The sequence below is a fragment of the Prevotella sp. tc2-28 genome, from assembly GCF_900107705.1.
Lineage (GTDB): Bacteria > Bacteroidota > Bacteroidia > Bacteroidales > Bacteroidaceae > Prevotella.
Genome location: NZ_FNRE01000002.1, coordinates 115,344 through 230,686, shown reverse-complemented (window position 1 = coordinate 230,686; position 115,343 = coordinate 115,344). Strand labels below are relative to the sequence as shown.

Annotated in this window: 111 protein-coding genes, 1 tRNA gene and 2 pseudogenes (2 of these 114 cut by a window edge); 71 read left to right on the top strand and 43 right to left on the bottom strand. The window is 48.2% G+C overall.

Annotated features, from left to right (window positions below; translation table 11 throughout):
- The 4 genes in view from BLU47_RS02645 to BLU47_RS02630 are tightly spaced (at most 21 nt apart) and all read left to right on the top strand, a layout consistent with a single transcriptional unit that may run on beyond the window.
- A protein-coding gene (locus tag BLU47_RS02645) for a DMP19 family protein (RefSeq protein ID WP_091958015.1) crosses the window boundary here: on the top strand, positions 1–63 show its final stretch. 444 nt of this gene lie to the left of the window's left edge; 63 of the gene's 507 nt are visible here — the last part of the coding sequence; the start codon falls outside the window, past its left edge; its stop codon occupies positions 61–63.
- A 9-nt stretch (positions 64–72) separates the two neighbouring features.
- Positions 73–555 (top strand): SsrA-binding protein SmpB, encoded by a 483-nt coding sequence (gene smpB, locus BLU47_RS02640; RefSeq protein ID WP_091958012.1) that lies wholly within the window; start codon positions 73–75, stop codon positions 553–555.
- Positions 552–3,257 carry a methionine synthase gene (gene metH, locus BLU47_RS02635; RefSeq protein ID WP_091958010.1) on the top strand — a complete coding sequence of 902 codons (2,706 nt, stop codon included), beginning with the start codon at positions 552–554 and terminating at the stop codon, positions 3,255–3,257. The genes smpB and metH overlap by 4 nt, the downstream gene beginning before the upstream one ends.
- Positions 3,258–3,278: 21 nt before the next feature.
- The gene (locus BLU47_RS02630) at positions 3,279–4,736 is read left to right on the top strand and encodes a glycoside hydrolase family 10-like protein (RefSeq protein WP_369796953.1); all 1,458 of its coding nucleotides are present in this window, start codon (positions 3,279–3,281) and stop codon (positions 4,734–4,736) included.
- Here BLU47_RS02630 and BLU47_RS02625 read toward each other — a convergent pair.
- From BLU47_RS02625 to BLU47_RS14640, 4 genes are all read right to left on the bottom strand, one after another.
- Entirely contained in the window at positions 4,733–5,380 is a 648-nt protein-coding gene (locus BLU47_RS02625) for an MBL fold metallo-hydrolase (protein ID WP_091958005.1), read from the bottom strand. The genes BLU47_RS02630 and BLU47_RS02625 overlap by 4 nt on opposite strands.
- 13 nt (positions 5,381–5,393) lie before the next feature.
- Positions 5,394–6,014: a 16S rRNA (guanine(527)-N(7))-methyltransferase RsmG gene (gene rsmG, locus BLU47_RS02620; protein ID WP_091958002.1), complete on the bottom strand. Its 621-nt coding sequence runs from the start codon at positions 6,012–6,014 to the stop codon at positions 5,394–5,396.
- Between the two features lie 39 nt (positions 6,015–6,053).
- Positions 6,054–7,955, bottom strand: coding sequence for a transcription termination factor Rho (gene rho / locus BLU47_RS02615; protein WP_091958355.1), 1,902 nt, complete (start codon positions 7,953–7,955; stop codon positions 6,054–6,056).
- Positions 7,956–8,197: 242 nt separating this feature from the next.
- Positions 8,198–8,782, bottom strand: coding sequence for a DUF6261 family protein (locus BLU47_RS14640; RefSeq protein ID WP_176780418.1), 585 nt, complete (start codon positions 8,780–8,782; stop codon positions 8,198–8,200).
- Between the two features lie 160 nt (positions 8,783–8,942).
- On the opposite strand from BLU47_RS14640, the gene BLU47_RS02605 reads away from it, so the two are divergent.
- Both BLU47_RS02605 and BLU47_RS02600 read left to right on the top strand, forming a co-directional pair.
- On the top strand, positions 8,943–11,219 hold the full coding sequence (locus BLU47_RS02605) for a S8 family peptidase (RefSeq protein ID WP_176780417.1): 2,277 nt from the start codon (positions 8,943–8,945) through the stop codon (positions 11,217–11,219).
- Positions 11,220–11,270: 51 nt separating this feature from the next.
- Positions 11,271–11,771 (top strand): hypothetical protein, encoded by a 501-nt coding sequence (locus BLU47_RS02600; protein WP_143025437.1) that lies wholly within the window; start codon positions 11,271–11,273, stop codon positions 11,769–11,771.
- A 76-nt stretch (positions 11,772–11,847) separates the two neighbouring features.
- Here BLU47_RS02600 and rpsA read toward each other — a convergent pair whose 3' ends face one another.
- Positions 11,848–13,626: a 30S ribosomal protein S1 gene (rpsA, locus tag BLU47_RS02595; protein WP_091957994.1), complete on the bottom strand. Its 1,779-nt coding sequence runs from the start codon at positions 13,624–13,626 to the stop codon at positions 11,848–11,850.
- 202 nt (positions 13,627–13,828) lie between these two features.
- Positions 13,829–18,244 carry a translocation/assembly module TamB domain-containing protein gene (locus tag BLU47_RS02590; RefSeq protein ID WP_091957991.1) on the bottom strand — a complete coding sequence of 1,472 codons (4,416 nt, stop codon included), beginning with the start codon at positions 18,242–18,244 and terminating at the stop codon, positions 13,829–13,831.
- A 170-nt stretch (positions 18,245–18,414) separates the two neighbouring features.
- Here BLU47_RS02590 and BLU47_RS02585 point away from each other — a divergent pair, with 170 nt between their 5' ends.
- The 6 genes and pseudogenes from BLU47_RS02585 (at position 18,415) to nqrF (ending at position 24,287) form a co-directional block, all read left to right on the top strand.
- Positions 18,415–19,794 carry a Na(+)-translocating NADH-quinone reductase subunit A gene (locus BLU47_RS02585; protein ID WP_091957989.1) on the top strand — a complete coding sequence of 460 codons (1,380 nt, stop codon included), beginning with the start codon at positions 18,415–18,417 and terminating at the stop codon, positions 19,792–19,794.
- 23 nt (positions 19,795–19,817) lie between these two features.
- Positions 19,818–20,975, top strand: coding sequence for an NADH:ubiquinone reductase (Na(+)-transporting) subunit B (locus BLU47_RS02580; protein ID WP_091957986.1), 1,158 nt, complete (start codon positions 19,818–19,820; stop codon positions 20,973–20,975).
- Positions 20,972–21,583: pseudogene (locus tag BLU47_RS02575) on the top strand (FMN-binding protein); the annotation flags it as partial. The gene BLU47_RS02580 and the pseudogene BLU47_RS02575, both read left to right, overlap by 4 nt.
- 147 nt (positions 21,584–21,730) lie before the next feature.
- The gene (locus BLU47_RS02570) at positions 21,731–22,354 is read left to right on the top strand and encodes an NADH:ubiquinone reductase (Na(+)-transporting) subunit D (protein ID WP_091957983.1); all 624 of its coding nucleotides are present in this window, start codon (positions 21,731–21,733) and stop codon (positions 22,352–22,354) included.
- 3 nt (positions 22,355–22,357) lie between these two features.
- A complete protein-coding gene (gene nqrE, locus BLU47_RS02565; RefSeq protein ID WP_091957980.1) occupies positions 22,358–22,984 on the top strand; it encodes an NADH:ubiquinone reductase (Na(+)-transporting) subunit E in 627 nt (208 codons plus the stop codon).
- 34 nt (positions 22,985–23,018) lie between these two features.
- On the top strand, positions 23,019–24,287 hold the full coding sequence (nqrF, locus tag BLU47_RS02560; protein WP_091957977.1) for an NADH:ubiquinone reductase (Na(+)-transporting) subunit F: 1,269 nt from the start codon (positions 23,019–23,021) through the stop codon (positions 24,285–24,287).
- Between the two features lie 124 nt (positions 24,288–24,411).
- Here nqrF and BLU47_RS02555 read toward each other — a convergent pair whose 3' ends face one another.
- Complete coding sequence (locus BLU47_RS02555; RefSeq protein WP_091957975.1) at positions 24,412–25,017, bottom strand: formate/nitrite transporter family protein; 606 nt, start codon at positions 25,015–25,017, stop codon at positions 24,412–24,414.
- Positions 25,018–25,084: 67 nt separating this feature from the next.
- Here BLU47_RS02555 and BLU47_RS02550 point away from each other — a divergent pair, with 67 nt between their 5' ends.
- Together BLU47_RS02550 and BLU47_RS02545 are read left to right on the top strand one after the other, a co-directional pair.
- Entirely contained in the window at positions 25,085–26,140 is a 1,056-nt protein-coding gene (locus BLU47_RS02550) for an MBL fold metallo-hydrolase (protein ID WP_091957972.1), read from the top strand.
- A gap of 1 nt (position 26,141) precedes the next feature.
- Positions 26,142–27,074 carry a DMT family transporter gene (locus BLU47_RS02545; RefSeq protein ID WP_091957969.1) on the top strand — a complete coding sequence of 311 codons (933 nt, stop codon included), beginning with the start codon at positions 26,142–26,144 and terminating at the stop codon, positions 27,072–27,074.
- A gap of 2 nt (positions 27,075–27,076) precedes the next feature.
- Here BLU47_RS02545 and BLU47_RS02540 read toward each other — a convergent pair whose 3' ends face one another.
- Entirely contained in the window at positions 27,077–28,180 is a 1,104-nt protein-coding gene (locus BLU47_RS02540; RefSeq protein ID WP_091957968.1) for a glycerate kinase family protein, read from the bottom strand.
- A 196-nt stretch (positions 28,181–28,376) separates the two neighbouring features.
- On the opposite strand from BLU47_RS02540, the gene BLU47_RS02535 reads away from it, so the two are divergent.
- Positions 28,377–29,012, top strand: coding sequence for an HU family DNA-binding protein (locus tag BLU47_RS02535; RefSeq protein ID WP_091957965.1), 636 nt, complete (start codon positions 28,377–28,379; stop codon positions 29,010–29,012).
- Positions 29,013–29,377: 365 nt separating this feature from the next.
- Positions 29,378–29,683, top strand: a complete 306-nt coding sequence (locus tag BLU47_RS02530; RefSeq protein WP_255402062.1) for a helix-turn-helix domain-containing protein — start codon at positions 29,378–29,380, stop codon at positions 29,681–29,683.
- Between the two features lie 812 nt (positions 29,684–30,495).
- Here the strand turns inward: BLU47_RS02530 and BLU47_RS02520 are convergent.
- Positions 30,496–31,359: a hypothetical protein gene (locus BLU47_RS02520; protein ID WP_143025436.1), complete on the bottom strand. Its 864-nt coding sequence runs from the start codon at positions 31,357–31,359 to the stop codon at positions 30,496–30,498.
- A gap of 162 nt (positions 31,360–31,521) precedes the next feature.
- Entirely contained in the window at positions 31,522–32,175 is a 654-nt protein-coding gene (locus tag BLU47_RS02515) for a vWA domain-containing protein (RefSeq protein WP_255402061.1), read from the bottom strand.
- A 126-nt stretch (positions 32,176–32,301) separates the two neighbouring features.
- Between BLU47_RS02515 and BLU47_RS15255 the strand changes: the two are divergent.
- The 3 genes and pseudogenes from BLU47_RS15255 to BLU47_RS02505 all read left to right on the top strand — a co-directional run.
- Positions 32,302–32,817 (top strand): annotated as a pseudogene (locus BLU47_RS15255) (transcriptional regulator); the annotation flags it as partial.
- A 183-nt stretch (positions 32,818–33,000) separates the two neighbouring features.
- Complete coding sequence (locus BLU47_RS15060; protein WP_091958347.1) at positions 33,001–33,375, top strand: A1S_2505 family phage non-structural protein; 375 nt, start codon at positions 33,001–33,003, stop codon at positions 33,373–33,375.
- Between the two features lie 14 nt (positions 33,376–33,389).
- Complete coding sequence (locus BLU47_RS02505) at positions 33,390–34,322, top strand: hypothetical protein (RefSeq protein ID WP_091957961.1); 933 nt, start codon at positions 33,390–33,392, stop codon at positions 34,320–34,322.
- Between the two features lie 132 nt (positions 34,323–34,454).
- On the opposite strand, the gene BLU47_RS15250 is transcribed toward BLU47_RS02505, so the two are convergent.
- Together BLU47_RS15250 and BLU47_RS02495 are read right to left on the bottom strand one after the other, a co-directional pair.
- Positions 34,455–34,571 carry a GNAT family N-acetyltransferase gene (locus tag BLU47_RS15250; protein ID WP_369796956.1) on the bottom strand — a complete coding sequence of 39 codons (117 nt, stop codon included), beginning with the start codon at positions 34,569–34,571 and terminating at the stop codon, positions 34,455–34,457.
- Positions 34,568–35,326, bottom strand: coding sequence for an MBL fold metallo-hydrolase (locus tag BLU47_RS02495; RefSeq protein WP_091957960.1), 759 nt, complete (start codon positions 35,324–35,326; stop codon positions 34,568–34,570). Before BLU47_RS02495 ends, BLU47_RS15250 begins: the two co-directional genes overlap by 4 nt.
- A 376-nt stretch (positions 35,327–35,702) precedes the next feature.
- On the opposite strand from BLU47_RS02495, the gene BLU47_RS02490 reads away from it, so the two are divergent.
- Positions 35,703–36,872, top strand: a complete 1,170-nt coding sequence (locus tag BLU47_RS02490; RefSeq protein ID WP_091957956.1) for a pyridoxal phosphate-dependent aminotransferase — start codon at positions 35,703–35,705, stop codon at positions 36,870–36,872.
- A 69-nt stretch (positions 36,873–36,941) separates the two neighbouring features.
- On the opposite strand, the gene BLU47_RS02485 is transcribed toward BLU47_RS02490, so the two are convergent.
- Together BLU47_RS02485 and BLU47_RS02480 are read right to left on the bottom strand one after the other, a co-directional pair.
- Positions 36,942–37,418, bottom strand: coding sequence for a pyridoxamine 5'-phosphate oxidase family protein (locus BLU47_RS02485; RefSeq protein ID WP_091957953.1), 477 nt, complete (start codon positions 37,416–37,418; stop codon positions 36,942–36,944).
- On the bottom strand, positions 37,412–37,867 hold the full coding sequence (locus BLU47_RS02480) for a cupin domain-containing protein (protein WP_091958341.1): 456 nt from the start codon (positions 37,865–37,867) through the stop codon (positions 37,412–37,414). The genes BLU47_RS02485 and BLU47_RS02480 overlap by 7 nt, the downstream gene beginning before the upstream one ends.
- A gap of 256 nt (positions 37,868–38,123) precedes the next feature.
- Between BLU47_RS02480 and BLU47_RS02475 the strand changes: the two genes are divergently transcribed.
- The gene (locus BLU47_RS02475; RefSeq protein ID WP_255402060.1) at positions 38,124–38,537 is read left to right on the top strand and encodes a winged helix-turn-helix transcriptional regulator; all 414 of its coding nucleotides are present in this window, start codon (positions 38,124–38,126) and stop codon (positions 38,535–38,537) included.
- A 92-nt stretch (positions 38,538–38,629) separates the two neighbouring features.
- Here BLU47_RS02475 and BLU47_RS02470 read toward each other — a convergent pair whose 3' ends face one another.
- The 7 genes from BLU47_RS02470 to BLU47_RS02445 form a co-directional block, all read right to left on the bottom strand.
- Positions 38,630–39,313: a hypothetical protein gene (locus BLU47_RS02470; RefSeq protein WP_091957951.1), complete on the bottom strand. Its 684-nt coding sequence runs from the start codon at positions 39,311–39,313 to the stop codon at positions 38,630–38,632.
- Between the two features lie 212 nt (positions 39,314–39,525).
- Positions 39,526–39,819: a hypothetical protein gene (locus BLU47_RS02465; protein ID WP_091957948.1), complete on the bottom strand. Its 294-nt coding sequence runs from the start codon at positions 39,817–39,819 to the stop codon at positions 39,526–39,528.
- A 7-nt stretch (positions 39,820–39,826) separates the two neighbouring features.
- Positions 39,827–40,006, bottom strand: a complete 180-nt coding sequence (locus BLU47_RS02460) for an MmcQ/YjbR family DNA-binding protein (protein ID WP_091957944.1) — start codon at positions 40,004–40,006, stop codon at positions 39,827–39,829.
- A 48-nt stretch (positions 40,007–40,054) separates the two neighbouring features.
- A complete protein-coding gene (locus BLU47_RS02455) occupies positions 40,055–40,324 on the bottom strand; it encodes a PaaI family thioesterase (protein ID WP_255402059.1) in 270 nt (89 codons plus the stop codon).
- An 8-nt stretch (positions 40,325–40,332) separates the two neighbouring features.
- A complete protein-coding gene (locus BLU47_RS15055; protein WP_255402072.1) occupies positions 40,333–40,467 on the bottom strand; it encodes a hypothetical protein in 135 nt (44 codons plus the stop codon).
- Positions 40,468–40,469: 2 nt separating this feature from the next.
- Positions 40,470–40,733 carry a GlsB/YeaQ/YmgE family stress response membrane protein gene (locus BLU47_RS02450; RefSeq protein ID WP_091957941.1) on the bottom strand — a complete coding sequence of 88 codons (264 nt, stop codon included), beginning with the start codon at positions 40,731–40,733 and terminating at the stop codon, positions 40,470–40,472.
- Between the two features lie 26 nt (positions 40,734–40,759).
- The gene (locus tag BLU47_RS02445) at positions 40,760–41,365 is read right to left on the bottom strand and encodes a YqiA/YcfP family alpha/beta fold hydrolase (RefSeq protein ID WP_091957939.1); all 606 of its coding nucleotides are present in this window, start codon (positions 41,363–41,365) and stop codon (positions 40,760–40,762) included.
- Between the two features lie 273 nt (positions 41,366–41,638).
- Between BLU47_RS02445 and BLU47_RS02440 the strand changes: the two genes are divergently transcribed.
- The 3 genes from BLU47_RS02440 to BLU47_RS02430 are packed head-to-tail and all read left to right on the top strand — an operon-like array spanning position 41,639 to position 43,133.
- Positions 41,639–42,241 (top strand): hypothetical protein, encoded by a 603-nt coding sequence (locus tag BLU47_RS02440; RefSeq protein ID WP_091957936.1) that lies wholly within the window; start codon positions 41,639–41,641, stop codon positions 42,239–42,241.
- A complete protein-coding gene (locus tag BLU47_RS02435; RefSeq protein WP_091957933.1) occupies positions 42,238–42,576 on the top strand; it encodes a hypothetical protein in 339 nt (112 codons plus the stop codon). The genes BLU47_RS02440 and BLU47_RS02435 overlap by 4 nt, the downstream gene beginning before the upstream one ends.
- Before the next feature lie 2 nt (positions 42,577–42,578).
- Positions 42,579–43,133, top strand: coding sequence for a sugar O-acetyltransferase (locus BLU47_RS02430; protein ID WP_091957931.1), 555 nt, complete (start codon positions 42,579–42,581; stop codon positions 43,131–43,133).
- Between the two features lie 631 nt (positions 43,134–43,764).
- Here the strand turns inward: BLU47_RS02430 and BLU47_RS02425 are convergent.
- The 3 genes from BLU47_RS02425 to BLU47_RS02415 form a co-directional block, all read right to left on the bottom strand.
- Positions 43,765–43,837: transfer RNA gene (locus BLU47_RS02425), tRNA-Lys, on the bottom strand.
- A 152-nt stretch (positions 43,838–43,989) separates the two neighbouring features.
- Entirely contained in the window at positions 43,990–46,176 is a 2,187-nt protein-coding gene (locus tag BLU47_RS02420; protein ID WP_091957928.1) for a sodium-translocating pyrophosphatase, read from the bottom strand.
- Between the two features lie 33 nt (positions 46,177–46,209).
- Entirely contained in the window at positions 46,210–47,019 is an 810-nt protein-coding gene (locus tag BLU47_RS02415; RefSeq protein ID WP_091957925.1) for a hypothetical protein, read from the bottom strand.
- Between the two features lie 117 nt (positions 47,020–47,136).
- Here BLU47_RS02415 and BLU47_RS02410 point away from each other — a divergent pair, with 117 nt between their 5' ends.
- The 22 genes from BLU47_RS02410 to BLU47_RS02305 all read left to right on the top strand — a co-directional run bounded on the left by BLU47_RS02410 (position 47,137) and on the right by BLU47_RS02305 (position 71,588).
- The gene (locus BLU47_RS02410) at positions 47,137–48,411 is read left to right on the top strand and encodes a replication-associated recombination protein A (RefSeq protein WP_091957923.1); all 1,275 of its coding nucleotides are present in this window, start codon (positions 47,137–47,139) and stop codon (positions 48,409–48,411) included.
- A gap of 5 nt (positions 48,412–48,416) precedes the next feature.
- On the top strand, positions 48,417–49,034 hold the full coding sequence (locus BLU47_RS02405; protein ID WP_091957921.1) for a trimeric intracellular cation channel family protein: 618 nt from the start codon (positions 48,417–48,419) through the stop codon (positions 49,032–49,034).
- Between the two features lie 169 nt (positions 49,035–49,203).
- Positions 49,204–50,067, top strand: coding sequence for a formyltetrahydrofolate deformylase (gene purU / locus BLU47_RS02400; protein ID WP_091957918.1), 864 nt, complete (start codon positions 49,204–49,206; stop codon positions 50,065–50,067).
- A gap of 7 nt (positions 50,068–50,074) precedes the next feature.
- Positions 50,075–50,656: an imidazole glycerol phosphate synthase subunit HisH gene (gene hisH / locus BLU47_RS02395; protein ID WP_091957916.1), complete on the top strand. Its 582-nt coding sequence runs from the start codon at positions 50,075–50,077 to the stop codon at positions 50,654–50,656.
- Positions 50,653–51,375 carry a 1-(5-phosphoribosyl)-5-[(5-phosphoribosylamino)methylideneamino]imidazole-4-carboxamide isomerase gene (gene hisA / locus BLU47_RS02390; RefSeq protein ID WP_091957914.1) on the top strand — a complete coding sequence of 241 codons (723 nt, stop codon included), beginning with the start codon at positions 50,653–50,655 and terminating at the stop codon, positions 51,373–51,375. The genes hisH and hisA overlap by 4 nt, the downstream gene beginning before the upstream one ends.
- Positions 51,354–52,112, top strand: coding sequence for an imidazole glycerol phosphate synthase subunit HisF (hisF, locus tag BLU47_RS02385; protein ID WP_091957912.1), 759 nt, complete (start codon positions 51,354–51,356; stop codon positions 52,110–52,112). The genes hisA and hisF overlap by 22 nt, the downstream gene beginning before the upstream one ends.
- Complete coding sequence (gene hisIE / locus BLU47_RS02380) at positions 52,109–52,756, top strand: bifunctional phosphoribosyl-AMP cyclohydrolase/phosphoribosyl-ATP diphosphatase HisIE (protein ID WP_091957910.1); 648 nt, start codon at positions 52,109–52,111, stop codon at positions 52,754–52,756. Before hisF ends, hisIE begins: the two co-directional genes overlap by 4 nt.
- Before the next feature lie 22 nt (positions 52,757–52,778).
- Positions 52,779–53,540, top strand: coding sequence for a cell division ATP-binding protein FtsE (locus BLU47_RS02375; RefSeq protein ID WP_091957908.1), 762 nt, complete (start codon positions 52,779–52,781; stop codon positions 53,538–53,540).
- 37 nt (positions 53,541–53,577) lie between these two features.
- Positions 53,578–54,897, top strand: coding sequence for an aspartate kinase (locus BLU47_RS02370; protein WP_091957905.1), 1,320 nt, complete (start codon positions 53,578–53,580; stop codon positions 54,895–54,897).
- Positions 54,898–54,924: 27 nt separating this feature from the next.
- A complete protein-coding gene (gene lysA, locus BLU47_RS02365; protein WP_091957903.1) occupies positions 54,925–56,082 on the top strand; it encodes a diaminopimelate decarboxylase in 1,158 nt (385 codons plus the stop codon).
- A gap of 9 nt (positions 56,083–56,091) precedes the next feature.
- The gene (locus BLU47_RS02360) at positions 56,092–56,727 is read left to right on the top strand and encodes a glycosyltransferase family 2 protein (protein WP_091957900.1); all 636 of its coding nucleotides are present in this window, start codon (positions 56,092–56,094) and stop codon (positions 56,725–56,727) included.
- 15 nt (positions 56,728–56,742) lie between these two features.
- On the top strand, positions 56,743–57,840 hold the full coding sequence (locus BLU47_RS02355; protein ID WP_143025434.1) for a glycosyltransferase family protein: 1,098 nt from the start codon (positions 56,743–56,745) through the stop codon (positions 57,838–57,840).
- Positions 57,841–57,844: 4 nt separating this feature from the next.
- Positions 57,845–59,827 carry a fructose-1,6-bisphosphatase gene (locus BLU47_RS02350; protein ID WP_091957895.1) on the top strand — a complete coding sequence of 661 codons (1,983 nt, stop codon included), beginning with the start codon at positions 57,845–57,847 and terminating at the stop codon, positions 59,825–59,827.
- 4 nt (positions 59,828–59,831) lie between these two features.
- Positions 59,832–60,224 (top strand): 2-amino-4-hydroxy-6-hydroxymethyldihydropteridine diphosphokinase, encoded by a 393-nt coding sequence (locus BLU47_RS02345; RefSeq protein WP_091957892.1) that lies wholly within the window; start codon positions 59,832–59,834, stop codon positions 60,222–60,224.
- A gap of 67 nt (positions 60,225–60,291) precedes the next feature.
- A complete protein-coding gene (locus BLU47_RS02340) occupies positions 60,292–61,905 on the top strand; it encodes an ABC-F family ATP-binding cassette domain-containing protein (RefSeq protein ID WP_091957890.1) in 1,614 nt (537 codons plus the stop codon).
- A 51-nt stretch (positions 61,906–61,956) separates the two neighbouring features.
- Complete coding sequence (locus tag BLU47_RS02335; RefSeq protein WP_091957888.1) at positions 61,957–62,520, top strand: nucleotide exchange factor GrpE; 564 nt, start codon at positions 61,957–61,959, stop codon at positions 62,518–62,520.
- A 3-nt stretch (positions 62,521–62,523) separates the two neighbouring features.
- Entirely contained in the window at positions 62,524–63,678 is a 1,155-nt protein-coding gene (dnaJ, locus tag BLU47_RS02330; RefSeq protein ID WP_091957885.1) for a molecular chaperone DnaJ, read from the top strand.
- A 3-nt stretch (positions 63,679–63,681) separates the two neighbouring features.
- Positions 63,682–64,998: a bifunctional folylpolyglutamate synthase/dihydrofolate synthase gene (locus tag BLU47_RS02325; RefSeq protein WP_091957882.1), complete on the top strand. Its 1,317-nt coding sequence runs from the start codon at positions 63,682–63,684 to the stop codon at positions 64,996–64,998.
- Positions 64,999–65,106: 108 nt separating this feature from the next.
- Positions 65,107–66,195 (top strand): aldose epimerase family protein, encoded by a 1,089-nt coding sequence (locus BLU47_RS02320; protein ID WP_091957880.1) that lies wholly within the window; start codon positions 65,107–65,109, stop codon positions 66,193–66,195.
- Between the two features lie 28 nt (positions 66,196–66,223).
- Positions 66,224–67,450 (top strand): MFS transporter, encoded by a 1,227-nt coding sequence (locus tag BLU47_RS02315; protein ID WP_091957877.1) that lies wholly within the window; start codon positions 66,224–66,226, stop codon positions 67,448–67,450.
- 30 nt (positions 67,451–67,480) lie between these two features.
- Positions 67,481–68,644: a galactokinase gene (galK, locus tag BLU47_RS02310; RefSeq protein WP_091958336.1), complete on the top strand. Its 1,164-nt coding sequence runs from the start codon at positions 67,481–67,483 to the stop codon at positions 68,642–68,644.
- Between the two features lie 235 nt (positions 68,645–68,879).
- Positions 68,880–71,588, top strand: coding sequence for a valine--tRNA ligase (locus tag BLU47_RS02305; RefSeq protein ID WP_091957874.1), 2,709 nt, complete (start codon positions 68,880–68,882; stop codon positions 71,586–71,588).
- A gap of 6 nt (positions 71,589–71,594) precedes the next feature.
- Here BLU47_RS02305 and BLU47_RS02300 read toward each other — a convergent pair whose 3' ends face one another.
- The 13 genes from BLU47_RS02300 to BLU47_RS15050 all read right to left on the bottom strand — a co-directional run bounded on the left by BLU47_RS02300 (position 71,595) and on the right by BLU47_RS15050 (position 84,266).
- Complete coding sequence (locus BLU47_RS02300; RefSeq protein WP_091957871.1) at positions 71,595–72,761, bottom strand: M23 family metallopeptidase; 1,167 nt, start codon at positions 72,759–72,761, stop codon at positions 71,595–71,597.
- A complete protein-coding gene (nadC, locus tag BLU47_RS02295; protein ID WP_091957868.1) occupies positions 72,755–73,603 on the bottom strand; it encodes a carboxylating nicotinate-nucleotide diphosphorylase in 849 nt (282 codons plus the stop codon). The genes BLU47_RS02300 and nadC overlap by 7 nt, the downstream gene beginning before the upstream one ends.
- 14 nt (positions 73,604–73,617) lie before the next feature.
- Positions 73,618–74,109, bottom strand: coding sequence for an outer membrane beta-barrel protein (locus BLU47_RS02290; protein WP_091957865.1), 492 nt, complete (start codon positions 74,107–74,109; stop codon positions 73,618–73,620).
- Positions 74,110–74,118: 9 nt separating this feature from the next.
- Entirely contained in the window at positions 74,119–75,585 is a 1,467-nt protein-coding gene (locus BLU47_RS02285) for a carbon starvation CstA family protein (RefSeq protein ID WP_091957863.1), read from the bottom strand.
- A gap of 76 nt (positions 75,586–75,661) precedes the next feature.
- Entirely contained in the window at positions 75,662–76,153 is a 492-nt protein-coding gene (locus BLU47_RS02280; protein ID WP_091957860.1) for an outer membrane lipoprotein carrier protein LolA, read from the bottom strand.
- A gap of 13 nt (positions 76,154–76,166) precedes the next feature.
- Positions 76,167–76,886 (bottom strand): flexirubin biosynthesis SDR family reductase FlxB, encoded by a 720-nt coding sequence (gene fabG, locus BLU47_RS02275; protein ID WP_091958334.1) that lies wholly within the window; start codon positions 76,884–76,886, stop codon positions 76,167–76,169.
- Positions 76,886–78,292: a phytoene desaturase family protein gene (locus BLU47_RS02270; RefSeq protein WP_091957858.1), complete on the bottom strand. Its 1,407-nt coding sequence runs from the start codon at positions 78,290–78,292 to the stop codon at positions 76,886–76,888. The genes fabG and BLU47_RS02270 overlap by 1 nt, the downstream gene beginning before the upstream one ends.
- A 9-nt stretch (positions 78,293–78,301) precedes the next feature.
- Positions 78,302–80,749 (bottom strand): MMPL family transporter, encoded by a 2,448-nt coding sequence (locus BLU47_RS02265; RefSeq protein ID WP_255402057.1) that lies wholly within the window; start codon positions 80,747–80,749, stop codon positions 78,302–78,304.
- Entirely contained in the window at positions 80,746–81,168 is a 423-nt protein-coding gene (locus BLU47_RS02260; protein ID WP_091957856.1) for a hotdog family protein, read from the bottom strand. Before BLU47_RS02260 ends, BLU47_RS02265 begins: the two co-directional genes overlap by 4 nt.
- Positions 81,165–81,410: an acyl carrier protein gene (locus BLU47_RS02255; protein ID WP_091957854.1), complete on the bottom strand. Its 246-nt coding sequence runs from the start codon at positions 81,408–81,410 to the stop codon at positions 81,165–81,167. Before BLU47_RS02255 ends, BLU47_RS02260 begins: the two co-directional genes overlap by 4 nt.
- A 34-nt stretch (positions 81,411–81,444) precedes the next feature.
- On the bottom strand, positions 81,445–82,665 hold the full coding sequence (locus tag BLU47_RS02250) for a beta-ketoacyl-[acyl-carrier-protein] synthase family protein (protein WP_091957851.1): 1,221 nt from the start codon (positions 82,663–82,665) through the stop codon (positions 81,445–81,447).
- Between the two features lie 5 nt (positions 82,666–82,670).
- Entirely contained in the window at positions 82,671–83,813 is a 1,143-nt protein-coding gene (locus BLU47_RS02245; RefSeq protein ID WP_091957848.1) for an N-acetyltransferase, read from the bottom strand.
- 324 nt (positions 83,814–84,137) lie between these two features.
- Positions 84,138–84,266, bottom strand: coding sequence for a hypothetical protein (locus BLU47_RS15050; protein ID WP_255402056.1), 129 nt, complete (start codon positions 84,264–84,266; stop codon positions 84,138–84,140).
- A 645-nt stretch (positions 84,267–84,911) separates the two neighbouring features.
- Here BLU47_RS15050 and BLU47_RS02235 point away from each other — a divergent pair.
- The 3 genes from BLU47_RS02235 to BLU47_RS02225 all read left to right on the top strand — a co-directional run bounded on the left by BLU47_RS02235 (position 84,912) and on the right by BLU47_RS02225 (position 86,721).
- The gene (locus BLU47_RS02235; protein ID WP_091957843.1) at positions 84,912–85,139 is read left to right on the top strand and encodes a hypothetical protein; all 228 of its coding nucleotides are present in this window, start codon (positions 84,912–84,914) and stop codon (positions 85,137–85,139) included.
- A complete protein-coding gene (locus BLU47_RS02230; RefSeq protein WP_091957840.1) occupies positions 85,117–85,521 on the top strand; it encodes a D-Ala-D-Ala carboxypeptidase family metallohydrolase in 405 nt (134 codons plus the stop codon). Before BLU47_RS02235 ends, BLU47_RS02230 begins: the two co-directional genes overlap by 23 nt.
- Positions 85,522–85,710: 189 nt before the next feature.
- A complete protein-coding gene (locus BLU47_RS02225; RefSeq protein WP_091957837.1) occupies positions 85,711–86,721 on the top strand; it encodes a transposase in 1,011 nt (336 codons plus the stop codon).
- A 58-nt stretch (positions 86,722–86,779) separates the two neighbouring features.
- Here BLU47_RS02225 and BLU47_RS02220 read toward each other — a convergent pair whose 3' ends face one another.
- Positions 86,780–87,283 (bottom strand): DUF4251 domain-containing protein, encoded by a 504-nt coding sequence (locus BLU47_RS02220; protein ID WP_091957835.1) that lies wholly within the window; start codon positions 87,281–87,283, stop codon positions 86,780–86,782.
- A 147-nt stretch (positions 87,284–87,430) separates the two neighbouring features.
- Here BLU47_RS02220 and BLU47_RS02215 point away from each other — a divergent pair, with 147 nt between their 5' ends.
- The 19 genes from BLU47_RS02215 to BLU47_RS02120 all read left to right on the top strand — a co-directional run bounded on the left by BLU47_RS02215 (position 87,431) and on the right by BLU47_RS02120 (position 109,049).
- Positions 87,431–87,784: a hypothetical protein gene (locus tag BLU47_RS02215; RefSeq protein WP_091957832.1), complete on the top strand. Its 354-nt coding sequence runs from the start codon at positions 87,431–87,433 to the stop codon at positions 87,782–87,784.
- Complete coding sequence (locus tag BLU47_RS02210) at positions 87,781–88,926, top strand: penicillin-binding transpeptidase domain-containing protein (RefSeq protein WP_369796950.1); 1,146 nt, start codon at positions 87,781–87,783, stop codon at positions 88,924–88,926. Before BLU47_RS02215 ends, BLU47_RS02210 begins: the two co-directional genes overlap by 4 nt.
- A gap of 16 nt (positions 88,927–88,942) precedes the next feature.
- Positions 88,943–89,224, top strand: coding sequence for a hypothetical protein (locus tag BLU47_RS02205; RefSeq protein ID WP_143025433.1), 282 nt, complete (start codon positions 88,943–88,945; stop codon positions 89,222–89,224).
- 54 nt (positions 89,225–89,278) lie between these two features.
- On the top strand, positions 89,279–90,901 hold the full coding sequence (locus tag BLU47_RS02200) for a glycoside hydrolase family 10-like protein (protein WP_091957825.1): 1,623 nt from the start codon (positions 89,279–89,281) through the stop codon (positions 90,899–90,901).
- Positions 90,902–91,064: 163 nt separating this feature from the next.
- The gene (locus BLU47_RS02195; protein WP_091957822.1) at positions 91,065–92,240 is read left to right on the top strand and encodes an aldose epimerase family protein; all 1,176 of its coding nucleotides are present in this window, start codon (positions 91,065–91,067) and stop codon (positions 92,238–92,240) included.
- 39 nt (positions 92,241–92,279) lie between these two features.
- Positions 92,280–93,959 carry a sodium:solute symporter gene (locus BLU47_RS02190; protein ID WP_091957820.1) on the top strand — a complete coding sequence of 560 codons (1,680 nt, stop codon included), beginning with the start codon at positions 92,280–92,282 and terminating at the stop codon, positions 93,957–93,959.
- 4 nt (positions 93,960–93,963) lie between these two features.
- Positions 93,964–94,641 (top strand): NUDIX hydrolase, encoded by a 678-nt coding sequence (locus tag BLU47_RS02185; RefSeq protein WP_091957817.1) that lies wholly within the window; start codon positions 93,964–93,966, stop codon positions 94,639–94,641.
- Positions 94,642–94,667: 26 nt separating this feature from the next.
- A complete protein-coding gene (locus BLU47_RS02180; RefSeq protein ID WP_091957814.1) occupies positions 94,668–95,366 on the top strand; it encodes an L-ribulose-5-phosphate 4-epimerase in 699 nt (232 codons plus the stop codon).
- A 16-nt stretch (positions 95,367–95,382) separates the two neighbouring features.
- Entirely contained in the window at positions 95,383–96,921 is a 1,539-nt protein-coding gene (gene araA / locus BLU47_RS02175) for an L-arabinose isomerase (RefSeq protein WP_091958328.1), read from the top strand.
- A gap of 3 nt (positions 96,922–96,924) precedes the next feature.
- Positions 96,925–98,514 carry a xylulokinase gene (locus BLU47_RS02170; RefSeq protein ID WP_091957812.1) on the top strand — a complete coding sequence of 530 codons (1,590 nt, stop codon included), beginning with the start codon at positions 96,925–96,927 and terminating at the stop codon, positions 98,512–98,514.
- Between the two features lie 248 nt (positions 98,515–98,762).
- Positions 98,763–100,100: an NADP-specific glutamate dehydrogenase gene (locus BLU47_RS02165; RefSeq protein WP_091957809.1), complete on the top strand. Its 1,338-nt coding sequence runs from the start codon at positions 98,763–98,765 to the stop codon at positions 100,098–100,100.
- Between the two features lie 139 nt (positions 100,101–100,239).
- Positions 100,240–101,559, top strand: coding sequence for a serine--tRNA ligase (serS, locus tag BLU47_RS02160; RefSeq protein WP_091957806.1), 1,320 nt, complete (start codon positions 100,240–100,242; stop codon positions 101,557–101,559).
- A gap of 123 nt (positions 101,560–101,682) precedes the next feature.
- Complete coding sequence (locus BLU47_RS02155; RefSeq protein WP_091958326.1) at positions 101,683–102,330, top strand: cytidylate kinase-like family protein; 648 nt, start codon at positions 101,683–101,685, stop codon at positions 102,328–102,330.
- Between the two features lie 117 nt (positions 102,331–102,447).
- Positions 102,448–104,814 (top strand): bifunctional dihydroorotate dehydrogenase B NAD binding subunit/NADPH-dependent glutamate synthase, encoded by a 2,367-nt coding sequence (locus BLU47_RS02150; RefSeq protein ID WP_091957803.1) that lies wholly within the window; start codon positions 102,448–102,450, stop codon positions 104,812–104,814.
- On the top strand, positions 104,811–105,185 hold the full coding sequence (locus BLU47_RS02145; protein ID WP_091957801.1) for a DMT family protein: 375 nt from the start codon (positions 104,811–104,813) through the stop codon (positions 105,183–105,185). The genes BLU47_RS02150 and BLU47_RS02145 overlap by 4 nt, the downstream gene beginning before the upstream one ends.
- Complete coding sequence (locus BLU47_RS02140) at positions 105,182–105,898, top strand: tRNA 2-thiocytidine biosynthesis TtcA family protein (RefSeq protein ID WP_091957798.1); 717 nt, start codon at positions 105,182–105,184, stop codon at positions 105,896–105,898. Before BLU47_RS02145 ends, BLU47_RS02140 begins: the two co-directional genes overlap by 4 nt.
- A gap of 89 nt (positions 105,899–105,987) precedes the next feature.
- A complete protein-coding gene (locus tag BLU47_RS02135) occupies positions 105,988–106,863 on the top strand; it encodes a nucleoside phosphorylase (RefSeq protein WP_255402055.1) in 876 nt (291 codons plus the stop codon).
- A 1-nt stretch (position 106,864) separates the two neighbouring features.
- Positions 106,865–108,211 carry a tRNA uridine-5-carboxymethylaminomethyl(34) synthesis GTPase MnmE gene (gene mnmE / locus BLU47_RS02130; RefSeq protein WP_091957793.1) on the top strand — a complete coding sequence of 449 codons (1,347 nt, stop codon included), beginning with the start codon at positions 106,865–106,867 and terminating at the stop codon, positions 108,209–108,211.
- A gap of 577 nt (positions 108,212–108,788) precedes the next feature.
- A complete protein-coding gene (locus BLU47_RS02120; RefSeq protein ID WP_036929669.1) occupies positions 108,789–109,049 on the top strand; it encodes a tyrosine-type recombinase/integrase in 261 nt (86 codons plus the stop codon).
- 240 nt (positions 109,050–109,289) lie between these two features.
- Here the strand turns inward: BLU47_RS02120 and BLU47_RS02115 are convergent, their stop codons facing one another.
- From BLU47_RS02115 to BLU47_RS02105, 3 genes are read right to left on the bottom strand one after another with little or no spacing between them, the layout of a single operon-like run.
- Positions 109,290–110,156, bottom strand: a complete 867-nt coding sequence (locus BLU47_RS02115; RefSeq protein WP_027454042.1) for a radical SAM mobile pair protein B — start codon at positions 110,154–110,156, stop codon at positions 109,290–109,292.
- On the bottom strand, positions 110,143–110,832 hold the full coding sequence (locus BLU47_RS02110) for a radical SAM mobile pair protein A (RefSeq protein WP_024990706.1): 690 nt from the start codon (positions 110,830–110,832) through the stop codon (positions 110,143–110,145). The genes BLU47_RS02115 and BLU47_RS02110 overlap by 14 nt, the downstream gene beginning before the upstream one ends.
- A 10-nt stretch (positions 110,833–110,842) precedes the next feature.
- The gene (locus BLU47_RS02105) at positions 110,843–111,610 is read right to left on the bottom strand and encodes an MBL fold metallo-hydrolase (protein WP_091957791.1); all 768 of its coding nucleotides are present in this window, start codon (positions 111,608–111,610) and stop codon (positions 110,843–110,845) included.
- A 143-nt stretch (positions 111,611–111,753) separates the two neighbouring features.
- Here BLU47_RS02105 and BLU47_RS02100 point away from each other — a divergent pair, with 143 nt between their 5' ends.
- From BLU47_RS02100 to BLU47_RS02090, 3 genes are read left to right on the top strand one after another with little or no spacing between them, the layout of a single operon-like run.
- A complete protein-coding gene (locus BLU47_RS02100; protein WP_024990708.1) occupies positions 111,754–112,647 on the top strand; it encodes a helix-turn-helix domain-containing protein in 894 nt (297 codons plus the stop codon).
- Between the two features lie 23 nt (positions 112,648–112,670).
- A complete protein-coding gene (locus tag BLU47_RS02095; RefSeq protein ID WP_091957789.1) occupies positions 112,671–112,817 on the top strand; it encodes a DMT family transporter in 147 nt (48 codons plus the stop codon).
- Positions 112,818–112,824: 7 nt separating this feature from the next.
- Entirely contained in the window at positions 112,825–113,994 is a 1,170-nt protein-coding gene (locus tag BLU47_RS02090) for an IS4 family transposase (protein WP_091957786.1), read from the top strand.
- A gap of 753 nt (positions 113,995–114,747) precedes the next feature.
- Here BLU47_RS02090 and BLU47_RS02085 read toward each other — a convergent pair.
- Complete coding sequence (locus BLU47_RS02085; protein WP_091957784.1) at positions 114,748–115,227, bottom strand: D-Ala-D-Ala carboxypeptidase family metallohydrolase; 480 nt, start codon at positions 115,225–115,227, stop codon at positions 114,748–114,750.
- Positions 115,228–115,283: 56 nt separating this feature from the next.
- Positions 115,284–115,343: the end of a BT4734/BF3469 family protein gene (locus tag BLU47_RS02080; RefSeq protein WP_091957781.1), read on the bottom strand. It continues 2,433 nt past the right edge of the window; 60 of the gene's 2,493 nt are visible here — the last part of the coding sequence; its start codon lies off the right edge, out of view; its stop codon occupies positions 115,284–115,286.

Here is a 115,343-nt window from a genome sequence, read left to right as displayed (position 1 = left end):
ACTGAACAGATTGCCCGCTATATCGACGAGCATATCGAGCGCTTTGCAACGGTGAAAGACTGAAAAAGGAAAATGAACAAGGAAGAAGAACTCATCAGGAAGAAAAGTCCTGTCAACATACGCAACAAGAAGGCTTCATTTGAATACTTCTTTATCGAAACCTATACGGCAGGCATTGTGCTAACGGGAACGGAAATCAAAAGCATCCGTCTGGGCAAGGCCAGTCTGGTCGACACCTACTGCGTCATTACCAATGGTGAACTGTGGGTGAAGGGGATGAACGTGTCGCCCTATTTCTATGGCTCCTACAACAACCACGAGATGAAACGCGACCGTAAACTGCTGCTCACACGCCGTGAGATTCAGAAGTTGGCGGCTGCCACCAAACAGACGGGTTATACCATTGTTCCTTTGCTGGTGTTTATCGACCAGAAAGGGCGCGCCAAGATGGACATAGCCCTGTGCAAGGGTAAGAAGGAATTTGACAAGCGACAGACGCTAAAAGAAAAAGAAGACAAACGCGAAATGGATCGCGCCATGAAGGTATATCGATGAACACCACACTCAAAGACTTAGCAAAACAGCGCATCCTGATTCTTGACGGAGCTATGGGCACGATGATTGGCAAGCTCATGGGGAAAACAGGAAACTCGGATGAATTGAATCTCACGCGACCTGACGTCATTGAAGAGATACATCGTCGCTACCTGAAGGCAGGTGCAGACATCATTACCACCAATACATTCAGTTCACAACGTATTTCGCAGGCAGACTACCACCTGGAAAACCAGGCCCGGCAGATGGCGCTGGCTGGTGCTCGTCTCGCCCGAAAGTGTGCCGATGCTTTTGCTTCCTCGGAAAAGCCCCGTTTTGTGGCTGGCTCTATCGGCCCAACCAACAAAACGTGCTCCATGTCGCCTGATGTCAGCAATCCCGCCTTGCGTGAGTTGACCTATGACACCTTGTTTGATGCTTATTTCGAGGAGGCTGACGCACTGTTAGAAGGAGGCGTTGACGCCATTCTTATTGAAACCATCTTCGATACGCTGAATGCAAAGGTGGCCATTGATGCCTCGCTGCAGGCCATGAGCCAGCGCCGTCGCGAGGTGCCCATCATGATAAGCGTGACGGTGAGCGACCTTGCCGGTCGTACGCTGAGCGGCCAGACGCTTGACGCTTTTCTGGCTAGTATTAGCACATATCCTATTTTCAGCGTCGGACTGAATTGCTCGTTCGGAGCTCGTCAGATGATGCCCTTCCTGCGCCAGTTGGCCCGCAAGTCACCCTATTATATCAGTGCCTATCCCAATGCAGGACTGCCCAATGCCATGGGACTCTACGACGAGACCGCAGAGAGCATGGCGCCGCAGATGGGACAGATGGTGGACGAAGGACTGGTCAATATCATCGGTGGCTGTTGCGGTACCGATGAGCATTTTATCGAAAAGTACCCAGCCTTGGTCGAGGGCAAACAGCCACGAAAACCGGTGGCACCATCCACGACGATGTGGCTCAGCGGACTCGAAATGCTGGACGTGACGCCCGACGTACATTTTGTTAATGTGGGTGAACGTTGTAATGTGGCAGGTTCAAGGAAATTCCTTCGACTGATTAAGGAGAAACAATACGATGAAGCCATCTCCATCGCCAGGAAACAGGTGTCAAACGGTGCCTTGGTCATTGACATCAATATGGACGACGGTCTGTTGGATGCCCGTCAGGAGATGGTGACTTTCCTCAACATGATAGCCTCCGAGCCAGATATCGCCTCTGTTCCCGTGATGATTGACTCCTCAGACTGGAACACCATCGTCAGCGGACTGAAATGCGTTCAGGGCAAAAGCATCGTGAATAGCATCTCATTGAAGGAAGGCGAGGAAGTGTTCATTCAACATGCCCTCGATGTCAAGCGATACGGTGCTGCCGTTGTCGTGATGTGCTTTGACGAACAAGGTCAGGCAACTAGTTTTGAGCGCAGGATAGCGATTGCCAGGCGGGCCTATGACATCCTGACTCAGCAGGTTGGAATGAATCCGCTCGATATCATTTTCGACCCGAACATCCTGGCTGTCGCTACCGGCATGCCAGAGCACGATGCCTATGCCGCCGACTTTATCAAGGCCACCCGTTGGATTCGTCAGAACCTGCCCGGAGCTCATGTCAGCGGAGGCGTCAGCAACCTGTCGTTCTCGTTCCGTGGCAACAACTATATCCGCGAGGCCATGCATGCTGTGTTCCTCTATCATGCCATTCAGGCTGGTATGGACTTCGGCATTGTCAATCCGGCTACGAAAGTGCTGTATTCAGACATTCCCCGCCAACAACTTGACATCATTGAAGATGTTATTCTGAACCGCAGGAAAGATGCAGCAGAACGACTGATTGCGCTGGCTGCAGAACTGGCTGCTACGGATGAGAAGACGAAAGGAACCCCTGCGACGAATGACGACAGCAAGGCTCGGAAGAATGCCAGTGTAGAAGAACGCCTTCAACAAGCACTCATCAAGGGTGTCGGCGATTATTTACAGGAAGATTTGGCTGAAGCCCTCAAACAATATCCGAAGGCTGTAAACATCATTGAAGGTCCGCTGATGGCAGGCATGAACCAGGTGGGCGAACTCTTTGGCGCCGGCAAGATGTTTTTACCGCAGGTGGTAAAAACGGCGCGTACGATGAAACAGGCAGTTGCCATCCTACAGCCCTACATCGAGGCTGAGCGCTCAGAGGGTGCCAAGAAAGCAGGAAAAGTGCTCTTAGCCACCGTCAAGGGCGATGTCCACGATATTGGAAAAAACATCGTCAGTGTGATTCTTGCCTGTAACAACTACGAAGTGATTGACATGGGTGTAATGGTTCCTGCCGAACAGATAGTGCGCAAGGCCATTGAGGAGCACGTAGATATGATAGGACTCTCAGGACTGATTACTCCCTCACTGGAAGAAATGGTCAATGTGGCTCATGAAATGCAACGAGCCGGACTGGATATTCCCATTATGATTGGTGGTGCGACTACCAGCGAACTGCATGTCGCCCTAAAGATAGCTCCTGTCTATGGCGGTCCTGTAGTATGGATGAAGGATGCTTCGCAAAATGCGCTTGTCGCAGCAAAGCTGATGAACAAGACGGACGAACAACAAATGGAAAAAGAACTTGATGCTCGCTATGAGCATCTGCGCGAGTCGTACCAGCAAGAACAACAACAGCTATTGTCTCTGGAAGAAGCCCGTAAGAAGAAACCTGATTTCTGGGAAAATTAATTTGAAACATATTATATGAATATGCGAAAGATCATACTTTTCATCGCTTTCCTACTGGGTGTAACGTTGTGTGCTCAGCCTAAGCGAGAGTTCCGTGGAGCATGGATACAGTGTGTTAACGGACAGTTCATGGGTATGGGTACAAAAGCCATGCAACGTACCCTGTCGTATCAATTGGACGAACTGCAGAAGGACGGCTGTAACGTCATCATCTTCCAAGTACGTCCTGAGTGCGATGCCCTCTACGAGAGCTCGCTGGAGCCTTGGAGCTACTATCTGACCGGCCAGCAGGGACGGGCGCCACAGCCATATTGGGATCCTTTGGCATGGATGGTAGAACAATGTCACAAGCGCGGCATGGAGTTGCACGCATGGATCAATCCTTATCGTGCCAAGACCAAGACGGCTCATACAAATGCTTACAATCATGTTATCAGTCAGCACCCGGAGCGTTGTTTCCAATATGATGGCTTAACGTTGCTCAATCCTGCGCTTCAGGAGAACCGTCATTACATCTGTGATGTGGTGCGCGACATACTGCAGCGTTATGATGTCGACGGACTGCATATCGACGACTATTTCTATCCCTATCCAGTGGATGGCTTGCCTATCCCTGACGAACCTTATTTTCGTGCCAACAACTATGGTATAACCAACGTTGGTGACTGGCGCCGTAACAATGTAAACCTTTTCATAGAACAGGTGTTCAATACCATTCGTGAAACCAAGCCTTGGGTGAAGTTCGGTGTTTCTCCTTTTGGTATCTACCGCAACATAAAGAACGATCCCAATGGTAGCCGTACCAATGGTTTGCAGAACTATGACCAGTTGTATGCTGACATTCTGCTGTGGTGTAACAAAGGATGGGTTGACTATTGTGTTCCCCAGCTCTATTGGGAGATAGGACATAAGGCTGCCGACTATGACGAGTTGATACATTGGTGGGATAAGTATTGCAAGAATACCGCGCTTGTTATTGGCGAAGATGTTGAGCGTACAGCCAAGTTCAATCAAATGGCTCGCAAGATGATGCTGCATGCCGAGTTGCCTAACGTGAAGGGTACCGTGCTGTGGTATGCCAAGGCAGCCGTTGACAATATCGGAGGCTATGGTAGTCGGCTACGCGATTTCTACTGGCGTTATCCTGCCTTGCAGCCTACGATGAAGCATATTGATGGCAAAGCCCCTAAGAAGCCCCGTAAAGTGAAGGCTATTGACATTGAAGGCAAGAAAGTTCTTTTCTGGACAGCCCCCAAGGGCAACGGATGGAAGGACGAAGCAGTTAACTATGCCGTCTACCGCTTCGAAAATGGCGAGCGCATCAACCTTGATGACCCATCGAAAATGGTTGCAATCACCCGTGATACCCATTACGAACTTCCCGATGCTGCAGAGGGTAGCCGTTGCGTGTATGCGGTTACAGCCCTCGACCGCATGCAGAACGAGAGTAGTTATAAGAAAGTAAAAGTGAGGTATTAGCCTCGCATGTATGGGTTGTATGTCAGCTCATCTGCAATCGTGCTTTGAGGACCATGACCTGAAAGCACGATTGTTTCTTTTGGTAGTTTGCCGACCACATTTCGCAGGCTATTTTCCATCTGTTGCCATGAGCCACCATCGAAGTCTGTGCGTCCGATGCTCATACGGAACAAGGTGTCTCCGGTGAAAGCCGTCTTCTCCGCTTCACAGTAGAGCAGGGCAGAGCCAGGTGTATGTCCTGGCGTCTGAATCACACGCAGTTCATGGTGACCGAAGGTGATGGTGTCACCATCCTTTAGCCATCTACCCACCTCGGGCTGTGCTTCTTCAAGCTGCATGCCGAACAGGGAGCTGGCTTGCTTTCCTAAGTCGCTGATGAGGTATTCGTCCTCGCTGCACACTTCCACCTTCAATCCGTATTCTTTGTAGATGAAGGCATTTCCAAAGTTATGGTCCAGATGCCCGTGGGTAGCTATCAGGTGGGTGGGGGTCAACTGCTTATCACGGATATATGCTATCAGTGCATCCTTCTCGTCCTGGTAATAGACACCACAGTCAATGATGACACATTCTTTGCTCTCATCGCTTATGACGTAGCAATTCTCCTGCAAAGGGTTGCACATGATTCTTTTAATCTCTACCATAGCTTTTGACAATTTAAACGGGAACGTATATACAATGTTTTTCTTTAAACCACTCTTCGTCGAACCAGTTGCTTAGTTCTTCAGTCTCGACAATGCGGCGAAAAGGCTGCGTTTCAGCTTGTAAGTCACCACCCTTTAGGCAAATGACACCATTAGGCAACGCATTCTGTTGTTCTTTGGAGATGTTCTTGCGCACGATTTTCATCAGGTCGGGAAGTGGCATAACAGCTCGACTGACGACGAAATCGTATTTCCCTTTTTCTTCTTCGCCTCGCAGATGTTCGGGATGGCAATTCTTTAGCCCAATAGCATTGCACACTTCTTGGGCAACACGTATTTTCTTGCCTGTTCCGTCGATCAATTTAAACTCACAATCGGGAAAAAGGATAGCCAATGGAATACCAGGGAACCCGCCGCCCGTTCCGAAATCAAGGATGCGGGTGCCTGCCGTAAACTGTATCATTTTGGCAATAGCCATCGAGTGAAGCACATGATGTTCGTATAAGTTGTCGATGTCTTTGCGTGAAATGACATTGATTTTTGCATTCCAGTCACGATACAAAGCGTCGAGCGCAGCAAACTGTTGCTGTTGCTCGACACTGATGTTGGGGAAATATTTCAGGATGATATTCATTTTCTATAGCGTTATAGCACGATAACGTTATGAAGGCATTTATCCATTCATCGACAGCAGGAACTCCTCGTTCGAGTGCGTCTGCACCAAACGGTCGTGAACGGTGTTCATTGCCTCGATGGGGTTCATTTCTGCGATAAACTTGCGGATGATCCACATGCGATTGAGCGTGGTCTGGTCTTGCAGCAGGTCGTCGCGACGAGTAGAACTCTGTACCAGGTTGACAGCAGGGAATATTCGCTTGTTGGCCAACATACGGTCGAGCTGCAGTTCTGAGTTACCAGTACCCTTGAATTCCTCGAAGATCACCTCGTCCATCTTTGAACCCGTATCAGTTAAAGCTGTTGCGATAATCGTCAGCGAACCGCCATTCTCGATGTTACGGGCAGCACCGAAAAACCGCTTGGGCTTTTGCAGGGCATTGGCATCCACACCACCGGTAAGTACTTTTCCGGATGCCGGGCTGACGGTGTTATAAGCACGAGCCAAACGGGTAATAGAGTCAAGGAAGATAACCACATCATGTCCGCATTCCACCATACGCTTAGCTTTCTCCAACACGATGCCGGCAATCTTCACATGTCGGTCGGCTGGTTCGTCGAAGGTTGAAGCGATCACCTCAGCATTCACCGTGCGGCTCATGTCGGTAACCTCTTCAGGACGCTCATCGATGAGCAGCATCATGATGTAGGCCTCGGGGTGGTTTGCGGCAATGGCATTGGCGATATCCTTCATCAATATGGTCTTACCGGTCTTGGGTTGTGCCACGATGAGTGCACGCTGACCTTTACCGATAGGTGCGAAGAGATCTACGATGCGTACCGACGGGTTGGTGGTAGCGGGATCGCCACAAAGCTTGAATTTCTCTTCAGGGAAGAGTGGTGTCAAATGTTCGAATGACACGCGGTCACGTACTTCCTGGGGTTGTCGTCCGTTGATGGTCTTTACCGTGCTCAAGGCAAAGTATTTCTCGTTGTCGTGGGGTGGACGAACGGTGCAGTCAACGACGTCACCAGTCTTCAGACCATAGCGTTTGATCTGTTGTGGACTGACATAGATATCGTCAGGTGACGACAAGTAGTTATAATCCGATGAGCGCAGGAATCCGTAGCCGTCCTGGAGGATTTCCAACACGCCGTTACCGGTAATGAGGTCAGCGAAGTCGAACTTGTCGGCACTTGGTGCTGTATTATAACTTGGACGTTCCATTGACACCTCGGGAATCTGTGACATCGGACGATCGAAAATGTCTAGTGAAGGAATAGCAGCGCCGTCCTCAATGGGTAGGTCGACGACGGGGATGAAGTCGGTGCCGTCTCCGGGATCTCCTTCCCAAACACCGTCAGTAAAGGTGCTCGCTTCCTGAGGCTGAGCCATCTTTTGCTGCAATTGACTCAGCAATTCGGGATCTATAGATTCCTCGTTCGTTGTGATTTCGGCTTCAGGGATTTCTTTGTCTTCTTCAGCTTCTGCAACAGCGTCTGCAGCTTCTTCGTCGGCTTTCTCTTCTTCAGCCTTTTTAGCAGCTGCTATTTCTTCCAATTCCTTCTTCGACTTGCGTCCACGCTTCTTGGGAGCCGGCTTTTCTTCAACAGCAGTATCCACGCTCTTCTCGTCAGCAGCTGCCTGTTGCTCGGCGGCCTCCTGTTCGGCGAAAAGCGTGTCGAGCGACTTCTTCTTGGTAGCTTTTGTGGCTTTCTTATCAAGATTCTCGCCGTCTGTGCCGTTTACGGTATAAACTTTGTTCGTGTCCTTGGCTATGCGGGTTCGCTTGCGCTTGGGAGCAGTCGATCCTGCAGCGGAGTCTTCCGCCGCCTTGTCTAAAATGGCGTAGATAACGGTCTCTATTTCGTCGTCCTGAGAGACCTTGACACCCAATTCACTGGCTATCTCCATCAGTTCGGGGATAGGCATCTTAATTAATTCGTCTTTCGTGTACATATAGATATACAGTAATTCGTTATTTGTTTTCGAAATGTTGAAATTGATTTTGGAAATGAAGTGCTTCACGGATGGAAACACATTTTTCTGAAATACGCTGCAAAGATACACATTTTTTCGGAAACGTCCAAATTAGACACCACAAAAAATCGCCTTGTGCTATTTTTCTTGTAGGAAATTCGCATAAAACAATGGCGCAGGGTGCTTTTGACTGCATCCTGCGCCATTGTTTTTTTTCTGGCTTATCCCTCGTCGACACCGTCGACGATGGTTCCGCTGCCGGAATCTCCGGAATTTCCGGGATTGCCGGAATCTCCGGTATCTCCGGAATTGCCGGTATTTCCGGTATCGCCGGTATTGCCGCCGTTATCCGTGGTGCTGCCGCCCTTGCGGTCCAGCATGTCCTGATAAAGCTTCACCGTACCGTTCCACTGACGGATGAAGGTCTCGTAAGGTGTCGAATCGTCGGCCACCTTGGAGAACGATTCAATCAGGTCGGTCATCTCGTCGTACAGCGTGTCACACTCCTTGCGGGCAGCCGACAGCGTTCCATAGGCCTTCTCGCTCTCCTCGATACCCTGTTCCAGTCGCAGTGACTTCACGAGGTTCTGACCCTCCACCATCTGCTGGAAGAGGTAGGTGCCGTTGATGGTCGCCAGGTGCGCCTGCATCGCGGAAGTCGAGAGGTCGGTTATCAGGTTCTCCAGCACACTTTTCCTTTTCGGACCTTCTGCAACCCCTTCCGGCGGAGGGCGCTCGCTGTTTTGATGGTTCGACATGTTCTTCATCACTATTCCTTTCTGTTTGTTACAATTGTCTGAACGCAAAATTTAAAAAAATCCACCAGATTGTCCGAACATCTTCTGATTTTATGTTTTTTTGACACAAAACAGCCGTAGAAAGCCACAGATTTTCTCGCGGAGAATGCACAGAACAGAAATTTATTTTCTACTTTTGCAGACAAGTAATCCCATTATAAATATAATTATGAAAGAACAATTCTACAAGAAATGGGCTGGGATGAAGAAGCTCTTTGTCTTGGCCATTGCCATGACCATTGGCGGAACGGTTAATGCCCAGCAAGCCGATTTCAGTAAGCTGTCGGCAATGCTTGGATGTATGGTGAAGGAGCGCTATGCCACTGTTGCTGAGACGCATCGTGCCCTGGATACTGTGGACCCGGTAGTCTCTGCATTGGTGAAGGCCGACACGGAAAGCGTCTTCAGCGAGTGTGGCGCGAAGATGATGGACCGCGTTGACGACCTGTACTTCGTCGTGATGACTTTGAGCCAGATGGAGCGCTTGTCGCAAAGCAGCCACGTCGTGCGCATTGAGGCTAACGAGGCACCCAGTAAGGAGATGAACCAGACGCCTGAGTTGATTGGTGCAACGAAGGCGAGCTTGGGCACCGGTCTGCCACAGGCATTTACGGGAAAGGGCGTGCTGGTAGGTATCTGCGACGGCGGATTAGACTTCACGCACCCGATGTTCCGCAACGCTGACGGCACGACGCGCATCAAGTGGGCGTGGGACCCATACACCGGCCGTGGCGCTAAGGAGGGCTACCGTGGCATCGGTTCGCTGTACGATACGCATGAGAAGCTGATGGCTGCCAAGGGCTTTATCGACTCGGTGGATTACCACGGCTCGCATGTTGCCAGTATCGCCGCCGGAAGCCCGATACTGAACGGTAAGTACCGCGGCATAGCATGCGAGTCGGACATCGTCATGGTAGAATGCATGACGGACGATGATACTGTTGACCCTACAGACCCCTTGGGCAAGCGCAAATTAGAGTATAACGTAGTTCTTGATTTCGCCGGGGATAACGGAATTCAGTTGAAAGAGGAATGGAAGCACTATACAACAAACTTGTCGAACATCGCCCGCTATATGGGCATCAAGCGCTTCTTCGACTATGCTAAGGAGCAGGGCAAGCCTGCCGTGCTGAATTGCAGCTTCGGCGGCGCGATGTCTCTGTTCTTTGACAATTCCCTGGAGGAGGAGTTCTTCGGGAAAATGACGGGACCGGGGCGTGTTATCGTGGCTTCCGGAGGTAACGCCGGCGATGCGGACTTTTACCGGCACAAAGCCGCCAATGCCACACTGGAAGACTCGCTGATTGTTAATTCAAACTTCTCGTACCTGACATTCACCACCTCGAACCGTGACTTCAAAATCACCCTCACGCTAAACAACAAGGAACATACACAACTTACATTCACTGCTGCTGATTTTGATGCAACGGTAAATTCGGAAATGCATGTGAAGGGGGTGTCTGGACGTCGGGGTATATACCGATTCGGCTTTGACTTCGGCATGCGCAAGACATTGCCCAATGGCGACGAGGCTTGGCTGTTGAAAGTGGTATGTCCTACAAGAATAAGCATGGACTACCTCAACGACATTTGCGGAATGGCCATCAAAGTGGAGGGAAGCGCGGAAATGCGCATGCATGGCACACGCAGCAAACTATTCTTCAAACAAGGATGGGAAGCCACCAACAGCCCCTATACGGCGAGCGATATCGGTGCGTATAAAGACGTTATCGGAGTGGGATTGATGTGCCACCGACTCAGTTATATCAACGAAAAAGGCGATAAGACCAGTGGCACTACGAAAAACCCCGAAGGCCGCATATCCAGCTGGAGCTCTGCCGGTCCCACGTTTGACGGACGCATGAAACCGGATGTCTGCGCACCAGGCTATAACATCTTCGCAGCAGGCAACAGCAATCTTATGCAAAAACAAATACCGAGCGAATCAAAATATTTCGTCGAGCATTTCGACTACGACGGACGCAGCTATCCCATCATGGGTATTTCAGGCACGTCGATGGCGGCGCCCGTGGTCACTGGTACCGTCGCTTTGTGGCTTCAGGCAGACCCGACGCTGACACCCAACCGCATCAAAGAGGTGATAGCAGCTACCGCCAAGCATCCGGACCCCACACTGACCTATCCCAATACGATATATGGCAGTGGTGAAATCGATGCTTATGCGGGACTGCTGAAGATTCTGAACATCACTTCCGTTACCAATCTCTCAACACGCCAGGCGGATATTGCTCTTGAAGGGCGGACGCTGCGCATCAACGGGGCCGACGTGGCAAGCGTAACCGTTTACAGCTTGACCGGACAGGTGATGCTGCAAACCACCACAACGGACGGTACCGTACAATTGCCACAGCTTCCATCAGCGGTCTATGCCGTACAGGTTAATGCCAGCGGACGACAGCTGGGGTCTACGCTGATCAGACTCTGACAAAGGAAAAACGAACAGACGTGTAACATGCTAACAAAATATACAAGAAAGATGAAAAGAACGCTAAACAATATGCTGACGGCGATTTCAGCCATCATGCTACTGACACTCGCATCGTGTGCCAAGAGTGATAACTATTCGCAACCAACACTGCCACCCGTCGTGGGACAATGGGTAAGCATCAGCGAGGAGGGATATACCTTCTTGCAAGATGGAGAGACGGTGGAAAGCTACTTCTGCTATGACGATGACGAACAAATAGCTTATTTCTTCGACGAAACAGGTGCCGTGGAAGACATCATGAAAGAAGAGGGCAAGTATGAACCCTGTAAACTGACCCTCAACACTGACGGCACGCTCGACCTCATCAGCAGAGAGGGGGAAATGAATTGTTCCTATCAGGTGATGGATAATCGCATCGTACTTCCCGAATGGGGTGATGAAATGGTGTGGAACTACACAATGGACGGTGACGAGATGCTCATTGAGCAACAGATTTACAACAAGGGCATCCTCTATTCACGAACCTACATCCATTATCAGCGAAAGTAATCGTCCTGATAAAAAAAAAAAGGCTGCTCTCGTCATTGAGAACAGCCTTTTTTATTGTTAAAGGGAGTGGGGAAGATTACTCACCCTTCTCCATCTTTGCCTTCAGCTCAGCGAGTACGTCGATGTCGCCCAGCGTTGTGCTGGCAGCAACGTTCTCAATCTTCGGAGTGTCGTTCTTCGGAGCACGAGCCTTCTTGGCTGCAGCCTTCTTCTCCTCACGCTGAGGATCCTCGAAGGTGCGGCTGTGAGACAGGATGATGCGCTTAGAGTCCTTGTTGAACTCGATAACCTTGAAGGGCAGCGTCTCACCCTGAACGGCCTGTGTGCCATCCTCCTTCTGCAGGTGCTTAGGAGTAGCGAAGCCTTCTACGTTCTCGTCGAGTGCTACGACAGCACCCTTCTCGAGCAGTTCGGTAATCTTACCCTCGTGGATAGAACCAACGGTGTACTTCTCCTCGAAGACATCCCAAGGATTCTCCTCGAGCTGCTTGTGACCGAGAGAAAGACGGCGGTTCTCCTTGTCGATGTCAAGAACGACAACGTCAATCTGGGCACCAACTTGAGTAAACTCTGAAGGATGCTTAACCTTCTTGGTCCAAGAGAGGTCGCTGATGTGAATCAGACCGTCAACACCTTCCTCGAGCTCAACAAATACACCGAAGTTGGTGAAGTTGCGAACCTTAGCGGTGTGCTTAGAACCAACAGGATATTTAACCTCGATAGTCTCCCAGGGATCTTCCTTGAGCTGCTTGATACCAAGAGACATCTTACGCTCGTCGCGGTCGAGAGTCAGGATGACTGCCTCGATTTCCTCGCCAACCTTCAGGAACTCCTGAGCTGAACGGAGGTGCTGGCTCCAAGACATCTCTGATACGTGGATAAGACCCTCAACACCAGGCTGGATCTCAACGAATGCACCGTAGTCTGCAATAACGACTACCTTACCCTTAACGTGGTCGCCCACCTTGAGGTTAGCATCCAAAGCATCCCAAGGATGAGGAGTGAGCTGCTTCAGACCGAGGGCAATGCGCTTCTTCTCGTCGTCGAAGTCGAGGATAACGACATTGATCTTCTGGTCGAGTTCGACAACCTTGTGTGGATCGTCTACGCGGCCCCAAGACAGGTCGGTGATGTGGATGAGTCCGTCAACACCGCCCAGGTCAACGAATACACCGTAAGAAGTGATGTTCTTAACGATACCTTCGAGAATCTGACCCTTCTCAAGTTTGCCGATAATCTCCTTCTTCTGAGCCTCGAGTTCTGCCTCAATAAGTGCTTTGTGAGAAACAACAACATTGCGGAACTCCTGGTTGATCTTAACAACCTTGAACTCCATGGTCTTGCCAACGAACTGGTCGTAGTCGCGTATGGGGTGTACGTCGATTTGAGAACCGGGCAAGAAGGCCTCGATACCAAATACGTCTACAATCATACCACCCTTCGTGCGGCACTTGATGTAGCCCTGAATAACCTCCTGAGCCTCGAGAGCTGCGTTCACACGCTCCCAGCTCTTTGACATGCGGGCCTTCTTGTGCGAGAGCACCAGCTGACCCTTCTTGTCCTCGGCATTCTCTACGTAAACCTCTACAACGTCACCTGCCTTCAGGTCGGGATTGTAACGGAACTCAGAAGCGGGGATGATACCATCGCTCTTGTAGCCGATGTTAACAACGACTTCCTTCTTGTCGACGCTGATGACGGTTCCATCAACAACCTGATGCTCGCTTACTTTGTTCAGCGTCTCATCATACGCTTTGTCAAGCTCTTCCTTGCTGACGTTGGCCACGGTGCCATTCTCGAACTCATCCCAGTTGAAGTCCTGTAACGGCTGGACGTTTTTTGTTAATTCTGACATAATAAATAATTTTTTGCCCCTCGTTTTGTTTGTCAGGGCTGGATCTGGACAGACGTTTACCAGACCATCTTTAAAAGGTTAATAATGAATAGGAGTCAGCGCCTGTTCCGGCCCCTATTTCCCCTTTTAGGGGATAAAACGGCTGCAAAGGTACGAAAAAGGGGGGAGAAGAAAGCTTTATCTAGTGGATGAGGAGAAAGATTTACGGTTTTTTAACATCTTCCGACACTTTCTTGAGTTTCTTCTTGATTCCGAAGAGGTCTCGAATGCCATCAAAGTCTTTCTTCATGATGATGCCAATGCCCTGGGTGTTCAGTGAACTACGAGTAAAGTATCGGTCATTGCTTTGATTGTATACTTTAAGTGCCAGGTTACCATTGGGGAACAGCAGGTAGCGAATGTCGAAGTCGCCAATGAACGAGTGGGTGGCTGTGGTGGCTTTGTCGCGATAGCCAAATTGTCCGTTGATGAGGAGGCGGTTGTTGAGCAATCGTCCACTGATAAGTCCTTCATATTCAGCATTGTTCCACCCTTCGTCACCGGTTGATATGTTGGCTCCGAAATTCCATTTGTTGCTCTTGATGACCTGTCCAAGCACACTGTTGATTTGTCCACTGAGTGTACCCGACAGAAGACTTTGCATGGCGAGTGATGTCTTGCTGGGTCCTTCTGCATTTTGAGTGGCATTGTTGGCTCCTTGCGGATAGAATCTTCCTACAGCCAGCAGGTAGATGACTTGCTGATTCATTTCCTCTTGTCCGTTGATGATGGAGCGTACCATTTGCTGCTCGTCAGTATTGACGTTGGGCATCTCAAGGTCAAAACCGATGATTGGTGCACGGGGCTGACCGGTAATGTTCATCAGACAGTTGACGCGTACGGTATTGGCAAATGAACGTCCTACGTTAAGGTCAGACAAGCTGACGCCATTAACCGTATGCTGAGCCTGCATGTTCAGCTGGGCATCATAGGGATCACCACCAAAGACAATTGTTCCGCCCTCGCGGAAGACGAAGTTTTTCTTGATGATGTTCTGGATAGTCAGTCCATAGGTGCCTTCGGTGATGGTGTAGGTGCCAAACATGTTGAAACCACCTTTATTATAATAGGTCGTCTGTAATTCGCCATTGCCTCGTAGCGTGATGTAGTCGTTTGTGCGCGGATCCATCAGCAGACGGATGGCAGCCTGTGGCGTCGCGTTCACCTTCAACCGCATATTAAGGTCTGAGCGGAAATTGTCTTCTTGTTGGGTATTCGACGATGTAGAGCCGTTCTCCTCGCCATGTGTGTTCCATTGGATAAACTCCTGATTATTGATAACATCCGTTGAAGCGGCATTATAGACGAATACTGAATTTTGCAGTGGGGTAACATCAGCCTCAATCAGCACACTACCGTCTTGTCCGTGGATGGCGACGTCGCCATTGGCATATACTGTGCCATAGAATGCTTCCTCCCCAAAATCTTTGAAGTCATAGGCCAGCAGGTTCTGAGCTTTGACGAAGATATCGTAGGTCATGTGCGTCAGTTCCTTATGGTGGATGCCACCCGTGAGAATGGCTTCGTGGTTATTGATATCGTAGATGCGGCAATTTGCAAATTCTATCTCGTTAGGAATCATGCGGACGGTGTCATTTCGCAGTTCATAGTCAGTTCCCAGCGTGGTGACATGTACTTGTCCGTTCAACGTAAGCTGTCCAGTCAGATTAATGGCATCCAGCGGGCCTGCCAGTCTGACTTCTCCGTAGCCGTGTCCTTCGACGCTGCTCAGAAAACTGCTGGTGAACGACTGGGCGAAATCCAGATGGGTACCCTCCGCACGAATGCCCAAATCGATGAAGTTCCGATCGGGTGACACATGGCCGTTAATGCGAGTTATTGCGTCATCTCCATCGTTTGCAACAGCTTGTATGTCAATTTGCTTTTGCTCTTTATTCCAGTTAACATTGGCCTCCAGTGTGCCCATTCGTCCGTGCTCGAATTTGAAGTCATGAACGGTCAGTTTTCCATCTGCTTCAAGTGACCCGAAGATGCCTCTCACGTTACCGCCACCCGTAGCAAGTCCGTTGAAGTCGACAGCGTCGAAATTCACCAGTTCGAGGACGTAGCTAATGTCGATGTCTCGCATTTGTACGGTCAGCGCGTCTTCCGAATTTTCAGAGACGACACCGTTGAGTGTCAGAAATTGCTTGTCATTACGGATGGAGAAATTATTGATATCAATATGGTTTTTGGAATAACTGATAAATGACGGTTCGATAGTCCACTGCTGGTGGTGTACGTTGGCTTGCGAGGGTTCGATACTGATGTAAGCCATTTGTTTGTTGTCCAGCGTAGAACCGAAGCTGACAGTAGCGTTCAGTTGTCCGCTCATCGGGTCTTCATCGTGGTTGTCCCACATAAACGCCGTGAACAGGTTGTTGTTGATAGCATTTCCTTTTGCAGACAGGTCGAAATGTTTTCCGTTGTCCATCTGTTTTGTGATACTCAGTTCGTATTTCAGCGAGTCGCCAGGTGACGTGATGTTGACGAAGCCATTGGAATATGCACTCTCTTTATAAATAATATGTGGTACCTCGCATTCCAGTGCGATGCTGTGCAGTTGGTCGTTAACCATACCTTCTAGTTTCATCGGCTCTTGCAGTTGGACGGGCAGTTGTAGCAACTTTTCTATCCAGTCGGACTTTTGGATTTCAGCAGAGATGACAAAATTATTATTTGTACGAGGGTTAACTTTTGGAATACCTGGCAGGGTGGGCAGTTTCGCCGCAATCATGTTGGTAAAGCTTTGTGGCAGCGTTTCATAATCGAAGTCGCCCGTTATCTCAACATGACCAAAGTCACTATTCAAGGTTATGTGGTGTGTCTCCTCGGTATAACTTGATTCGATGTGAAGTGAGTCCAGCTTGTAATAACTAGTCGGCGACGACATCGTAAAGCCATGAAGGTCAATGCAACCCACAGCATCATTAAGATTGCTGGCAACAAACTCTGCACTCAGATTACCAGAGAAGACTGCATCGTCCCATTTATCCGTCAGATTGACGTGCTTAGGTGAGAAATGGTCTAAGACGGCTGTCAGCAGCACGTTTTTGGTACGGCCCTTTTGTTCCGCGTGTCCTTCAACGTCCAGTCCGATGTTCGGGTCGTTGATGGATGCTTTTCCGTGAAAGCCCTCTTTGTTGTATTGTCCGTTCAACTGAATGTTCTGGTATAGATAGCCGTTATAGTGGAAATTGCTAACCACACCATCGGCATTTAAGATGAATTTTCCATCCTTGGGTAGTTCACCATTCAGCGCTATCTGGGTGGCTATCTGTCCGAACTGCGGATTGTCGAGCAGCCGTTTCAGGTTCAGTCCGCTTGTGTTGATGTCACCCTTGAAATAATGTTGGTCGGTTAAGGTCATATTGACTTTCACCTCTCCGGCATCGGTAGTGAGTACGTCTTGCGTGATGATATGTTGGATGCCTTGTCCGGTTGTTTTGCCTTTCAGGTGGATGTTTCCCAGTCGGTTCACGATGTCAGGCAGTTCGACACGTTTACCCTTCAGATTCTCCGAGATGAAGTTGATGGTCTTTCCCGACAGGTCCAGATGCTGTATGTCTGCCATCCACGCAGGTGCCTCTTGTCGCAGGTTTTTGATTGTTCCTTTAATGTCCAGTCCGATATCACCCGTTGTGGAACTGACTGTCAGGTGAGGCACATTCAGCGTTTCGCCTTGTCCATCGAAAGCTCCCTCCAATGACAGGGTACTATGGAATGTCTTTAGCGAAGGCAGCAAACAAGCCAGGTCTGCCAGCGTAATCGTTGAAGGCCGAATACTTCCCTCATAGGTCAGCGCCGGTGTCACAAAGTGGTCACCGCGGAATCGGTAATTGGCTTTGATGTCGCCCAGTTGCAGGTTTGTTCCAGGCATTCGCAGCACGAATTTCTCGAGCAGACTGCTATTCTTGCCCCCTTCGTAATGAAATGCCAGACGATTAATTTCAAGTCCCGATTGTTCATTCATCGTCAGTCGCTTTACGTTGATATTCAACGAATCATCCGTCAGCGCTTTCAAGACGATGTGTGCACTGATATTCTTCATCCAGAGGTGCTTTGGGTTGAGGACCCCAGGAGTTTTCGGGGCGTTGAGACAGTCGTAGCTCACACTGGTATGCCGGATAATGAGTGATTGAATGCGCAAGTCGAGTGGGGTATGGCTCGTCGTATCTTTCGAAGCCAGCGAGTCAATCAAGAATTGGCAGTTCAGTTTGTCGTTTTCGGTAGCCTGGTAGATGCGGGCGTGGGTACTAAACAGCTGTGCTTTGGCGATGCTGATCTTTCCATCCATCAGCGGCAACAAGTCCAAACGTGCCGAAATCCGTCCACACCAAAGCATATCCTCGCCTTGTTGGTCTTCGATATCGACATCGTTGAGCGTCAGTTGTCCGAACAGTCTGACGTCAACTCGTCCAATGGTGACGTTGGTACCCAGTTTCTTTGCCAGAATCTTGGCAGCCTGCTCACCCATATATGCCTGTACCGGTGGCAGACTTGACAGGATAAAGAAAAAGATGTATAGACCGATGATGGTCCATACGATGACGTTAGATATGCGCTTCAGAATCTTCAAAACTGGCAGTTAGAGATAGCAAATTATTTTGTTAATTTTCAATTTTGGCACAAAATTACATCAAAAAGTTGTGACGAGGGCATATTTTGGCAGATTTTTGTCTTTCTTATGGCTAAAAATGATTAATTTTGCAGCATTCTTGTGAGAAACTATTCAAATTCATTGTTATAATGGTAAATGTAATCAAGTTACGAAAAGGCTTGGACATCAACCTCAAAGGCAAAGCTGAAGAGAAACTGATTCGACTGAAATCGAAAGGTCAGTATGCGCTGGTACCTGACGATTTCGAAGGAGTCACTCCAAAAGTTGTTGTCAAGGAGGGTGATCATGTCAAGGCCGGGGATGCTTTGTTTGTCAACAAGATGTATCCCGAAGTGAAGTTTGCCTCACCCGTTAGTGGAACAGTCCGCGAGGTGGTTCGTGGTGAACGAAGGAAAGTTCTCTGCGTGAAGGTGGATGCCGACGCTCAGCAGGAACATGTTGATTTTGGCAAGAGGGATGTAATCGCGATGGACGGCAAGCAGGTGGTCGACGCCTTGCTGGAAGCCGGAATTTTCGGTTATATCAATCAGTTGCCTTATGCTGTGTCAACCAATCCAAGTGTGCAGCCTAAGGCAATTTTTGTCTCAGCTCTGCGCGATAAGCCCCTTGCCGGTGATTTCCAGTTCGAGGTAAAGGAGCAGGAAGTAGACTTTGTGACGGGTATTATGGCACTGTCTAAGATTGCCAAGACGTATGTCGGCCTGGGCATCCAGCCGGAATTCCAGTCTGAAATTCGCAAGATGGGCATTGACAACTATGCTCAGTTGACAATTTTCGACGGTCCATGTCCTGCCGGTAATGTTGGCGTACAGGTGAACCACCTGTCTCCTGTCAACAAGGGCGAGGTGGTATGGACCATTGGTGATCCTACGGTGGTATTGTTCATTGGACGCCTGTTCAACACAGGCAAGGTAGACCTTCATCGTCGTGTAGCCCTCTGCGGTAGTGAGATTAAGTCTCCCGCATATGTCGACATGCTTGTTGGTGAAGAACTGTCCACGTTGCTGAGCAACAGCTACAATGCCTCGCATCATGTGCGTATCATCAACGGTAACGTGCTGACGGGACGTCCAACGACGAAGGAAGGATACCTCGGTGCTCATACCAGTGAGATTACCGTTATCCCTGAAGGCGACGATGCCAACGAGCTCTTTGGTTGGATTCTTCCCCGTTTCAAGCAGTTCTCTGTGAGCCGCAGTTATTTCTCTTGGTTGCAAAACCTCGGATTCGGCAGCAAGAAGAATTATGCGCTGGATGCCCGCATCAAGGGTGGCGAACGCCATATGATCATGAGTGGTGAGTACGACAAGGTGCTGCCTATGGATATTTACGGAGAATACCTCATCAAGGCTATCATCTCCGGCGACATTGACCGTCAGGAGGCGTTGGGTATCTATGAGGTTTCTCCTGAGGACTTCGCCCTGGCTGAGTTTGTCGATAGTTCCAAGTTGGAATTGCAACGTATTGTCCGTGAAGGTCTCAACATCCTCCGTAAGGAGAATGCTTAATGATGAATTAGGAAATAAGAATTATGAATTTACGAAATTATCTCAATAAGATTAAGCCGAACTTTGAGGAGGGTGGCAAGTTGCATGCCTTCCAGTCGGTGTTCGACGGCTTTGAGACCTTCCTCTACGTGCCCAACGACACGGCGAAGGCCGGTAGCGTGAATATTCACGATGCCATCGACTCGAAGCGTATTATGAGTATGGTGGTTATCGCCCTGATGCCCGCCATGCTGTTCGGTATGTATAATATCGGCTATCAGAACTACCTGGCTGCCGGCACCTTGGCTACCACTTCGTTCTTCGAGGTTTTTGCCTATGGTTTTCTTGCTGTGCTGCCCAAGATTCTTGTGAGCTACATTGTAGGTCTGGGCATCGAGTTTGCCTGGGCACAGTGGAAGCATGAGGAGATCCAGGAGGGTTACCTCGTCAGCGGTATCATCATCCCATTGATTATCCCTATTGGTTGTCCGCTATGGATGCTGGCATTGGCTTGTGCCTTCTCGGTCATCTTCTGTAAGGAGATTTTCGGAGGTACCGGCATGAACATCTTCAATCCTGCCATTGCCGCACGTATGTTTCTGTTCTTCGCTTATCCCTCCAAGATGACGGGCGACACCGTCTGGGTAGCTCAGGACAGCATCTTCGGACTGGGCAACACACTGCCTGACGGATACACTGCAGCCACACCGCTCGGACAGATAGCTCAGGGTGTTAATCCTAACGCATCTATCTGCGATATGATTTGTGGCTTTATCCCTGGCTCTATCGGTGAGACCTCCGTCATCGCCATTGCCATCGGTGCCTGTCTCTTGTTGTGGATGGGCATTGCCTCTTGGCGCACCATGCTGAGTGTCTTCGTGGGCGGTGCCGTACTGGCCTTCATCTTCGAACAAACTGGTCAGTCTATGGTATGGTGGCATCACTTCATTCTGGGTGGCTTCGCATTCGGTGCCGTGTTCATGGCTACCGACCCCGTCACCTCTTGCCGCACAACCACAGGTCAGTATATCTATGGATTCCTCATTGGTGCGATGGCTATCATCATCCGTGTAATGAATGCCGGCTATCCTGAGGGTATGATGCTGGCCATCTTCTTTGGTAATATGTTTGCTCCCACGATAGACCATTTCATCGTTGAGCGCAATATCTCGAAACGTTTAAAGAGAGGAGGTACCAAATGAAACTGAATACTAACAGTAACGCATACATTATAATATATAGTGCTGTGCTCGTGGTCATCGTGGCCTTCCTGTTGGCTTTTGTCTATCAAGCACTGAAGCCCATGCAGGATGCTAACGTGGCACTCGACGTGAAGAAGCAGATTCTCTATTCGCTCAACATCCGCGACCTGGATGGAGCGGAGGCTGAGGCAAAATATGCCGAGCTTGTCAATGACACGATGGAGTTTGCTGGTCAGAAAATCCTGATGGCAGAAATCAACGAAGAGCCTATCATGATCTTCGAAATGAAGGGTATGGGACTCTGGGGTGGCATCAGTGGTTATATGTCCACTCACTTCGATCCCGAGACGATGGACTTGAAGGTATATGGTGCCTATTTCAACCACGAGTCTGAGACAGCCGGTCTTGGTGCCGAGATCAAGGACTCGCAGGAATGGCAGGAGAAATTCATCGGCAAGCGCATCATCGCAACTAATGACAACGGGAAGGACCGTGTGGTGCTCTCTGTCGTGAAGAAGGTGGATGATCCTGAGACACAGGTAGACTGTGTGACGGGTGCCACGCTGACCTCTAACGGCGTCGATGAAATGATCAAGCGCACTTTCGGCATTTGGACCGGTGAGTACGATCTTGACATTGACGAGGGTGAACTCAAGATGATGCTTATCAAGAGCTGCCTGGGTAAGGATTCCATTAGTGATGCTGAACTTGAGAAGATGTTGAAAGTAAGAAAAGTAAAGGAGGAGGAGTAAGTTATGGCATTATTCAGTAAACAAAATAAAGAGGTTTTCACCAATCCGTTGAACCTCGACCATCCTATTCTTGGTCAAGTACTGGGCATCTGCTCGGCACTGGCTGTCACTTCTCAGTTGAAACCCGCCATCGTGATGGGTCTCGCCGTGACAGTCATCACCGCCTTTGCGAATGTCATTGTTTCAATTATCCGCAACACCATTCCTAACCGCATCCGTATTGTGGTTCAGCTGGTGGTTGTAGCAGCCCTCGTAACCATCGTATCGCAGATTCTGAAGGCTTTTGCCTACGATGTTAGCGTACAGCTGTCAGTCTATGTCGGTCTGATTATCACCAATTGTATCCTGATGGGTCGCCTCGAGGCATTTGCCATGCAGAACAAGCCATGGCCTTCGTTCCTCGACGGTGTAGGCAACGGTCTGGGCTATGCCATGATTCTGGTTATTGTCGGTGCCGTTCGCGAGTTGCTCGGTCGAGGCTCACTGTTGGGATTCCAGATTATACCCGATGCCTGCTACGACTTCGGCTATGTCAACAATGGTATGATGACGATGCCTGCCATGGCGCTGATTCTCGTGGGATGTGTCATCTGGGTTCATCGTGCTTACTTTTATAAGGAGAAATAAGATATGGAACACGCAATATCATTACTGTTCAGGTCGATATTCGTCGACAATATGATCTTCGCCTTCTTCCTCGGTATGTGCTCTTATCTGGCTGTATCGAAGACCGTGAAGACCTCATTGGGACTGGGCTGTGCCGTCACCTTCGTGCTCACCGTCACCGTTCCCGTCAACTATCTGTTGCAGACCAAGGTACTGGGTCCCGACTGCCTCGCTGATGGTGTCGACCTCAGCTACCTGTCGTTCATCCTCTTCATCGCTGTCATCGCCGGTATGGTGCAGTTGGTTGAGATGACTGTCGAGAAATACTCGCCGTCGCTCTATGCCGCACTGGGTATCTTCTTGCCGCTGATTGCTGTCAATTGCGCCATTATGGGAGCTTCGCTGTTCATGCAACAGCGCATCCTGATGGATCCTTCTAACTCGCAGGCCATCACCTCCGTATGGGATGCTATCGTCTATGGCTTCGGCTCGGGTATCGGCTGGATGCTTGCCATCGTGGCTATGGGTGCCATTCGCGAGAAGATGCAGTATTCGGATGTTCCCAAACCCTTGCAGGGGCTTGGAATCGTATTTATCACCGTAGGTCTGATGGCTATGGCGATGATGTGTTTCAGCGGACTGAACATATAAAATTGAAGAATTGAAAAATTGAAGAATTGAAGTTATGGCTCAGTTTATAGCATATAGTATAGGAGTTTTCCTCTTGGTAATCATCTTGCTGGTGATTATCCTGTTGGTGGCAAAGAAATATCTGAGCCCCAGCGGCAACGTGAATATTGAAATCAATGGCGACCGTACCATCAACGTTCCTCAGGGCAATAATCTGATGGCTACGCTCAACCAGAACGGCATCTTCCTGCCCTCTGCCTGTGGCGGTAAGGCCAGCTGCGGACAGTGTAAGGTACAGGTACTGGAGGGTGGGGGCGAGATCCTCGATTCTGAGAAGCCTCACTTCACTCGTAAGCAGATTAAGGACCATTGGCGTCTGGGATGTCAGTGTAAGGTGAAGGGCGACCTGAAGATACACGTCGACGAGAGTATTCTGGGGGTTAAGGAGTACGAGTGTACCGTTATCTCCAACAAGAACGTGGCTACGTTCATCAAGGAGTTCAAGGTGCAACTGCCAGCAGGCGAGCACATGGACTTCCTGCCTGGCTCGTATGCCCAGATCAAGATCCCTAAGTTCGACTGCATCGACTACGACAAGGACATCGACAAGAGCCTCATCGGCGACGAGTATCTGCCCAGTTGGGAGAAGTTCGGTCTGTTCCCATTGAAGTGTAAGAACCCCGAGGACACCATCCGTGCCTATTCAATGGCTAACTATCCTGCAGAGGGCGACGTCTTCATGCTGACCGTACGTATCGCCACGCCTCCGTTCAAGGCAGACAAGAGCGGATTTATGGATGTCAACCCCGGTATTGCCTCGTCTTACATCTTCTCGCTGAAACCAGGCGACAAGGTGATTATGAGCGGTCCTTTCGGCGACTTCCACCCGCACTTCGACTCGAAGAAGGAGATGATATGGGTTGGTGGTGGTGCCGGTATGGCTCCGTTGCGTGCTCAGATTATGCACATGACAAAGACGCTGCACACTACCGATCGCGAGATGCACTACTTCTATGGTGCACGTGCGCTGAACGAGGTGTTCTACCTCGACGACTTCCTGGGCTTGGAGAAGGAATATCCCAACTTCCACTTCCACCTAGCCCTCGACCGTCCCGATCCCGCTGCCGATGCAGCCGGCGTCAAGTACACCCCGGGCTTCGTCCATCAGGTGATGCTCAACACCTATCTGAAGGACCACGAGGCTCCCGAGGACATCGAGTACTACATGTGCGGTCCTGGACCGATGTCAAAGGCCGTCGTTTCCATGCTCGACTCACTTGGTGTAGAACCCGAGTCAATTATGTACGATAACTTCGGTGGATAATCATCACCTGTCGTTACTTGTTATTGTAATGGAGAAAGCTTTAGCGCTTTCTCCATTATTTATCTGGAGGGCTGAATAGAGTTTCTGTTTCCCCTCATTGTCGCAGGTACTAGTGGAATGATAACTATGGATTAATATGATCTTGCTTAGCGATTACCCATCGGTAAAGATTGCAGCCCGCAAAATTACCCAGCACCTCGGCAATATATATTATCAGCAAATCAATGCTGTACAGCTCTGGAACGGCCAGGAAATAAAAGGCGTCAGCAACGGAGTGGGCAAAACCACACAGGATGAAGGCGGGAACGCCGAAGAGTAGGGGAAGAAATTTTCCTTCGCGCCCAAATTGAACGGCAGTGGTCATAATAAATCCGCATCCTATGGCAAGCAGGAAGCAAGCAAACGGACCTTTTGCCAGTCTTGACTGGACGATAGCAAGGTCTGGAGGCAGGATATCGGGCTGGGCATAGCTACAGGCAAGGGCAGTAAGTGCACAGCCCATGATATTACCAAGAAGAACGGTTCCAAGCATTGACCAGTCGCCATGGGAACGGATAAAACCGGCTGTACCAGTATAGAGCTTTAGCTTATAATAGACGACGGCAAGGAGGCCGAAAGCGAATAATACTGCACCGGCAACACCGCCAACACGGAGGTTGACAACACAGCCGATAGAGATACAAATGCCTGCAATAATGGCTGAACGAAGAATGACTATTTGCTGTTTCATGGGTGCAAAAGTACTAAAAATAGAATAATTTTTGTACCTTTGCAGAAAAATAAAACATCAAAATAAAATGAAGAAGATACTAACATGCCTACTGGCTACGTTTGGACTGACATCAGCTTGTGGCCAACAGAATTTCGAGAACGCTGACGTACAGGAATTTTCTGAGTTGATAACTAACCCCAAAGTTGTGCTACTTGACGTGCGCACTGCTGAAGAATATGCAGAGGGACACATCGAGGGTGCTGTGCTGATAGACCAAAAACAAGACGATTTCGTGGAGAAAGCAAAAGCAGTGCTTCCCATCGATAAAACCATTGCCATTTACTGTAGAAGCGGGCGTCGCTCAACCAATGCTGCAGAGAAACTGGCTGACATCGGCTATAAGTGTGTTAATCTCAAAGGTGGTATCATGGCTTGGAAAGAAGCTGGCAAACCTGTCACTACAGACACATACGAAGTAGATGTGTTCCAAACCAAAAGCGGCAAGACCTTGAAATGCTATGCTTTGACACATGCAAGCATCCGCATTCAGTATGACGGAAAGGAGATTGAGATTGACCCCGTGACGAAGTTGGGGAACAAGACTATTGACTATGCCTCTATGCCCAAGGCCGACTATCTTTTGGTGACTCACGAACATTTTGACCACTTCAACCAAGGAGCCATCAAGTTGCTGACAGGCGACAAGACACGATTCATTACCAACAAACGATGCGCTGAAATGTATGGCTCTGGTGAGGTGATGAAGAATGGCGATAAGATACAGATAACCGATGACTTCACGATTGAGGCAGTTCTTGCTTATAACATCACAGAAGGACGTACTCAGTTCCATCCCAAAGGGCGCGACAACGGCTATATTCTGACTATTGACGGGCTACGGATTTACATTGCTGGAGATACGGAGGATATTCCTGAAATGGCCAATATCAAGAATATTGACATTGCCTTCTTACCTTGCAACCAGCCTTATACGATGACTACGGAGCAATTGGTCAAGGCCGCAAAGATAATAAAGCCCCAGGTGCTGTTCCCTTATCACTACGGACAGACAAACGTAAGTGGGATTTCTGCACAGCTTAAAGATGAAGGTATAGACGTTAGAATCAGGCACTACGAGTAGAATGAAACATAAGGGAATCATCTGCGGCATACTGGCGGCTGTCTGTTACGGTACCAACCCGTTAGGAGCCTTGCCGCTCTATGCGGAAGGGGTGAATACGTCGTCCGTTCTTTTCTTTCGCTTTTCTATAGCTACGGTTATACTGGGTGTCGTCCTTATTGCCAATCGGAAGAGTTTTGCAGTGACAAGAGCCGAATTGACGACGATGGCCAGTCTCGGAGCCTTAATGGCAGCATCCAGCATCACATATTACCAGAGTTTCCATTACATGGACGCTGGTATCGCCTCCACCATCCTGTTCGTCTATCCCGTGATGGTGGCTGTCATCATGGCAACATTCTTCCGAGAGAAAGTTACCGCTACAACCGTTACCTCTATCCTCCTTGCCTTGGTTGGTATAAGACTGCTATACAAAGGAAATGCAGGCATTTCACTTAGTACGATGGGAATACTTCTGGTGATGATTTCGTCGCTGACCTATGCCGTCTATATTGTGATAGTCAACCAGTCGAGCATCCGCATGTCAACATTGAAACTCACGTTTTATATATTGTTGATTTGTATGTCGTGCCTGATGGCCTATTCATTTACTTCGCCCGAACTGCATCTGATGTTGCCGCCTTCACCCCGTGCATGGTTCTTTGTCTGTTGGCTGGGATTGGTGCCTACGGTTCTTTCGTTGTTATTAATGACCATTGCTGTTCATGAAGTTGGAGCTACGCCAACAGCTATCATGGGAGCACTGGAACCATTGACAGCGGTAGCCATTGGCGTGATTGTATTTGACGAATCACTCACTTTTAGACTAACTGTAGGTATTATACTTATCCTTTCTGCTGTATTGCTAATTGTGATGGGTAAAAGTTTCCACCTGCGTACGATCAAACATACGATAACAACAATCGTCAGGAAAACTTGGCGTTGGAAATCATAAAATTATGGCAAAGCGAGCCATAATCCATCTCCTTGCAATGGGTTTATAAATCTCGAGCGAAAAAGTTCCCTAATCGTGTCTGAAATATGCTTTCTGGCCACTTCTGGACGCATGGCTTCCTGCAGAGGAATACCTTCCGGATTGATGCATCTGACGTCAGAGAAACCGGCTCGCAAAAGCGCTTCTCTGTCTCTGATGCGACCGGCTATCAGGCATACGGGCACGGCACCTGACTGCTGCAAAACGCCAATGGGCAACTTACCCATGAGTGTCTGTCTATCTGCAGATCCTTCGCCAGTGATAACAAGATCTGCATCTTTGACCATATCGCTGAAACGGGTCGCTTCAAGCAACACTTCGATACCTGGCCTGCAAGTTGCATGCATGTATTGCAGCAGAGCATATCCTAATCCACCGGCTGCACCTGCTCCTTCGTCATTGGAACAGTCATAACCGAAATGCTTGGCAGATAGCTCGGCAAACTTTCTGGCGCGAGCATCCAAACGCTCCACTATTTCTGCAGAAGCTCCTTTCTGCGGCGCAAAGATATGAGCAGCTCCCTGTATGCCACAAAGAGGATTCTTGACATCGGAGGCAATGATAAACTGAATATCGTGGAGTTCTGTAATATCATCAAACTGCCCATGCTTGGCAAAAGCGTCAATCAGGGCTCTAAGCATTCCAATACCTGCATCGCTGGTAGCACTACCGCCAAGTCCTACGACAATCCGTTTGGCACCTTTCTTGACGGCATCTGCAATCAGTTGTCCTGTGCCATAACTTGTGGCTATCATGGGATTACGCTCTTCTTCGGAAAGAAGAGTAAGTCCACTGGCTTGCGCAATCTCAATGACTGCCTCATGACCACATAAAAGATACTTGGCGGTAATAAGCCGCGTCATCGGGTCACGCACCGTCACTTCCTGGAGCGCACCTCCGATAGCCGCATGGAAAGCATCTGTAAAGCCTTCGCCACCATCGCTAACAGGTATCTGAACGATGTCTGCATCTGGGTAAACGTTTCTGACACCATCGGCTGCCGCCAGATTGGCATCGGCAGAGCTCAGACAGCCTTTCATCGAATCTATGGCAACGACTATTTTCATAACATTACTAATACTTCCAATTTAATAGTGCTTGAAATAATGGTGCAAAGTTACGAAAATATTTGGATTCCTCCTCATTTTTTCGTGACTTTGGTCTTGCCGAAGTTAGCAGCACTCGGAAATGAAAAGAAAAATTAGTTTTCCTTTTTCATTTCACTCGTTTTTTAGTAACTTTGCAATCTAAAATGGAATTATTATGCCACGTAAGACAGACGGAATAGAATTCGAGATTCATCCTCGCCCAACGAAGGGTGAGGACGGCAAGCCGCTGCTCTATGTGCGCCCAGCAAAAGGTCGTAAGAAGAGCTTCAAGCAACTGGAAGATTTCTGCAACAAGTATCGCAACCTGCGTACAGGAGAGTTGCAGATGGTGTTCGACGTAGTGATAGACGTTGTTGGCCTCTGGCTATCAGACGGCTACCGTGTGGAAACACCCATCGGCTCGTTTGCACCCAAGCTGAAACTGCTGGGTGAGCATACTGACCCTAAGACCATTCATGGCAGAGACATTGTGTATGCGGGTATTGAGTTCATCCCTTCCAAGGAATTCATCAAGGAGGGGGGAAAGAACCGTGAGGGCTACCGCAAGAGTGAGGCTCAGGTAGGTAACAGCCAGATGTACGACGAAAAGGCTATGGACGAGGCTTTGCGACGCTGCATGCGGCTGGGTTATGCGACGATTCCAGAATTTATGATATTCAGCGGGTTGAAACGCGACTCAGCCAAAGCCTATCTCGACAGCCTCTGCAAGGGCGAACATCCGCGTCTGTGGAAGGTGCGCGAAAGCCGCCGCTGGCTCTACTTCCCTAAAAAGAATAGTACTACAGAATAAAACTCGGTTTCGACCGACCGCTCCAATATATAAGGGCGGGCGCTCCAAGATATAAGGGCGCCCGCCCTAATTTATGCGTCCGTTCGCCCAAATCTAGCGAGATACCGCCTCGCTCCCTGTTACCTGCCGTCTCATTCCCAGTTTGCCCGTACCTTTCTCCGTAATCCTACGTATACAAATTGCTAGACCTTATTTATCGACTCTTTCGATGATGAAGTCACAGCGGTCGGGGTTACCCGTCCTGACGAAGTGCAAGTACTTACACCTTTCTATGAAAAACGGTTAAGATTTATGTTTTTTAGACAATAAGCATCCAAGAGTCAAAGAAATTGTGTAACTTGGCATGCAATAGCCCTCACTACTATATGATTTCAATTGCTCATAGAATAGAACTGAAACCGAACAACAAGCAGAAGACCTACTTCCGCAAGGCTTTCGGCTGTGCACGGTTGGCATATAATTGGGGGCTGGCTGAATGGAAACGGATGTATGAGGTGGGCGAGAAGCCAAGCGGGAGGAAACTCAGAACACAGTTTAACGCCATCAAGAAAGAGCAGTTCCCATTTGTCTATGAGGTAACGAAATGTGCTACAGAGCAACCTTTTGATAATTTGCAGAGAGCATTTGACAATTTCTTCAGGGATTTGAAGCAGGGAAAAGATTCCTTGTGATAGTATTTTGGAATCTGAAAGCCTTGATTTCATTTTAAATTATGAAGGATTACAATAATGTGGGCTATGCTTTAATCTCTTCCAATGCCCCAGTCTCTGAGTCAATGATAAACCTGCGAGCCACAAACTCCTTGTTGTAGTCAATAATCTGGTCTATCATATCACAAAACATATTAAAACTAAGGGCAAAGTTACTTATTTTGTCGCAAAATCATTAATTTTGCAGCAATTATTTTGCTCCTCTGTTCGAGAAGGTTCACGAGGTAGAGAATATCGTGTTGCCCCGGAGGGATGGTAAACTTTAAAAGATGACGGAAACAAAGAAAGGATTTATCCAACTGCATACCAGTGTGCTACTAGCTGGCTTTACTGGTTTGTTCGGCAGATTGATAACGCTGAACGAGGTGGACATCATATGGTATCGTATGCTGTTCACCACCTCCATTCTTGTTGTGTTTACAGGTCTGCCAAGGGTGGGGGAGGTTGTTCTTGCAGTTGTGTGGATGTGGCGCCTTGCTGGGCTTCCATTGGATTTTGTTCTATGGTTCCATCAAGGCCTAAAATGTCTCCATCGGTGTTATTTGTTTCTCACTGATAGGTTTCTTTACTGCCATCTTCGAGCCCCTGATATTCAAGAAACATAACCTGGAGCCGTGCTATACCATTGCTTTGGCGTTTTTGGTATTCGGAGAAGGCCGCGAAATCAACTTCTCCTTTTACTTGGGACTCTCGCTTATCATTCTGAGTGTGTTTCTGCAATCACTTAGGGCATAGGCTTGTACGTCATCTGTCGTCGCTCTCCCGTTCTCTTATTAATTCTCCTTGGTCAGCGACGATGTGATATTGGTGCCGTTCACACTGATAGTGAAGGAGTCGTAAACGTCATGTGTGACCGTCCAGAACTTATAGGTGTTCTTCACGTAGTTGAATTTAATCTCGAGATTACATTCACCACTGGAAAACCAGTCTTTATCTTTAGCAGAGAAAAAGAGTTCGTTGCCCTCCTGCTTCAGGAAACTGTTGAACATATCAGCATTGTCGCCTGTAGTGGCGCAGGAGAACGTCCCACCCTCATTGGTGAAAGTAAAGGTGGTTGTGTAACTGTTGTTCCACTTGTATACAATCTGCACCTTAGCTCCTTTCACAAGTGCGTCAGTCAGTGTGATGCCTTTGCCTTTCTCCTTCAGCAGTTTAGTAATCTCAACGTCTGAAACCTTCATCTTAACACCTGTCACCTTGTACTTCGGGTCTCCAGGTATCACCTCCATAGTACTCTCCTTGACGTCGAAGATAGCAATCAGCACCAGGTTGGAAGTCTTCTTCTCCTTGACGGTCAATTTAAGCACGTTGTTAGCTTTGTCGTGCTCCATCGTAAATTCGCAATCTTGCTCGGTGATGGTCGGTTCATCGGCACGCCTCAAGGAATTGGCGACAGCACCCATCGGGCCATAGTCCAGCAGTTCGTAGGTGTCGCCCACTCTCATGAAGGCAATGTAGAAGTCCTCGCCGTTCACGTTGAAAGTAAAAGCTACTATGGTCCCATCGTCCAGAGCATTCTCAAGCGTAATTTCGTAATTAACGGGATTGTCATCCTTGCTACATGCGGTGAGCATGACTGCAGCGTTGTAAGATAACAGGGCTGCTAACAAATAGTTGAAAAATCGTTTGGCTCTCATAATTATTTTCTCGTTTAGCTTCTTTTATCAGTTATATGGGGGCAAATATAGTAAATAAAACTGAAAGTTCCAAATTTTTGTAGCAGATTCAGAAGAAAGATAATTGAACTAATAAATTGACAAGAAGCGGCTACCATTTAATAAGTAGCCGCTTCTTCTTTCTTAGTCTTCTTTAAAGAATGAGCCTTTATCCATCGGAGCTCCCTCAGCCAAACAGCAGTTAAAGCGTACACGACTGTGGCGCTCACGGGCAAACATAGCCTTAGTGCCTTCCTCGTCCTGTTGGAACTCCAGGTGCTCATCAATGGCAAAGGAATGAGCCATAGATTCTACATCGAGGTTGTCGGTACCGATGAGGGTAAAGGTCCAACCTTGTTTCTTCAGCTTCTCAATCATCGTGCGAACCATCTTCAGCGTCCATTCTTCGCTGCTGTTCTCCTCGCCGTCAGTGATGATGGTAACAAGTACATGGTCGTCTTCTTCTATCTGGGCATTGACTTTGGAGATACCTTTACCGATGGAATCATAGAGAGGGGTTCCGCCACAGGGGTTATAGGCTCTCCAACTGAGGCCTCTGGTCTTCAGAGCCGAAGCATTATCGTAGTGCCAGGTGGTGTGACCGCTGTCAAAGGTGAGGAGGGTGACGAGTTGTGTATGATCAGGGTATTTCTTCTGCAGCTGTCGAACGGTTTGCAGGGTTTCGTTCATACCGGTGAAGGCTTGTTTATGGATAACTTCCATGGAACCGCTTTCATCGACGATAATCAGGTTGTGAACACGCTTGGTGGGCAGTGGGTCTTGCATCATTGTTTTCATAATGGTCATGTTTTTAATTGTTTGAAACTTCTTTTTAGACATGTCTTTATCTCTTTAAAGAAGAATTTGCAGAAAAATTAAGCAAGTAGAAAAAATATTTTGTATTTTTGCAGAAAATAATCGTATATGTACTATCAGCAACTGTCAGACAAAGAGATTCTAGACGGGTTCCGTGAGGGCGACGCAGACATTATCCGCGAATATTTCTACGGGTACTGTCGAGTGGGGTATAACATCTTTGACCAACGGTACCAATTGCGCGAGAAGGAGAACCTGGACTTTATGTCACTGGCTCACCAGTATGCGCTTTATCTGATGGAGCACGACTGGAAACCATTGGAGGATCACTCGCCCAACTTGAGTCTACGCACTTGGCTTATCAATGGTTTCAGATATGTGGTGCTCGACGCGCTGAAATGGTACAAGAAGGAGTATGGCAGCATTACCTTTGAAGACTATCTGCGCTCGTTCGACGTAACGAGTGACCTGCGGCTGCAGTTCAACCGGATGGTGGAGGATATCTGCGACCATGCATCATTGGACAGGGAGGAGAGATGGCTTATTACCATGATGCTGTTGAAGGGCTTCAAAGGTAAGGAGATTGCTGCAGAACTGGGTATGACACCATCAGCTGTATCGCAGAAATATAATAAGTTGAAGGAACGAATCATCATTCCTTATTTCAAGAAGAACTTCGATATGGACTTGGATATGCCAGAGGTCATGGACGAGCGTGGAATGGTTTTTGCAGAGGTTATGGAGGCTCCTTCTCTCGGAACGGGCAGCATGACAAAGTCGATGATAAACCTATTCAAAGAATCGGTTATGGAACAGAAACGTACAACACCAGAATTTATTACAGAACTGCAGCCTAACGAGATTTTCGTATTCGGCAGCAACCTGAAGGGAATGCATGGCGGCGGAGCGGCTTATATCGCCTACCGCAAGTTTGGAGCTATCATGGGGCAGGGCGTAGGACTGCAGGGGCAGAGCTACGGCATCCCGACGATGCAGGGTGGGGTAGAAACCATCCGTCCGTATGTGGATGAGTTTATCCAGTTCGCCAAGGAGCATCCGGAACTGACTTTCCTCGTGACCCGCATCGGTTGTGGCATCGCAGGCTTTACCGACGAAGAGATTGCTCCGTTGTTCGAAGGTGCACACGAGGTAGAGAATATCGTGTTGCCGGAGGGATGGTAATATAAAGTTGATATATGATAAAGCAAATAGTTACAATCATTCTGGCAGCTTTATTATTGGCCGCCTGTGGAAATAAGGAACAGCAGCTGAAAGAACGCGCTGCAGAGTTGTGTAAGTATATTCCCGACCATGAGTTAAAAGCTGAGTCGAAGCCGTTTATGACTACCGACTTCTATGCGGTGTTGGACACCATGTTCAACCACCTGCCCGAACAGGAGGCCATGGATCATGAGTGGTTGTATTACTTCGTGACAGGCAATGGCGGCACAATAGCCGACTTTGAGGTGGCTGGTGTTGAACAGACTGATGATACTCATGCCGTAGCGACGATTAAGGTTCGCCAGAAATGGGAGGATGGCTCGTTCGACGAGAACAGCGATGTTGAGGAACACAAGCTGTACATGGAAAAGGTGGACGGCGAGTGGCTGATATCAGATTTTGACGACCATAAGAAAGATTGCATCCGCCATATTGCCATCAATCGCAAGGAGCAGACCTTGCGTGATGCCATGAGCGGCTATCTGGTGAAGGAGATTGGCGCTCACTATCTGCAGGGACAGCTATGCATTCCTACGCTGCTGATTGTAGCTGAAGAGGAACAGGGTAATGAAACCCGAGTATGGTGTGACTCCTGGGTATATTGGTACAACATCGAAGGCGATACGCTGAAGACGGTGTCAGGTGGCAATCATGCCGGCTGTATGACTGTTCTACAGAAAGACGGGAACTCCGTAGTGACTGCTTTCGAACAAACTGTCGATGGTTCAGGGAATGAGGCCAGTGGTAAGCGTATCTTCGGCAAGCATTATGATGTTTTCCAAAACATGAATAGCAACCAAGACGTTCGTGAGGCAGCCCGCAAGGAACAACTGCAATGGTATATCAAACAGCATGGCCTCAACATCCGCTTCTATCAGGATAATGGCTGGCCCGCTGTGGAACTATAACCGCCTACCTTCTTGCCATCCCTGAAGATTCCAGATTAATCTATCATACTTTAACTGTCGCTATGCTGTATAAGCCAAAGGTCTAAGATTTGTTATTGTTGATTGCAGCCTTCCTGCGAAGATGAATAAAGACTAAAACTTGTACGTCATCTGGATATGTGGGATGCCGTCAAGGATAAAGATGGAAGAGGACTGACGGAAACCAACGCTCTCATAGAAACCTTTCGCATACTCCTGAGTTGCACTCAGATTTCGATTGTTTCTCCTTCCCTGTTGATTTCCCAGAAGGAAATGTTCTTTTCATCCGTAAATTCCTTCATGCGCCAGGAGGATTGAAATCCTGTAGTGAAGTGCATTGGAACGAATAACCCGACTTTGAACCGTTCGATGAACTGACGGGCACCAAGGGTATAGCCATTACCGACACGTCCATCTACGGGAAACATCACCACATCGAAACTATCGGTAACCTTGCGGATGTCCTTCAGCTCGCCCAGGAATTGCTTTTCGTGAGCTATCGGATTGAACGTCTCCTCCATCTCAAAACTATATCGCTCCTGATCAGGATTATCGTCTGACAAGAACTTAGCATACCAGTTGTTCAAGTCGCCCGCATGAAAGATACGCTTGCCCTCTGACTCAACTATCCACGATACGCCGCTGTCCGTACTGCCTAATGCCCATACGGATATGGTATCATCAGACCATGTGCCGCCTTTTGCCAACCATACATCTGCATCCTCCTTGCTGGCTCTCCGGTGTTTGTAGATGTCCTTGGAGAGAATGTAGGTGACATCCTTTCGCAGCTTCTTCCACTCAAAAATCTCCTTCGTAAAATGGTCTTCATGGAAGTGGCTGGAAAAGACATACATGGGCTTTCCGCTCCGAAGCACGCCATCCATTACACCACTGGGATCCAACCAGTAATCGAAGACCAGGATAGAACGCTCCATTTCGAGCACAAAGCCGCTATGAAAGATGTAGGTCAGCAGGTGCGAGCACATGTTCGTTATGTTACATATTGATTGCAAAGGTACGAAAACAGATGGAAAAACCCAATCTTTTCATGTCTTTTTAAGATAGAAAGTAATCATATACCTTTGTCTCAGAAATTAATTCTTCGCTTTATTCACTTTAAATTTTTATTGGGCAGCCCGTAAGGAATGCTCAATATTTTTTTATACCTTTGCAGGCAGATATAACAAAGACAGATATGGATATCAAGGAAATATTGAATATGACAGACCGCTTTGCAGCGGCTGCAGGATGCCAGATAACAGAAGTCACCGGCATAGGATACCGCAAAAATGTACCTCTTCCAGAAGCCCGATAAATCTGCCCGCCCTATATAAACGATTTAGGATTATTAGATACATAGATATGCGACCATTATCAACAAGAACAGCAGGATTCACGGATTCCGTTATCCGTAGAATGACCAGGATATCAAACAGGTACGGAGCCATCAATCTCTCTCAGGGATTCCCGGACTTCGATCCTCCAAAGGAGATCACAGACCGCCTGACGGAGATTGCTCCCCATGGCCCTCACCAGTATGCCATTACCTGGGGAGCGCAGAATTTCCGTGAGGCATTGGCAAAGAAACAGAGTCACTTCACTGGTTTGGACATTGACCCTGATAAGAACATCGTGGTGACATGCGGATCTACGGAGGCCATGATGGCTGCCATGATGACTGTTGTGAATCCTGGCGACAAAGTAGCCATCTTCTCACCGTTCTATGAGAACTATACGGCAGACACTATCCTGAGCGGTGCTGAGCCGATATACATCCCGCTCGTGCCGCCTAAATTTTCTTTCGATGCCAACCTGATAGAGGATGCATTCAGACAGGGTGCTAAGGCATTGGTGCTCTGCAATCCGTCAAACCCCTGTGGCAAGGTCTTTACACGTGAGGAACTTCAGACGATAGCAGATATCGTCATAAGGTACGACGGCTATGTGATTACCGATGAGGTCTATGAGCACATTGTCTATGCGCCTCACAAGCATGTCTATATCTCTACGCTGCCAGGCATGTGGGAGCGCACGGTCTCATGTAGCTCGCTTTCTAAGACCTACAGCATCACAGGCTGGCGACTCGGCTATGTCATTGCCCCAGAACGCATCATCGACCGTGTAAAAAAGGTACATGACTTCCTGACTGTCGGTGCAGCGGCTCCATTGATGGAGGCTGCCACAGTTGGCCTATCTTTCCCAGATTCCTATTACGAAGGGTTGCAGGCGCATTATACTCACATGAAGCATCTGTTCTGCGACGGACTTAGTCAATTTGGATTGGAGTTTACTGATCCTGAAGGTGCCTATTATGTGATGCTTGATGTCTCAAAGTATGGTGTGAAGGATGACCTGCATTTCTGTGAGTGGCTTGCAGAGCATGTCGGGGTGGGAGCCGTTCCGGGCAGTTGTTTCTTCAAAGAGGATGTGCATCATCTCATCCGTTTCCATTTTGCCAAGCGTGACGAGACATTGCAAGCTGCCCTTGACCGTCTTTCAGAACTTGATAGCAAGGCAAAAGACTACATATAAGTAAGGCTTTCATTTTGAGAATCTCTCACCTACAAAACCTTGTCCAACTTGACCTTCGGTCGAGTTTGCTTACGCTCGGGATTGCTCAAACATGTTTGGCAATTCTCTCGCTGAATCGCAAACTTCGCCTGCAATTAGGTCGAAATGTTGGAACATGGGTGGAGTAGGTGACAAATCGTAATAGTCCATTTCTGCTATTGGCAGACAGAAATATTCCATCTGGTCATAGCTCGTATAAAGACGAGACAGCACGGGATTATTGTCATATATCCATCGCTTCACATCATCCTCGACGTTAAAGTTTACCATGCCAGAGCATCTAACGGATATATTATCTGCGTAGGCCAGTATCTCAACATTGGGATTCTGGCGTAACTCCCGATAGACGGCCTTCTTAGCAGAAGTGGCGAAGTAGAGCACATGCCCTTCCTGCTTCATAATCTGGAAGATGCGCAACTTAGGACAATCGCCCTCGCTTGTGGCGAAGGCGACTTCCTTATGGTCTTTCAGAAACTGAAAAGCTTTGTCGAACATCTCGCTTACCATTTCAGTTCTTCCTGCAGGATTGTGCCATCAGTCATAGGGCTGTCAGCCTCGGTGAAGGCATTGGCCTTGTACTGGATGCAGAGCATCGTCAGGTTCTCGCTGCCCGTGTTCTTCAGAGCACGCTTGCCATTGGGAGCAACGCGGATGATGGTGCCTTCGCTGACGGGGAAGATCTCACCATCCACCTGATACAGACCTTCACCCTTCAGGATAATGTAAAGTTCCTCGTGAGTCTTGTGAGTGTGCAGGAAACCGCTGTCCTGACCAGGAGCGAGCGTCTGGAAACTCAGTTCGCTACCTGTAGCACCTACGGCCTGACCTGCGAATACCTTACCTTGAATGGTTACGTTGGGGCCCATCGGAAGCACATGCTCGATAATCTCACTCATCTTACCTACGCTTACTGCGCTGTAATTCTTACCACTCTTAATTGTCTCAATCTGTTTCATTGTTTTTTCCTTATATTGATTATACATGTTTATCTCGAATTGCGCTGCAAAATTACAACCTTTTCCTCAATCCCACAAGAAGGCACTTTTAGGTGACATAGTTACCAAAAAGTAGGAATTGTGATGTTATCGGACTTCTGCGAAAGTGACATTAACTTAGATTAACTAAGTATAATGCTGTTACTTGGTAACTATTTGTTACCTTCGCCGTGTAAACATCAATAGTAAATAGTAAAAAGTCAAATCGTAAATTGAAATGGCAGATATCAAAGCAGAAGGTTCGAAGCAGCGAGACCCATTGAGCTCGCTCAAATGGGCGAGTCGCGAAGAAGCTCGACGAAGTCAATATTTGGCTTGTCCAATCAGGCAAGTAGTGAGTCGTTTTGGTGACAAGTGGTCTATGCTGGTGCTCTATATGCTTCACACTAGCGAGACGGGTGTTTTGCGCTTTAATGAGATCCGCCGTCTGATGACGGACTGTTCCCAGAAGATGCTCTCGCAGACGCTGAAGAATCTGGAGCAGAGCCACCTTGTACATCGTGAGGTCTATCCGGAGGTTCCTCCCCGAGTGGAGTATTCCCTGACAGAGACTGGTAAATCGTTGATGCCTGCACTCACAGCTCTGATAGCCTGGGGCAAGGAGCATTTCAATGATGTGGTAACAGATTAACATTGGGGCATAACTAAAAAGGGAACTCCCGTTTCTGAGAGCTCCCCCGTGTCCTTTTTTGAAAGGCATATGTAGAGGCAAAACGTGTGCTTTTATCTGCGTCCTCCGAAGTGGCCTGAACCGCTGCGATTGTTGTTTGTATTCATTGCTATCTGGCGATTGCCGTTAGAAAGACCGTTGGCCTTCGTTGTGGTGGCAGGACGAGAGGTGTTTCCTGTATTTCTCCATGTAGAGCCGTTGCTGGACTTGTTGACTTTAGCAGGAACGTTGTTTGCATGATGTACAATGGGCTTTGTCACCTTGCGGTCAGCATAGAAGCGGACGTCACGACGGTTCTTGCCTTGCAAGCGACCATAGGTCGAGCGGTTTCCACCCTTGTAGGTCACGTACACCTTTGGACGGTCATTGTAGAAATGGCCCCTCTTATAGTGAGCGTACACTGCGAACGTCCAGCTACCGGCCTTCCAAGCCACAGGGCGATAGAAATGGGAGAGAGCCACATACTTGTCGTACTGCCAGCTGTTCAGAACATAGCGGAGGTCTGCGTTGCGGCGTTCCCACCAGATGCCGAAGACATCAGCGTGTCCGTTCAGGCTCATCAGGTAGTCGAGGTTGATCTCATAGACTGCCTCATACTGTGCAGCGGTGAGGTTGAGCTCGTAAGCCATCTTGTCAGAGAGGAAGAGGGCTTCGTTCTTTGCTGCGTTATAGCTCATAGCTGTGGCAGAGATAGTCATGACCATCATCATTGCCAGAATCATCATCTTCTTCTTCATATCTTAATCTCCTATCTTTAAAGAGTTATACATTTGTTTCTTAATCACAGTGCAAAGTACGGCATTTTTCGGCTGATTTGCAAAGGATAAATCCTAAAGTGGAGGGGTGAAACTCCTAAACCTTAGTAGGATTTTCCCCTCCAGCATTCTTAGATAGAACGTTATCATATACCTTTGTCTCAGAAATTAATTCTTCGCTTTACTCACTTTCATCAAGTCCAAAACTCTTTCTCCCCCGTCAGCTCCATCTGGCCCTGGCACTTGGGACAGGTATGCCCATCCCATACTCGGATATTATCACTGCCGCACTGCAAACAAAGCCTGCCGACTTCGCTTCTATAGGAGGGAGCCACGTCGGCAATGATACCACCCACCACGATGTTCTGGATGCTCTTGCAATCCGGGCACGACACGGCACGGATCTCTTGTCGGAAGAGTCCTCTGCCTTCGTACACCTCGGCTTCGTAGCCACATTGGCTGCAGCGATATTTGAGTTTCCAAGCCATTTCTTTACTAATAATATGATTTCAACGAGATGACCGAGAAATCATTACAATCAAATAATGAGAACATGTGTCCCATTACATAGAACACCAACACGCCCTCTCCGTTTTTGAACTTCTGGAAAGGTAGTTTTTCTTCAATGTCATCGCCTAATGACAGACAGTACTTGCGATAGTCTTCTATGTTCATATGATTTGTTAAATTGGAATTACCTTTCTAATTAATGACAGATCACCATCATTCCTCTACATCGCAATGTAAGAACCCCATTTCCTTTGCCTTCTCTTGGTTCATCAGGAAGTAGACGGCCTCGCCCTCATTGCAGACTTCACCTTTTGAGTTAATGATCTCCGCATTGATGTAGGCCAGATTCCGTACTTGCTTGGTCACCTTTGCCCGAATGGTCAGCTCCGGTTCGGTTGTAGGCACTGCCTTACGGAACTTCACATTCAGCTGGACGGTATAACCACTGGTCTGCAACTTACGGGTTACTACCCAGCCGCACACTTCATCAATCAGCGTACTGAGTATGCCGCCGTCACCTCAGCATCATCTTGCATGGCCAACCAAAGAGAATGATAGATACCATCCTCTTCAAACAGCTTCTTCTGAAGATGCGAGCACATGTTGGTAGTGTCAATGGTAATCATCGTCAATCAAAGAGTTTTTTCCAAATCCACAACACGGTGATAGCACCTACAACACAGAACACAAAGTTGGTGAGATAACCCTTACCAAAAAGTTCTATATTCAGTAAGTGACTGATGAAAGTACCTGCATAACTGCCGGCAATACCCACAATGAGGTTCATACAACAACCCTTGCCTTCACCGCTCATGATGCGGTTGGCAACATAGCCAATCAAAATGCCGGTCAGTATCGGCCAGGCAGTGAATTCTACAATGTGCTCAAACATATTTTAGTCTTTTATTGTTATGTTACTTATTGATTGCAAAGATTTGTGGTGAGCATCTTCTTGATAAGTGGTACGTAATATTGTTGTACTTCCTCAGCAGTTGGTGTATGGCCACCAGGGAAATGGAATGAGTGACTATAGTACTGCAGAAAAAGTGGTTCGAAGTGTGCCAGCGTATCCTGTTCGCCAAAGATTCCCCATATCCTTTCCTTGTAGTCCGGATTGCAGTTGTCGAATTGGTGTGCCTCCATTTCCGCAAACTCTGCTATCAGCTGGCTATCGATGATAAAGTCCTGCTTGCCATTCTTTCGTGGCGACTTGTATTGGTGTGCGCCAATACGTGTTTCTAGAAACTCCGTCATCCTGAAGTGTGGATTTCCAAGTAATGCAGGTAGTTCGAGCGTAGGAGCTATCATCTGTGCATAGAACGAACCGCAACTGTTGCCCACCAGCATATCAGGCTTCTCTTTGTCAATCAAGCCACGGATATAGCCGACAGCCTCCTTGGGATGTATCGGGAGGTCGGGTGTCAGCACCTCCGCATTACCCTCGAAAGCATTCCTTAATGCCATTGCCGGCACACACTGACCACTGGCATAGAATCCATGCAAAAAAAGAATCTTTGCTTTCATGTTGCAAAGATACGAATAAGCGAGGACAAAACATAATATTTGTTTGAAAAGGTACAAAAAAGAATTATTATTTTTACCTTTGTCCCAAGTTTTACGAAATATTAGGAATTGCTATGGCCTACATATGGCAAAGCGAGAATATATACAGGCAAACTCTGTCAGTCTTCAGATCCAAATCAGTAATAATTGATAAAACAGCGATTATTTTAGCCGTTAATTCAGCCATTTTATGATATTTAATTTATAACTTTGCATTCCAAAAAGGATATAATAATGGATACATTCTTTCAAGCTCTAGCCGCTATCAGCGGTCCATTAGCAGGCATTTTAGCCTACATGTTCATAGAAGGTAAGCGCAAAGCGAAAACGAGAGCAAAAGCCGATAACGAAGCAGAGACAATGCTTGATGACATAAGCTACATTCAAGAGATAAAACACCTGCATGGAAATGCAGGAAATGTGGTGTGGCAACAATATGACATCCTGTTAGCTGCACAGCACTATGACTGGGAAACAATAGTAGATTGGGCAGCCTACATGGAGTCGGCAGACATCAACATGATTGAAAGCGTCATAGTTGCAGATTTAGCTGAAGCTATAGGAACAGAGCTTGCCCATGTGTACAACCAGAACAAAGTGGGGCTGAAAAACTTTGAGAAGTTGAAAAAAGAAAAGGCAAGACTAAGTATATACGGTCATAGTCACACATTAAACAGTTCTGTGCAAATCGTGTGGTTCAATCAAACGAGAGTGTTGAGAGTCATCACGCATATTGATGATGAGATATACATCACGAAGTATGTTGAAACCCTCATTAGAAGAACATTTGGCACCAAAGATGCCATGAAACTGGCAAAACCTATACCCCAAAAATGACACTCCGCGAACTTACATATTCTGTAGACTCTGAGCAGTATAGCGAATCTCCGCTATTCCAGCAGCTTACACAGACCAAACCCGAATATGGCGCAAATCATCATATTCAGGTGGCTGAAACCGATGGCAACATCATCGTTACGGGTGTTCACGTCGGCTCGTTGGGCGACATCCTCACCTACAGTATCGATGTTGACCCGAACCTGAAAGTTTCCAAGACACAGTTGCTGGATGCAATCTTGAAAGAATTAGAAAACGATGGTTTCACCGCTCCCGAACAGGAGGACTTCTGGAGCAACTTCGACAACCTACAGAAAGCAAAGATTATCAGATAAAGATGACAGAGAAAGAAAAAATGCTGGCAGGCGAAGTGTATTCTGCCATTGACCCACAGTTATTGGAGGAACTGAAAGTGGCGAGGGAAAAGATATATGAATACAATGCCCTTCGACCGTCAGAGACTGACAATATGAAGGAAATCATCAAGGATTTGTTTGGTCATGTAGGTGATAACAACTTCCTGATTAATCAGCCATTCCGCTGCGACTATGGCAAACAAATAAGCATTGGCCAGAGGTTCTTTGCCAACTTCAACTTCACGGTGCTCGATGAAGCCCCCGTCATCATTGGCGATGACTGTTTCATCGGACCTAACGTAAGTATTTACACGGCTTGCCACAGCACGGACCCTGTAGAGCGCAACACTCGTCAGGAATGGGCCAAGCCTGTCACCATTGGCAATAACGTGTGGATTGGAGGCAGTGTGACCATTCTCCCAGGTGTTACCATCGGTGACAACGTAACCATCGGTACTGGTTCAGTGGTGACTAAGGACATACCTTCAAACTCTGTTGCCGTTGGCAATCCTTGTAAGGTTATCAAGCATATATGACTGACTACGACTCCATCTGGCGAACGCAGGACGAAATCCGAACGGTAGTGAACGCCGTTCTGGGGGAATGTATCTGGGACCTCAGGTATAACGAGCAACGCATGGCTATCGAGTTGGAGCTATCCGTCACGCTTGATGAAGATACAGTCAGCAACTTATAGGGGAAAAATGAGGCATTTTTGATAAGAAAAATTGAAAAATGCTTGTTATTTCATAAAAAAGTCGTATCTTTGCACCCAATAAATCCCGGCACACTTCCCATTAGAACAGTGCAACACGCCGGGCCGTTTTTTTATATTATGATTTACACAAAACAAGCAATACCCCTCGCTCAGCAGGTTTCTATTCTTAAACAGCGAGGGCTAATCTTTGCTAACGAACAAGATCTGTTTAATCTGGTAACAAAAATTTGATACTGGTAACAAATTTGGTAACAAAAACCTGTCGCAAAGTGTCGAAACCAGTCGCATCAAGTCGACTCAAATCCTATAAACTGCTGAGTTCAACAATTAATTAAATTCTATTGAAACTAGCTTATACTTAGGGATTTAGGTGTCCAAATCATTGGATTACTAGGCAAAAAAAGCAGACTTACTTAGTCTGCTACTTTTTTCATGTTGTGTAATCTTAGTACACCCGCAGGGGCTCGAACCCTGGACACCCTGATTAAGAGTCAGGTGCTCTACCAACTGAGCTACGGGTGCATCATTTTTTGTTTCTTCATTCAGCGCTCTTGCTGAATTGCGGGTGCAAAGGTAAGGAGTAATTTTGAATCTACCAAACTTTTTGGGGACTTTTTTCAAAAAAAATAGAAAAAAGGCTCGAAAACCGAATTATCGAGCCTTTTTCTTTGTTATTAGATGAATAATATGGTTAACCCTGCCATTACAATGCTTACCATAGACATCAATTTGATCAGGATATTCAGCGATGGGCCAGAGGTATCTTTAAATGGATCACCAACGGTATCGCCAACAATGGTGGCCTTATGGGCAAAAGAGCCTTTTCCGCCGAAGTTGCCTTCTTCGACCATTTTCTTGGCATTATCCCAGGCACCACCTGCATTGGCCATAAAAACAGCCAAGGTGAATCCGCCTGCCAGTCCACCAACCAACAAACCTAAAACACCCGCAACACCAAGTACGATGCCAACGATAATCGGAATGGCGATAGCCAAAAGTGACGGGAATATCATTTCACGTTGGGCGGCACGCGTACTGATTTCTACACAGGAACCGTAGTCAGGAGTGGCTTTGCCCTCCAGGATGCCGGGTATATCGCGGAACTGTCGGCGTACTTCCTCCACCATCTTTTGTGCAGCCCGTCCGACGGCTTCCATGGTTAGTCCGCAGAACAAGAATGCTGCCATAGCACCGATAAACGCACCCACCAGCACTTTCGGGTTCATGAGGTTGACTTGGAAATAATTCATGAAATCGGGTATGGTAGCTTGTGAGGCACTGATTATTTCGCCTTTTACGTTCAGCATTGTCGTACCAGTACGTTCCATTGCGATCTTGATTTCTTCGATATAGGAGGCGAGTAGGGCAAGGGCGGTGAGAGCTGCAGAACCGATAGCAAAGCCCTTACCTGTGGCTGCTGTCGTGTTACCAAGTGCATCAAGGGCATCAGTGCGATGGCGCACCTCTTCACCCAGTTCACTCATCTCTGCATTTCCACCGGCATTATCTGCAATAGGACCATAGGCGTCGGTAGCCAGTGTGATTCCCAGCGTAGAAAGCATGCCGACAGCAGCTATACCGATGCCGTAGAGGCCATGAGCCAGGCTCTCACTCGACATAGAGAGGTCGAAACCGTTTGCAAAGGAATAACTCAGCATGATGGCCACACCGATGGTAATAACGGGAATGCAGGTAGATATCATACCTGTTCCTATACCTTTTATTATAACGGTAGCCGAACCGGTAAGGCCTGCCTCGGAAATCTTCTGGGTTGGTTTGTAGGAATGAGAAGTGTAATACTCGGTAGCCTGTCCGATAATAACACCAGCAGCCAGACCGCTGATGACGGAGAAGGAGAGGCCGAGCCAGTTCTCAATGCCCAGGAAATACAGAATGCCGAACGTGGCAATGGCAATAAGGACGGCACTGACGTTAGTACCCAAAGCCAGTGAGCGCAGGAGGTCTTTCATCGTGGCTCCTTCCTTGGTGCGTACCAGGAAGATGCCGAAAAGCGAAAGGAAGACTCCGACAGCAGCAATCAGCATAGGTGCAATAACGGCACGTAATTGCACCTCAAGGCCGGCTACGGAGAAGGCTGCTGCACCCAGGGCTGCCGTACTGAGAACGGATCCGCAATACGATTCGTAGAGGTCGGCACCCATACCAGCCACATCACCAACGTTGTCGCCGACATTATCGGCAATGGTTGCAGGATTGCGTGGGTCATCTTCAGGAATATCAGCCTCTACCTTACCTACGATGTCGGCACCTACGTCAGCCGCCTTGGTGTAGATACCACCACCGACACGGGCGAAAAGAGCCTGAGTAGAGGCACCCATGCCAAAGGTCAGCATGGTCGTAGTAATCGTGATAAGAGAGTCGTCGGTGAGACCGTTGAGGACAATAAACCAGCAGGCAATGTCAAGCAAGCCAAGGCCTACCACGGTGAGTCCCATGACGGCACCTGAGCGGAAGGCCACTTTCAAGCCGCTGTTCAAGCTGTTACGGGCGGCATTTGCTGTTCGTGCAGAAGCATAGGTAGCGGTCTTCATTCCGAAAAATCCGGCCAAGCCAGAAAATAATCCACCCGTCAGGAAAGCGAACGGTACCCAAGGATTCTGCACATTGAGTCCGTAAGCCATAAAGGCGAATAGAGCACAAAGCACTGCAAAGACAATGCCAACTACCTTGTACTGTTGTTTCAGGTATGCCATAGCGCCTTTACGAACATAGAGCGCGATTTCGCGCATTCGAGGAGTACCCTCGTCTTCTCCCATCATCTGGCGGAAAAAGAAAAAAGCCATGCCCAGCGCTACGACAGAAGCAATGGGCACGAGCCAAAATACTAAAGGAATAATCATAAGCTTTTATTTTTAGGATTCGTTTTAACGTATTTACTCGTCAGCAATGAAGTCGGACAGGCTTTCGGCATCCTCATCCGGGTCAGCATCGATGTCGAACGTCGTACGATAATTGTCCTCGGTGATCTCGTCATCATTGGGCTCTTCGATTTCAACGTCGTCTTCATCGGGCTTATTGTAGCTGTCATCGGGTAATTCAACATCCTCATCATTGTCTTCTTCGTCTTCCTTGCTTTCATCGAATTTCATGCGAGGCTTGATGGTTTCGGGTTTAAGTTTTGCAAAGATGGCTTCCACCCAGGTGCCTTTCTCGATTTCCAGCACTTCATAGCCATCGGCGACTTTCTTCTCGTACATTCCACCTTTCTTATGAAGACGGTCCTTGGGTAGGGTAGTGGTAGAGATGTCAAAACCGCTCTCAATAATATCTTGGATTGACTGTGACAACGACTCCCATCCGCCTCCAAAATTACGGTCAAGCACCTCGATAAGCTTAGCGGCTGTGATATGACGGATGTTCTCGTAAGTCAAGTCCGTCACACGGGTAATAGGACGCTTTTTGACAGCCCATACGACCTTATTGTCTTCGCTTAATTTGACGTAGCCGACCTTATAGCCCAGTTTTGTGTATTTCTCACGAATGAGCTTGTCATCGCTAATTTCCTCTATCATAAAGGCACTTCTGATGATATCAGCAAAATGACGCAGGTTATCTTTCAACTCAGCATCTTTTTCGCCTATTTCCAACATACGGAAAATATCATTTTCCTGAACATCCCATACGGTGCTTTTCGTCAGTGATTTAAGGCTAAGTGCCTTATTTGTTGTTGTCTCTTTTACCATAAATATGAAAATTTGTATTTATTTTTTTGCAAATGTACATACTTTATTTGCTATTTACAAGTTTTTTCGGGATTTTTTTTGTAATTTTTCCACTTATTTGTACCTTTGCCAACAATTATGTCAGAACCTTTAGCTGAAAGATTACGTCCGCGCTCGCTTGATGACTATATCGGGCAGAAGCATTTGGTAGGCGAAGGAGCCGTGTTGCGCAAGATGATTGACGCAGGACGTATCTCGTCATTTATCCTTTGGGGACCTCCTGGAGTCGGGAAAACCACCTTGGCGCAGATTATTGCCAATCGCCTGAAGACACCTTTTTTTACGCTCTCTGCTGTAACTAGTGGTGTAAAAGATGTGCGCGACGTGATTGAAAGGGCTCAAAAAGGCCGTTTCTTTAACGAGCCTTCTCCCATCTTGTTTATTGACGAGATTCACCGGTTCTCCAAATCACAACAGGACTCACTGCTGGGTGCTGTAGAAAAAGGCATTGTGACTTTGATAGGCGCCACAACGGAAAATCCATCCTTTGAGGTTATCAGGCCTTTGCTTTCCCGATGTCAGCTATATGTGCTTAAATCGCTAGAGAAAGACGACTTGTTGGAGTTACTGAACCGGGCCGTCACAAAAGATGTATTCCTGAAAGAGCGCCATTTAATAATAAAGGAAACGTCCGCTATGTTGAGATATAGTGGCGGAGATGCTCGTAAGTTGCTTAATATCTTAGAATTAGTTGCCGACGCTCTACCAAAGGACGCCCCCGAAATAACCGATGTTTTTGTTGAAGAATGCCTACAACAGAACCCATTGGCCTATGACAAGGACGGCGAGATGCATTACGATATCATATCGGCTTTCATCAAGTCTATTCGAGGCTCTGATCCCGATGCTGCCCTGTATTGGATGGCGCGTATGATAGAGGGTGGGGAAGACCCTCAGTTCATCGCACGTCGATTAATCATTTCTGCGGCAGAAGACGTCGGACTGGCAAACCCCAACGCCTTGCTATTGGCCAACGCAGCTTTTGAAGCTGTCATGAAAATAGGGTGGCCTGAAGGTCGTATTCCTTTGGCTGAGTGTGCTGTCTATCTGGCAACATCTCCCAAAAGCAATTCGGCCTATCTAGGCATTGATACGGCTTTAGACCTAGTTAGAAAAACCGGTAACCAGCCGGTTCCATTGCATCTGCGCAATGCACCGACAACGCTCATGAAGGAACTGGGCTACAGTGACGGCTATAAGTATCCTCATGATTTTGCAGGCCACTTCACGCCACAACAATACATGCCTGACGCCCTGCAACAAGAACGCCTTTGGCATGGTCAACATTCGCCAGCCGAGCAGAAACTGTACGAACGGATGATTAATTATTGGGGAGAAAGATTCGAAAAGTAAAAAAAATGGAATACGAAGATATTGTCCAGCAAATCATTGAGTTTTTAGGAACTTTCGCATTTGCCATTTCAGGAATACGCCATGCTGCAGCTAAACATTTCGACTGGTTTGGTGGCTATGTTTGTGGTATTGCCGTGGCTATCGGAGGCGGAACAATCCGAGACGTCATGCTTGGAGCGACTCCGTTTTGGATGACGAATCCCTTTTATATGATCTGTACAGCACTGGCCTTATTGTTTGTTATCATATTTTCAAAGCATCTGGAAGGTTTGAGAAATACCTGGTTTGTTTTCGACACGCTCGGTTTGGCGCTGTTTACCATTGCTGGAATCCAAAAATCGCTGCTTTACGGACAACCATATTGGGTGGCTATCATTATGGGATGTATTACGGGTTCTGCAGGAGGCGTGATACGCGATGTTCTTCTAAATAATGAACCCGTAATCTTTCAACGTGAAATTTATGCAATGGCAGCAGTCTTAGGAGGAATAACATACTGGTCATTAGATATTTATAAATTACCAATTGAAGTAACAGTTATTGCTTCTTTTATCGTTACTTGCTTGATTCGTTTTCTCGCTGTCCGCTACCACTTATCACTTCCTGTACTTAAAAACGAATAAGTGTTTAAATCACAGAATAAAGGAAATATCAATTTGCTATTTATCATAATACGTATTATTTTGAAACAATAACTTCATTAAAATTCTATTCAAAATTTGGCAGAATGAGAAATTCTTTGTATTTTTGCACATTATTTAAAATAAGGTACAATAAGACTAAGCATAAATTATGAAACCAACAGCAATTCTGCTTCTGCACTGTCCTGACAAGCAAGGAATTATATCAGAAGTGACCAGATTTATAACGGATAACAAAGGAAACATTGTCTACTTGGACCAATATGTTGACAAACAAGATGGTATGTTTTTTATGCGTATTGAATGGGAACTTGAAGAATTTCTGATTCCACGCGACAAGCTCTACGATTATATTTCCACGCTTTACGCACAGCGTTATCAGATGAAATTCAGTCTATATTATAGCGACAAACGCCCTCGTATGGCCATTTTTGTCTCAAAAATGAGTCATTGTCTGTATGATCTCTTGGCACGTTGGAAAGCTGGCGAATATAATTGCGAAATTCCCTGCATTGTTTCAAACCACGAGGATTTACGCTATGTGGCTGAGCAATTTGGCATTCCATACTATGTTTGGAGCATCAACAAAGATCATTCCAATAAGCAGGAAGTTGAACAGGCAGAAATGGAACTGCTGAAGAAAGAAGACATTTCTTTCATCGTTTTGGCCCGTTATATGCAGATTATCTCCGATGAAATGATAGCAGCATATCCACATCACATCATCAACATTCACCATTCGTTTCTGCCTGCTTTCGTAGGCGCAAAGCCCTATCACCAGGCTTGGGAACGCGGTGTGAAGATTATTGGTGCCACAAGCCACTATGTGACAGCAGAACTGGATGCAGGTCCGATTATAGAACAGGACGTTACGCGAATTTCGCACAAGGACACCCCGGAGTCACTTGTCTTGAAAGGAAAAGATTTGGAGAAAATCGTCCTGTCTCACGCTGTACTAAAGCATATTCAGCGTAAAATTCTAACTTATAAGAATAAAACTGTCATATTCAGCTAAAATTAGTATGAATGTTGCTATCGTAAAATATAACGCAGGAAACATCTTTTCAGTTGTTAATGCCTTGCGGAGACTTGGAATAGAACCCGCACTGACCGATGATGCCGAACAATTGAAGAAGGCTGACCGCGTGTTGTTTCCCGGACAAGGAGAAGCACGTGGAGCAATGGAGTACCTGAAAGCGCGTCGTTTAGACGAGGTTATCAGAGACCTGCAGCAACCAGTGCTCGGAATCTGCGTCGGTCAACAACTCCTTTGCCGTCACTCAGAAGAAGGCGACGTTGACTGTATTGGTGTTTTCGACACTGAAGTTAAACGGTTCTCCCCTACCAGACACGAAGAAAAGGTGCCTTGTATGGGTTGGAACAAGCTATACGACACGAAAAGTCCATTGTTCGTAGAAGACAGTTATGTCTACTTTGTGCATTCCTATTATGTCCCTGTTTGTGATGACACCATAGCGACTGCAAACTACATACTCCCCTACTCTGCTGCCTTACAAAAGCGTAATTTCTATGCTTGTCAGTTTCATCCTGAGAAAAGTGGTCGTGTAGGTGAACAAATCATTCAGAAATTCCTGGAAATATGATAGAACTGATACCTGCTATTGATATAATTGACGGACAATGTGTTAGATTGACACAGGGCGACTATTCGCAGAAGACCGTTTACGGATCCCCACTCGATATGTCTAAACAATTTGAACACATAGGATTCAAAAGACTCCATGTGGTAGACTTGGACGGTGCCAAGTCACGCCATATTGTCAACAATGCCGTTCTGCATGAAATCACAACCCAAACGAAGCTTACGGTGGACTTTGGCGGTGGTATCAAGACGGATGAAGACTTGCAGGTGGCTTTTGACAACGGTGCACAGATGGTAACAGTAGGTTCGATAGCAGTAACTCACCCGGACTTGTTCCTAGGATGGGTGTCGCAATATGGTGCAGACCGTTTTATACTGGGTGCTGACGTGCGTAACGGTAAGATTAGCATCAATGGATGGAAAGACGATTCAGAAGAGGATCTGTTGCCATTCCTTGAAAAATATATCCGTGCAGGAGTGCGCAATGTGCTATGTACTGAAATCTCAAAAGACGGCACCCTGTCCGGACCAGCAATAGAACTCTATACGCGAGTGATGCAAGCCTATCCTAAGTTACATCTGATAGCCAGTGGAGGCGTGTCAAGCATTGAGGACATTAAGTCACTTGATGCTGCAGGAATCCCTGCGGTCGTCTTTGGAAAGGCCATTTATGAAGGTAAAATCAATCTACAAGAACTATGGGACTGGCAAAACGCATAATACCTTGTCTGGATGTGAAAGACGGTGAGACCGTAAAGGGCACCAATTTCGTCAATCTCCGTTCTGCCGGTAATCCGATAGAACTGGGAAAGGCCTATTCTAAGCAAGGGGCTGACGAACTGGTATTCCTTGATATCACGGCTTCATACGAAGAGCGCAAGACATTTACCGATATGGTGACGAAAGTTGCGCAGACATTGAATATTCCCTTTACCGTTGGTGGAGGAATCAACGAATTAAAAGACGTTGAGCGATTGCTTTATGCAGGAGCCGACAAAGTAAGCATCAACTCGGCAGCTATTCGCCGTCCGGAACTTGTCAATGAGATAGCCAACAGATTTGGTTCCCAGGTGTGTGTCGTTGCCATTGACGCAAGACTGGACGAAGATGGATGGCACTGCTACCTGAAAGGCGGACGCGAGCGTACCGAGCGCGGTTTGTTTGAGTGGGCCAGAGAGGTGCAAGAACGTGGTGCCGGTGAAATCCTGTTTACTTCCATGAATCATGACGGAACCAAGCAAGGATTTGCCAACGAGGCACTTCGTGAACTAAGTGACACGCTATCCATTCCCATCATCGCAAGCGGCGGAGCCGGCTGCAAGGAGCATTTCCGTGATGTATTCACTGAAGGACATGCAGATGCTGCCTTGGCTGCTTCTGTATTCCACTTTGGCGAAATCCCTGTTCCAGAGCTCAAACAATATTTACATCAAGAAGGAATAAACGTAAGAATATGACTATAGATTTCGAAAAAATGGGTGGGCTTGTTCCTGCCATCATACAAGATGCCACAACCCGAAAGGTACTTATGTTGGGATTCATGAACGAAGAGGCCTATCAAAAGACGATAGCAACCAATCACGTAACCTTTTGGAGTCGTACGCGCAATACGTTATGGACAAAAGGAGAGACATCCGGTAATTTCCTGAATTTGGTGGACATCAAAGTGGACTGCGACAATGACACCCTACTTGTACAGGCACATCCCGACGGTCCGACATGCCATAAAGGTACCGATACTTGCTGGGGGGAGCAGAATGAGCAGAATCCCCTACTCTTCCTCACAGAACTGCAAGACTTTATCAATAAACGTAAACAAGAGATGCCGGAAGGATCATATACGACCAAGCTCTTTTCTGAAGGAATCAATAAAATTGCCCAGAAAGTGGGAGAAGAGGCTCTTGAGACTGTTATTGAGGCTACCAACGGTACCAACGATCACTTGGTGTATGAGGCCAGTGACTTGCTTTACCATTTATTGGTGATGCTTGCCAATAAAGGACTACGCATAGAGGATGTTGCTTCAGAACTGCAAAAACGTCATGATCCGAATTGGGACAAGAAACGTCGTGAAGCAAAGGCTGCTGGCACGATGAAATAATGCAATACAAAAAGACTGGAATATGTTAATTGACTATCAAAAAGCAAATATCTATCAGAAAGATGGCATTCTCGTATTAAAAGATGTCGACTTTCATGTTGACGAGGGTGAATTCATCTATATTATCGGACGTGTCGGAGCAGGAAAAAGCACCTTGTTAAAAACACTCTATTTCGAACTTGACGTGGATGAGGCATTAAACGCCTTTGTCTTGAATCACGACCTTCGGAAGCTGAAGCGTAAGTACATACCTGCCTTACGTCGTCAGATTGGTATCATATTCCAAGATTTCCAATTGCTGGGAGACCGAACCGTTTATGACAACCTAAAGTTCGTACTGAAAGCCACAGGATGGAAGGACAAGAGTGAGATAGACGAACGAATAGCCGACGTATTAGAGGACGTAGAGATGCAGGACTATGCAGACCGTTTCCCTTATGAGTTGTCAGGGGGTGAACAGCAGCGTATCGCTATTGCCAGAGCTATTCTCAACAAGCCCAAAATTATTATTGCGGATGAGCCGACAGGTAATCTGGACCCCGAGACAGCGGCCAATATCCTGCAAATACTCCGACAGGTAACCCAAACCGGAACCGCAGTAGTGATGACAACACACAACATCCCCTTGCTGACACAATATCCCGGTATTGTATACCGTTGCGCTGATCAGCGTCTTGAGGAAATCACCAACGACTATAATAAGATAGCCCTCTATCAAGAAGAGAATAGTTCTGACGAAGTGCGAACGGTGGAATATACTGCTCGCCAAGACTTATCTATGTAAAGAATAAAAAGAAAATATAATAAAAATACTATAAGAAATGAAAGTAATGAAGTTTGGCGGAACATCGGTGGGTACACCGATCCGCATGATGGATGTAACCAAGTTAGTAACAAAATCAGGAGAGCCTGTCTTCGTCGTCTTGTCAGCAATGTCCGGTACCACAAATTCGTTGGTTGAGATATCCGACTATCTTTACAAGAAGAACCCTGATGGCGCCAATGAAGTGATCAATCAGCTTGAGCGCAAATACATGAAGCATGTGGACGAGCTTTATTCCACAGAGGAGATGAAAGCTCAGACTCGTGAATTCCTGCAGTCGGAGATGAACTACCTTCGTTCATTTACCAAAGAACTGTTTACTTCCTTTGAAGAGAAGAGTATTGTTGCCCAAGGTGAAATGATGTCAACCAACATGGTTGTCAATTATATGAAAGAACAAGGCATCAAGGCTACCCTACTCAACGCACTTGACTTTATGCGTACTGACAAAAATTCTGAGCCTGACCCTGTATATATCAAAGAGAAGCTGTCTGCTATCATGGAGAAAAACGAAGGCCAGCAGGTATATATTACCCAGGGATTCATCTGTCGTAATGCATACGGCGAGATAGACAACCTGCAGCGTGGAGGTTCAGACTATACAGCATCACTCATCGGTGCAGCTCTGAATGCAGAGGAAATTCAGATATGGACGGATATTGACGGTATGCACAATAACGATCCTCGCGTAGTGGACAAGACGGAGCCTGTTCATCAGTTACATTTTGAAGAAGCTGCTGAGTTGGCTTATTTCGGTGCTAAAATATTGCATCCGACTTGCGTGCAACCTGCCAAGTATGCAGGCATTCCCGTCCGTCTGCTAAATACCATGCAACCAGACGCAGAGGGTACCACCATATCCAATAAGACCGAATATGGTAAGATTAAAGCTGTAGCTGCAAAAGACAATATCATTGCCGTTAAGATTAAATCAAGCCGTATGCTGTTGGCTACGGGATTCCTCCGTAAGGTATTTGAGATTTTCGAGTCGTACCAGACTCCAATTGACATGGTTTGTACTTCAGAAGTAGGTGTGTCTATGTCTATTGACAACTCTTCTCACCTTGGCGAGATTGTGGATGAGTTGAAAAAATACGGTACAGTAACCGTTGATACAGGAATGTGTATCATTTGTGTCGTAGGTGATCTCGATTGGTCAAATATTGGTTTTGAGACAATGGTTATGGATGCCATGAAGAATATTCCTGTCCGCATGATTTCCTATGGTGGTTCAAACTATAATATCTCATTCCTGATTAAAGAAGAAGACAAGAAACGCGCACTACAGTCATTGAGCGACAATCTTTTCAACAAATAAGCACCACTCAAGAAACACAAAACTAGCATGAAGGGTATTTTTCCTATAGAAAAGTTGGAGCGTATACAGACTCCATTCTACTATTATGACAGCGAGGTGTTAAGGACAACACTAAGTGCGATTAATAGTGAAATACAAAAGCATGAGGGATTTGTAGTCCATTATGCCATCAAAGCGAATGCCAATCCCGGTGTCCTGCGCTTGATTCGTGAGGCAGGTTTGGGAGCCGACTGTGTCAGTGGAGGTGAAATAGAAGCCGCACTTAAGGCGGGATTCGCAAGTAATAAGATTGTATATGCAGGTGTTGGGAAAAGCGACTGGGAAATCAATTTAGGATTGGACAACGATATTTTCTCATTTAATGTTGAAAGTATTCCTGAACTAGAGGTGATTAACCAACTGGCCAGGCTGAAAGGTAAAGTTGCAAAGGTAGCCTTCCGAATTAACCCCAACGTCGGAGCTCATACTCATGCGAACATCACCACTGGACTGGCAGAAAACAAGTTTGGCATTGCCATGCAGGATATGGAGACGGTAATTGAACGGGCTACACAAATGGAAAACGTGAAATTTGTGGGACTGCACTTCCATATTGGTTCACAGATTCTGGACATGGGTGACTTTGAGGCCCTGTGCAATCGAATCAACGACTTGCAGACACAATTGGAGAATCATCACATTCGCGTTGGGAACATCAATGTTGGCGGTGGACTCGGCATTGACTATCAGCATCCCAATCGTGTTCCCGTCCCAGATTTCAAAGCATACTTCGACACTTATGCAAAGAAACTGAAACTGCGTCCAGGACAAACCCTTCATTTTGAGCTAGGTCGTGCTGTGGTGGCACAATGCGGCTCACTTATCGCGCGTACATTATATATAAAAGAAGGAACCCATAAGAAATTCTGTATTATTGATGCCGGTATGACCGATCTGATACGACCAGCTCTCTATCAGGCATATCACAAGATAGAAAACATCGGTAGTGAGGAGCCATTGGAAGCATACGACGTCGTAGGTCCTATCTGTGAATCGAGTGATGTTTTTGCTAAGCAGATAGATCTTAATCGGGCACATCGCGGGGATCTTATTGCCATTCGTTCCGCAGGAGCCTATGGCGAAATAATGGCTTCTCAGTATAACTGTCGTAAATTGCCTCAGGGATATATGAGTGATGAAATATAAGCTGTAAATATGTTATCAGACACCATCAAATTATCTGTCATTATATCAGTACACGACCAGGCTGAAGCATTGGAGCAGAATCTGCCTCTATTCCTTTCCTCACAAGGGGAAGTGAATTACGAGGTGATCGTTGTTGACGATTCTTCTTCTGATGAAACGCCTGATGTCCTAAAACGATTTAAAATTGAATATCCGAGACTCTATACGACATTCCTACCACACTCCGAATTCCCAAGCCCTAGTCGAAGGAGACTTGCGTTAACGATTGGAGCTAAAGCAGCACATAGCGAATGGATTGCTATCGTAGACATCAATCGTCCTCCCGTTAATGAGTCATGGGCAGACTTTTTGTATAATAATATAAACAAGCAGTCCGAAGTGGTTTCTGTCTATCGGAATAAAAAGAATTCCATTCAATCATGGGACTCCTTGGAGGAAGCCTCTCCTTTCATATGTAAGGCTGAGCGGAGATCCGGACATGGACATCAGGGAAATCTATTGACGTATCAGCGTGGTGCATACGATTCGATTGTTGTAAGAAAAGACCGAATATACGATGCACTAAGACTATTTGATAAAGAAATCTCGAGTAGTCAATTGTGCGGTCTAAGCATTAAGATTTTTCTAACAAACATCTTCAATTAAGAACATTTACTTGAAATGAGAATACTGCACTATAATCCATATTCTGATAGCATGGTCAACCAATATTTGAACATGCTTTGTGAGAGTATGGGTTTAGAGTGTATTAATGAGATTGTTACAGAGCCTGCCGATGTTTTGAAACGACTTCATTCAATCCATTATGATATCTTACATCTATATGGATGTTGGCACAACTCATCGTACAAAATCGTATCCCTTGCATTTAAGCATAACACACGACTGGTCATCAGCCCTTATGGACAATTAGAGCCATGGGTTGTTGAGAACCATTATTGGAAAGAAAAGCTACCTAAGCGCCTACTATACCAGCAACGTATTGTAGAGAAGGCCTATGCCGTCATCGTACACGGAAAGATGGAAGAAGATTTCATCAAGAAACAAGGATGGAACAAACGTGTCATTGTCGTGAAGAATGCGCTGATTACTCAATCAATTACCAAAGAGGAGATGACGAGACAAGTGCTACAAGTGTACCGAAAAGTCATGAGCTCTAATCAATGGGAATTGATGGATGCCGAGATGCGTGACGAGCTCTGTCAAATCATCAAGTTGGGTATTACGGGTGATGAACGATGGTTGGAAGGCGAAAGGCCAGATGTTCCTGACACTTTGGAAAAATGGCGTATTACCCTTTGTTATGCTCATCAAGAGCAGATAGAAGATACAATGTTGAAGGCTTTCAGCATTTTAAATTTCAACGTTCCTGATATCAATGTTCAACAGGTTGATTATTTCATTCCTGACGGTTATGTAACACCCCATTCCATCGAGAGTGTCATCGGCGTTAGTTTTGCCTCTGAAAATGACCGATTGCTCGCTACTTTCCGACACCTACGCAAACTAGTAACCCGTCATCAGTTGTCAATCATGCATTTGATAGAATTGGATGAAGAACTAAGAAATCATTCCTATGAAGAAGCTGCGCTTTGTGAGGAACTCAAAGACCTTCGCCTATACAAATTCGTTGCCCGAATCATGGGCGTTATGGAGCAAAAGACAGGACTTACGGAGGGAATGATGCCCATGCCGCCATTGAATGACCGTTTCACTCGACAAATAAATAAACAGATTGAAAACCACCTAAAGATATAAAACTATGAACAATACTACTGTTAATAGAGATATGCACTATTTACAGCTGCTTTCAACGTCATTTCCCACCATTGCGTTGGCAGCTACTGAAATCATCAATCTTGAAGCTATCCTAAATCTGCCAAAAGGAACAGAACATTTCCTGGCAGACCTACACGGTGAGAGTCAGGCATTCCAGCATGTTCTTAAGAATGCATCTGGTAATATTCGCCGTAAGGTGAGTGAGTTGTTCAAGGGAGACATTCGAGAAACAGAACGACGCGAGCTGTGCACACTGATTTACTATCCAGAAGAGAAATTAGAATTAATTAAAGCAGCAGAAGAGGATATCGACGACTGGTATCATATTACTATTCACCGCTTAGTGTCAGTATGTCGGGATGTCTCATCAAAATATACCCGTTCGAAGGTGCGTAAATCCCTACCCGAAGAATTCTCCTATATCATAGAGGAACTATTACATGAGCGGACAGACGATATCGACAAGGCAGCTTATGTAAACGTAATTGTTGATACAATTATCTCCACAGGACGTGCTGATGATTTTATCGTAGCCTTATGTAACGTCATCCAGCGACTTGCCATTGACCAACTGCATATTCTTGGAGACATCTTTGATCGTGGTCCTGGCGCACATATCATACTTGACACCTTACGCCAATATCACTCATGGGACATCCAGTGGGGCAATCATGATATGCTATGGATGGGAGCTGCTGCAGGGAATGATGCTTGTATATGTAATGTCCTACGACTCTCCCTGCGCTATGCCAATCTGGCAACAATAGAAGATGGATATGGCATTAATCTAGTCCCTTTGGCAACCTTCGCAATGGAGACCTACAAGGACGATCCGTGCGAGGAGTTTATCCCCAAGCTATTAAAAGGCAATGAGTTGGACGAAAAAACCATCAGACTGACTGCTCAGATGCATAAAGCCATCAGTATCATTCAGTTTAAAATGGAGTCACAAATCTATAAGCGTCGTCCATCTTGGAAAATGGATGACCGTTGCATGTTAGAATATATTGACTACAAACGCGCCATTTGTCGGATTGGGGATATGGAATATGAGATGAAATCGTGTCATTTCCCTACCGTTGACCCTTCGGATCCCAACAAACTGACTCCAGAAGAAGAGTTGCTGATGCAACGATTACACCATTCGTTCCGTGTATCAGAGAAACTGCGTAAACATATCAAGATGTTGCTTTCACATGGTTGTATGTATTCTATCTGCAACCAGAATCTGCTTTTCCATGCTTCTTGTCCGCTAAACAGCGACGGCTCTTTAAAAAAAGTGGAATTGTATGACGGTGAGTGCTTTAGTGGTATGGAACTGATGCACAACATCGGAATGTTAGTGCGTGCGGCTTTCAATACAGACACTGATAAGGAAATGCGACAATATGCACGTGACTTTTTCCTTTATTTATGGTGTGGACCAGACTCCCCACTATTTGACAAGTCGAAAATGGCTACTTTCGAACGCTACTTTCTAATTGACAAAGAGACCTATAAAGAAGAAAAGGGATACTATTTCCTGCTACGTGATTCCGAAGCAATCTGCGACCGCATACTTGATGCTTTTGGTGTTGTAGGTCCTAACCGACATATCATCAACGGACACGTTCCTGTTCATGCTTCCAAAGGTGAAAATCCCATCAAGGCGAATGGCAAGCTGATGGTTATCGACGGAGGCTTTTCTGAAGCCTATCATCATGAAACAGGTATTGCGGGATATACGTTGGTTTACCATAGCCGCGGTTTTCAACTTGTTCAGCATGAACCATTTATGAATGTCAGAGATGCTATTCAAAGAGGACAAGACATCAAGTCGACAACACAACTTGTTGAGCTGTCTGCCCATCGTATGCTTGTGGCTGATACAGACAAGGGAACTGAGCTCCGTAAACAGATTGATGATTTGCGTCAGTTGCTCTATGCCTATCGTCACGGAATCTTGAAAGAGAAGACACGAATGTAACATTATGGCACATCAGGTCATCATCGCATTGGGGTCTAACAACCGCCAGAACGCACACATTCAATGGGCATCACAACGTATGGCTTTGCTATTAGAACAAGCTTCCTTTAGCAAGGTAATGTGGACAAAGGATGTGAAAGGCAGTGATCACCTGTATATGAATCGACTGGTGGCAGGTTATACAGAACTTGCTGTAGATGACATAGAGCAGTTGTTGAAATCATATGAAGCAGAAAGCCACCGAACCCCAGACCTGATAACGATTGATCTCGATTTGATGTTATACGATGGAAAACGTTACCACCTTCGAGATTGGCCCAGACCATATATTTCATTGCTCATTCCAGAACTTCCTTTCACCGAAGAACCATTAATTGGCGCAACAAAACGCAAATAAATTTGGTTTTTCATTCATTTTGCAGTACCTTTGCAGTCGCAAAAAACAATTAAAGGTATAAGACAAGATGATAACAGTCACAAATCTGGCTATTCAGTTTGGAAAGAAGACGTTGTATAAGGACGTCAACATGAAATTTACAAGTGGTAATATTTACGGAATCATAGGTGCTAATGGCGCAGGAAAGTCAACCTTGCTACGTGCTATCAGTGGTGAACTGGAACCTAATAAGGGAACTATTGAGATGCTACCAGGCGAACGTTTGTCGGTACTGGAGCAGGACCACTTCAAATATGATGAATTTACCGTAATGAACACTGTGCTGATGGGACATCAACCACTGTGGAAGAACATGAAGGAACGCGAGGAACTTTATGCAAAAGATGAGATGACCGAAGAGGACGGCAACCGTGCTGCTGACTTAGAGATGGCTTTCGCCGAGATGAACGGTTGGGAAGCAGAAAGTGAGGCTGCTCAATTACTTCAGAACCTTGGCGTTCCCGAAGGTCAGCATTATAAACAGATGTCGGAAATCTCGAATAATGAGAAGGTTCGTGTTATGTTGGCAAAGGCTTTATTTGGACATCCAGACAACTTATTATTGGATGAGCCGACCAATGACCTTGATTTGGACACTGTTCAATGGTTAGAAGAGTATCTTAGCAATTTGGAGCAATGTGTATTGGTGGTCAGTCACGACCGCCACTTCCTGGATGCTGTTTCTACACAAACGGTTGATATTGACTTTGGAAAGGTAACGTTGTTCTCCGGAAACTATTCGTTCTGGTATGAGTCATCACAGTTGGCACTACGTCAGCAGCAGAACCAGAAAATGAAAGCAGAGGAGAAACGTAAACAGTTGGAAGAGTTTATCCGTCGCTTCTCTGCCAATGTCGCCAAGTCAAAACAGACTACTTCACGAAAGAAAATGCTGGAAAAATTAAACGTTGAGGAAATCACCCCTTCAACACGAAAATACCCAGGTATCATTTTCTCGATGGAACGTGAACCAGGAACACAGATATTAGAAGTAGAAGGATTGAAAGCCGTAGATGCAGACGGCACCGTACTTTTCGACAATGTCAGCTTTACCATTGAAAAAGGACAGAAGACCGTATTCTTGAGTCATAACCCAAAGGCAATGACGGCTCTTTTTGAGATTATCAACGGAAACCGCCCGGCTGATGCCGGCACCTACAAATGGGGGGTCACCATCACTACGGCATATCTCCCACTCGACAACACCGAGTTCTTCCAGTCAGAGATGAACCTCGTTGACTGGCTCTCACAATTCGGTACCGGTAACGAAGTCATGATGAAGTCTTTCCTGGGACGTATGCTTTTCAAGGATGAAGACATTCAGAAAAAAGTATGTGTGCTCTCCGGTGGTGAGAAGATGCGTTGTATGATAGCTCGTATGCAATTGAAAAACGCCAACTGTCTGATTCTTGACACTCCAACAAACCATTTGGACTTGGAATCCATTCAGGCTTTCAACAATAATCTCGTATCCTTTAAGGGAAATATCCTTTTCGCCTCACATGACCATGAGTTTATCAATACGGTGGCAGACCGCATCATTGAGTTGACACCGAAAGGCACCATTGACAAACTCACTACTTACGATGATTATATCTACGACGAAGAGATTAAGGCTAAAAAGGCAGAAATGTATGCTTAAACCTTTGGCACGATATTTGCTATAAGGACCTTATGACAAATACATTAAACTATGGAAGAAGAAAAGATTAATATCGAAGAAGACGAGAAGCAGATTCCTGACGCTTCTGAAGAAAAGGAAAATACGGAAGAAAACACTTCAACAGAAGTGGAAAACGAGCCTATAGACCCACTAGAGGCAGCAAAGGCAGAGATCGAAGCCCTCAAGACACAGATGCTCTATAAGACAGCGGAGTTCGACAACTATCGTAAACGTACGCTGAAAGAGAAAGCAGAACTGATTCTGAATGGTGGCGAGAAAGCCGTTAGTGCTATTCTGCCCATTATTGACGATATGGAACGTGCCATAGAAAATGGTGCTAAGACCGAAGACCCTGCCGTTCTTCGTGAAGGAATGGAACTTATTTACCATAAGATGATGAAGGCCCTTGAAGGTCTGGGCGTCAAGAAAATAGAGACTGACGGAGTTGACTTTAATACGGATATGCATGAGGCAGTCGCTATGGTACCCGGTATGGGAGACGACAAGAAAGGTAAAGTCATCGACTGCTTACAGGCTGGCTATCAACTGAACGAAAAAGTAATTCGCCACGCAAAGGTGGCTGTTGGACAATAATTTATGGCACAAAAAAGAGACTATTATGAAGTGCTGGGCGTTGACAAGAACGCCACAGAGGACCAGATAAAGAAGGCGTATCGAACCATCGCCATCAAATATCACCCAGACCGTAATCCTGGCAATAAGGAAGCTGAGGAGAAGTTTAAGGAAGCCGCAGAGGCATACGACGTTTTGCACGATCCTCAGAAACGCCAGCAATATGATCAGTTTGGCTTTTCTGGTCCTGGCATGGGTGGTTTCGGCGATTTCGGCGCTTCCATGAATATGGATGATATTTTCTCTATGTTTGGCGATATCTTTGGTGGACGTGCCGGATTTGGAGGTTTTGGTGGTAGTGGAACGCGAGGACGCCAACAGCATCGTGGTAGCGATTTAAGACTTAAGGTCCGTCTGTCTCTTGATGAGATTGCTCATGGTGTCACCAAGAAATTCAAAGTCCGCAAAGACATCACATGTTCCCATTGTCACGGAACAGGTGCTGAAGCTGGTTCTAGCAGTGAGCAGTGCCCTACATGTCATGGTTCTGGCGTTATCACACATACCACACAGAGTATTTTCGGTATGATGCAGACGCAAGGTGTATGCCCGACCTGTGGTGGTGAAGGAACTGTTATCAAGAACAAGTGTAAGCACTGTGGTGGAACGGGTGTTGAGAAAGGAGAAGAGGTTGTAGAAATCAAAATACCTGCAGGTGTTGCTGAAGGAATGGTTGTCAACGTTCCAGGCAAAGGTAATGCAGGGAAACGCAAGGGCGTGAATGGCGATATCCAAGTCTTTATAGAGGAAGAACCTAATGATACGTTTATCCGTGACGACAACGACTTGATCTACAACTTGCTTCTAGACTTCCCTACTGCTGCTTTGGGCGGTGAGGTTGAGATTCCTACAATTGAGGGATCCAAGTTGAAGGTAAAAATGGAACCAGGAACACAACCAGGCAAGACCTTACGCTTACGTGGAAAAGGATTGCCCGCCGTACAAGGATATGGACGTGGTAATGGCGATTTGGTCGTCAATGTCAGTGTATATGTACCGAAGACTCTCTCACGTGAAGAAAAATCCGCCATTGAACAGTTCCGCCAAAGCGACAACTTTAAAGGTGATGCTGCTACAAAGCACACCATTTTCCAGAAATTCAAGAATTATTTCAGTTAAGCTATGACATACCAAGAGACCTGCGACTATCTTTTTAACCAGCTCCCTATGTTCGAACGACAAGGGAAAGACGGGTATAAAGAGGGGCTAAGCAATACACTGGCTTTGGATGACCATTTCGGTCACCCTCATCGTGCATATGCTACTATTCATGTCGCAGGTACGAATGGTAAGGGAAGTGTTTCGCATACCATAGCATCTATTTTGCAAGAGTGTGGTTACACGGTCGGCCTGTATACATCTCCCCATTTGGTTGACTTCCGTGAACGGATTCGTATCAATGGAGCACCTATCAGTGAAGAGTTCGTAACAACTTTTGTGGATAATGAGCGATCATTCTTCGAACCGCTCCATCCTTCTTTCTTTGAGATAACAACAGCGATGGCTTTCTCATATTTCAAAGAGCGGAAAGTCGATATAGCCGTTATTGAAGTAGGACTTGGTGGCAGACTGGATTGCACCAATATCATCACGCCCATCTTATCTGTCATCACAAATATCAGTTTTGATCACACTCAGATGCTTGGTGACACACTCGCTAAGATTGCTGCCGAGAAAGCTGGTATTATTAAAAAAGGTGTTCCCGTCATCATCGGTGAAACAAATGAGGAAACCCGTCCTGTCTTTGAACAAAAGGCACGTGAGATGGATGCGCCAATCGTCTTTGCTGAGAATCATCCGGAGATAGACAGTGCCGAAATGACACATGACGGTGGCATGCTTTATCATACTCACTGCTTTGGAGACTTAAAGGGCGACCTTGGAGGCATCTATCAGCAAAAAAACCTAGAAACGGTCTTCCACGCTCTCTATGCACTTGCCCAAAAGGGATTTCTCTGCGAATGTAATGACGAAGTTAATAAGGCGAAGGGAATACATGAACTTTGCCATGGTATTGCCAATGTGGCAGTACACACAGGGCTTAAAGGTCGTTGGCAAACTATTCAAACCAATCCTCGCGTCGTTTGTGATACCGGCCATAATGTCGGTGGGTGGCAGTATATCAGTCAGCAACTCAAGATGGTCAAATGTAATACCATACATATTATATTCGGTATGGTAAACGATAAAGACATTGAGAGTGTGTTGGAATTGCTACCTAAAGATGCCAATTATTATTTTACGAAAGCAGACAGTCATCGTGCCCTGAGTGAAGGCGTTGTCAAAGAATTAGCAGCTCGTCACTCACTTAAGGGAGAAGCCTACCCTACTGTGTATGAGGCATATAAGGCTGCTATACAAGCAGCTTCCAGCAAGGATTTCGTATTTGTAGGAGGCAGTTCTTATGTCGTTGGCGATTTTCTAAAGAATTGCCTTTAGGTGTTTTTAACACTCTCTTAAACGTTTTTTTCTTTGTTTCTCTTGTCATTCTCGTTTTTTTTAGGTTACTTTGCAGATAGATTTCAAGTAACTTAAAACATTAACGACATGGCTAACACAACAGAAAACGTGAATTTGTGTGGTCTGAATCGTAAAGATTTCCAGACCACAGTGAATGGTAAAAAAACAGATTTATACATTCTCAAGAACCGTAAGGGTTATGAAGTGGCAGTTTCTAATTATGGTGGTGCAATCGTTGCCATCATGGTTCCCGATAAGGAAGGGAAGGTTGCTAACGTTATTCAAGGACATGCCAGCATCGAGCAACTGATGAGTGGCAAGGAACCTTATCTTTCTACATTGATTGGCCGCTGGGGCAATCGCATTTGTAAAGGACAGTTCACACTTAACGGTAAAGATTATCAATTGGCGCTTAACGATGGCCCTAACCACTTGCATGGTGGAAATGTAGGATTCAATGCTAAGGTATGGGATGCCCGACAGATGGGTCCCCGCTCATTGGCTTTACATCGGATGTCTTCTTACGGAGAGGAAGGCTTCACAGGCGAACTTAATGTCACGGTAGAGTATACTTTCACAGACGATAACGAGTTGGTTATCGAATATCTGGCTACTACGAACAAGAAGACTATCGTCAATCTGACTCATCACGCTTTCTTCAGTTTGACAGGTACTGCAGATCCTACACCAACTATCGAGGATCAGATTTGTGAGATCAATGCTGATTTCTACCTGCCGACAGATGATACTGCTATTCCTACGGGCGAGATTTTGAAAGTTTCAGGCACACCGTTTGACTTCCGTACACCGAAAGCATTCGGAAAGGATATCGACGCCGACAACGAGCAAATTAAGTTCGGACACGGATTCGACCACAACTACGTGTTGAACAAACGCGAAGAAGGCGAACTGAGCTTTGCTGCTAAAATTACTGATCCAAAGAGCGGACGCACATTAGAGTGCTATACCACAGAACCTGGTATGCAACTTTATACCGCCAACTTCGCTACAGGATACAAGGGTGCCAATGGTGCTACATTCCCCCGTAGAAGCGCCGTTTGCCTTGAGGCTCAGCACTTCCCCGATTCTCCTAACCGTCCATATTTCCCATCGGTTATTCTGAATCCCGGACAGCAATATAAGCAAAAAACCATTTATAAATTTGGTGTTGAATAAGACATCATAAAAACAATATAGAACTGTTATGTCACAACAAACTCCAAATTATACTTTTGCGCTGATTGTTGTTTTCATCGTATGTTTCCTTATTGGATTCATCACGACAATGAACAACTCCATGATTGCTTTCTGCTCTGAGGCTTTTAACTTGTCAGCGCAGCAGGGACAATATGTCAACTCTGCATTCTATGGTGCCTATCTTTTGGCAATACCATTCTCATTACTGATGAGTAAAATTGGCTACAAGGGAACTCTTATCCTCGGCCTTGCCGTCGCTGGTATTGGGTTCGTAATCAACTCTTTAGGTATCTCTGCAGCAATCTCTGCTTCAGCCAACGTTTATGCTGTATTCCTGAGCTCTATGTGTCTTGTTGCTATGGGTGTCGTCATGCTCCAGAATGTGGCAAATCCCTATGTGATGGTGTTAGGACGTCCTGAGAAGGGTGCTTTCCGTATGACCCTGTCACAGGCACTGAACTCAGTGGCAACCACCGTTGCTCCTATCTTTATCACCAGCGTGATTCTGGCCGGTGAGACACCTGCTCCAGAATTGGTTCCCGCACCCTTCATGGGCTTAGGTATTTTTACACTGCTTATCTGCCTGATTCTCGTCTTCATGAAACTTCCGAAGATTGACGAAGGCGCACAGAGCAAGGAGTACAATCAACACCCTGCCGAGAAGAGCAGCGTCTTTGCTTATCCTCATGTATGGTTAGGTGCTGTTGCTATATTTATGTATATGGGTGTTGAGATTGGTGTACCGTCCATGCTCCCCTACCGTTTCCAGAAACTGGGCATTGACAGCAGTGATGTCGTTACCAGTTATCTTGCATTCTATTGGGGCGGCATGATGGTTGGCCGTTTCGTTGGTGCAGGAATCCTAACCAAGTTCAAACCACGCGTATTGCTTTCTTCTTGTGTCAGCCTCGGTGCTCTTTGTATCCTGATGTCTCTCTTCTTTGCTGACAGTATGTTTGGCATTTGGCTGATGCTTGCTGCCGGCTTGTTCCATTCGGTTATGTGGCCGCTTATCTTTAATCTGGGATTGATGCACTTAGGCCGTCATACCAAGGCTGCATCCGGCATTATCAATACAGGTGTTATCGGTGCTGCAGTGCTGATGCCCATCATGGGTGCCGTTGTAGACTTCACAGGTGTCATTATAGCAATGTGCGTGATGTTTGTCTATTATGCATACATTTTCTGGTTCTGCAACTGGGGTAGCAACATCGGATTGAGTGATCGAAAATAAACTATTAATAACAACCAAACAACTATTATGATTGAAATTGAATATGTAAGAAGCCGTTTTATCAAACACTTTGATGGTAAGACTGGCAATGTATATGCCTCTCCTGGCCGTATTAACCTTATTGGCGAACATACCGACTATAACGGTGGATTTGTTTTCCCAGGAGCTGTCGACAAGGGTGTTGTTGCCGAGATGCGTGCCAATGGTACAGAAGATACCGTAATGGCTTATGCTATCGACTTGAAGGACCGAGTAGATTTCAAGCTTGGTGATCCTGCTGGTCCCAAGGCATCATGGGCTCGTTATATCTATGGCATTGCTTTGGAGATGAAAAAGCTGGGTGTACCCGTAAAGGGTTTCAATATCGCCTTTTCTGGCGATGTTCCCCTGGGTGCAGGTATGTCTTCAAGTGCCGCAATGGAAAGTTGTTTCGCATGTGGTTTGAACGATATATTCGGTGATAACAAGGTATCACAGTGGGATATGGTACTAGCTGGTCAGGCTACCGAGCACAACTACTGCGGTGTCAACTGCGGTATTATGGATCAGTTTGCCTCCGTCTTCGGTAAGGCTGGTTGCTTGATGCGCCTCGACTGTCGTAGCCGTGAATTCGAATATTTCCCCTTCAAGCCCGACGGCTATCGCCTGGTGCTGCTCGACTCCGTAGTGAAGCATCAGTTGGCAGGTTCGCCTTACAACGACCGCCGCAACTCCTGCGAGAATGTGGTAAAACATATTCAGGCCAAGCACCCAGAAGGCAAGTTTGAGACACTGCGAGATTGCACTTGGGAGCAGCTTGACGAGGTGCGTGCCGAGGTTGGCGAAGAGGACTACAAGCGTGCCAGATTCGTGTTGGGCGAAAAAGACCGTGTACTTGCTGTCTGCGATGCTTTGAACGAAGGCGACTACGAAAAAGTCGGTGAGATGATGTACCAGACTCACGAAGGTCTGTCGAAGGACTACGAGGTTTCTTGCGAGGAGCTCGACTACCTCAATGAAATTGCCAAGGAGAACGGCGTTACGGGTTCTCGCATCATGGGAGGCGGCTTTGGTGGTTGTACTATCAATCTCGTGCGCAACGACCTCTACGCGAAGTTCATTGCTGACGCCAAGAAGCGCTTTGCCGAGAAATACGGACACGAGCCCAAGGTGTACGACGTCGTTATTGGCGATGGTTCTCGCAAGCTCTGCTAAGCTTCCGCTATTCCGTTCGTTCTGCTGAACAGGCAGCCGGAAATCATAAACAAGCATCAAATCTCATGCGGTAAATAATACCGCATGGGATTTTTCTATTTATGGTTTGCAGCGACTGCAAAGTCTTCCCACGACCGACCTATGGTCGAAGGTACTCACGTTCGAAAAATTGCAAATAAATTTGCATTTTCGCTCACTTATTCGTACCTTTGCATCCATTATAATAAATAAGTATATGGAATTAGCAAGTAAATACGACCCCAAAGAGGTCGAATCTAAATGGTATCAGTATTGGCTGGACCATAAAATGTTCGCATCAAAGCCCGATAGTCGCCAACCCTACACCATTGTTATCCCACCACCCAACGTGACAGGTGTGCTCCACATGGGACACATGCTGAACAACACGATTCAGGATATTCTTGTACGCCGTGCACGCATGGAGGGAAAGAATGCCTGCTGGGTGCCTGGTACCGACCATGCCTCAATCGCTACGGAAGCGAAAGTAGTAAAGAAATTGGCTGAGCAAGGCATCAAAAAGCATGACTTGACACGTGACGAATTTCTGAAGCATGCATGGGACTGGACGGATGAGCACGGCGGCATTATCCTGAAGCAGTTGCGCCGCTTGGGTGCATCGTGTGACTGGGATCGTACTGCTTTCACGATGGACGAGAAACGCTCGAAGAGTGTCATCAAGGTATTCGTAGACCTGTACAATAAAGGACTCATTTATCGTGGACTGCGCATGGTTAACTGGGATCCCAAGGCGTTGACGGCTCTTTCTACGGAAGAAGTTATCTACCGTGAGGAGAAGAGCCACCTATTCCATTTGAAATATTATGTAGACGGCCTTGTCCAACTAGACAATCAGGCAGAACTTGAAGAAGCCGGTAACATTATCCATAAAGATGCCAAGGGTTATTATGCCGTAGTGGCCACCACACGTCCTGAAACCATTATGGGTGACACGGCGATGTGTATTAATCCGAAGGATCCCAAGAATCAATGGCTGAAAGGCCGTAAGGTCATCGTACCATTGGTTGGTCGTGTCATCCCTGTCATTGAGGACCGCTATGTGGACATCGAGTTTGGTACGGGATGTCTGAAGGTTACACCTGCTCACGATACCAACGACTACATGTTGGGCAAGACGCACAATCTGGAGACCATCGATATATTCAATGCCGACGGTACCATATCAGAACAATCACCACTCTATGTGGGTATGGACCGCTTCGACTGTCGTAAGCAGATTGCCAAAGACTTGCAGGCAGCAGAACTCATGGAACGAATTGAGGACTACACAAATAAAGTAGGTTACTCGGAACGTAACCCAGACACAGCTATCGAGCCACGCCTCTCGTTACAATGGTTCCTCCGCATGCAGCATTTCGCAGACATCGCCCTGCCTCCCGTCATGAATGACGACATCAAATTCTATCCGACGAAATATAAGACAACATATAAGAACTGGTTGGAAAACATTCAGGACTGGTGTATTTCACGCCAGCTGTGGTGGGGACACCGCATTCCTGCCTACTACTACAACGAGGAAGGCGACTTTGTTGTTGCTGAGTCACGAGAGGAGGCTCTGAAACTGGCTCAGCAGAAAAATCCGTCGGTAACGGATGCAGACCTCCGTCAGGATGAGGATGCACTCGATACATGGTTCTCAAGTTGGCTGTGGCCTATCTCTCTGTTCGACGGCATCAACAATCCGCAGAGTGAAGAACTCGCCTATTACTACCCCACTGCCGACCTGGTGACTGGTCCAGATATCATCTTCTTCTGGGTTGCCCGCATGATTATGGCTGGCTATGAATATGTAGGAAAGATGCCTTTCAAACACGTTTACTTCACCGGTATTGTGCGCGATAAACTTGGACGTAAGATGTCGAAGTCGTTGGGTAACTCGCCTGATCCCATTGAACTGATTGAGAAGTTCGGTGCCGACGGCGTGCGCATGGGTATGATGCTCTCTGCACCAGCAGGCAACGACATCCTGTTCGATGAGTCGCTGTGTGAACAAGGACGTAACTTCAATAACAAGATATGGAATGCCTTCCGATTGGTTAAAGGATGGCAGGTTGCTGACGTAGAACAGCCAGAGGCTAGCAAAACTGCTGTTGCCTGGTTCGACGCAAAGTTGAAGATGGTGAACGAAGAACTGCAAGACCTTTTCTCGAAATACCGCATCTCTGAGGCTCTGATGGCTGTCTATAAGCTCTTCTGGGACGAGTTCTCAAGCTGGTATCTCGAGATGGTGAAACCAGCCTACATCAATGGCGTAGCTCAGGCTGTAGACCGTACCACGTTCGATGCCACCTTGCGTTTCTTCGACACATTGCTGAAGATGCTTCACCCGTTCATGCCATTCATCACCGAAGAACTGTGGCAAGCCCTGTACGAGCGTAAAGAAGGTGAAAGTATCATGCGCGAGTGTTTGACGCTGGCAACTCCTACGGACAGCGAGCGGAAACTGGCTGACGACATCGAGCAGGTGAAGCAGATTGTCAGCGGTGTTCGTATGGTTCGTAACCAAAAGAATATTGCCCCCAAGGAGGCTCTCGAGCTGCAGGCTGTAGGTGCCAATAACTATGCGGACTACAATGCCGTTATCACGAAGATGGCAAACCTCAGCGCCATCAATGTTGTCACCGAGAAAGACGCTACCGCTTCTGCCTTCATGGTAAGTACTGACGAGTTTGCCGTTCCCCTAGGCAACATGATTGACATTGATGCTGAGATAGAGAAACAAGAAGCTCAGTTGAAGCACCTCGAGGGATTCTTAGCCGGAGTTATCAAGAAATTGTCCAACGAGCGTTTCGTAGCCAATGCCCCCGAGGCTGTAGTAGCATTGGAGCGTAAAAAACAAAGCGACTCTGAGGAGAAAATTGCTGCGCTGAAAGAATCGATTGCTACGCTGAAGGCACAGAAGTAATAAACTTCAACGTTTGCGAGAATACAAAGGCCAAAGGCACTGATCGAAGTGCTGATAGGTATCCAGGATAGTGAGTTCCCGACGGGGACTCACTCTTTTGTCTCTCACGCCCAGAACGGTAAAGTCATAGCGTGACTCGTTGCCCTGATAGTCGCGTAACAGATAGGTAAGATGATAAGGGCGTTCCTCGTCGAAAGTCACGATGCCACGATCAAAACCCGTATGCACGATAGGTAGACGAAGACCATGCTCACGATAGGACTTCATATACCAGATACGAGTACGGCGCCAATGATGATAGTCGCCCCAGACGTTCACCTCAGGATGACAACTGATAGGAATACTGTCGACATCCGCACGGAACACCTCATGCCCGTCAACTAACAGTCGCGTATGACGAATGCCATAATGGTTATAGGTCGTCTCACTATAGTCGTCGGCCCAAAGTGCAAAGCCAACCCTACCCCAGGCTGTAAAATGGCGCGAGAGTTTCCATGTGGTATGCGATTTCTTGGTATCTGGTTGTCCGAAGCCAAAGGTCTGCTTGGTGGCACCACCATTGAACACACCCTCTCCCTCGACAGGAACAGCCATGAAGGAATGGGCTTGTGGGGCAACGGTATCGCTAATGAGATGGGCCAGTTTCATCATGGGATCACGAAGCGCCCAAGTGTGCGTATCGTGAAGTTCCAGATGCAGATGAGGTCCTGTGGAATTACCCGTATTACCGCTGATAGCAATGAGTTGACCAGCCTTGACGGGAAACTTATTTGCATCGAAAGACACATCAAGGGTATCACGCCATCCGGTCCGCTGCAACATATTTTCATAGGGATCGGCAAAGTTTTTCAGATGGCAATAGATACTGGTATTCCCGTCAGGATGATTAACATAGATGGCATTACCGAAGCCGTATTTGTTGACGGTCAACCTACTGACATATCCATCAGCAACCGAGAAAATCTTCTTGCCTTGAACATTACCCGTCTTAATGTCAAGTCCTCCGTGAAAATGCCACGGACGCGGCTCACCGAAATTTCCTGCGAGAACAATCTCGTAGTCCACAGGGGAAACATATTCTATTTCTATATCAGAATTGCCGACAGGCTCGGCATCATGTCCGCAACCTGTCAGCAATAGGAAAAAGCATGTGAAAAACGACAGTCTCAACATGCCTTAAAGCTCATATCAAGTCCTTTTACTGAGTGAGTCAATGCACCCACAGAGATAAAATCCACTCCCTGCTCAGCATAGTCACGAATGGTGTCAAAGGTAATACCACCACTCGACTCGGTTTCGTAACGTCCGGCAATGATGTCGACAGCTTTCTTCGTGTCGGGCACAGAGAAATTGTCGAGCATGATACGGTCTACACCACCGTGATCCAACACCTGTTGCAACTCGTCGAACGAACGAACCTCTATCTCAATCTTCAGGTCAAGGCCCTTTTCTTTCAGATAGGCATGACAACGTTCAATGGCATTAACTATTCCGCCAGCAAAGTCCACATGGTTATCTTTTAGCAGAATCATGTCGAAGAGACCGATACGATGGTTACATCCTCCACCAATCTTGACGGCCTGTTTCTCCAGCATGCGCATGCCTGGTGTCGTCTTACGGGTGTCTAAGACGCGTGTCTTAGTACCCTTCAAATGCTGAACATACTTATCGGTCATCGTAGCGATACCACTCATGCGTTGCATGATGTTCAGCATCAGACGTTCAGTTTGAAGCAGAGAACGCACCTTGCCCGAGACTATCATGGCAATATCTCCCTTCTTCACACGCGTTCCGTCCTGCATCAGGACCTCGACCTTCATGTCAGGGTCAAAACGACGGAACACCTCTTTGGCAACCTCGACACCAGCCAGGATGCCATCTTCCTTGATGAGCAGATGCGACTTACCCATCGCATCCTCAGGAATACAGCACAATGTGGTATGGTCGCCATCACCGATATCTTCGGCAAACGACAGGTCTATCAGCCTATCAACCAATTCTTCTACACTTAGCATGATATAACCGTATTTTAGTTCTTACGTCCGTCTTTGAACAGATAAACACCAACGCCGATGCGCAAGCCATAACACATATAGTCGGAACTCTTGGTAGAGAGGTCGAAATAGAGTTCAGGCTCAATGGTTACTGTTCGGCTGACGAAGAACGCATAACCAGCATGAACACCCGGCAACAAATCATTATATCCTGGAGCGTGCTTGTATTTCAAACCGGCACCAAGGAAAATACCGTTCTGATCAAGGTAGTAGCGGCCTGCTGCACCCAACACAAACTGGTCGGCATCGTGCTGCCAGTGGTCAAAACCTATTTCTGCCAGACCCATGAGGTTGTCCATGAACAGGTAACCAGCCTTGGCATTTAATCCGAAATGGAACTGCTTAGCCTGACTGCTCAGGTCGAGACCAGAGAGTGAAGCACCAAGATATCCCTTACCTTCTTCAAATTGTGCATTGGCGGCTACTGACATCATCAGCGCCATCACAAAAAGTGCAATTTTCTTCATATTATTTGTTTATTGATTAATTGATTTTTGATATTTACGATACCAATAAGTAAAGTATATGACGGCAATCAGGAAGCAGACGCCCCCCAAGAAATAGCCTATTTCCAGCGGCATCCCTAAGGCTTGCTTCGACACAAAGAAGAACGTCGAGCATACAGTAGTCATGAAGAGTGCAGGAATCAGCGTTACCCAGAAATTTTTCTTCTCGCGTACCAGATAGACTGTCAACGTCCAAAGCGTGAATACAGAAAGCGTCTGGTTGCTCCATCCGAAGTATTGCCAAATGGTATTAAAGCCATCGGGATTCTCGATCTGCCAGACAAGCATAGCGATGGAAACACAGAACAAAGGAACGCAGATATAAAGGCGCTTAGCGATTGGACGCTGGTCCAGTTTTAGCCATTCAGCCACAATCAGACGACCAGAACGGAAAGCCGTGTCACCACTAGTGATAGGAGCAGCGACCACACCCAGCATAGCCAAGACGGCTCCAGTGATACCCAGCCAGTCCTTGCAGACAAGGTTGACAACCGCAGGTGCTGAGGTATAGAAACCCTTGTCAGCTCCGGCTATCAGTTCGTATCCTGGAGCTTCTACTCCATAGAAGAACCAAGATGCGACCGTAGCCCAGATGAGGGCTACCACACCTTCAGTAATCATGGCACCATAGAAGATGGGGCGACCCATCTTCTCCGACTTCACACAACGCGCCATCAGCGGGCTCTGTGTGGCGTGGAAACCAGAAATGGCACCACAGGCAATGGTGATGAACAAGGCGGGGAAAATGGCATCAGACCATTTCTCCGGATGCGTCTCGGCTCCCATATTATACATGTGATCCCACAGTTCGGGAAGAACAGGATTCTTGATAAAAAGCACCACCATCAAGGCTGCAGCCATAAAGAGCAGCGAAAAGGCGAATAAAGGATATATCTTACCGATAATCTTGTCTATAGGCAACATGGTGGCTATCACGTAGTAACCAAAGATGATGGCTATCCACATTATCGTGTCACCACCCATCGTGTGAAGAATCTCTGCGGGAGAATAAACGAAAACGGTACCTACCATGATGAGCAACAGAACCGTGAATACAAGCATTACTTGCTTAGTGGCCTTACCCAAGTACTTGCCTATCAGTTCTGGGAGCCCGGCTCCATCATTACGCATGGATAGCATCCCCGACAGATAGTCGTGCGTTGCACCGGCAAAGATACATCCCAACACAATCCACAAATAGGCAACGGGACCGAACTTAGCACCCATGATGGCTCCAAAGATAGGACCAGTACCTGCAATGTTCAGAAACTGAATCATGAATACTTTCCAGTTGGGAAGCACGATGTAGTCTACACCATCTGCCTTAGCCACGGCGGGTGTTACACGACTGTCTGGCCCAAAAAGACGTTCAATGAAACGTCCATACAGGAAATAGCCTATAAAAAGAGCCAACAGACTCAGGGAAAACGTAATCATTCGTTCTTATCGTATTAAATTTTCTGCAAAGATACAAAATAATTAAGAGAAACGGTAAGTTTTTCCTCGTTTTTTATCACATCTTGTATTCGGTATAGTCACCCTTTCTTCCATTCATGCGCAGCTGACGGATTGTAGAGGTCTTGGCGTCAATTACCAGTACGAACGACGAGAACAGCTGGCGCTTCTTCTTCTCGGGGGTAATGGTGATGGTCTTCTGTCCATTCTTGCTGCTGACGGTCAGGTCGTCGGCTGCAGGAATAGGCTGGTTGTTGATGACAGCACTCAGCACAGCGTGGAAAGTATCAAACTGCTTATTCTTCTTGCTGTCAGTTACATGTTTCTTGCCCCCCATCGTCATCGTAAACTTAGTGCCTTCCATCATCAGCAATTCCTTGCCTCCGTCGGTAGAAATGCAGATATAGTCGGGCTTGCGGATAGTCATCGAACCGGTGGTTACCGCATCCTGGGCAACGGCCTCACGATGTTGTGTGCGGGTGACACTCTGAGCTGCGCAGAACGTCAACTGGCAGCAGACAAACAATATCAAAAATAAAAGCTTTTTCATATTCTAAAATATATTATGTATACAGTCCTCCATTGATTGAAATCACATTACCCGTGATGTAGCCAGTCTGGGGAGAAACCAGGAAGGCAACGGTATCAGCCACCTCCTCGGGCGTTCCGAAACGACCCATGGGAATCTGCTTCTTCAGCGTGGCCTCGTCCAGCCCTTCAGTCATATCGGTGCGGATAAAGCCGGGAGCGATGGCGTTCACGGTAATGTTACGACGAGCCACTTCCTGAGCCAGAGCCTTGGTAGCAGCAATGATACCACCTTTGGCTGCCGAGTAGTTGGTCTGTCCGGGAAGACCCTTCAGACCGCTGACACTTGCCATGTTGATGATGCGTCCGAACTTATGCAACTGCATGGCGGGCAAGAGTGGCTGGGTGACATTATAGAATCCCGACAGGGTGATGTCGAGTACTCGATGCCAGTCGTCCTCGGGCATCAGCGCCATCACGTTATCGCGTCGGATACCGGCATTGTTCACAACTACGGAGATGTATTCTCCCTCATGACGGGCTTGCCACTCACTCAGGGCTGCGCGTGTTTCTTGGCTGTTGCTCACGTCGAAACGCATCAGTTCTCCCTGTCCGCCACATTGCTCGAGTGTGCGTTGTGCCTCGGCTTCGTTGCTGGCGTAGTTAATCAACACGTGATAACCCTCTTGTGAAAGTTTTACGGCGATGGCTCTTCCGATGCCTCGGCTGCCACCTGTTATTAAAGCGTAATTCATCATTTATAATTCTTTATGGTGTTCAATGTACTGAATGCTGTTCTTGTGACGCCCTCCAAACCGTGCAATACCAGACTTTGTCCCGTCAGGAAGAGGTTGGGGACAGGAGTCTTGGGCGACAGCATCGTCATCAGCGGACTATGGCAGTCCTTCCTGATGCCAAAGGCTGAGCCGCAAGGTGTTGCTGTATAGTCTCGCCAGGTCAGCGGCGTACTGGTATAGCGTCGTTCTATCATGTTGTGAAGTCCCGGAATCACCCGTTCAGCCAGCGTGATGCAGTCGTCTGCCAGTTGTGCCTTCTGTTTCTCATAGTCTTCCCCGCGTCGTCCCACGGTGGTATCGCTCCATGCTTGGCACATCGTCCAGGGAAGTGGTGTCAGCAGGTCTACCTGGCGGGTAAAAGCCAATCCGTCCTCAGGGACTCTGGCACTAAGCATCACGCCTCCTACCCCATCCTCTTCAGGGAAGGTCCACACGTTGGCTTTCCGATAGACATATTTGTTGTGGTTGAAATACGGCAAGGTGTCGGCTTTGATGACCAACGACACGGTGAACATGCCGAACGTGTTCTCCAAGGCAGCTATGCGCCTACGGAACATGCCTTTCAACAAGGTCGAGTCCGGCATCCAACTGAAGGTCAGTTGTGGGTGTACATCGCTGATGAACAGGCGTCCTTCATAGGTCTCTCCATTGTTGCAGCGGGCAGCAACAATCCTTCCCTCCTGCTCCTTCAGTTCGTTGACCTCGGCATTGCAACAGATCACACCCCCTGCGGCCTCGATGTCGTTGATCAAGGACTGTACAATCAGGTTTCCGCTACCCTTCAGTCGCCAACTGCTCTGCACATAGCTGCTCAGCCCGTGGGCAAAGGTGAACAGCGGCAACGTCTCGCGCCTCAGTTCCATCTTCATGGCAGCTGCCGACACCACATGGACGAGCAACGGGTCGTGGAAGAGGTTGGTCAGGTAGTCGTAGGCATTCACCTGTGCACATTCCTCCATGGGTGGCAGGTGGTTCAGCATCGCCACAAACTGCTGCAAGGCATCACGGTCTTGCGGGAAGTAGGCGGCCAAGGTGTCGGCAAAACGCTCATAACCCTCGGCAAGCGGGAAAGTCTGTTCTCCGATGGTTATCTGGTCGAAGCCCTCAGGGTCCAGCCGATGCCAGGGCAGACGCAACAGTCCTAAGGTCTCAAAGGCATCGTGAAGCGACTGCCCCTCGTCGAGTCCGCCGACATAGTGGAGTCCGGTATCGAAGTCCATTCCTCCGCGACGGTAGCTCTGCAGACAACCGCCTGGGGCATGCTGGCGTTCCAGCACGACGACACTTCGCCCCTGCTGTGCCAGTTGTCTGCCACAGATCAGGCCTCCGAGCCCACTGCCTATGATGACGACGTCATATATCATTGCGCGTATTTATTGCTTACCATTAAGTAGTCTCCAGACGGCAGGTTGCAGGACATAGGACAGAATGACGGCAGCCAGCAGTCCGACCAGCGTTGAGAATCCCACGCTGCGAATAGCCGGATGCTGGGCCAGCAACATGCTGCTCACAGTCACGATGAGGATGATAGCCGAAAGCAGCACGGCCGTCTTATGATACTGCAGATTGCCCTGGATCAGTCCGTTCATGACAAAGATGCTATAGTCGACACCGATACCGAAGATAAAGGTGGAGATGATGATGCTGATGAGATTGAACTGCACCCCGAACAGGTTCATCACGCCCAACACAATCAGCCAGCTGAGCAGGATGGGTGCAAAGCCCAGCAAAGTATGCTTGATGTTGCCATTGAACGAGAGCAGCAATACCACGAAGACGAACGCCATCGAGAGCCATTGCAGCGTGTCGAAGTCGCGGCTCATCTGCAGCAACGTGTCGGTGGTATAATAATAGGTGTCAAGCACCAACAAGTGCGGATCACTACTGATAGCGTCGCAGATACGGATATAGTCGCTATCGCTGCTGCGTACTGAATCATTTTGGCAGCGAACGGATGTAAATACCAGATAATCACCACCGTATGACTGTTCGGTTAACGTTGAAAGATACCCTTCCGGTATGATTCCTGCCTCATAGAGCGGAGCTGTTTCGTAGTCGGCATTAGCCGCTTCGAAGAAGGTGTTGAAGGCTTCGGCATTCAGTCCTGCCTTCGTTGCCGTCTCGCTGATGAGTCTTCTTACCGTAGCCTGTCGCTCCTGGTTCCAATAGCGGTGCCAGGCGTCGATGCGCGCTTGTTGTATGTTCAACGGAACGAGCAACTGGTTGGTGTGGGTATAGCTCTTCACCAGTCCGATGCGTTGCAGCGAGTCCAGCTTACGGTCCAGTTGTGCGAAGTTGGCAATGGCTTCCTCCATCGTTCGTCCCTGGCTGGCGAAGTATTTGGTCTTGTCGCCAGTATAGGTCTTGTCGCGCAACAGGTTTTCCGAGTGCTCGGTGATTTCGGCCTCGTAGCCTAAGTTATGCATATCGGCATCAAAGTGGGTACCACCGATGAGGTAGGCTCCGATGCTGACTATCGTGACGATCAGGACGACGGCGATGAGTGGTTTCTTGCGGTCAAAGGGATAGTTGTTGATGTTTTCTATGAATGCCGGGAAGTCAGCGCCTTTCTCCTTCAGCATCTGAGGGAGGTAAGCCAGCGAGAACAGCGTGGTACCGAGGATGGCGAAGGCTGCAAAGAGTCCGAAGTCGCGCAGCAAGTCGGTATTGACGAAGATGAGTCCGGCAAAGGAACCAATGGTAGTGATGCACCCCAGCAGTACGGGTTTCACCTGGTCTTGCAGCAAGTGGTCGGTATCGCTGACATAGCGATGATGTGTCAGCACATGGAGCACATAGCTCATGGCAACCCCTAGGACGACACCGCCGATGCCCAGCGCCAACAGCGAGAACTCGCCTTTCAGCCAGTACATCATGGCCAGTCCGAAGAGTGTTCCGAAGACGACGGGCAACAGCAACAGCGGAATGGTGTCCCAGCGGCGGAAGCAGAACAGCAGGAACAGCAGCACCAGCAACAACGCTCCCGCGATGGTGGTGGTCAGGTCGTGCTTGATCTGTGTGGAGTTATAGAATCCGCTGGCTGGCGTTCCGTGGTAGCTGATGCGCACATCGGGATGAGCCTGTGTAAACTGGTCTATCTGCTGATTCATCATCTGGAACATGGCGGAGCCCTGTCCTGTATTCGTCGACGAGAAGCGTGGTGTGATGAAAGCCAGGCATACCGTAGAGTCGGGCACGAAGAAGTGGTCGTCGACGGTCTGATAGCTGCCGGCGCTCATGATGGATTTCAACTGTTCGGCAAGCACACCGCGCATGCCCATCGGGTCCATTTGTATCAGTTCGGGGAACAGCTCTCCGAACTCGCCCGTCAGGTCTTCGCGGTTCTGCTGCATCTGGCGCTCAAAGTGCTCGCGCGTCAGCAGGGTGTCGAAGCGGGCATAGGCTGCCGTGTCGATATAAGCAGGCAGATGGGCTGTCATATAGTCGATGGCGTCGGGCAACAGGTCTTCGTCCAGCCGGTAGAACACGTCGCCGATGACGGAGTCCTTGTCCTGAGCCAGCAGCGAGTCTACGAAGGCGTCGCACACGCTGGTCAGCTGTTCTGTGGCTTTCTGCGTTCCCCCCTCGCCTACCCACTCGAAGGTCACAAACACCTTGTCCTTGATTTTCAGGTCGGCAAAGGCCAGTTTGGTCGTACCGTCCTCATTTTTCGACGAAGGCATCAGTTTGTTAATGTCTTCCTCGAGGTGTATTCTGGTGGCAAAGTAGCCGAAAAAAACAAAAAGAGCAGCCATGGACAGCCAACAGGCAGCTCGATGGTTGCGGAAAAAACGGGCAAGGAGTATAAAGAGATGCGTCATTGCATGAATATTTTCAGTTTTACCTCGGCAATGGGTTCGTCGCCTACCGAACAGCTTCCCGTGGCCAGCGTAACGCTACCGAATGTCATGTCGAAGGTGACGACGGTATGGAGCTGTTCACCGATGCGCGGCCGTCGGTGGCAGACGAAGTTCTTCACCTCGCCGATGATGCCTACCGGTGGTCCGGCAGGTTGTTTTTCCAAAGCCTGACAGCCCGCCAAGGCCGAGCAGGACTGGGCGATGTGCTCAATGATTCCAGACTCGGCCATGGTGCCGTCGGGCAAGATAAAATAGTTGTTTCTTTCCACGCCTAATGTGGTGGCAGCGCTGTTGCCGTCACGTTCCTCCAGCGCATCCACCATCATGAACGGGGCGCGCTGGGGTATCAGTCGCAGAATGTCTTCGCCGCGATAGGTCATGCAGCCTGATGCTCGAAGATGTAGTCGTACAGGTTGTCGAAGGTCTGGATTTTCTTCAGGTCCTCAACGGGGATGGTAACCTTGTAGTTGAACTGTACGAGTGCGATGAGGTCTACCAGGTTGATGCTGTCCAACTGGAGGGTGTCCTTCAGGTTGGCATCAGGAGCGAACTCGCTCTCTTCGATTTCGAACTCTTCAGCCAGCAGGCTGTTTACTTTTGCGATAATGTCTTCTCTTGTCATGTTGATTTACAATTATATAATTTACAATTTATTGTCAGCAGTTTTTGATAATCAGCGTTGAGTTGGTGCCTCCGAATCCGAAGGAGTTGCTCAGGAATATGTCGAAATGCTGCTGCAAGGTCTCGGGAACGACGTTGATGCACTTGGTCACCTCGTCAGGATTCTCGAAGTTCAGCGAGCCGCCGATGAAGTCGTTCTTCATCATCAGCATCGAATAGATAATCTCCGAAGCGCCAGCCATCCACATCTCGTGTCCGGTAAGACTCTTCGTCGAGGTGACGGGCACGCGGTAGTCGCCGAACACCTGCGCGATGGCCTCTGCCTCACGACTGTCGCCGATGGGTGTCGAGGTGGCATGGGCGTTCACGTATCCGATGTCCTTGATGCTCACGCCGGCACACTCCAGGCTGCGCTGCAGCGAACGGGCGGGACCTTCCACATTGGGTGTTGAGATATGGTCGCCGTTGCCTGAGAATCCCCAGCCGATAATCTCGGCCAGAATGGGGGCTCCGCGCTTCACGGCGTGCTCGTAGCTCTCGATAATCAGCGTGGCAGCACCACCGCTGGGCACCAGTCCGTCGCGGTCGCGGTCAAAGGGTCTACTGGCCTTGGTGGGGTCGTCGATGCGTGTCGAGAAGGTCTGCAGGGCGTCGAACGATGCGATACCGTACATGTTGTTTTCCTCGGCACCGCCACAGACAATGCAGTCCTGCAAGCCGTTCTTGATGAGCAGGTAACCCAGTCCGAGCGACTGTGAACCGCTGGCACAGGCTGCCGATGCGGTCAGGTTGATACCCTTCAGATGGAACAGCGTGGCAAGGTTCATCGTCACCGTCGAGTTCATCGACTGGAAGATGGCACCACTTCCGCAGGCTGCCGTAGAGCCTGCCTGGCGGAACTTGTCCATAGCGACCATGGTCGATTCGGCCACCGAGTCGTTACCATAGATGACACCCACCTCGTGGCTGTCGATATAGTCCTGTGTCAGTTTTGCCTGTTCCAAGGCCTGCACGGTAGCCACATAGGCATACTGGGCCTCCTCGGGCATCATCTGGCGAACGTTGCGGCTCAACACTTTCTTCAGGTCGGGCTTGGGCACGTTGCCGCAGATGGGCGAACGGAACCCTGCGTCTTTGCGCTCCTGACTGAATATGATGCCGCTACGGCCTTCAAACAAGGACTGGCGCACCTCGTCGAGCGTCGTACCGATGCACGACCAAATGCCCATTCCCGTAATTACTACTCTTCTTTCCATAATGATTATTTGTCTATTATCTGTTTTTTAAAACATCTTCTGCGCTTCACATATTCGGGCTTCAGCGGCTTCCATTGCGACAGCTCGCGAACGTTGTCCTCCAGCTGCGGTCCCGTCTCGGCCCATCGGAACCCATATTTATTATATATAGGTATGAGGTCGTCGAAGAACAAGGCGTTGACTCCCATGCCCTGATAGGCGGGACTGATCGCGACGAGCAGCATCTCGGCGCTCTCCTCGTGGTGCCATTTCATCGCCTTCAGCAAGGGCCACCACCCCAGCGGCCACAGTCGTCCGTGGGCTTTCTGCATGGCGTGCGACAGGCATCCCATCGTGATGGCCACGCCTACCACCTCCTGCTGCTGGTTCACCACCACGGGAATCAGTTGTTTGTCTATCAGCTTCAGGTACTTGCACATGAATTCGTCCACCTGCGCTTCCGACAGCGACGAGAATCCGAAGATATTCTTGTAGGCCTCGTTCAGCAGCATGAACACCTTCTTGCCGTAGCCCCGTTTATAGATGTCCTTGTTCGTCAACTTGATGACCTTCAGTCCGATCTGTTCTCTCACATACTGGGCGGTGCGGGCATAGCGTGCCGGAACCTCCTCAGGTATGTTGATGCGTATCTGCACCCAGTCCACTTCCTTCTCGAATCCCAGGGCCTCCATGTGGCGCGGGTAATAGGCGGGATTGTAGATGGTGTTCATCGTGCCCGTCAGGTGGAAGTCCTCAACGAGCATGCCTTCCTTGTCGAAGTCGGTAATGCCCATCGGTCCCTGAATGGTCTCCATGCCGTGCGATTTGCCCCATTTCATCACGGCCTCTATCAGCGCTGCCGACACCTCTTGGTCGTCAATGAACTCGATGAGCGAGAAGCGCACATTCTTCCGTTTCCAATGTTCGTTGGCTTTCTTGTTGATAAGTCCCACGATGCGTCCTACGGCAACACCGTCCTTGTATGCCACAAAGGGCTTGATGTGCGAGAACTTGAAGGCGGAATTCTTCTGGGGGTTTAACAAATTGCGGATATCGCTCTCTAAATCAGGGACATATTGTGGACAGTCTTTGTAAATATGATATGGCAATTGGATGAAGTCATTCATCTCCTTTTTATTACTGATCACTTCAACTTTGATTGTCGCCATGTCTTAATTTAACTCACATTTACAATTCGACCGCAAAATTACACTTTTTTTATAAGAATCAATTGTTCATTTTTTCGTCAATGTTGTTCGATTTGTAATATCAGCCGTTTTTGCCTATTATTTACCTGTCGAATACAAGACTTTTCAGTACCCGTAAAAAACAAAAAAAGAGGACCGGCTTCGTTGCCAGTCCCCCTTTTTCCACATTCGGCCGTTTAGCCCTCGTCCGTTCCGTCGATGATGCTGCCGCTGTCGCCGCCACCGGTATTGCCGCCCTCGTTCCCGTTCCCGTTCCCGTTCCCGTTATCGTTCCCGTTGTCACCTTTAGCCGCCGCAATCTCCGCCTTGGTCTTGTCGGTCCATGGTTTGTTTGTAACTCACGCGAGCATACAGCTTGCCCGCCTGTTCAGATTCCGAACTCTCGGTCACCTTTGAAAGATAAAGTTCAATCATACCTTTTGTTGTGTTTTTTATGGTATTAGAAACTCCCTCAGACCAACTGCACCGGGTGGCCTGAATCCCGCTTTTTAATATGTTACAAAGATACAAAAAATTCCCGAAACCACCAAACATTTCCGCCACTTTTTTCGCAAAAAAACACGCGCTTTTTTGCCTCGTCAATAACCCATCCTTATTGCCCGATAAGGGCATGTTATTGCCAGCAGGTAGTTATGCGGAAAGTAGGAAATGCGGAAAGCGGACATTAAGCGTTGTCAGAAGTACAGCAGACAGACATTACTTAGTATAAGTTTTATATTATTATTAATACTATTATTATATATATTATTAATTATACCTTCTCAAAAGGTATTCATGTCTACTTTCCTACTTTCCTACTTTTCTACTTTCTATCTACTTTGGGATGAATTTCCCTTGCTGAAAATTTGGTTTTCTCGATTATTTTTAGTAATTTTGTAGGGTAATAGAAAGGCGGTTTTGGCCGCGGAAATAACCCTAATATTCACCATTTAAAACATTAAAGCGTATGAACAAGACGGTAAAGATGATCCTTCAGGCGATCAGTTATGTCATCACCCTGTTGCTGGGAGCTGCCGGCGGCACGATGGTGTAAAGGTAAAAGGTAAAAAGTAAAAAGCCATGGAAAACCAGAAAGGCTTCAAAATCTCTCAGTATGCCTGCGCGGTGCTGCTCATCGTGAGCAGCATCGTGATGGTGGCTTACCAAGTGGTCCACATCGACGACGTGGCGGGCGGCCTACTCTACTATGTGGCGCAGTCGTTCCTCCTGGCAGGTAGCATCTTCGGTCTCGACCAGTACATCAAAATCATTAAACGCAACGATCATGGAACACACAAGACTCAGTAAGCACTTTACGTTGGAGGAATTCGTCAACACGCAGAAGTACCCGTGCAACAAGCCCACGCTGCAGCACGTGGCGAACATGGTCTACGGCTGCGTGATGCTCCTGAAACCTGCCCGGCAAGTGGTCGGCCCCATCCTCATCAACTCCGGCTTCCGCAACGAGGACGTCAACCGCCATGTGGGTGGTGTCCCGAACTCGCAGCACTTGCTCGGCCAAGCTGCCGACATTCGCCCCTGTGACCCTCAGCAGTTCCAGCGCCTCGTCGACTTTCTCAAAGCTCACCAACTCACCGACCAACTACTCACCGGCAATGGTTGGCTCCACCTCTCCTGGAGTCCGTTCACCACGCCTCGCCACTTCATCAAGATTGGGTACTACAAATAGAAACAAATAGAAATAGCCGATTATTTTTCATCATAGAATTATCTTCGTCCCTTCTTCTGCCCATAGGCATCGTGGTTTTAGGGGTTAGACAATGTTTTCGGCTGCAAAGATAAACAATTATTCCGAGCCGCGCAAACTTTTGTCACATTTTGTTGGATAATATAGTAAAAGTGCGTACCTTTGCAGCAAATGGACAAAGAGACATTCGAAAAACATAAGCCCTTTGCGGGCGAAACGAAACCATCGATGCTCAGAAGGAGAATAGGTCATGACTATCAGTCACGACGCATCTACCTTATCACCATGACCATAGCTGGACGAAGGCCGTTGCTTGGCAAACTGGTGGGCAATTGCAACGCTCCAGAAGGAACCGACGAGGCACCACACATCGAACTGACCGAGCTGGGACTGCGCGTGAGAAAATGCTGGATGGCAATAGAAAACCATTATCCCGCTATAAAAGTACTGGCCACCCAGATCATGCCCGACCATCTGCACGGCATTCTCTTTGTTCAAGAGCATATGGAGGTGCACATGAGCCAAGCCATCAAAGGATTCAAGACGGGGTGCAACAAGGTGTATCGCGAACTGTACCCCTCTGCAGCGACATTGTCGCCGCAAAGGAACCCAGACAACGCCCAAGGGCTTCTGTGGGACAAGGGCTTCAACGACCACATCCTTGATTATGGGGTCGAACTGGACCGTTGGTTCCAATATCTGCGCGACAACCCGCGACGCCTGGCTATACGCAGGACTTACGCCGATTACTTCAAGGTTCGATTCGATATGGTGGTTGCAGGGCAATCGTATTCGGCTATCGGCAACAGGTTTCTGCTCAACCACCCCCAACGACTACCTATCCGCCTGTCACGCAGGCTCACCAACGAGGAAATAGAAAAGAGCGTCAGCTATTATCTGGCTTTAGCCCGACAGGGAGCCGTTCTCGTATCGCCGGCCATTTCTAAGGGCGAGAAAGCCGTCATGCGTGCTGCCCTGAATAACAAGTTTCCCTTAATATTCATCACCTCTTACGGATTCACCCAGTTTTCCCACCCTGGTCATCAGTTCTATGATGCCTGTGCAGAAGGGCGGCTGCTTCTCCTAGCTCCCTGGCCTCATCAGAACAGAAAAGAACCCCTGACTCGCACACAGTGCCTCCAGCTTAACTCTTTCGCCCAAGAAATCTGCCAACACGGGTGACAAATTCCGAAACGGCAAAGAAATGCCCGAAATATTTGCCTTTCGCGGAATTTTTTCGTCATCTTGTAATCACCATGTCGCCGCTGTAGTTGATGGGTTCGCGCTCCCTGGAAACGACGTCAATATCGGCGTGACCGTTCGGGAATATGTCAAGGCTGTAGGTCAGCCGATCGTTCTCATGCTCTACCTGTATGGTCACCCTTGTGCGGCCGTTCTTGCCTTTTGCCGACTCATAGCCCTTGACGGGCGCAGCAAAGTGCAAGCCATTGCCACCGCCATAGGGTATGCTGTAGGCCCTTCCGAAATAAGGCAGGTAGGAAAAGAGCGAGTCGCCTTTCATTTGTACCGAGTAATCGGGCGTCACACTCACCGCATTGCCGCGTCGCGGAAACATCATGCTGATACTGATGGTATACTGCCGCTCGGCAAGAGCCTTTTCCACCTGCATGGCCTCTTCTCGCTCTCGTTGTGCCCGTTCTGCAGCTGTCAGCGTACTGCATGCAGCTATCAGCAATGCCAGTCCTGCATATAGCAGATAAAAAGCAGACCGTAAGTTTCTCATTTCCTCTTGATTTGATTGCACATGATTTCGAATGCAAAGATAGTCATTATTTTGGTTAATACGTTAAAAAGACCTAAGAAGATAGCAGAAATTGCGAATTATTCGCTACTTTTGTCGACGATTAAATCTTTAAATAACAATAAGACAATGAAGAAAATGATGCTTACCGCCATGATGATCATGGTTATGATGTGTGCTACGACGACTGTCAGCGCCCAGGAGAAACAATGTGATAAGAACAAAAAGGAGTGCTGCGAGAAAAAGAAGCAGGAATGCCAGAACAAGGCTCAGGAGTGCCAGAACAAGGCTAAGGAATGCTGCGAGAAAAAGAAGCAGGAATGCCAGGCTAAGGCTCAGGCTAAGGAGTGCTGCGACAAGAAAGAAAAGGCTTCTTGCGGAAAGAACTGCCAGAAATGCACCGAATGCAAGGAGACTTGCCACAAGACCAACTGCAAGGACTGCAAGCACAAGGGCCAGTGCGAGAAGAATTGTAAGAAGTGATTTCATTGAAGAGATATCTGAAAAGTCCTGTAGCCTTGTGTTGCAGGACTTTACTGCTAACATGGGCAGGAGTATTAGGCGCAAGTGCTCAAAATCTGCCTAAGGATGGCCCGCTGACCATCCGTCCGATGCTGCAGCAACTGGGAGAACGACTACTGAAAGGCAAGACAGGCAGCGTGGTAGCCATCAATCCGGCCAACGGCGAGATACTCTGTCTGGCCACCAACTCGCCACAGGGTAGCGATGTAAGACAGGCCATCGGACGACCTCAGGCTCCTGGTTCGACGTTCAAGACGGCCCAGGCATTGACACTTCTGTCGGAGGGTGTCATTACTCCGCAGACAACCGTGGCCTGCGTAGACGGAGTGACCGACGGCAACATCAAGGTGAGATGCCACAAGCACCCTTCACCGCTGGCACTCAAGGAAGCGCTGGCCCAGTCATGCAACACCTGGTTTCTGATGACCTTTGCCTCGATGATTAACGACGACTTCATGTACGAATCGAAGGACGAGGCTATCACCACATGGCGAAGTTACATGCAAAGCATGGGACTGGGCGGTCCGATGCACATTGACATAGAGGGCGAGCAAGGCGGACTGTTGGCTGGTGCTGACTACCTAAACCGCCGATATAAAAACGGATGGGACGGCAAGACAATCTGGTGGACAGGCATGGGACAGGGCGACGTCACTTGTACCCCACTCCAGCTCTGCAACCTAGCCGTCACCATTGCTAACCGCGGATGGTACTACATCCCGCACATCCATCAGAACACGACCAACAACCGCTATCTGACCAAGCGGCAGACCAAAGTGAAGGCGGAAGCTTACGGTACGGTGATAGAAGGTATGCGCATGGCTGTGGAGAAAGGAACGGCCACTTGCATCAAGACCTCTTACCCCATTTGCGGCAAGACAGGCACTATCGAGAATCCTGGAGCAGACAATTCCGCATTCATTGGCTTCGCCCCGAAAGATAATCCCAAGATTGCCGTTAGCGTGTATGTCGATCATGGCGGTTTCGGCGCAGACCTTGCAGCTCCAATGGCAGGACTTATCATTGAACTGTACCTGAAAGGCAAGCTGTCGGCAGCATCGGAGGCTAGAGCCAAGAGCATATCAAAAAGAAAAATTCCCTAACAATTCCGCAAGTGTAATGTCAATACGAATCCTACTTTTTACTACCTGTATCACCATGCTTCTCACCTCATGCGGCACGGTGGCACAGGAGTTATTAGTCCCCATGGCTGAATCTGACGCCCAAAATGCTCTGTCAAAAGCCACACCAGGACGTAACGTCAGTACCAAGCAGCAAGCCAAGGAGCGCGAACAGCTACAGCGCGAAGGAAAATGTCCGGACTGCAAAGGGATGGGAAAAACGCCCGACGGCCTGTACAATTGTCAAAAATGCAACGGCACAGGGAAATTCCAGCCTTAGAAAAAATCAGATTTATTTTGTATTTCTCTCGATTTGCACTACCTTTGCAGCCAAATGAAGAAAATCATGGTGTTTTTGCTCCTGCTGGGAGCGCTGGGCTGTTTTGCACAGCCAAAATACGAGATAAGGGCCGTGTGGCTGACAACGATCGGCGGCATCGACTGGCCTTCAACTTACGCACATGACGGCATGGGAATTGCTGCGCAACAACGGCAGTTGACGACCATGCTTGACCAGCTGAAGGCGTTGAACGTGAATACCGTACTGTTGCAAACACGCGTGCGAGCCACCACCATTTACCCGTCGGACATCGAGCCGTGGGATGGTTGCATGTCGGGCAAGCCAGGCAAAAGTCCAGGCTACGACCCGTTGCAGTTTGCCATCGACGAATGCCACCGCAGGGGCATGGAGTTGCACGCTTGGGTGGTAACCATCCCCGTTGGCAAATGGAACACCTATGGATGCAAGCAGTTGAGGACACGCTATGGCAGGCTGATACGTCGCATCGGCGAAGAGGGATATATGGATCCGGAGTCGCCTACGACGGCTTATTACATTGCCGACATCTGTGAGGAAATAACCAAAAAGTATGACATTGACGGCATTCACCTAGACTACATCCGATACCCTGAAACGTGGAAGGGTAGCAAGCGTACACAATACATCACCAACATCGTTCAAGCGATTCACGACAAGGTAAAGCTTTACAAGCCGTGGGTAAAGTTAAGTTGCTCGCCAATAGGTAAATATGATGACTTGAGCCGTTATCGCTCGAACGGATGGAACGCTCGTAGTCGTGTGGGACAGGATGCCCAGGAATGGTTGCACAACGGACTGATGGACCAGCTCTATCCGATGATGTATTTTGCCGGAAATAATTTTTACCCCTTTGCCATCGACTGGAAGGAATTTGACTATGGACGGCAGGTGGTGTCGGGCCTGGGTGTCTACATGCTGCACCCACGCGAGCGTAACTGGTCGCTGGACGAGATCAAACGACAGCTGAACGTCACCCGACAAATCGGCATAGGCCACTGTTACTTCCGTGCCAAATTCCTGTTGGACAACGTCAAGGGCGTCTACGACTATGCCGCCTTGCACGACCGCTACCCTGCCCTCGTACCACCGATGACATGGGCCAGCACGAATGTCCCCGAGGCTCCGCAACAACTGCAAGTGGAGCGGGCAGCACAAGGAGACAAGCTGAACTGGAGTGGAGCTTACGACCGCAGCAACGGTCCTTACCTATTATATAATATATACGCCTCGGAACAGTATCCCGTTGACATCACGAAGGCTGAGAACCTGCTGGCTACGCGTTTCCTATGGACACATACCAGTATCCAGCGCACGAACGACAAAGCGCGCCTGTACTATGCCGTCACCGCCGTTGACCGCTACGGCAACGAGAGCAGCGCCAAGCAGGAAGAATCAGCATCGGGTAATATGACGAGTGTCAATAGCTTCTTAGCCAACGACGGACGCACACTAAAGACCGGACTGGAAGCCAACGGTTCACAACTCTTGGTATGTACACTACAAGGACAGGTAGTGTACACAACGGACTGCCAGCAACAGATAAACATTGCTGCCCTACCCGACGGCATGTATGAACTTAAAAACATAATTCGTAAAAAGACCACCCGTCGCGTAGGCTTCTTCATGGTAAAAAAATAAGGAAATAACCAGTTCTATCCGTTAAGGAAGGTTAAATACGGGGGTAAAGGTGTAAAAATTACACTTTGCCCCTATTTTCTTTGCCAAAACATTTGGTCGTTTCGATTATAAATTGTAATTTTACACCCAAAATCTAACGTTTATAACTTAAAACTATTTAACGATGAAACATTTAAAGCATGTTTTTGCTGGTGCAACGGTTGCTGTAGCCCTGTTTTCAGCATGTGCCTCTGGTGAGCAGCAGGCACTTACGGTATCGGGATTGAACCCAGCCAAGTTCGACACGCTGATCAACGAGAAGCCTGTAAAGTTGTACACCCTGAAGAATGCCAACGGCATGGAGGTGTGTATCACCAATTATGGCGGACGCGTGGTCAGTCTGGTGGTTCCCGACAAAGATGGCAAACCCACCGATGTGGTACTGGGCTTCGACAATATCGCCCAGTATGCCGACACGCTGAACTCGCCCACCGACTACGGTTCCAGCGTAGGCCGCTATGCTAACCGCATCAAGGAGGCCAAGTTCACGCTAAACGACTCCACTTACCAACTGAGGCCCAATGACGGACCAAACTGCTTGCACGGTGGTGGCACCACAGGCTGGATGAACCAGGTATATGATGCCGAGCAGATAGGCGACTCTATCCTGAAACTGACCATCGTGGCTGAGGACGGCGAGAACGGATTCCCCGGCAAGGTGACAGCCATCACCACCTATACCGTGAAGGCTGACAACACGCTGGACATCACGTGGGAGGCCGAGACCGACAAGCCAACCATCATCAACCAGACAAACCACAACTATTACAACTTGAACGGCGACTTCACCAAGCCAGGTTACGATATGGTGCTGTATGTAAACGCTGACAACTTCACCCCCTCTGACAAATTGTACATTCCGACTGGCGAGGTGAAACCGGTAGAAGGTACCCCGATGGATTTCCGTACGCCACACGCCATTGGCGACAGCATCAAGTCGCAGTTTGACCAGATACAGAATGCCGGCGGCTACGACCATAACTGGTGTCTGAACACCTTTAAAGACGGCAAGGGCGACGACACGCAGGTATGTGCCAGCCTCTACTCGCCAAAAACGGGTATCTTCATGGAAATGTATACCAATGAGCCTGGCGTTCAAGTATATAGCGGCAACTTCCAGGGTGTTGGCAACGAGCCTAACATCAAGCACAAGGGTGGTGTCTATCCGCAGCACGTTAGCGTCTGCCTGGAAAGCCAGAAGTATCCCGACAGTCCCAACAAGAAGGACTGGGTACAGGCTATCCTAAACCCCGGCGAGAAGTACTTTAGCCACGCTGCATACAAGTTCTCTGTGAAATAAACCTCAATTAAAAATATCAATCTAAAAATATAAATTATTATGGCATTATTAGACTGGATTGTCATTGGCGTGTTCTGTGCAGCGCTGATAGGCATCGTAGTATGGGTTGTCTCGCAGAAGAACAACAACTCTGCTGACTATTTCCTGGGCGGTAAGGATGCAACATGGATAGCCATTGGTGCAAGTATTTTCGCCTCAAATATTGGTTCTGAACACTTGATTGGACTGGCTGGTGCCGGTGCCTCGTCAGGTATGGCAATGGCTCATTGGGAGATTCAGGGTTGGATGATCCTGATTCTGGGTTGGGTTTTCGTACCGTTCTACACGCGTTCGATGGTATACACGATGCCCGAGTTCCTGGAGCGTCGCTTCAACAAGGAGAGCCGCACTATTCTGTCGGTTATCTCGCTCATTTCCTATGTCCTTACAAAGGTTGCCGTTACGGTATATGCCGGCGGACTGGTATTCCAGCAGGTATTCGGCATTAAGGAGATGTGGGGCATCGACTTCTTCTGGATTGCAGCCATCGGATTGGTGCTCATCACCGCTCTCTATACGGTGTTCGGTGGTATGAAGAGTGTGCTCTATACCTCAGTACTGCAGACTCCTATCCTGTTGCTCGGTTCGCTGATTATCCTCGTTCTGGGACTCAGAGCCTTGGGCGGATGGGATGAGATGATGGCAATCTGTTCGATACAGACCGTTAACGAGTATGGTGACCACATGACTAACCTGATGCGCGACCTGCGCGACCCGCAGTACCCCTGGCTGGGAGCGCTGGTAGGTTCTGCAGTCATCGGTTTCTGGTATTGGTGTACCGACCAGTTCATCGTACAACGCGTACTGTCAGGTAAAGACGAGAAGGAGAGCCGTCGCGGTACGATCTTCGGTGCTTATCTGAAACTCTGTCCCGTATTCCTGTTCCTCATCCCCGGCATGATTGCCTACGCCATGTCGACCAAGGGCATCACATTGCCTAACGGTGAGGTATTCGTGCTGACAACACCTGATGCTGCCTTCCCAACGCTGGTTGCCAAGATTCTTCCTGCCGGTGTGAAAGGCCTGGTTGTCTGCGGTATTCTGGCTGCCCTGATGTCTTCTCTGGCATCGCTGTTCAACTCATCAGCCATGCTGTTTACCATCGACTTCTGGAAACGCCTGCGCCCCGAAACTCCTGAGAAGCAGCTGGTTCGCATCGGTCAGATTGCCACCATCGTCATCGTAGTGCTCGGCATCCTGTGGATTCCCATCATGCGCTCTGTAGGTGACGTTCTCTATAACTACTTGCAGGACGTGCAGTCGGTACTGGCTCCTGGTATTGCCTCAGCATTCCTGCTGGGTATCTGTTGGAAGCGCGCCTCTGCCAAGGGTGGTATGTGGGGTCTGTTGTCAGGTATCATCATCGGTCTGACCCGTCTGGGTGCGAAGGTGTACTACAGCAATGTACCCGACGCTGCCGACAACTGGTTCAAGGCCATTTTCTTCGACTTCAACTGGCTGTACTTCTGCGGTGTCATGCTCGTGGTTTGCTGTCTGATTGTAATCGTTGTATCACTATTCACAGAAGCTCCCGACGAGCAGAAGATACAAGGTCTGGTATTCGGTACGTCTACGCCTGAACAGCGTGAGGCAACCCGCAAGAGCTGGAACAAGTGGGATGTCATTCATTCTGTTATTATTCTCGGTATTACAGTAGCCTTCTACTATTATTTCTGGTAAACCAATGACATCATTCTATAAAGAACATCAAAAAATATTCTTGTCTGTCGACTGCATCATCTTCGGCTTCGAAGAAAACAAGTTGAAGGTGCTCATCGGCAAACGAAAGATGGACCCAGGTCGCGGCGAATGGAGTCTCTACGGAGGCTTCGTTCGCAACGACGAAAGTCTCGACGAGGCAGCTGATCGCACACTCTATGAACTAACAGGTCTGCGTAATGTATATATGCGCCAAGTGGGTGCGTTCGGTAGCATCAACCGTGACCCAGGCGAGCGCGTGGTATCAGTAGCCTACTACGCCCTGATAAACGTGACCGACTACAACGACAAGTTGCAGGCTGAGCATCAGGTGGAATGGGTGGACGTCAACGATATTCCAACCATGTTCTCTGACCACAACGACATGATTCGCAGGGCGCGCAAACTGATGCAGCAGAAAATCAAGACGGAGCCTATCAGTTTCCAACTGCTGCCCAGTCTGTTTACGCTCACCCAGTTACAACGTCTCTATGAGGCTGTCAACGGTGAGGAAGTGGACAAGCGCAACTTCCGCAAGCGCATCAAGGAAATGGAGTTCATCGAAAGGACAGACCTGATAGACAAACAGCTGTCCAAACGCGGCGCTTCCCTCTACCGCTTCAACAAGAAGATGTTTGAGAAAGACGCCACATTCAAACTATAATATAATAATAAGGTATAATAATCATTATGTTAGAAGAACTGAAAGAAAAAGTATTCCGTGCCAACCTTGACCTGGTGAAGCACAACCTGGTTATATTCACATGGGGCAACGTGTCAGCCATCGACCGCGAGAAGGGGCTGATAGTTATCAAACCCTCTGGTGTAGAATACGACGTGATGAAAGCTAGTGATATGGTAGTCGTTGACCTGGAAACAGGCAAAGTGGTTGAAGGCGACCTAAACCCGTCGTCGGACACCCCTACCCATCTGGTGCTCTACAAGGCTTTCCCCGAACTGGGGGGCATCGTACACACCCACTCCACCTATGCCACCGCATGGGCACAGGCCGGTAAGGACATCCCCAACATCGGCACCACTCACGCCGACTACTTCCACGACTGCATCCCCTGCACGGATGCCATGACTGAAGATCAGATGGCTGAATACGAGCATAACACGGGCGTGGTTATCGTCAACCGCTTCAAGCAGGGCAACATCAACCCTGTTCACACACCCGCCGTACTGGTGAAGAACCACGGTCCGTTCGCATGGGGCAAGGATGCCGACCAGGCTGTTTATCATGCTGTAGTCACCGAACAGGTTGCCAAGATGGCCTTTGTGTCATTCATGGTAAATCCCGAGACCACAATGAATCCGCTACTGGTTGAGAAACACTTCTCACGCAAGCACGGACCGAACGCATATTATGGACAGAAAAAACGTTAAACAAAAAAAAGACAATATGAAAGCATTTGATAATTTAGAAATATGGTGGGTGACTGGAGCACAGTTGCTGTACGGAGGCGATGCCGTTGTTTCCGTTGACGGTCACTCAAAGGAAATGGTGGAAGGCTTAAACAATTCTGGCATCATTCCCATCAAGGTGGTTTACAAAGGCACAGCCAACAGCTCGGCAGAGGTAGAGGCCGTGATGAAAGCTGCCAACAATGACGAGAAATGCGTGGGTATCATCACATGGATGCACACTTTCTCACCTGCCAAGATGTGGATTAAGGGTCTGCAAGCCCTCCAGAAACCCTTGCTGCACTTCCACACCCAGTACAATGCCGAGATTCCCTGGGACACGATGGACATGGACTTCATGAATCTGAACCAGTCGGCTCACGGCGATATCGAATTCGGACACATCTGCACCCGTATGCGCGTTCCCCGCAAGGTGGTTTGTGGCTACTGGAAGAGTGCCGAGGCTCAGCAGAAAATTGCCGTATGGGCCCGTGTTGCTGCCGGTGTTGCTGACGCTCATAACGTGCGCTGTCTGATGTTCGGTATGAACATGAATAATGTAGCCGTAACCGATGGTGACCGCGTAGAGTTCGAACAGCGTCTGGGCTACCACGTCGACTACTATCCTGTATCGTCGATGATGGAATACTGGAAGAAGGTGACCGATGCCGAGGTCGATGCATTGGTAGAGGAATACAAAAAGGAATATACCATCAAGATTGACGAGTCTGGCGAGGAAGTTTATTGGCAGAAGGTGCGCAATGCTGCACGTGCCGAAATTGCCCTCCGCCGTGTACTGAAGGATGAGGGAGCTACCGCATTCACTACGAACTTCGACGACCTGGGCGATGCTGATATCAACCAGTCCGATTTTGTTGGATTCGACCAGATTCCCGGTCTGGCATCTCAGCGCCTGATGGCTGAGGGTATCGGTTTCGGTGCCGAAGGTGACTGGAAGACTGCTTGTCTCTATCGCACCCTGTGGGTTATCCAACAGGGTATGCCTACCGGTTGCTCTTTCCTCGAGGACTACACCCTGAACTTTGCCGGCGACCGTTCTTCTTGTCTGCAGAGCCACATGCTGGAGGTTTGTCCGCTCATCGCTGTCGACAAGCCCAAGTTGGAAGTTCACTTCCTCGGCATTGGTATACGCAAGCAGCAGACCGCCCGTCTGGTGTTCACATCGAAGGTGGGACGTGGTATCAAGGCTACCGTTGTCGACCTTGGAAACCGCTTCCGTCTCATCTCTCAGGAAGTGGAGTGCATTGAGCCAAAGCCCATGCCTAACCTGCCCGTGGCTTCTGCCCTGTGGGTTCCACAGCCTACGTTCGAGGTGGGTGCCGGTGCTTGGATACTGGCTGGTGGTACACACCATAGCGCCTTCTCCTACGACATTACCGAGGAGTACTGGGAAGACTTTGCCGAGATGCTCGGAATCGAGTACGTTCGTATCAATAAGAACACGAACACCTTCGACTTCAAGCAGACGCTCCGCAATAATGAAGTATACTATATGTTGAACAAAGCGCTGAAATAAGACATGAACGCTAAGCAAACTATTGAGGCTGGTAAAGCCATCCTCGGAATCGAATTCGGTTCAACACGTATCAAGGCCGTCCTCATTGACGAGCAGAACAAGCCCATCGCACAGGGTTCTTTCGAATGGGAGAATCAGCTGGTAGATGGTCTATGGACTTATAGCATCGACATCATCTGGAAAGGATTGCAAGATTGTTATGCCGACCTGCGTCAGGATGTTAAGAAGCAATATGACTGCGAGATAGAACAACTGGCAGCCATCGGTTTCTCAGCCATGATGCACGGCTATATGGCTTTCAATGCCGACCAGCAGATACTGGTGCCTTTCCGCACTTGGCGTAACACCAACACGGGCAAGGCAGCTGCTGAACTATCTGAGCTTTTCAACTACAACATCCCTTTGCGTTGGAGTATCTCACACCTGTATGAGTGCATCCTCGAAGGCAACGAGCACGTCAAGGACATCAAGTTCCTGACCACCCTGGCTGGCTACGTTCATTGGCAGCTGACCGGTCAGTTCGTTTTGGGCGTAGGCGATGCCTCCGGTATGATTCCCGTTGACCCTGCCACCAAGAACTACGACGCAGAAATGGTTGACAAGTTCAACAAGATCCTGGCTTCGAAGGGACTTCCTTACACGCTGGAAAACATCTTGCCAAAAGTATTGGTTGCTGGCGAGAATGCCGGACAACTGACTGCCGAGGGCGCTAAATGTCTGGATCCCTCAGGTCACCTGAAGGCCGGTGTTCCAGTATGTCCTCCTGAGGGAGACGCAGGTACCGGTATGGTAGCCACCAATGCCGTCAAGCAGCGTACGGGTAACGTATCAGCAGGCACCTCCTCATTCTCGATGATTGTATTGGAGAAGCCTCTCAGCAAACCCTACGAGATGATTGACATGGTGACCACTCCTGACGGTAGTCTGGTAGCGATGGTACATTGCAACAACTGTACTTCAGACATCAATGCCTGGGTAGGACTGTTCAAGGAGTATCAGCAACTGCTGGGCATCAAGGTCGACATGAACGAGCTGTACGGCAAACTGTTCAACAAGGCGCTGGAGGGTGATACCGACTGTGGCGGACTGATTTCCTACAACTACGTCAGCGGCGAACCCGTAACCGGTCTTGCCGAGGGGCGTCCGATGTTCGTCCGTTCTGCCAGCGACAAGTTCAACCTGGCTAACTTCATGCGCGCCCACCTGTATGGTGCTATCGGTGTGCTGAAGATTGGCAATGACATCTTGTTGAAGGAAGAGAAGATCAAAGTAGATCGCATCACTGGACACGGCGGCTACTTCAAGACACCAGGTGTTGGTCAACGCATGTTGGCTGCTGCCCTCAATTCACCCATCTCTGTGATGGAGACTGCAGGTGAAGGTGGTGCATGGGGTATCGCTCTGTTGGCTGGCTATCTCATCAACAAAAACGGCAAAAGCCTCGCCGACTATCTCGAGGACGTAGTCTTCGCTGGTAATACGGGCGTTTCTGTCGCTCCAACTGCTGAGGATGTCGCCGGATTTGAGAAATACATCGAGAACTACAAGCAATGCCTACCCATCGAACAGGCAGCTGTTGACAACAAGCAGTAAAAACTGACTCGTCAAAATAAAATCCCGCATTTCCTTCGTGATTTGCGGGATTGTTTTTTTGTTATCGCACACATATTTCTTGCATAATCCTGTCATAATCTCTTGATTTATATCAATTAAATAGCAAAACGTAAGCGATTACGTGATTTTTCTTTCAAAATGTTTGGTTTTTATTCAGATTTGCTTTAATTTTGCACACAGAAAATCAAACATTTATCGTATAATAACTTTTAAAACAGAAAAAGATTATGAATGCAGCACAAGTTGTAGAGAATCTGAAGCAGAGATTTCCCAACGAGCCGGAGTACATCCAGGCCGTAAGTCAGGTACTTCCTACCATCGAGGAAGAGTACAACAAGCACCCTGAGTTTGAGAAGGCCAATCTGATTGAGCGCCTTTGCATCCCCGATCGTGTCATCGAGTTCCGTGTAACTTGGGTTGACGACCAAGGTAAGGTACAGACCAACATGGGTTATCGTATTCAGCACAACAACGCTATCGGCCCGTACAAAGGCGGTATCCGTTACCACAAGAGCGTAAACCTGGGTATCCTGAAGTTCTTGGCTTTCGAGCAGACTTTCAAGAACTCGCTGACAACACTCCCCATGGGTGGTGGTAAGGGTGGTTCCGACTTCTCTCCCCGTGGAAAGAGCGATGCCGAGGTAATGCGTTTCTGTCAGGCATTCATGAACGAGCTCTATCGTCACATCGGTCCCGACGAGGACGTTCCCGCTGGTGACATCGGTGTTGGTGGTCGTGAGGTAGGCTATCTGTTCGGACAGTACAAGAAACTGACCCATCAGTTCCAGGGCGTGCTGACCGGTAAGGGCATCCCCTTCGGTGGTTCACTCATCCGTCCTGAGGCAACTGGTTACGGTTGCGTTTACTTCCTGAATTCTATGTTGCAGACTCGCAACATCGACATAAAAGGTAAAAAGGTTCTTATTTCCGGCTCAGGTAATGTGGCTCAGTATGCTACCGAGAAGTGCATTCAGCTGGGTGCTATCCCCATGACGCTCTCTGACTCAGACGGTTACATCTACGATCCCGATGGTATCGACATGGAGAAGCTCGCCTACGTGAAGGAGCTGAAGAATGTTGAGCGCGGACGTATCAAGGAGTATGCTGAGGAATATCCCAACGCCAAGTATGTAGCTGGTGAGCGCCCCTGGCACGAGAAGGCAGACATCGCCCTGCCTTGTGCTACTCAGAACGAGATCAATGGCGAGCAGGCTCAGGCCCTGATTGACAATGGTGTTATCGCCGTAGCCGAGGGTGCTAACATGCCTTCACTCCCCGAGGCTATCAAGATCTTCCAGGATGCCAAGATTCTGTATGCTCCTGGTAAGGCCAGCAATGCCGGTGGTGTGTCAGTATCTGGTCTTGAGATGTCACAGAACTCTGAGCGTCTGTCATGGACAGCCAAGGAGGTTGATGACTATCTGAAGCGCATCATGAACGACATCCACGAGAACTGTGTGAAGTATGGTACACAGGCTGATGGTTACATCAACTACGTGAAGGGTGCCAACGTAGCCGGCTTCATGAAAGTAGCATCAGCCATGATGAGCCAGGGCATCGTGTAAGCTCAGGATATAAAAATCAACACAAACTAAACCGTAAAGTGCGATTTTCTTCGGAAAATCGCACTTTTTTCTATTTATTTTATTACCTTTGCAGTCATAATTTAAAATTTAGTAAAAAGTCAAATTGTAAATTGATCTTATGCTTACACTCAAACTCATTACAGAGGAAACCGACCGCGTGATTCGCGGCTTGGAAAAGAAACACTTTAAAGGGGCCAAGGAAGCGATTGACGAGGTGCTTGCCGTTGACAAAAAGCGCCGCGAGGCCCAGCAACAATTAGACAAAAACCTGTCCGAAGCCAAGAAGATGGCCGCTCAGATAGGTGGTCTGATGAAAGAAGGAAAGAAAGTCGAGGCAGAGGCTATCAAGGCTCAAGTCTCGCAGATGAAAGATACCAACAAGCAACTGGAAGAGACCATGAACCAGTCGCAAGAGGAGATGACTCGTCTGCTCTGTCAGATTCCTAACATCCCCTACGATGAGGTTCCCGAGGGTGCTGCCGCCGAGGACAACCACGTGGTTAAGTCGAACTTGAAGGAGTGCGACGGCAACGATACCGTTGGCAACTGGAGCGTCAACCCACAGCTGGGACTGGCCAACCCCCTGCCCCACTGGGAACTCGCCAAGAAATACAACCTCATCGACTTCGACCTGGGTGTCAAGATTACAGGTGCCGGATTCCCCGTATACATCGGCAAAGGCGCCCGTCTGCAACGTGCACTCATCAACTTCTTCCTCGACGAGGCACGCAAAAGCGGATATACCGAAATCATGCCTCCCACAGTAGTAAATGCTGCCTCTGGCTACGGTACCGGTCAGTTGCCCGACAAGGAAGGTCAGATGTATCATTGCGAGGTTGACGACTTCTACCTCATCCCTACCGCTGAGGTTCCCGTGACCAATATCTACCGCGACGTCATTCTGGACGAGGCTCAGTTGCCTATCAAGAACTGTGCATATACCGAGTGCTTCCGTCGCGAGGCTGGTTCCTACGGTAAGGATGTCCGCGGACTGAATCGTCTGCATGAGTTCTCGAAGATTGAAATTGTTCGTATCGATACTCCCGAACACTCAAAAGAGAGTCACAAAGAGATGCTGGAGCATGTTGAGGGACTGCTGAAGAAACTCGAACTGCCCTACCGTATCTTATTGCTCTGCGGTGGCGACCAGTCGTTCACCTCATCTATCTGCTACGACTTCGAGGTATACTCCGAGGCTCAGGGCCGCTGGCTTGAGGTTTCGTCAGTATCTAACTTCGACACCTATCAGGCTAACCGCTTGAAGTGCCGCTACCGCAACGCAGCAACCAAGAAGACCGAGCTCTGCCACACGCTGAACGGCTCTGCTCTGGCCTTGCCCCGTATCGTTGCCGCTATTCTGGAGAACAACCAGACAGAAAACGGCATCAAGATACCTCGTGCGTTGGTTCCGTATACCGGTTTCGAAATGATAGACTAAGGTGTAATTTGTTAGAGATATTTAATTTCAACTGATTTTCTTTGCAATTTAATATACTTTTTGTATTTTTGCATGCAGAAACCAGCGAAACGTAAAATATTATATATCCTAAAGAATAACAATATGGACAAAAATCAGAAGTATGTCATCACAATCAACCGCGAGTTGGGTAGTGGTGGACGCACAGTGGGCAAAAAACTGGCTGAAAAGCTGAATGTGGCCTACTATGACAAGTTGTTGATCAATGAACTGAAACAAAAGTTCCAGTTGAATACCGAGCAGATCGAGAAGCTGAAAAGCGGCAAGAGCGACTGGTGGCGCGAATTCATCAACGCAGCTATGTATATGGGCCAGGGAATGAACGAGTTGTGGTATTACCAGCGCATGACTGGAGAAGACGACGGCACACTGGTAACCAGCAGCGACATGTTCAAAGTAGAGAAGGAGATTCTCGAGAATGCTGCTAATGAGGACTCTTGCGTTATCGCCGGACGTTCTGGATTCAGCATCTTCGCCAATCACCCCAACCACTTGAGCATCTTCATCCAGGCTCCCCTGGAGCACCGTATCCAGCGCATCATGGGCAAGCAGAACCTGACCCACGAGCAGGCTGAGAAGATCATTAAGAAGGTGGACGACCAGCGTGAGGCATACGTCAAGAAATATGCCGGAACTTCTCGTTACGACACGCGTAACTACGACTTGGTCTTCAACATGGAAGGCAAGACCGAGGATGAAGTGGTAGATTTAATTCTCCAGTTTATCGGATAGTCCATCTCCCTTTATAAACAAAACAATATCAAAAAGCAAAAGATACGTACAATTCTTTTGCTTTTTGACTTTTTATTCGTAACTTTGCAGGCAAAATGTAATCTAAACAAAGAAATTATGAATAAAATCGTAAGGAAAGAGCAATTTTCTGAGAAGGTTTTCTTATTTGAGATTGAAGCTCCACTGATTGCCAAAAGCCGTAAGGCAGGCAATTTCGTTATCGTACGCGTAGACCAAAAAGGTGAGCGTATGCCGCTTACCATTGCAGGTGCCGACATCAACAAGGGTACCATCACTCTCGTGGTTCAGATGGTCGGACTGTCATCCAAGAAACTATGCGCACTCAACGTAGGCGAATGTGTTGCCGACGTAGTGGGCCCATTGGGAAATCCTACCCACATCGAGAAGTACGGTACCGTGGTATGTGCCGGTGGCGGACTGGGTGTCGCACCTATGTTGCCTATCATCCAGGCCCTGAAAGCAGCAGGCAACCGCGTGCTCTCCGTTATGGCTGGTCGCAGCAAGGACCTCATCATTCTTGAAGATAAGGTTCGCGAATCCTCTGACGAGGTCATCATCATGACCGACGACGGCTCGTATGGCGAGAAAGGTGTGGTAACTGTTGGTATCGAGAAGTTCATCGAACAGGAGCCACATGTTGACAAAGTCTTCGCCATAGGCCCTCCCATCATGATGAAGTTCTCTAACCTGACAGCCCAGAAGCACGGCATTCCCTGTGAGGTATCGCTGAACACCATCATGGTCGACGGAACGGGCATGTGTGGTGCTTGCCGACTGACCATCGGTGGCAAGACAAAGTTCGTCTGCATCGACGGTCCTGAGTTTGACGGTGCCTTGGTCGACTGGGACGAGATGTTCAAGCGCATGGGAACCTTCAAGCGTGCCGAACAGGAAGAGCTCGAACACTACGAAGAGCACCTCATGGGAAGTGATGAGGGCAAGGCGAATGGTGAAAAATCGGCTACCGCCACTGACGTGGTGATGGATGCTGACCCCACAAACGACACCATCGAAGTGCTCACCGACCGCAATGCCGCTTGGCGTGAAGAGCTCCGCAAGAGCATGAAACCCAAGGAGCGTACGGCTATTGAGCGTGTGGTAATGCCAGAACTGGATCCCGTCTATCGTGCAACCACACGAACTGAGGAGGTGAACATCGGACTGACCAAGGAGATGGCTATGACCGAGGCTAAGCGTTGTCTCGACTGTGCCAAGCCGACTTGCGTAGAGGGATGTCCTGTCAATATCAATATCCCGTCGTTCGTCAAGAACATCGAGCGAGGCCAGTTCCTGGCTGCTGCCAAAGTCTTGAAGAACACCTCTGCCCTGCCCGCTGTCTGCGGACGTGTTTGTCCTCAGGAAAAACAGTGCGAGAGCCGTTGTATCCATCTGAAGATGAACGAACCCGCTGTTGCCATCGGTTATCTGGAGCGCTTTGCTGCCGACTATGAACGCGAGTCGGGCAACATCTCGCTACCTGAGATTGCTCCTGCCAACGGCATCAAGATTGCTGTCGTCGGTTCCGGTCCTGCCGGACTTTCCTTCGCCGGTGATATGGTCAAGAAAGGCTACGACGTCTATGTCTTCGAGGCACTTCATGAGATTGGCGGTGTGTTGAAATATGGTATTCCTGAGTTCCGTCTGCCCAACAAGATTGTCGACGTGGAAATTCAGAACCTCGCCAAGATGGGTGTTCATTTCCAGGCTGACGTGATTGTGGGCAAGACCATCAGCGTAGAGCAGTTGGAGGCTCAGGGCTTCAAGGGTATCTTCGTCGGTTCGGGTGCCGGCCTGCCTAACTTCATGGGCATCCCTGGTGAAAATGCCATCAATATCATGTCGTCGAACGAATATCTCACGCGCGTCAACCTAATGGATGCCGCCAACCCCACCACCGATACACCTATCAACCTGGGTAAGAACGTGCTCGTCGTAGGCGGTGGCAATACTGCTATGGACTCGTGCCGTACGGCTAAGCGTCTGGGTGGAAACGTCACATTGGTTTACCGTCGTTCAGAGCAGGAGATGCCTGCCCGTCTGGAGGAGGTGAAGCACGCCAAGGAGGAAGGTATCAACTTCCTGACCTTGCACAATCCTATCGAATATCTTGCCGACGAGAATGGTGCTGTAAAGGCTGCCGTATTACAGGTTATGGAACTCGGTGAACCTGATGCATCAGGTCGTCGCAGTCCTGTTCCCGTCGAGGGCAAGACCGTGACACTCGATGTCGATCAGGTTATCGTAGCCGTCGGCGTGTCACCTAACCCATTGGTTCCCAAGTCTATCGAAGGACTCGAACTGGGTCGCAAGAACACCATCGTCGTCAACGAGGGTATGCAGTCGGCTCGCTCTGAGATCTTCGCCGGTGGTGACATCGTTCGTGGTGGTGCTACCGTTATCCTCGCCATGGGTGACGGTCGGCGTGCTGCTCAAAACATGGATGAATATCTCCAGAAGAAATGAACGGACTCTATACCATCATATTGCTCATACTAAGCAACGTGTTTATGACACTTGCCTGGTATGGGCATTTGAAATTACAAGAGACAGGAACTTCCAGCAACTGGCCACTCATCGGCGTCATTGTCTTCTCATGGATGATTGCCTTCTTTGAGTATTGTTGTCAGGTTCCCGCCAACCGACTGGGCTTTGTGGAGAACGGAGGTCCTTTTAGCCTCATTCAGCTCAAGGTCATCCAGGAATGTATCTCGCTGGGCGTCTTCTGCGTGATTGCCAATATCTTGTTCCAAGGTACCCACCTGCACTGGAATCATATCTTGGCATTCGTCCTCATCATCTGTGCCGTATATCTGGTGTTTATGGATAAGTCATGACACTCGACGAACGACTTTGGAAGACATTCAATAAAGCACTGGGACTATTCCAGCTCATCGACGAGGACGACCGCATCCTCGTCGGTTTGTCTGGTGGCAAGGACTCACTGTGTCTCCTCGAGTTCCTCGCCCGTCGCTCCCTGATCCGTGTCCCCCACTTCACCGTCGAAGCCGCCCACATCCGCATGGAGAACGTACACTACGAGACCGACACCACCTACCTGCAGTCCTTCTGCGACCGTCTCGGCGTTCCCCTTCATGTCATCACCACCCGCTTTGACGACAACAAAGAAGGGAAATCAAAGCCTGCCTGTTTCCTCTGCTCCTGGCAACGACGCAAGCAACTTTTCAATCTCGCTCAGGAACTGGGTTGTACCAAGATAGCTCTCGGCCACCATCAAGACGACATCATCCATACCGCATTGATGAACCTCACCTTCCAAGGACATTTCTCCACCATGCCCGTCAAGTTACGCATGCGCAAGATGCCCCTCACCATCATCCGTCCGCTATGCCTGTGCCACGAAGACGACATCCGGACCTATGCCGAACAACAACACTATGAGAAACAACTGGCGCTCTGCCCCCACGAACGCGTCACCAACCGTACCACCGCACAGCAACTGTTTACACACATGCAACAGCTAAATCCCGAGGCTCGTTACAACATCTGGAGCGCACTGGAAGCCGAAGGCAAACTCATAGAGTATTAAATATCATTAATTGTGGCTTGCAACAGAAGCAACATCCGTGTTTTTTTCTTATCTTTGCGTTATCAATGATATTTAAAATAGACGATACTATGGCTAAGAAACATTTCCCAGAATCCGAATTGATTATCAATAGCGACGGCTCATGCTTCCACCTTCATCTGAAACCCGAACAGCTGGCTGACAAGATTATCCTCGTGGGCGACCCTGCCCGTGTTGATACCGTGGCAGCTCATTTCGACACCAAGGAATGCGAGGTCGCCAGTCGCGAGTTCCATACCATTACCGGCACGTATAAAGGAAAACGCATCACCTGTCAGAGCCATGGTATCGGTTGCGACAATATCGATATCGTTGTCAACGAACTCGACACCCTGGCAAATATCGACTACCAGACACGCGAGGAACGCGACGAGCATCGTACGCTGACCATGGTGCGTATCGGCACCTGTGGCGGACTCCAACCCTTCACACCTACCGGATGCTTCGTAGCCTCTGTCAAGAGCATCGGCTTTGACGGACTCCTTAACTACTATGCCGGACGTAATGTGGTATGCGACATTCCCATGGAGCGCGCCTTCACACAACACATGCAGTGGGATCCCATCAAGGGTGCTCCCTATGTAGCTGTTGCCAATGAGGAACTCATCGACCAAATAGCCCAAGACGATATGGTGCGTGGCTATACCGTTGCCTGCGGAGGCTTCTATGGTCCTCAGGGTCGTCAGCTCCGTGCCGACATTGCCGACCCCGACCAGAACAAGAAGATAGAGTCGTTCGAATATGAAGGCATGAAAATCTGTAACTTCGAGATGGAGTCCAGTGCCCTTGCCGGTCTCGCCTCTCTTCTTGGTCATCGCGCCATGACTTGCTGCATGGTCATCGCTAACCGCTACGCCCAGAAGATGAACACCGAGTATAAGAACTCCATCGATACCCTCATCCAAAAAGTGCTCGAACGCATCTGACATGATAGATACAATTTGCGCACTTGCTACTGCTCCTGGTGGCGCCCTCGGCATCATCAGAGTCTCTGGTCCTGAGGCCCTCGAAACGGTCAATCGAATAGCTGATAAAGACGTTAACAAATTTTCACCAAATTCTGCACACTTCGTCCACCTCGTGTCCGAAAATGGAAATTTTGTGGACGAGTGCATGATAACCATATTCAAGGCACCACACAGCTATACTGGCGAAGATAGCGTGGAGATCTCTTGCCATGGATCACGCTATATATTAAATAAGGTGTTAGAACTGCTCATTGCCAACGGATGTCGTATGGCAAACCCGGGTGAATATACCATGCGAGCCTACCTCAATGGCAAACTCGACCTCTCTCAGGCCGAAGCCGTTGCCGACCTGATAGCCTCCACAAACAAAGCCACCCACCAGATGGCTATGTCACAATTGCGTGGCGGCATCTCATCCGAACTCTCACGGCTTCGCGAACAACTCCTGAGGCTCACCTCACTCCTCGAACTTGAACTCGACTTCTCCGACCATGAAGATTTGGAATTTGCCGACCGTACCGAACTACTCGAATTAGCTAAAACGATTGATAAAAACATTACAAAACTATCCCATTCATTTGAGATAGGACAAGCCATCAAGCAAGGTATTCCCGTTGCCATTATCGGCAAGACCAACGTAGGAAAATCCACCCTGCTCAACCGATTGCTTCATGAGGAACGCGCCATCGTCTCCGACGTACATGGTACCACTCGCGACACCATCGAAGACACCATCGACCTGCAAGGTGTCACCTTCCGTTTTATCGATACCGCAGGCATCCGTCAGACCACCAACCAAGTCGAAAAAATAGGTATCGAACGAACCTACTCAGCCATAGAGAAGGCACGTATCATCCTCTGGGTTGTTGACCAAGAGCCAACCGTAAAAGAATTTAAAGATATCACAGAACATACTGAAAATAAGAAACTTATCATCGTCAAAAACAAAATAGACAAAGACGATTTTGCATTCTTTACAACCGTTAATTTTCCTTTAATCTCTATTTCCGCCAAACAAGGCACCAATATCTCCCAACTCGAGCAAGCCATCTATCAGGCAGCAGACATCCCCACCCTCTCCGACACCGATGTTATTGTCAGCAATGCCCGCCATTACGATGCCCTTGTCCGTGCCCGTTCCTCCGTCCTGCGTGTCCTCGACGGGCTCGAGAAGCAACTCAGTGGCGACCTTCTAAGCGAAGACCTCCGTCAAACCCTCGACATCCTATCCGAGATTACCGGAGGCCAAATCACCCCAAACGAAGTATTAGGAAATATCTTTAAACATTTTTGCGTGGGAAAGTGATTTTTTGCAAAGAAAAGCATACTATATGCAAATATGGCTTGTAAATCGCATGATTTCAAGCATTTAAAATTTCGTCTATTTTTGCAGATTTTTGATTTTTAACTTCGATATTTGCAGATTATCACCCATTTTGTCCCCCATCTGTCCCCCGAAGTAACACTTTTTCTTCGAGGGACAAAAAATTTCATCATAGTTGATTCGCACTATTTTATGAACCATAAAAAACTTCTTAACGTTGCTTTAAGAGTTGGCAAGGGAAGTATGGGAATGCAAGGAATTACCGAATTATTTCACCCCTGGGCCTGAAAAGTTTTTATTGGATGCCCTGCAGACGGCAAAAAGTTTTTGAAAAAATCCGAGGAATAAGGCACCTGGTACTTGCAGAATACGGCTTGCACTAACTTTGCGACGGAAAAAGTAAGTGTGACTCGCTTCGTCAGGAAAAGGCATAAATGAAGAAGTCGGAATAAGAATGTTTTCGTTAAGCCAAATGACCAAAGTCAAACTTGTTTGTGCTTTGGCATGGCGAGAAAACTTCGCTAAATGCAACAATTCAGTGACAGATACGAAAAGGAGGATGCCGTCAGTAAGAGACAAGCGGGTGTCGCCGCACACCATCCGCCACACCACTGCTACCCATCTGCTGCAAGCTGGCGTAGATATCAATACCATCAGGGCATGGTTGGGACACGTGTCTGTGGAGACAACGAACATCTATGCTGAGGTGAATTTGGAAATGAAGGCCAAAGCCTTGCTGAATTGTGAGATGAAGGCTAAAAAATCCAAAAAGCATTGGAGAGATGACAAAAACCTAATGGCATTTTTGGATAGTCTGTGATTTATGTGTAACTTTGCGCAGTCAAATTTATGTTGTGACAACATAACACCTCAATGACTACAACCGCTACGACGCTAAGATGATAGATGCCCGGCATAAGGAAGAGATGCGCGACACGCAATTCCCCAAGGATTTGGAGCGTGCATACGAGTTAGAGAAACGGCTTGTTAATGCTGCAAAATAAAACCGCATACGGCAGTATTGTACGTATGCGGCAATATAATTGAAATCGAAGTCATGCTATCGCGTCAGCCTGATTTCCTCGTGGTAGAAATAGTTGACCACGACGGGATGGCCATACTCTGAGCGACCATAGGGCAGGTCGTTGATGACGTAGGGCATCTGGTGCTCCTTCGTGTAGGCTTCCACCTGCAGGGCGAGCGTCTGCCAGTAGTCACGGCGCTTGCGCTTGTAGATGTCGTCGTAGAGCGGTAGCAGGTCGGGATGCTCTTCGCGGATGTACTGCATGATGGTGGGCTTGAACTGTCCGCGAAGGTTCAGGTTCTCCAGCCATACAAGGTCAGAATAATCCTTAACACGCTCGATGATGGCAAAGACATCGGTAATGCCTGGGAAGATGGGTGACACGAAGCAGACGGTGCGGATGCCCGACTCATAGACCTGCTTCATTGCAGCCAGTCGTCGCTCGATGCTGGGCGCATCGTCCATCGCTTCCTTGAACTGCTCGTCGAGGGTGTTTACAGACCACGATACCGTGACGCGCTTGAACGTTTTCAGCAGGTCGAGGTCACGCAACACGAGGTCGCTCTTCGTGGTGACGATAATCTCGCAGTCGGCACCCTGTAGCTGTTCCAGCAGTGCACGGGTACGCTTGTATTCAGCCTCCTGCTCGTTGTAGCCGTCTGTCACCGAACCGATGACGATGCGCTCGCCGTCGTACTTGTGCGGATTGGTTATGGCAGGCCAGTACTTCACGTCGAGGAAAGTCCCCCACGGCTCGGTATGACCTGTGAAGCGCTTCATAAAAGAGGCGTAACAGTACTTGCAGGCATGGGTACAGCCCACGTACGGATTGACGGAATAACCGCCCACAGGCAGCGATGACTTTGTCATCACCGACTGCACTTGTTTGTCATTTATAATCATAACCCTGTTGTTTTAATACTTCCTTAAATTCCTGTGGCAACTCCTGTACCATATTTGCCTCCCCCATAATGGGAACGAGGTCTTCCTTCATGAAAACGGGAATGTTCAGCCGGTGTGCCTGTTCTGTCAAATTCTCCACCCAACTGACTTCCGACACGGCCTTGCCCTTGCGCTTACCCGTTTCCGTTCCTATCACAATCCAGCTAATGCCGTGCAAGTCAACCTCTCCAATATCGTTGAACATCGGCTCGAAGGTGACATGCAGGTGAGTTGAACCTACATTCTCCCGCAACTGGTCGATACGCTGCTTTTCCTTCGAAGAGGTCACCGTGACTCCAAACCATCCGTTGTCGGGTGTAACTGACATGTGCAGCAGGTCGGGCCGTTTACTGAGAAACAGATATTGGTGCTGCACGTTCTGGCGCATCTTGTCGAACACCAGTTCACGCCATTCGTCTTTCCACCCCGCGAGGTCACTCATGCCTGTCAGCAGCCAGTTGTGGGGCTTCGGATTGCCCATCAGCCGCAGCTTGCCAGGATAGAATTCCGGCACAGAGAAATCGTCTGTAATGTGGTAGCGACGACAATTGTTGCGGGCATAGCAATAACTACAGCCGATATTACAGCCAATCACAAGATTCATGTTCTGAATCAGGTCTTTGATACAAACACTCATCGTCTCTCGTTTACTTGCTGACATTTACGCTCTCACCGTCCTCGGGAATGTGGACGCGCCCAGCCACTCCATGCTCCCTGGCAGCCCGAAGGAGTGCGGCATGGGTGACGTAATTGTGGTTCACGCCCTCCAGGTGGGTGGCCACGAAGGTGGCCTTCGGTGCGTAGTCCATCGTCTTCAGCACATCGGGAATGTGCATGATGACATGCCCTCCCACATAAAACTTGTTGCCGCCAGCATTGACTATCACCACATCGGGCTGCCAGCGGTCAAGGTTGCGACGCACACCACTATACCAGATGGTGTCGCCAGCCAGATAGGTCGTAGGCTCCGCAGGGTGCTGGAACACATAGCCGCAGGTGTGGCCGGCCTTCGGCAGCATCCACCAGTGGCCGTGATGGCTCTCAGCCTTCGACAGATGAACATCGCCCAGCTGCATCTCGCCCTCAATCACCTTCACCTGCTTGAACCCATGCGACACGACCACCTCACGGTCCAGCTCGTCCTGCACGACGATGAGCATTTCCTTCGGCAGCTGCTCATAAGCGGCATCGTCTATGTGGTCAGTGTGCAGATGGGTCAGCAACACGCAGTCCACATCCCTTAATAGTTCGTCCACCGTCATCGGCAGGTTGTAAATCGGGTTGCGCAATTTCTGATGGTGCGAGAACGGGAACGGAGGCATACAGCCCTTTTCGCCCAGCATGGGGTCTATCAGCATCACCTTACCGGCATACTCAATCTTAATCGTAGCGTTTCTAATCTGTTGAATCTTCATGTTCTTTTCTGTTTTTTTGATTTCTGGGTGCAAAGGTACGGCGAAATGTTAAAGATGTCTATACCAGAACAACATGTTGTTATGCCATTTTGATAAATCACGCTTTTTTCGTACCTTCGCAGCCGAAATCATATAAAAGAGGTATGGCAAAAACAACATACAGGCTCGTAGAGGTGCCTTTCAGCAAGACGGAATGTGGTGTAGATTTCTTTATCAACACCGCCCATGGCAGTGAGCGGAGGGGCGTGCTGACGGAATACCCCGTGTTCAAGACCGATTTTTTCGAGATGTTCTTCTTCCGTAAGGCCAATGGCTATCTGTTGCTGGGCTACCAGAAGATAGAACTGCGCGATGGCATGGTGCTCATCCTGAAGCCCCACCAGCAGCAGGAATGGCACATTGACGAAGATGCCCTCGACTACGATTTCCTTATCTTCCGCAACGACTTCATGCGTACGTTTATTGCCGACAAGTTCTTTGTCTATCGCCTGCAGTACTGCCAGCAGACCGACACGCCACCATACTTCATGGCAACAGCCGACGAACTGACGGAATACGAACGGCTGCTGAAGAAAATCCGCAGCGAACTGCGCCAGCCTGTAGCCGACAGCTACCATATCATCGTCAGCGTGCTCTACTATCTGCTGGCCGTCTTGAACCGACGCTATACCGAGACATATAGTCTGCCCTTTGAACTGCCGAAGAACCACTACGCTTTCCTGTTTGTGGAACTGATGGAGCAGCACATCCGCGACCTGCAGCGTGTGCAGGAATATGCCGACCTGATGCACGTCAGCCGGGTGACGCTTAACCAGAGCGTCATGGCGCAATATGGTGTTCCAGCCACCGTCCTGCTGAAGCAACGCCTGCTGGCCGAAATCAAGAACGGACTGTTGTTCAGCCACAAGACGGTCAGCGAGATTGCCTACGACTTCCACTTCTCAGAGCCTTCACATCTGATGCGGTTCTTCAAGAAAGCCACAGGCAAGACGTGTACACAATTCCAGCAAGAATACGAGAATGGAACGTTTGAATAACTCTTTTAGGTAAATTTCAATTTATGAAAGAATGGCTGTTTCTGATTGGTGCCATCTTCCTGGAGACGTTTGCCACCTCGATGCTCAAATACTCCGAGCAGTTTACTAAGCTGCTGCCCACCACCGCAATGGTTGTAGGCTATATGTTCTCGTTCTATTGCCTGTTGTGAGAAGGACATGTTCTATCGTTTTATGAATGATGGTAATATCAAGTGGCGCAAGCTGCTGTATGCTATGAATCTCCAGCTGCTGCGTAAGATCAGCCGCAGCACAGAGGCTAAGCATGACAAGCCTGTCTGCCTGATTATCGATGACACTGACGCTCCGAAGAGCGGACGTAAGAGTGAGCTCATCGGCAAGGTATTCTCTCACCTTGAGCACAAGAGCATCCTCGGTTACAAATGTCTGACGCTGCTTCTGAGCGATGGCATGAGCCAGTTGTTCCTCGATTTCTCGCTTCATGGCGAAGAGGGCCGCAAACCTGACAAGAAGCAGGGGCTGACGGATAGGCAGCGCAAAGCACGGTATAGCAAGGATCATAGCGGAGAGGCTGTCGAGGAACGCATCAAGGAGTACACGATGTCAAAGATTGACAAGGCCATCGAGATGGTGAAGTACGCCATCAAGCGCGGCATCCGATTCGACTATCTGCTCATTGACAGCTGGTTTACCTGTGCAGACTTTGTGAAACTCATTACCAGCCGACACATCAAGTGCCATCTGATTGGTATGATCAAATTGGGAAAGACCAAATACCACACCCAATGGGGCGACTTGACAGCCAACCAAATCATCAAGAAGCTCCAGAAGCAGGGACTCACCATGCACAATAGGACATTGAAGTGCACTTACTGCACCATAGACGTGAAGTTTGCAGGTACCACCGTGCGCCTGTTCTTCTCGAAACGAGGCAGGAGTGGGCATTGGAATGGATTGCTCACAACGGATCTCTCGCTCAGTTTTCTCAAAGCATATAGGACGTACGCTACCCGCTGGACTACCGAGGTGGCTTATCACGATTGCAAGCAACTGCTCGACTTCTGCAGATGTCAGAGCGTACACTTCTCTGCACAGATTGCCAGCTTCACGCTGACCATGATGCAGTACAACATATTTTGCACGGTGAAACGGTTTGAGGCCTACGAGACCGTCGGAGAACTCTTCCGCGAAGCCACTGCTGGTACTCTCGAGCTGTCTGCCTCGGACAGGATATGGGAACTGATATTGGACACCATTCTGGAAATCGCAGAGATGATCTCTGCCGATGCCAGCGAGCTGCTTTCTGCAGTTATTGATGCCAATCCTAAGTTCCATAAACTCTATCAAATGTATAAATTAGTCGCTTGATGAATGAATATTCACTTGCGAAAGTTCAGTATAATTATCTTTGCCGTCCAAAAAAGAGAGAGGTAGCTCGGTTTAATTGGATAAGGTACGGTTTAGTTTATTCCCATATTATATATCCATAACCTAAACTAAACCTTATATCTTCCGGCTATAATATATATTTGTTGCTCAGAAGGGACAGAATAAGAGCCTGGAGGGACACGAAGGGAGAAAAGTGTCCCCAGAGGGACAGATTTCGAAAAATGGCACAAAGGGACAAAAACAGGGACAACACTTTTTAACAACCCAATTTTGAGTTACAAAATGCACCGTTTTTTCGTCTGATTATAAAGATATACAAAGAACTGCAAAGATAAATGTACCTAAATGGACAGAAATTGGAAGTTGCATTTCACTCGCTTCACAGAGAATACAAAAATGTGCAAAAATCCGTGTTAACGAATGTGAATATACAAAGAACTGGAAAATCGATTTTGCAGTTTTTTGCATTTTCTTTTTTTGACGGCAGTCATATTTGCAGATTTTTGTATATTTTCCGTCCCTCCTCCGTCCCTCGGCATAGTATCTGTCCCATATAATTGGAGGAATATGCGCTGATTATCAGCGACTTATATTTGCAGATTTTACATTCTGCGTCGGAAAGTAGATTCTGCGTGGGAAAGTAATGAAAAAGCCGCCGATAGTCACGATGGATTATCGGCGGCAGATGCAAAGAGGAACAATTACCAGGCTGCGTCGAGCACTTTGCCGACCTCAGCGAAGAGATTGTATCAGACGCACTTTCCTGCGATTGTCTGACGGCCTTACGGCGAAGTGGAGCCAATAGCCGCCCTTGGGCGAGCGTTCGATGAGGAGTTCATCGAAGTCCTCGCGGCTCTCATCGCTGATGTCGAGCAGGATGACGGAATATCGGAGGGCTTGCTCCATGCCTGCGACACGAATGTCTGCGGCGCAGCCTGTCAGGTGGTTTGAGCCTTTGGCACCGCCTATGGCCTTGTTAACTGCCTCACTTCGATAGCTACTGTTGATGATGATGGGGTCATCGCCCTCGCCATAGCGACGGTTCCACTCGTCGCGCAGCATTTCCAACCAACTACAAAGCCTACGAAGATTCTCGATATGTACGTGCGAAGGGATGTTTCCATCAGGTGTCTTCGCACTCGTTTTGCACATCTCAGCGAGCGTAAAATGCTCGCTGAGTCGTGCCTGTTTGTTGATACTTACTTCTGTCATAATCTCATGTTTTTTTGATTTTCCTAATGCAACTGTGTAACTGCGTCACAGCGTCGTCAGAGCATCACAGTGCCAGTCTTCTTATACCTGGCTTTGGTGGTGCCGTTCTCCACGAA

Coding starts and splice junctions, on each gene's coding strand:
- BLU47_RS02360 (WP_091957900.1), top strand. CDS start 56,092: ATGTTATCAGACACCATCAAATTATCTGTCATTATATCAGTACACGAC.
- BLU47_RS02205 (WP_143025433.1), top strand. CDS start 88,943: ATGTCAATACGAATCCTACTTTTTACTACCTGTATCACCATGCTTCTC.
- BLU47_RS02450 (WP_091957941.1), bottom strand. CDS start 40,733: ATGTTTGAGCACATTGTAGAATTCACTGCCTGGCCGATACTGACCGGC.
- BLU47_RS02460 (WP_091957944.1), bottom strand. CDS start 40,006: ATGAACATAGAAGACTATCGCAAGTACTGTCTGTCATTAGGCGATGAC.
- BLU47_RS02100 (WP_024990708.1), top strand. CDS start 111,754: ATGGCAAAAACAACATACAGGCTCGTAGAGGTGCCTTTCAGCAAGACG.
- BLU47_RS02280 (WP_091957860.1), bottom strand. CDS start 76,153: ATGAAAAAGCTTTTATTTTTGATATTGTTTGTCTGCTGCCAGTTGACG.
- BLU47_RS02325 (WP_091957882.1), top strand. CDS start 63,682: ATGACATACCAAGAGACCTGCGACTATCTTTTTAACCAGCTCCCTATG.
- BLU47_RS02345 (WP_091957892.1), top strand. CDS start 59,832: ATGGCACATCAGGTCATCATCGCATTGGGGTCTAACAACCGCCAGAAC.
- rho (WP_091958355.1), bottom strand. CDS start 7,955: ATGTACACGAAAGACGAATTAATTAAGATGCCTATCCCCGAACTGATG.
- BLU47_RS02375 (WP_091957908.1), top strand. CDS start 52,779: ATGTTAATTGACTATCAAAAAGCAAATATCTATCAGAAAGATGGCATT.
- BLU47_RS02195 (WP_091957822.1), top strand. CDS start 91,065: ATGAAACATTTAAAGCATGTTTTTGCTGGTGCAACGGTTGCTGTAGCC.
- BLU47_RS02150 (WP_091957803.1), top strand. CDS start 102,448: ATGAATAAAATCGTAAGGAAAGAGCAATTTTCTGAGAAGGTTTTCTTA.
- BLU47_RS02155 (WP_091958326.1), top strand. CDS start 101,683: ATGGACAAAAATCAGAAGTATGTCATCACAATCAACCGCGAGTTGGGT.
- BLU47_RS02215 (WP_091957832.1), top strand. CDS start 87,431: ATGAAGAAAATGATGCTTACCGCCATGATGATCATGGTTATGATGTGT.
- BLU47_RS02430 (WP_091957931.1), top strand. CDS start 42,579: ATGACAGAGAAAGAAAAAATGCTGGCAGGCGAAGTGTATTCTGCCATT.
- BLU47_RS02520 (WP_143025436.1), bottom strand. CDS start 31,359: ATGAGAGCCAAACGATTTTTCAACTATTTGTTAGCAGCCCTGTTATCT.
- BLU47_RS02555 (WP_091957975.1), bottom strand. CDS start 25,017: ATGAAACAGCAAATAGTCATTCTTCGTTCAGCCATTATTGCAGGCATT.
- BLU47_RS02405 (WP_091957921.1), top strand. CDS start 48,417: ATGGAATACGAAGATATTGTCCAGCAAATCATTGAGTTTTTAGGAACT.
- BLU47_RS02490 (WP_091957956.1), top strand. CDS start 35,703: ATGCGACCATTATCAACAAGAACAGCAGGATTCACGGATTCCGTTATC.
- BLU47_RS02355 (WP_143025434.1), top strand. CDS start 56,743: ATGAGAATACTGCACTATAATCCATATTCTGATAGCATGGTCAACCAA.
- rsmG (WP_091958002.1), bottom strand. CDS start 6,014: ATGAATATCATCCTGAAATATTTCCCCAACATCAGTGTCGAGCAACAG.
- BLU47_RS02170 (WP_091957812.1), top strand. CDS start 96,925: ATGAACGCTAAGCAAACTATTGAGGCTGGTAAAGCCATCCTCGGAATC.
- BLU47_RS02090 (WP_091957786.1), top strand. CDS start 112,825: ATGTTCTATCGTTTTATGAATGATGGTAATATCAAGTGGCGCAAGCTG.
- BLU47_RS02190 (WP_091957820.1), top strand. CDS start 92,280: ATGGCATTATTAGACTGGATTGTCATTGGCGTGTTCTGTGCAGCGCTG.
- BLU47_RS02235 (WP_091957843.1), top strand. CDS start 84,912: ATGGAAAACCAGAAAGGCTTCAAAATCTCTCAGTATGCCTGCGCGGTG.
- BLU47_RS02605 (WP_176780417.1), top strand. CDS start 8,943: ATGAAAGAACAATTCTACAAGAAATGGGCTGGGATGAAGAAGCTCTTT.
- BLU47_RS02420 (WP_091957928.1), bottom strand. CDS start 46,176: ATGATTATTCCTTTAGTATTTTGGCTCGTGCCCATTGCTTCTGTCGTA.
- hisH (WP_091957916.1), top strand. CDS start 50,075: ATGAATGTTGCTATCGTAAAATATAACGCAGGAAACATCTTTTCAGTT.
- BLU47_RS15050 (WP_255402056.1), bottom strand. CDS start 84,266: ATGATTGAACTTTATCTTTCAAAGGTGACCGAGAGTTCGGAATCTGAA.
- BLU47_RS02185 (WP_091957817.1), top strand. CDS start 93,964: ATGACATCATTCTATAAAGAACATCAAAAAATATTCTTGTCTGTCGAC.
- BLU47_RS15060 (WP_091958347.1), top strand. CDS start 33,001: ATGGAACAGAAACGTACAACACCAGAATTTATTACAGAACTGCAGCCT.
- BLU47_RS02250 (WP_091957851.1), bottom strand. CDS start 82,665: ATGGAAAGAAGAGTAGTAATTACGGGAATGGGCATTTGGTCGTGCATC.
- BLU47_RS02315 (WP_091957877.1), top strand. CDS start 66,224: ATGTCACAACAAACTCCAAATTATACTTTTGCGCTGATTGTTGTTTTC.
- BLU47_RS02495 (WP_091957960.1), bottom strand. CDS start 35,326: ATGTGCTCGCACCTGCTGACCTACATCTTTCATAGCGGCTTTGTGCTC.
- BLU47_RS15055 (WP_255402072.1), bottom strand. CDS start 40,467: ATGATTACCATTGACACTACCAACATGTGCTCGCATCTTCAGAAGAAG.
- BLU47_RS02485 (WP_091957953.1), bottom strand. CDS start 37,418: ATGGTAAGCGAGATGTTCGACAAAGCTTTTCAGTTTCTGAAAGACCAT.
- BLU47_RS02260 (WP_091957856.1), bottom strand. CDS start 81,168: ATGACCTATCGCGGCGAAGACATTCTGCGACTGATACCCCAGCGCGCC.
- BLU47_RS02120 (WP_036929669.1), top strand. CDS start 108,789: ATGCCGTCAGTAAGAGACAAGCGGGTGTCGCCGCACACCATCCGCCAC.
- BLU47_RS02515 (WP_255402061.1), bottom strand. CDS start 32,175: ATGAAAACAATGATGCAAGACCCACTGCCCACCAAGCGTGTTCACAAC.
- BLU47_RS02340 (WP_091957890.1), top strand. CDS start 60,292: ATGATAACAGTCACAAATCTGGCTATTCAGTTTGGAAAGAAGACGTTG.
- BLU47_RS02145 (WP_091957801.1), top strand. CDS start 104,811: ATGAACGGACTCTATACCATCATATTGCTCATACTAAGCAACGTGTTT.
- BLU47_RS02105 (WP_091957791.1), bottom strand. CDS start 111,610: ATGAAGATTCAACAGATTAGAAACGCTACGATTAAGATTGAGTATGCC.
- BLU47_RS02135 (WP_255402055.1), top strand. CDS start 105,988: ATGGCTAAGAAACATTTCCCAGAATCCGAATTGATTATCAATAGCGAC.
- BLU47_RS02570 (WP_091957983.1), top strand. CDS start 21,731: ATGGCATTATTCAGTAAACAAAATAAAGAGGTTTTCACCAATCCGTTG.
- nqrE (WP_091957980.1), top strand. CDS start 22,358: ATGGAACACGCAATATCATTACTGTTCAGGTCGATATTCGTCGACAAT.
- nadC (WP_091957868.1), bottom strand. CDS start 73,603: ATGCTAAGTGTAGAAGAATTGGTTGATAGGCTGATAGACCTGTCGTTT.
- BLU47_RS02270 (WP_091957858.1), bottom strand. CDS start 78,292: ATGATATATGACGTCGTCATCATAGGCAGTGGGCTCGGAGGCCTGATC.
- BLU47_RS02225 (WP_091957837.1), top strand. CDS start 85,711: ATGGACAAAGAGACATTCGAAAAACATAAGCCCTTTGCGGGCGAAACG.
- BLU47_RS02435 (WP_091957933.1), top strand. CDS start 42,238: ATGACACTCCGCGAACTTACATATTCTGTAGACTCTGAGCAGTATAGC.
- BLU47_RS02475 (WP_255402060.1), top strand. CDS start 38,124: ATGGCAGATATCAAAGCAGAAGGTTCGAAGCAGCGAGACCCATTGAGC.
- mnmE (WP_091957793.1), top strand. CDS start 106,865: ATGATAGATACAATTTGCGCACTTGCTACTGCTCCTGGTGGCGCCCTC.
- BLU47_RS02585 (WP_091957989.1), top strand. CDS start 18,415: ATGGTAAATGTAATCAAGTTACGAAAAGGCTTGGACATCAACCTCAAA.
- BLU47_RS02165 (WP_091957809.1), top strand. CDS start 98,763: ATGAATGCAGCACAAGTTGTAGAGAATCTGAAGCAGAGATTTCCCAAC.
- serS (WP_091957806.1), top strand. CDS start 100,240: ATGCTTACACTCAAACTCATTACAGAGGAAACCGACCGCGTGATTCGC.
- BLU47_RS02255 (WP_091957854.1), bottom strand. CDS start 81,410: ATGACAAGAGAAGACATTATCGCAAAAGTAAACAGCCTGCTGGCTGAA.
- rpsA (WP_091957994.1), bottom strand. CDS start 13,626: ATGTCAGAATTAACAAAAAACGTCCAGCCGTTACAGGACTTCAACTGG.
- smpB (WP_091958012.1), top strand. CDS start 73: ATGAACAAGGAAGAAGAACTCATCAGGAAGAAAAGTCCTGTCAACATA.
- BLU47_RS02625 (WP_091958005.1), bottom strand. CDS start 5,380: ATGGTAGAGATTAAAAGAATCATGTGCAACCCTTTGCAGGAGAATTGC.
- hisF (WP_091957912.1), top strand. CDS start 51,354: ATGGGACTGGCAAAACGCATAATACCTTGTCTGGATGTGAAAGACGGT.
- BLU47_RS02285 (WP_091957863.1), bottom strand. CDS start 75,585: ATGATTACGTTTTCCCTGAGTCTGTTGGCTCTTTTTATAGGCTATTTC.
- BLU47_RS02320 (WP_091957880.1), top strand. CDS start 65,107: ATGGCTAACACAACAGAAAACGTGAATTTGTGTGGTCTGAATCGTAAA.
- BLU47_RS02415 (WP_091957925.1), bottom strand. CDS start 47,019: ATGGTAAAAGAGACAACAACAAATAAGGCACTTAGCCTTAAATCACTG.
- BLU47_RS02370 (WP_091957905.1), top strand. CDS start 53,578: ATGAAAGTAATGAAGTTTGGCGGAACATCGGTGGGTACACCGATCCGC.
- BLU47_RS02085 (WP_091957784.1), bottom strand. CDS start 115,227: ATGACAGAAGTAAGTATCAACAAACAGGCACGACTCAGCGAGCATTTT.
- BLU47_RS02290 (WP_091957865.1), bottom strand. CDS start 74,109: ATGAAGAAAATTGCACTTTTTGTGATGGCGCTGATGATGTCAGTAGCC.
- BLU47_RS02530 (WP_255402062.1), top strand. CDS start 29,378: ATGATTTCAATTGCTCATAGAATAGAACTGAAACCGAACAACAAGCAG.
- BLU47_RS02115 (WP_027454042.1), bottom strand. CDS start 110,156: ATGATTATAAATGACAAACAAGTGCAGTCGGTGATGACAAAGTCATCG.
- BLU47_RS02480 (WP_091958341.1), bottom strand. CDS start 37,867: ATGAAACAGATTGAGACAATTAAGAGTGGTAAGAATTACAGCGCAGTA.
- BLU47_RS02630 (WP_369796953.1), top strand. CDS start 3,279: ATGCGAAAGATCATACTTTTCATCGCTTTCCTACTGGGTGTAACGTTG.
- dnaJ (WP_091957885.1), top strand. CDS start 62,524: ATGGCACAAAAAAGAGACTATTATGAAGTGCTGGGCGTTGACAAGAAC.
- BLU47_RS02580 (WP_091957986.1), top strand. CDS start 19,818: ATGAATTTACGAAATTATCTCAATAAGATTAAGCCGAACTTTGAGGAG.
- BLU47_RS02470 (WP_091957951.1), bottom strand. CDS start 39,313: ATGAAGAAGAAGATGATGATTCTGGCAATGATGATGGTCATGACTATC.
- BLU47_RS02300 (WP_091957871.1), bottom strand. CDS start 72,761: ATGTTGAGACTGTCGTTTTTCACATGCTTTTTCCTATTGCTGACAGGT.
- BLU47_RS02540 (WP_091957968.1), bottom strand. CDS start 28,180: ATGAAAATAGTCGTTGCCATAGATTCGATGAAAGGCTGTCTGAGCTCT.
- nqrF (WP_091957977.1), top strand. CDS start 23,019: ATGGCTCAGTTTATAGCATATAGTATAGGAGTTTTCCTCTTGGTAATC.
- BLU47_RS02350 (WP_091957895.1), top strand. CDS start 57,845: ATGAACAATACTACTGTTAATAGAGATATGCACTATTTACAGCTGCTT.
- BLU47_RS02180 (WP_091957814.1), top strand. CDS start 94,668: ATGTTAGAAGAACTGAAAGAAAAAGTATTCCGTGCCAACCTTGACCTG.
- BLU47_RS02110 (WP_024990706.1), bottom strand. CDS start 110,832: ATGAGTGTTTGTATCAAAGACCTGATTCAGAACATGAATCTTGTGATT.
- BLU47_RS02230 (WP_091957840.1), top strand. CDS start 85,117: ATGGAACACACAAGACTCAGTAAGCACTTTACGTTGGAGGAATTCGTC.
- lysA (WP_091957903.1), top strand. CDS start 54,925: ATGAAGGGTATTTTTCCTATAGAAAAGTTGGAGCGTATACAGACTCCA.
- BLU47_RS02335 (WP_091957888.1), top strand. CDS start 61,957: ATGGAAGAAGAAAAGATTAATATCGAAGAAGACGAGAAGCAGATTCCT.
- BLU47_RS02550 (WP_091957972.1), top strand. CDS start 25,085: ATGAAGAAGATACTAACATGCCTACTGGCTACGTTTGGACTGACATCA.
- araA (WP_091958328.1), top strand. CDS start 95,383: ATGAAAGCATTTGATAATTTAGAAATATGGTGGGTGACTGGAGCACAG.
- BLU47_RS02410 (WP_091957923.1), top strand. CDS start 47,137: ATGTCAGAACCTTTAGCTGAAAGATTACGTCCGCGCTCGCTTGATGAC.
- BLU47_RS02245 (WP_091957848.1), bottom strand. CDS start 83,813: ATGGCGACAATCAAAGTTGAAGTGATCAGTAATAAAAAGGAGATGAAT.
- hisIE (WP_091957910.1), top strand. CDS start 52,109: ATGACTATAGATTTCGAAAAAATGGGTGGGCTTGTTCCTGCCATCATA.
- BLU47_RS02445 (WP_091957939.1), bottom strand. CDS start 41,365: ATGAAAGCAAAGATTCTTTTTTTGCATGGATTCTATGCCAGTGGTCAG.
- BLU47_RS02440 (WP_091957936.1), top strand. CDS start 41,639: ATGGATACATTCTTTCAAGCTCTAGCCGCTATCAGCGGTCCATTAGCA.
- BLU47_RS02465 (WP_091957948.1), bottom strand. CDS start 39,819: ATGGCTTGGAAACTCAAATATCGCTGCAGCCAATGTGGCTACGAAGCC.
- BLU47_RS02200 (WP_091957825.1), top strand. CDS start 89,279: ATGAAGAAAATCATGGTGTTTTTGCTCCTGCTGGGAGCGCTGGGCTGT.
- BLU47_RS02140 (WP_091957798.1), top strand. CDS start 105,182: ATGACACTCGACGAACGACTTTGGAAGACATTCAATAAAGCACTGGGA.
- BLU47_RS02220 (WP_091957835.1), bottom strand. CDS start 87,283: ATGAGAAACTTACGGTCTGCTTTTTATCTGCTATATGCAGGACTGGCA.
- purU (WP_091957918.1), top strand. CDS start 49,204: ATGAAACCAACAGCAATTCTGCTTCTGCACTGTCCTGACAAGCAAGGA.
- BLU47_RS02305 (WP_091957874.1), top strand. CDS start 68,880: ATGGAATTAGCAAGTAAATACGACCCCAAAGAGGTCGAATCTAAATGG.
- BLU47_RS02545 (WP_091957969.1), top strand. CDS start 26,142: ATGAAACATAAGGGAATCATCTGCGGCATACTGGCGGCTGTCTGTTAC.
- hisA (WP_091957914.1), top strand. CDS start 50,653: ATGATAGAACTGATACCTGCTATTGATATAATTGACGGACAATGTGTT.
- BLU47_RS02535 (WP_091957965.1), top strand. CDS start 28,377: ATGCCACGTAAGACAGACGGAATAGAATTCGAGATTCATCCTCGCCCA.
- BLU47_RS02505 (WP_091957961.1), top strand. CDS start 33,390: ATGATAAAGCAAATAGTTACAATCATTCTGGCAGCTTTATTATTGGCC.
- fabG (WP_091958334.1), bottom strand. CDS start 76,886: ATGAATTACGCTTTAATAACAGGTGGCAGCCGAGGCATCGGAAGAGCC.
- BLU47_RS02600 (WP_143025437.1), top strand. CDS start 11,271: ATGAAAAGAACGCTAAACAATATGCTGACGGCGATTTCAGCCATCATG.
- BLU47_RS02265 (WP_255402057.1), bottom strand. CDS start 80,749: ATGACGCATCTCTTTATACTCCTTGCCCGTTTTTTCCGCAACCATCGA.
- metH (WP_091958010.1), top strand. CDS start 552: ATGAACACCACACTCAAAGACTTAGCAAAACAGCGCATCCTGATTCTT.
- BLU47_RS02095 (WP_091957789.1), top strand. CDS start 112,671: ATGAAAGAATGGCTGTTTCTGATTGGTGCCATCTTCCTGGAGACGTTT.